This window comes from Vibrio sp. 1557, from assembly GCF_033340175.1.
Lineage (GTDB): Bacteria > Pseudomonadota > Gammaproteobacteria > Enterobacterales > Vibrionaceae > Vibrio > Vibrio alginolyticus.
On sequence record NZ_JAWOVZ010000004.1, the window covers coordinates 115,343 to 230,685 of the forward strand.

The window sequence follows — 115,343 nt, forward strand, 5'->3', positions numbered from 1 at the left end:
TAATGCCGTTCAGCGAAGCGATTCGTCGTTTCGGTTCGGACAAGCCAGACCTACGTAACCCACTGGAACTAGTAGACGTTGCTGACCTAGTGAAAGATGTTGAGTTCAAAGTATTCTCAGGTCCAGCAAACGACGAAAAAGGCCGCGTTGCCGTTATTCGCGTTCCAGGTGGTGCATCTTTGACTCGTAAGCAAATTGATGGCTACGGTGAATTCGTTGGCATCTACGGTGCGAAAGGTCTAGCTTGGATGAAGGTTAATGACCGTGCAGCGGGCATGGAAGGTATCCAATCTCCAGTCGCTAAGTTCCTAAATGAAGACGTGATCAACGGCATTCTAGATCGTACTCAAGCGGAATCTGGTGACATTATCCTATTTGGCGCTGATAAAGCGGGTATCGTTGCAGAAGCAATGGGTGCGCTACGTTTGAAACTAGGTAAAGACCTAGAGCTAACGGATGAATCTGCTTGGGCTCCATTATGGGTGGTTGACTTCCCGATGTTCGAAGAAGATGACGAAGGCAACCTACACGCGATGCACCACCCATTCACATCGCCTCTAGGTGTGACTGCGGAAGAGCTAAAAGCAAACCCTGCTGCGGCAAATTCTAACGCTTACGATATGGTTCTAAATGGCTACGAAGTGGGCGGCGGCTCTGTTCGTATCCACAACGCAGATATGCAAGAAGCCGTATTTGATATTCTAGGTATCACACCTGAAGAGCAACAGCTTAAGTTCGGCTTCCTGCTTGATGCGCTGAAATTCGGTACGCCTCCACATGCTGGTCTTGCATTTGGTCTAGACCGTCTAGTAATGCTGCTATGTGGCACAGAGAACATCCGTGATGTTATCGCGTTCCCTAAAACAACAGCAGCGGCGTGTCTACTAACAGACGCACCAAGTATTGCGAACCCAGCAGCGCTAGAAGAGCTAGCAATCGCAGTAACTGCAGCGAAAGAAAAAGACGCAGAATAAGCGCACAACATTTGAAGAAAACTCCCGCAACTGCGGGAGTTTTTGTTTAAATAAACCCAAGAAACTTCCAAAGCAATTTCCCAAGCAACGCTTTTTAGAACATGTTTTGTTATTAAGCGTCAAAATACATTAAAAGGTGAATTATGGCTGGTCATAGTAAATGGGCGAATATTCGTCACCGTAAAGCAGCGCAAGATGCGAAGCGCGGCAAAATCTTTACTAAATTAATTCGTGAAATCGTTGTTGCGGCAAAAGAGGGGGGCGGTGAGCCAGAAAATAACCCACGTTTGCGAGCAGCAATTGATAAAGCACTGTCTAACAACATGACACGTGACACTGTCAACCGCGCTGTCAGCCGAGGTGCTGGTGGTGAAGGCGACGACAACATGGAAACCGTGATCTATGAAGGTTATGGTCCAGGTGGTACGGCGGTCATGGTCGAATGTATGACGGATAACCGAAATCGTACGGTATCTGGCGTACGTCATGCATTCTCAAAGTCAGGCGGTAATCTGGGGACGGATGGTAGCGTCAACTATCTTTTCGACAAGAAAGGCGTGATTTCATATGGCCCAGGTTTAGATGAAGATGGGGTAATGGAAGTAGCATTAGAAAGTGGTGCTGATGACATTGAAACGGCAGAAGATGGCTCGATTGATGTCTACACGGCCCCAGGCGATTTTGGACTCGTAAAAGATGCTCTTGATGCCGCAGGGTTTGAGGCAGAGAACGCTGAGGTGTCGCTGATCCCATCTACGAAAGCAGATTTGGACGCGGATACTGCGCCAAAACTACTTCGTTTGATTGACGCTTTGGAAGATCTGGACGATGTTCAAGAGGTTTATCACAATGGTGATATCTCTGACGACGTTGCGGCTACGCTAGATTAAACTCAAGGTGTCGGGAGCGGTATTTGCTCCGAAGTTAGCAAGTAATAATAAAAAGACTGAGGCCGAATTAGGCCTCATTTTTAGGAACATTCATGTCAATTATTTTGGGCATTGACCCAGGTTCGCGCATTACCGGCTATGGGGTCATTCGTCAAAATGGACGCCACTTGCAATACCTTGGTAGTGGCTGCATTCGTACTTCAGAAAAAGAACTTCCGGGTCGGCTTAAACAGATTTATGCAGGCGTCACGGAAATCATTACCCAGTTTCAACCGGACGTTTTCGCGATCGAGCAAGTGTTTATGGCCAAAAACGCGGATTCAGCGCTAAAACTTGGCCAAGCTCGTGGCAGTGCAATTGTTGCTGCGGTGAATGCGGAGTTGCCGGTATTTGAATACGCGGCTCGTCTTATTAAGCAAGCTGTCGTCGGCACTGGTGGCGCGGACAAAGCGCAAGTTCAGCATATGGTTCAACAGATGCTTAAATTGCCCGCCAAGCCTCAAGCGGATGCAGCCGATGCTTTAGGTGTGGCGATTTGTCATGCCAATACTAACAAGACTCTCGTTGCGTTAGCGGGCAAAGCAACCAGTGCCAGAAAAGGGCGCTACCGTTAAAATTAACTGGATGTCTATCCAGTTCTTTATTATCCTGTCGCAAATTCATTTCCAAAGAGTATTTATAGTGATTGGACGTCTTCGTGGCATACTGATTGAAAAACAACCACCTGAAGTATTAATTGAAGTTAATGGCATTGGCTATGAAGTCCAGATGCCAATGAGCTGTTTTTACGAGCTGCCAAATGTTGGCGAAGAAGCCATTATTTATACTCACTTTGTCGTCCGTGAAGATGCACAATTGCTATACGGTTTCAACACAGTAAAAGAACGAGCACTTTTCCGTGAAGTGATCAAAGCCAATGGCGTTGGTCCTAAACTCGGTCTTGGTATTCTCTCTGGTATGACAGCAACGCAATTTGTTACTTGTGTGGAACATGAAGACGTTTCTACGCTGGTTAAGCTTCCAGGCGTTGGCAAGAAAACCGCAGAGCGATTGGTTGTTGAAATGAAAGACCGATTGAAAGGGTGGGGCGCTGGCGATCTATTTACACCATTTACGGATGCTGCTCCTGCGGATTCTGGTGCGACATCCAACAACGCGGAAGAAGAGGCAATTAGCGCACTTCTAGCTTTGGGTTACAAGCCGACTCAAGCATCGAAAGTGGTGTCTCAAATTGCTAAACCGGACATGAGCAGTGAGCAAATGATCCGTGAAGCTCTAAAATCAATGGTGTAACGCTGGTTTCACAGTGAGCATTTGTTCAAGATAACTCATTCTCTAAGGTTAATGCCAATCGCTTAACGATGTTTTTTGTGTCATTCCAGCGAGCCTAGCGAGACTGGGAATCTAATAGCAGCACGCTGAGCGGTTAATGAAACAATTTGACCATAAACCGCTCGGATAGAAGATCCTGTATCACGCTCCTTCGTCGCTGTACAGGATGACGAGATATAGAAATATGCCACTTGCTGTTAAACGAGCGGCATTATTCTCTCAGGTAACCATTTTTCAAGGTAAAAAGATGATTGAAGCCGATCGTTTAATCGCGCCAGAAAACCCTGCCTTTCGTGATGAAGATGTCATTGACCGTGCTATTCGGCCAAAAAAATTAGCGGATTACCAAGGTCAGGACCATGTCCGTGACCAAATGGAGATCTTCATTAAAGCTGCTCAGTTACGTAGCGAAGCACTTGATCACCTGTTAATTTTTGGCCCTCCGGGTTTGGGTAAAACCACGCTAGCAAATATTGTCGCCAACGAGATGGAAGTAAACATCCGTACTACTTCAGGGCCAGTTCTTGAAAAAGCAGGCGATTTAGCCGCGTTACTAACCAACCTAGAAGAAAATGACGTTCTATTTATTGATGAAATTCACCGCTTAAGCCCAATGGTTGAAGAGGTTCTGTATCCGGCGATGGAAGATTATCAACTGGATATTATGATCGGTGAAGGTCCGGCCGCTCGTTCTATTAAGATCGATTTGCCGCCGTTTACTTTGATTGGTGCAACGACCCGAGCTGGCTCTTTAACGTCACCATTACGCGATCGTTTTGGTATTACTCAGCGCCTTGAGTTTTATAAGATAAAAGACCTCCAAGATATCGTGCAGCGAAGCGCGGATTGTTTAGGTTTATCAATGGAACCTGAAGGTGCATTGGAAGTGGCAAGACGTGCGCGTGGCACACCACGTATTGCTAACCGTTTGCTACGCCGTGTTCGTGATTATGCGGAAGTAAAAGGCAATGGTCACATTTGTGCCGATGTTGCCGATAAGGCGTTGAATATGCTTGATGTGGACGCCGAAGGCTTCGATTACATGGACCGTAAGCTACTACTCGCGATTATGGAAAAATTTGGTGGTGGTCCGGTCGGGCTCGACAACATGGCAGCGGCGATAGGTGAAGAAAAGGACACTATTGAAGACGTTCTTGAACCTTATCTTATTCAGCAAGGTTATTTACAACGCACTCCGCGTGGAAGAATCGCGACAGATCGTGCGTATTTGCATTTCGGAATTGAAAAATAAGATTCCCTCGCTGGGCCTTTGTTGCCCAGTGCTTCATTAAAGTTGACCAAACTCACATTTTTTGAATTTTTTCTCATACTGGTTTAGTAAGTAAAAAGCATTGATTGTTAACTCGATGTTTGCTTGCAACTGGTTAATTTCTCTCCTGATTACTCTCTCTTAACATCCGTATCCAATACTGGTTGATCTAGATCAATGTGATGGATTTTTGTGCAAATTCCGCGCATAAACATTGATGTATATCAAAGCGCGTTACGGCTATAAACCTTTTGAAACAATCTGTTTTTACAAGTAATATTAGCCCCAGCTATATTAGCTGATGCTTAACAATTAACTAACCAATGAAGCACATTTTTGCAACAATGAGTTGTGATAATTCAACATTTTTCAAGTGTAAATAACACCTGAATATGGATTGCAATATGTAGAGAGTGTCATTCAGCCGACACATAGGAGTTACCATGATTGACGTAGTTGATCTATCGCGGTTGCAGTTTGCACTGACAGCGATGTATCACTTCCTATTCGTACCATTGACCCTTGGTATGGCCTTCCTTCTGGCCATTATGGAATCGATGTACGTAATGACGAACAAGCAAATCTATAAGGACATGACCAAGTTCTGGGGTAAGCTATTCGGTATTAACTTTGCACTTGGTGTGGCGACAGGCCTTACCATGGAGTTCCAGTTTGGTACGAACTGGTCTTACTACTCCCACTATGTAGGTGATATCTTCGGTGCACCGCTAGCGATCGAAGCACTTGTCGCATTCTTCCTGGAGTCAACTTTTGTTGGTCTATTCTTCTTCGGGTGGGATCGTCTATCTAAACGCCAGCACTTAGCGGTTACCTGGCTTGTGGCACTAGGCTCTAACTTCTCTGCTCTTTGGATTCTTATCGCAAACGGCTGGATGCAAAACCCAGTAGGCGCAGATTTCAACTTCGAAACCATGCGAATGGAAATGGTGAGCTTCTCTGAGGTTGTACTAAACCCAGTTGCTCAGGTTAAGTTCGTGCATACGGTTGCTTCTGGTTACACTTGTGGCGCAATGTTTATTCTAGGCATCAGTTCATACTACCTATTAAAAGGTCGTGACATTGCGTTTGCTCGTCGTTCGTTTGCTATTGCTGCTTCTTTCGGTATTGCAGCTATCTTATCTACCATCGTTCTTGGTGACGAATCTGGCTACGAGCTTGGTGAAGTTCAAAAAGTGAAACTCGCTGCAATTGAAGCAGAGTGGCACACTGAACCTGCACCTGCCGCATTTACGTTATTTGGTGTTCCTAACCAGGAAACGATGCATACCGATTACGCAATTAAGATCCCTTACGTAATGGGTATTATCGCGACACGTTCTTTTGATGAGCAAGTAACAGGTCTTCGTGATTTACGTGATGAACACGTCGATCGTATTCGTGACGGCATGTACGCTTATGAACTTCTAGAGAAGCTTCGTGCGGGCGATAAGTCAGAAGAAAACATGACTGCGTTTGATGAAGTGAAAGGTGACCTAGGTTACGGTCTACTTCTAAAACGCTACACAGACAATGTTGTTGATGCAACAGAAGAGCAAATCCAAGCTGCTGCGGACGACTCAATCCCAACAGTATGGCCGCTATTCTGGTCATTCCGTATCATGGTTGCTTGTGGCTTCATCATGTTGTTTGTCTTTGGTGCGGCGTTTATCCAAACGTGTCGTCAGAAGATTGAGCAGAAACAATGGATTCTAAAAGCTGCACTATTTAGCATTCCACTACCTTGGATTGCAATTGAAGCGGGTTGGTTCGTCGCTGAGTACGGCCGTCAACCTTGGGCTGTAGGTGAAATTTTACCAGTGCATGTTGCAGCTTCTGCACTAACTGCAGGTGAAATCTGGACTTCACTCTTCGCAATTCTGGCGCTATACACGGTATTCCTGATTGCAGAAGTTTACCTAATGTTGAAATTCGCTCGTAAAGGCCCAAGTAGCCTGAAAACGGGTCGCTACCACTTCGAGCAAAATGCTGACTCTGTTGAAGACAAAGTTAGTCGCCAAGTAGAAGCGTAAGGTAAGGAGATAACAAGATGTTTGATTACGAAATCTTGCGACTCATCTGGTGGGTACTAATCGGTGTTCTACTAGTTGGTTTTGCAGTAACAGACGGCTTCGATATGGGTGTAGGCGCGCTTGTACCTATCATCGGTAAAAACGACACGCAACGCCGTGTCATGATTAACTCAATTGCTCCTCACTGGGATGGTAACCAAGTTTGGCTTATCACTGCTGGTGGTGCACTGTTCGCAGCTTGGCCTTTGGTTTACGCAACGTCATTTTCAGGCTTCTACTTAGCGATGATTTTGACACTAGCAGCGCTATGGCTTCGTCCTCTGGGCCTAGACTACCGCTCTAAAATCGAAGATCCAAAATGGCGCAATACCTGGGATATCTGTATCTCAATCAGTGGTTTTGTTCCGCCAATCATCTTTGGTGTAGCGTTTGGCAACCTTCTACAAGGTGTACCATTCCAATTGAGTGAGTTCTTGATGCCAACATACCATGGCTCATTCTTTGGTCTACTAAACCCATTTGCACTGTTGTGTGGTCTAGTAAGCTTGTTCATGATTTTGATGCAAGGTTCTACTTGGCTACAAATGAAAACAACAGGCGAAGTGCATGTGCGTGCGCGCAACGTTGCTCAGTTGGCTGGTTTACTGACGGTTGCTGCGTTTGTAGCGGCTGGTTTCTGGATCCAAAATATCGATGGCTACGTCATTGTTGGCGGTATCGACACTAACGCTGCTTCTAACCCTCTAAACAAAGAGGTTATCCGTGAAGCTGGTGCGTGGATGAAGAACTTTGAAAACTACCCACTACTATGGGCTGCTCCTGTATTAGGTGTTGCAATGCCGCTTCTCGCTGTATTGGCATCTCGTCTTGAAAAATGTGCGATTTCGTTCATTACTTCAAGCTTGGGTGTTGCTGGTGTTATCTTTACTGCAGGTTTTGCGATGTTCCCATTCATCATGCCTTCAGACTTAATGCCAAGCCACAGCTTAACAATGTGGGATGCAACGTCATCTGAGCTGACTCTGAACCTAATGACAGGCGTTGCGTTTGTTATGGTGCCAATCATCCTTGGTTACACATCTTGGACTTACTACAAGATGTTTGGTCGCCTTGATGACCAGTACATTGAAGACAACAAAAACTCACTTTACTAAGGAGCATTTACTATGTGGTATTTCGCATGGATTCTAGGTGTACTACTTGCTTGTGCATTCGGTATCATCAACGCTCTTTGGCTAGAGCACTCAGAAATGATGGATAAAGACAGTGAGTAACCTCGCTGATAAGGTAGCGAAACTTCACGCACCAATGGATAAGACTCTGCTACGAGTCTTATCTCTCATCCTTGGCTTTATGCACATAGGATTGGTGATGTGGGACCCTGAAGCTTACCATCAAGCAATTGGTGGTTTTAACTCAATCATCGCACCAGCACTGATTTGGTCTGTATGTTCAAGCATGGTGTATGGGGTGGGCTTCAAGCCAAGAAACTGGTACTGGCAAGTTTTGTTTAGTCCTTATTTCTCGTTAGCTATCTTAATTTATCTAACGGCACTTTATTTCATTTAGACTGAAATATGCTGTAATAAAGTCGGTTACTAAATCATCGAATAAAAGCTAGGTATCTCGCCTAGCTTTTATTTTTTCTACAAATTTCAAAAATATTTCCTTAGCTCGGTACCAATTGCTGTCGCTTCAGTTATAGTAATTACTTTAAAGAATTGAATATATTGGTACTCCCTTGCAAGGCACATCAAATCTCTTTCACTGGCCGATCACCGTGTACTATGAAGACACTGATGCGGGCGGTGTTGTATATCATTCTAATTATCTAAAATTCTTTGAGCGCGCACGGACAGAGATGTTACGTGCTAAAGGCATTTCTCAACATGTGTTACTGGAACAAAATATCGGCTTTGTTGTCCGACACATGGATATCGATTTCAACCAAGGGGCTAGGCTGGACGAGCATCTGACAGTCGTAACCCGAGTGTCAGAAATAAAACGTGCTTCTCTGCAATTCTGTCAAGAGTTGGTCAATGATCAAGGCAAGATATTGTGCAAGGCCTCGGTTAAGGTAGCATGTATCGATAATAAGAAAATGAAACCAATAGCTATTCCAACCTTTATAAATTCGGAGCTAACAAATAGTGACTGCTGATATTTCCATTTTAGATCTCTTTCTTCAGGCCAGTCTGTTGGTAAAGCTTGTGATGCTGACGTTGCTTGGCATGTCAATTGTGTCATGGGCAATGATCATCAAGCGCAGCAAAGTGCTTTCTCAAGCTTCAAAAAATGCAGAGCAGTTTGAAGACAAATTTTGGTCGGGTACTGATCTTTCTCAGCTTTACCAAAAAGTAAAAGCGCGTAAAGACGAAATTGAAGGCACAGAAGAAATCTTCTACGCAGGTTTTACAGAGTTTGCTCGCCTACGTAAGAGCAACGCAAATTCACCAGCTTACATCATGGAAGGCACTGGCCGCGCAATGCGCGTTGCTGTTTCTCGTGAAGTAGATGAGCTAGAAACAAGCTTACCGTTTTTGGCAACAGTCGGTTCTATAAGCCCTTATATCGGCCTATTTGGTACCGTTTGGGGCATCATGCACGCCTTTATTGCGCTGGGTGAAGTAAAGCAAGCTACGTTGTCTATGGTTGCACCGGGTATCGCCGAGGCACTTATCGCGACAGCGATGGGGCTATTTGCGGCTATTCCGGCAGTAATGGCGTACAACCGCCTAAGTAATAAAGTGAGTAAACTAGAGCACACTTACGCAACATTTTCTGAAGAATTCCACAGCATCCTTCATCGTCAAGCGATGGCTGGCCGAGACAGCGCGGATAAGGAATAAAGCATGGCGGGTTATCAACCTAAAAAGCGAAAAATGACAGCGGAGATCAACGTTGTTCCGTATATCGACGTAATGCTCGTACTGTTGATCATTTTTATGGCGACCGCTCCATTTGTGACTCAAGGCGTCGACGTTGATCTTCCGAAAACATCGACCGCAGAATCTATGCAAGACCTTGCTGGCGAGACTGACAGTAGCTTTATTATCATCGAAATTGATAGCGAGGGTAATTTAGGCCTAAGCGTAAATGATGAAGAAGTTCAGCGAGGTTTGTCGTTGCAAGATGTTATTGTGCGAGTGAAAGCGGAGCGAGAGGTTAAGCCGGATTCACCAGTTGCGGTAGGTGGCGACGCGGCAACACCATATGCCGATGTTGTTCTATTGCTAGATGAACTAAGTCGAGCTGGTATCCCTAAGGTAGGTCTAATGACCGATATCAGGGAATAGACATCAATTATCTATGAAAGATCACAAGAAGAAACCCAACCAATACGCCAAACCGATAGCAATATCGGTTGGTTTGCATGCAATTCTAGTTGCAGCCCTGCTTTGGGGGACGGACTTCAACATGTCTAAACCAGAGCCTACAGGGCAAATGGTTCAAGCTGTTGTCATCGATCCAAAACTTGTGCAGCAACAAGCGAAAGAAATTCGCCAGCAACGCGAAAAGGCAGCGAAAAAAGAACAAGAGCGTCTTGATAAACTGAGACGCGAAGCAGAGCAGCTAGAAAAAAACCGCAAAGCTGAAGAAGAGCAAATTCGCAAGTTGAAAGAGCAGCAAGCGAAAGATGCTCAAGCGGCGCGAGAAGCAGAAGCTGCACGTAAGAAAAAAGAGCAAGAGCGCAAGCAGGAAGAAGAACGTGTTCGCAAAGAAAAAGAGCGAGCTGCTAAGCTAGAAAAAGAGCGCAAGGAAAAAGAAGAAGCCGTGCGTAAAGCTGAGCAGGAGCGTTTAGCAAAAGAAGCGGCTATAGCAAAAGCTGAGCAAGAACGTTTGGCTCGTGAAAAAGCAGCAAAAGAAGCGGAAGAAAAAGCACGTCGTGAGCGTGAAGCTGCTGAAAAAGCTGAACAAGAGCGCATTGCAAAAGAGAAAGCGGCAAAAGAGGCAGCGGAGCGAGAGCGTAAAGCGAGAGAAGCAGCTGAGCGTGCCGAGCGTGAGCGTAAAGCTCAAGAAGCCGCGTTAGATGATATTTTTGCGGGTCTCGAGGATGAGGTCAGTAAAAACAGTGCTGCGCGCAATCAATTTATTGACGACGAACTTTCTCGTATGTCATCCATCTATACTCAAAATATTCAGCAAAAGCTGATTAAGGATGACTACTTGCTGGGAAAGGAGTGTAGGGTAAACATCAAATTGATTCCGACAGGAACTGATATGATGGTCTCTGGTGTTACCGTTTTGAGTGGCGATACTCGAGTATGTGCTGCGGCGAAGCGAGCAATAGCTCAGGTAGGGACGTTCCCTAAATCTTCAGAATCAGCGGTCAATGAAAGACTAAAAGACATCAACATAACTGTTGCTTTGGACTAAAAGGAATAAGACGTGATTAGACGCCTTTTACTAGGAATGTTTGTACTGTTTAGCAGTATGACAAATGTGGCGAATGCCGCATTAGAGTTGGTCATTACCGATGGTATTGATTCAGCACGACCAATTGCTGTTGTTCCGTTTAAGTGGGAGGGCACACAAGCGCTTCCAACGGATGTTTCTGCTGTTATCGCCTCGGATTTACAACGTAGTGGTAAATTCAGCCCAGTTCCAACGAGCAAAATGCCACAAACACCGTTCAGTGAATCAGAAGTTAATTTTGATGCTTGGACCAATTTAGGTGTGGATGCGCTATTGACTGGTTCAATCAAGCAAAACGACCAAGGTGACTACGTTATCAACTATCAACTTGTTGATATTGTGCGTGGTCAGTTAACAGGTGGGAAGAGTAAGGCGCTTGGTAGTGACGGTGAATTGGTTCTGTCAAAAGATCATGTGCTGTTCAATAAAGTAGCCACTGTTCAAGGGCCTCGTATGCGTGAGTACGCTCACCGTATCTCTGATTTGGTGTATGAACAGTTAACTGGCGACCGTGGCGCTTTCATGACTCGTATCGCATATGTGGTAGTGAACGATAAAGACCGTTTCCCTTACCAACTTCGAGTCGCTGATTACGATGGCTATAATGAGCGTCTGGTTTTACGTTCTAAGCAACCATTAATGTCACCAGCGTGGTCACCAGATGGTAAAAAGCTTGCGTATGTTAGCTTCCAAAATGGCCAAGCAGAAATCTTCATCATGAACATCTACACCGGTGAACGTGAGAAAATTACTTCATACCCACGTCACAATGGTGCGCCAAGATTTTCGCCAGATGGCAATAAGTTAGCGATTGTTCTTTCTAAAACAGGCTCGCTTCATGTTTATACGTTTGACCTTAACACTCGTAAGCTGACGCAAATTACGCGTGGCAGATCAAATAATACGGAACCGTTCTGGCATCCGGATGGAAAATCGTTGATTTTCACATCGGATAGGGGTGGTAAACCACAGATTTATCAAGTAAATTTGGGCAGCGGTTCTATTGACCGTTTGACTTGGCAAGGCAGCCAAAATTTGGGTGGTCAGATTACTCCTGATGGGCGATTCCTAGTTATGGTGAACCGCAGCAACGCAGGATTTAATTTGGCGAAACAAGATTTGGAAACTGGTGCTCTTCAAGTCTTAACTAAGACCTTGCTTGATGAGTCTCCTAGTATTGCCCCAAACGGTGGCATGGTTGTGTATAGCTCGATTTACAACAAGAAAAACGTACTATCGATGGTGTCAATTGATGGTCGATTCAAAGCTAGATTACCGGCAACAAATGGGCGTGTTCGAGCGCCTGCATGGTCACCGTTTTTGTAGTAATAAGTTTGATTAATAAAGGAAAATAAGATGCAACTGAACAAGGTTCTAAAAGGGCTACTAATCGCGCTTCCTGTAATGGCTGTTACAGCGTGTAGTTCAAGCGACGACGCTGCTTCTAACACTGGTGCAGCAACAAACAACAATGGCGCAGTGGAAACAACAGTAGCTACGCCAATTGATCAAAGCGGTCAGTTGACAGAGCAAGAGCTAAAAGAGCAAGCGCTACGTGAAACTCAAACAATCTACTTTGCTTTTGACAACTCAACAATTGCAGCAGATTACGAAGAGATGCTAGCGGCTCACGCTTCTTACCTAAGCAAGAACCCAGCACTTAACGTAACTATCGAAGGTCACGCTGATGAGCGCGGTACACCTGAGTACAACATTGCTCTAGGTGAGCGTCGTGCACAAGCAGTAGCGAACTACCTACAAGCACTAGGTGTTCAAGCTGACCAAATCTCAATCGTTAGCTACGGTGAAGAGAAGCCACTTCTTCTAGGTCAATCAGATGAAGTTTACGCTAAGAACCGTCGCGCGGTTCTAGTATACTAATTCGAGGTAATCCTCATGTTCAGTAACACTAAGCGCGCTGTTGCGCTTACGTTACTGGCAAGTGCAGCGAACTTTGCGTTCGCTGCACCAGCTCCAGTATCCGATCTCAACAGCACATCATCTGTCTCTAAGAGCCGTTCATCTGAAACGGAAGTAGAACGTCTAGAACGTTTGCTACAAAATCGCAATCGCGTTCAGCTCCAAATGCAACAGCAAATTGACCAAATGTCACAAGAGATCAGTGAATTGCGTGGTCAATTAGAGCGAAATAGCTACGAAATGAAACAAATGTTGCAACGTCAACGTGAGTTGTTTGTCGAGCTGGATCGTGTTCGTGGAGAGATAAAATCCACACCTGCACAAGAAGCACAACCTGTGAAAACAGGTGGCCAGTACACTCCAAATGTTGATGAGCAAACGGCATATCAGAATGCAGTTGACCTCATTCTCAAAAAGCGTGATTACACTGGCGCAATTGCAGCGTTCCAGCAGTTCCAGAAAGATTATCCTGATTCTACATATTCAGCGAATTCTCACTACTGGTTAGGTCAGTTGTACTTCGCTAAAAAGCAGGATGAGGATGCAGTGAAAAGTTTTGCCGCTGTTGTGTCTTATAAAGACTCCAACAAGCGAGCCGATGCGTTGCTTAAGTTAGGCGAAATCGCTGAGCGTAATAACAATGCAGCTCAAGCGAAAAAGTACTACCAACAAGTGGTTGATGAATACCCAGGTAGTGCATCTGCAAAACTTGCCAGCTCTAAGCTGTAAGACGTTATGTTTTGAAAAGGAAGCCTCGGCTTCCTTTTTCTTTTCCATTTTTTGTTGGTGCAGAACGGCTAAGTCGATAGCAATGATGCAGAGCCTCTGACCTTGTGTTGCACCGAATTTCGCTACTCGGAAATGCTACCTGTAACAAAGATATACGGCTAGACCGCTAGAAATCCCCGCGACAAGTTGGTTTTTGAAAATTAACGAGGTTACAATACTCGGATTAAAGGAAGTTGCGTAGAGCAAGAGCAATGAGCCATATATTAGATAAAATCGACACTGTTTACCCATTCCCACCGAAACCAGTTCCATTAAGCGAAGAAGAAAAAGCATCTTACATTGAGCGTATTAAAAAGTTACTCAAAGAAAAAGATGCGGTACTTATCGCACACTATTATACCGACCCTGAGATTCAAGCCCTAGCTGAAGACACTGGCGGGTTTGTTGGTGACTCGTTGGAAATGGCGAAGTTTGGTAATCGTCACCCTGCAAGTACATTGATTATTGGTGGTGTTCGCTTTATGGGCGAGTCGGCAAAAATTCTGACACCAGAAAAGCGCATTCTAATGCCAACGTTGGAAGCGGAATGTTCGCTCGACCTTGGCTGTCCTGCGGATAAGTTCAGCGAGTTTTGTGATGCTCACCCTGATCATACGGTTGTAGTTTACGCAAACACCTCAGCAGCGGTTAAAGCCCGTGCCGACTGGGTCGTTACATCGAGTATTGCGCTTGAAATCGTGGAACACTTAGACGCTGAAGATAAGCCAATTATTTGGGGACCAGACCGTCACCTAGGATCGTACATCGCTAACAAAACTGGCGCAGATATGCTGCTTTGGCAGGGTGAGTGTGTGGTTCATGATGAGTTCTCTGCTGATGCGCTACGAAAAATGAAGAGCGTGTATCCAGATGCGGCTATTTTGGTTCACCCTGAGTCACCAGCAAGCGTCGTAGAACTTGCCGATGCCGTTGGATCAACGAGTCAGCTGATCAAAGCAGCGAAAGAGCTTCCTCACAAACAAATGATCGTTGCGACAGACAAAGGCATTTTCTTTAAAATGCAGCAACTTGTGCCAGAGAAAGAACTTATCGAAGCGCCAACCGCAGGTGCAGGCGCAACATGTCGCAGCTGTGCACACTGTCCTTGGATGGCAATGAACGGTTTGAAAGCAATTGAGAAAGCGCTTAGTGAAGGTGGTGAAGAGCACGAGATTTTTGTTGACGAAGAACTGCGTGTTAAATCCCTTATACCGCTTAACCGCATGCTAGGTTTTGCTGAGCAGCTAAATATGCAAGTGAAAGGTAATGCTTAAAAAGTAGGCGTAACTGAAAGTAAATCTCAAAAACCAGCCGAATATGGCTGGTTTTTTTGTGTCTTACTATCAATGAGTTACTATTGATGCAATCAATGAATATCGAGGTCATAAATTTATGGCGGTGTGGTTAGTAGTTAAAAAGTGGCTTAGTTCCCACCTTCTTAAATTGAGCAACCGAAGCCTTCTCATCTTTAGTGGCTTATATGTGAGCCTTTCATGGTGGCTGCTGGTTCTCGCTGGTGAAACCGCATTAACAGACAGTTTCGCTAACTTTATCTATTACCTCATGGTTACGGCGAGTACGGTGGGTTATGGCGACCATTCTCCTGTAACAGATTTGGGTAAATGGGTTGTCGTACTATTTGTAATCCCCGGCGGTTTGAGCTTATTCGCCGCATTATTGGGGCGTGTCGCTGGAGCAGCGATGGACTATTGGCGAGCGGGTATTTTAGGAAAACGGAGAGTAAGAGTGGAAAACCATATTGTATTGTTGGGCTGGAATGGATCGAGAACGATGCACCTTATTCGCATGTTACAACATGAAGAAGAGGGAAAGCGCCCGATTGTTTTATGCAGCCGTTCAGAAATAGAGAACCCGTTACCTGGCGAAATCAGTTTTATCAAAGTGACCAGTTATACCGATTCGCAAGAGATGAAAAACGCCAATATTGCCGAAGCCGCTTGCATTATTGTGGATAATCTCTCGGACGACATTACCTTGTCAGCCGCTCTGTACTGCGCATCTGTAAACCCTTCCGCTCATTTGGTCGCTTACTTTAAAGATGAAGCGCTAGGCCGACTTCTAAGTCAGCATTGCCCGAAAGCGGAATGCATACCTGCTGTTGGCGCAGAAATGTTGGCAAAAGCGGCGGTTGACCCGGGCTCAAGTGCGCTTCATCAGGAGCTTTTGGCTTCAACACGAGGTATGACGCAATACTCAGTTATTTATCCTGAGGAGCAGTCTGCCACCACTATTGAGAATCTCTTCGTTTTTCTCAAAAGACGCCATCATGCCACGCTGATTGCTTTTGATATTGGCGATGGTATTCAACTCAACCCAGATTTAGATGCTGAAGTACCCGCGAGTACCAAGCTGTTTTACATTGCAGATGAACGTATTGAAGATTTTGCCTGGAAAGAAATGAACAAGGAACAATAATGCACATGATTGCTGGCCTGTTAGCAGGCTTCCCAAACTTTTTACTCTATTTCTCTGTTTCTATTATTTTTGTATTGGCGTTTAAGTTCATCTACGTCAAGTTGACGCCATACGATGAGTGGCATCTGATCAAAGAAAAACAAAATACAGCAGCAGCGATTGCGCTAAGTGGGGCCTTCCTTGGTTACTGTCTCGCGATTTCGGGGGCGGCAAAAAACTCGGTCAATATCGTCGATTTTATGGTGTGGGGCGTTGTCGCAATGCTTGCTCAAATTATCGCATTTGCAATTGTACGCTTTATTTTACTTCCGAAAGTGGCAGAGCGTATCGAAAAAGATGAACTGCCAGCCGGTATCGTATTAGCAGCAGTTTCTGTTTCGGTTGGCGTATTGAATGCCGCGTGCATGACCTACTAGGAGGAACGATGAAGCGGAGTTCTAACGTTAAACGTTCTTCCATGGACAAAAGCTTAAAGCTTGGGAAAATTCTTCCCTTTGCTGCCTTTGGTGGTATTTTCTTCTTTGCTACGTACGAGTCAAAAACAGAAGGGTACATTTTTTCTGATGCCGATGAGTGTAAATCTAACTCGCCTGAGTTTAGTGAACAGTGTGACATTGCATACCAAGAAGCTTTAGCTCGTGCCGAACAAAATGCCCCTCGCTACCGCAGCGAGTTCGAATGCGAGAATGATTTCTACGAGGATGATTGTTACTACAGTTCCAGTTCCCGAGCTTATGTACCTAACTTTGGCGGTTTTTTTTACAGTCGCTCATTAAGCGGGTTGAAAGGTTATAACAAGAGCTATTACTCAGAGCCGATGTACCGTTATAAATCCAAATTCTATAATGGAGCAGGACAATTCTTTGGCTCCTACCGAAATCAGCCGACCAAAGTTGCGACGAATAGCCTTAATAAACGTGGTGGCGGCACCATTGGCAGGGCGATGTCTCGAGGCGGGTTTGGTAAAGCGGTGTCGGTCAGTCGAGGCGGTTAAAAAGAACTATGTTTCGACGAGAAATACAAGAGCGCGAAAACTGGCGTGAATTAGCACGCCAGTTTGGTTTTGGTTTCCATACCATGTATGACCAACCGTATTGGGATGAGAGTGCTTACTATCAATTCACGCTGGAGCAAATTGAGCGCGATATAGAAGCGCCCACTGAAGAGCTGCATCAGATGTGCCTGGCTATTGTGGATGAAGTCGTTCGGAGTGAGCGGTTGCTGACGCAATGTGCGATCCCTGAATCTATGTGGGAGCAGGTCGCTTCTTCATGGAGACGAAGCGAACCTTCGCTTTATTCGCGGCTGGATTTCGCGTACAACGGGACCTCGCCAGCAAAATTACTGGAAAACAATGCGGATACGCCAACCAGCTTGTTTGAAACTGGCTTTTGGCAGTGGGTGTGGCTAGAAGATGTTGTAAATAAAGGTCGAGTTCACCAGAGCGCGGATCAATTCAATATTCTTCAAGACTTTTTGATCGAGCGCTTTGCCGAAATAGCAAAATACCAACCAGGACAAACACTTCACTTTAGCTGCTGCAAGTACACTGAAGAAGATAAAGGGACTGTCCAGTATTTAGAGGATTGCGCGCGAGAGGCAGGGTTAGCAACGGCATTCGTGCATGTCGAAGATATTGGAGTGACGGAAGATGGTCTGTTTGTGGATGCTGACGACAGAGCGATTCGTTGGATGTTTAAGCTTTACCCTTGGGAGTTTATGTTTGAAGAGGAATATGCGAAGTACTTAGCGACTGCGAACGTAAACTGGTTAGAACCGATGTGGAAGTCGATTCTATCCAATAAAGCACTTTTACCGTTATTGTGGGAGCGCTTTCCTAATCACCCGAACCTTTTGCCCGCTTATTTTGCTAACGATTCAAAAGCGAACACTATGAGAGATTATGTCATCAAGCCACTATTTTCTCGAGAGGGCGCGAACATCGAGATCGTCATCGATGGAAAACGTTTTGTTAAAACGTCAGGGCCTTATGAATCTAAATTCAATATCGTCCAGCAATACCATCCACTACCTAAGTTTGGGCACAACCATACGTTAATTGGCAGTTGGTTGGTCAATGATAGAGCTGCCGGTATTTCGATTAGGGAAGACAGTAGCTTAGTGACTCAAGATATGGCGCGGTATATTCCACATGTAATTTTAACATGATCAAAAAAGCTCTCCATTTGGAGAGCTTTTTGTCTATTCAGCCGTTCAATCTTGATGGTCGACAGCGTTGCGTCTATTGTTCTTCAGCTAATGCAACACCGCGCTGGGTAAGACCACATAACATCACTGGCATTGCATTGAAGATCTCTTCAAACTGCTCTAAGCCTTCCATACCTTGTTCGGCCAATGTTTCAATGGTTGTTTCTGGGTCGTAAAGCATAGTAAGAGAAAGTAAAACACCACCGAGTAGGGCATTATCTTCGCTATCCTCAGGCATCAACGTTTCCCAGTCATCACGCGCAAGTTGCCAGCCTTGTAATACACCTTCACAGAAATCGCGAGCCTGACTTGTTACAATGTCTTGCTCATCTAGCGCGCACCCTGCAGGCCACTGCCAAGTGCCTTCTAGGAGAGCGGGACGAGTTTGGTTCCACATTTGTACAATCTCGTCAATGTACTGCTCTAGTTGTTCACCGTCAGTAAATGGCGCTGTTTCTTCTCCACCCCATAAGAATGGCAACCACTCTTGAGGCATTAATACGTTTGGCGCTGCAGCCATCGCTGTTACAAAGCCTTGAGTTTTTGCTAGGTTTAGTAGTTTACCGTCAAGTTCTGGGAGAGAAAGGATGTCTTGTAGTTTCAAAATAGAATACCATTTGTTAATGGGCTGGTTGATTGCGCTCATCTTACCAATCAATTAGTGATAAATCGATATTAGGGAATGATTCACACATCTATGGAAATTCGCTCATCACTTAGAAAAAAAAGCATTCTCGCCCTAACACTTTACCTGTGCTTCTTTATCGCCACTATCGGTTCTGTCGCCTATTTGGTTGTTGAGCCACCGGTTAGACAAAAGCTAGAGCAAAACCTAGAGTTACGTACCCAACTCCTGGCTCTTGAGATAAAAGAGCCCCTCCTCAGTTCTACAGGTGTATTGAGCAGCTTAGTAGGGCTAGCCCAAGGGACTGAAAATATTCAATCTCTCAACACAATAATTCCACATATACTTCAATTGAGTGACAAGATGCTTGTTAGTGGTGGCGTATGGCCTAAACCCGAACTAAAAGCAGAACAATGGAGATATAAAAGTCTATTCTTCAATAAAAACAGTGATAGTGGTATTGACCAAATTCACTCCTACAATAACCCCGAATCTGGCGGTTATGATAATGAAGCCTGGTATGTCGCTGCCGCCGATGCTCCGGTAGGTTCTGTTAGTTGGTCTACGGTTTACATCGATACCTTTACTCAGGTCCAGATGATTACCGCGTCTTCTCCGTACTACCAAAACGGTCGATTCGCTGGAGTTGTAACGGTAGACCTATCACTTGATGCACTTTTTCAGTTTATTCGAGAGCACACGAACCAGCATTCTTTGGGGGTAGTGGTTCGCGATGCTGACTCAAACGTGATTATTGAACACAACTTTCAACTGACGGACGAAATTTATGTCAGCGAGCTTGATTTCGGAGAGTTCGATTGGCGCATGGAAGTTGTCAACGCAAAAGCTAAAGTCGCCGATCAAGTGTTTGAACAAGTGATGAGCGTTGAGGGGAGGATCATTCCATTTTTGCTCTTGTGTGTCTTGGTCGGTTACTACTTACTGAATCGCTATATTGTTGAACCAATTGTTCGCATTGCCGCTAAGATTGATGACTCGAAAACTGGTGGGATCATAGATATTGACTACGATAGCGATGACGAAATCGGACAGCTTATCGAGAAGTTCAATGAAAAGACGATCTATTTAGAGCAGGAGAGAATAAAAGCTCAGGCTTCGACAAACGCTAAAACGGCATTCTTAGCCACATTGTCCCACGAGATTCGCACACCAATGAACGGTGTACTAGGAACTGCCCAGATACTGTTAAAAACACCACTTACCGATGAGCAGCGTAAGCACCTGAGAACACTTTATGATTCAGGTGATCACATGATGACATTACTCAATGAGATTTTAGATTACTCAAAAATTGAACAAGGGCATGTTGAGTTTGAAAATAAGCCTTTCCCAATTGAGTCGATTATCGGCAGTATCAAGAGTGTTTATCAAACGCTATGTGCAGAAAAAGGTCTTCGCTTTAGAGTAGTCTCGCATTTACCAACGGGTCGTTGGTACAACAATGACAAAGCCCGTTTGCGTCAAGTACTGTTCAATCTACTCAATAACGCTGTTAAGTTCACCGATCGTGGCATCGTAGAGGTAGAGCTAGCCGAGAAATCGAGTAAGGCTGGCACCAAGCTGATACTAAAGGTAAAAGATACAGGGATTGGTATTTCAAAAGAGGCACAAAAACGCATTTTTCGTCCTTTTGAGCAAGCAGAGTCATCAACGACTAGACGGTTTGGTGGTACAGGGCTTGGTTTAGCAATAGTCAAAGAAATCGCGGAACATATGGGTGGGCAAGTGGTTGTAGAGAGTCAGGAGGACGCTGGAACGACTTTTACTGTCGAAATTGCCCTTACACCTTGCAAGCCGGGTAAAGTAGAGTCAATCAATACACATAAATTGAACTGTAAAGGGTTGAAAGCACTCATTGTTGAAGACAACCGAACAAATGCGATCATTATGGAAACTTTCCTCCGAGCCAAGGGCTTTGAGTGCACAAGTGTCGAAAATGGTCAGCTTGCAGTCGATGAGGTTGCGATCAAACCATTTGATTTGATACTGATGGATAATCATATGCCTGTTCTAGATGGCGTTGGGGCCATATCAGCCATTCGAGCAATGAGTTCACCTGCTAAGTCGGTACTGATTTTTGGCTGTACAGCGGATGTGTTCAAAGAAACACAAGAGCGTATGATTAATGTAGGAGCAGACCACATAATAGCGAAACCAATAGTGGAGTCTGAATTAAATGATGCACTGTATCTTCATGCGACACAGTTATATCAGTACCAATCGGACTTTGATGGAAATGCAGCAGATAGCTTTAATGCTGAAAAGTGGTTACTCAACTTCTATGTCGCTCTAGATAATGGACATCTTAATGAAGCACTTGAGGCTATTTCAGCGATCATTGCGGAGGCTCCCCTTGAACTCAGTGGCGACGTTTCTTCAGTCGCCGAACGGATAAGAAGTAACTTAAAGCGTCAGCAATCCCCGGACCAAGATGATATCGATACATTAACGATTTTGCTGGCCTCACCATAACTGAATCAATATGGCGCAACTGTGAATTGTTCTTACTATTCATACGTCATCCAGCGTCGTCACAAACTCTTCTAACCTGCAATGAACAGGCTTGCAGTTTTACTTTTACGAGTAAAGCAGCAAGACCTTCTACTGTGATTATATCGGTAATACTCTGAATTTTCGCAGCTTGGTAGCATAAGCTATAGGAGTGACTGTTTACAGTCCGAGTTTTGTTCTAACTTTACGTCAAAATAATTATCGTAACCCCTTTTCATGTAAGTGAAATCCGTGTTTTTGTACCATTTTTACGTGATTTTAGGCGTTTTTACTCGCCATTGGTGAAAAAAACTACTTTTACTTTAAAAGTTGGTTATAAATTTACAACTTAATTTTAAATACAGAACCATAAGCTAGTTTTTGTGTGCTCTAATTGCATCATTAACTGGCTTGGTGTCTTTTTAGTGGTTAATAGTTTTATTATTTTTATTAATTGCAGTGTTTGATTTTAAGGGTTTTGTAAATGAAGTCTCGTGGACCATTTTGTATTCGTCACGCCGCAGCGGATACCTTTGCTATGGTTGTTTTTTGCTTTATCACAGGGATGATTGTCGAGATTTTGATTTCAGGGATGACATTTGAGCAATCTCTAGCATCGCGTACGCTATCGATTCCAGTGAATATCGCCATTGCTTGGCCGTATGGGGTTTTTCGTGATTGGGTGCTGCATCAAGGTAGTAAGGTGTCACCGTCTTCCTTTATGAAAAACATCTCTGATCTGGTCGCTTATGTACTATTTCAATCTCCAGTTTATGCGGGTATCTTATTCGCAGTTGGCGCGTCTACAGATCAAATTGTGACCGCAGTGGCAAGTAACGCTGTTATTTCTTGTGGCATGGGTGTGTTGTATGGGTACTTCTTGGACATGTGCCGCCGTTGGTTCCGTGTTCCCGGTTATTCTCAAAGCATCTAAATGCCCCAGTTTTGCTCAATTTAGTTACTTAGTGAGCAATCGATTCGAAAAGGGCGCTTTTTTTTATGTTTAGCCTTGACCATCAGGCACATAATCATTAAATTAGCGCCTCGTTAGCCAATGATGCTAACCAAAATTTGATTCGGTGAGTTGTCCGAGTGGCTGAAGGAGCACGCCTGGAAAGTGTGTATACGGCAACGTATCGAGAGTTCGAATCTCTCACTCACCGCCACATTCTAAAAGGTCTGATTTGTCAGGCCTTTTTTCGTATCTACACTAAAGTAATGCGTAATTGAAAGTACACAAGAGTGCTCAAGGTGCAAGCGCCATTCTATCTACAAGCCAACTATTCACATCTCACCTCTATACAACGCCAAAATTGAAGATGCTATACAGAGACAGCCATAATCTGATTGGTGCGGGTTAGCACATCCGCTTTAATCTAGAATTTAGCACCCATATCACATGAGGTATGAATACGGCCACAAGAATGAACGTAGTGCTACTAGATGCTAAGCAAAACAGCCATGAACACGAATACAACAGCAATCATACCAAAGAGATCTGTGTTTAGATTGAGGTCATCAGGGTTAAATTTTTCAATGCTTTGCGTCGTTTTGCATCTTATCTTCATGTTCTTGTCCTTATTTCATGTACGATTTCAACAGCAACATAACATGCAATTGAGTGTTCACAAGTCATAAAAAGCATAAGTATACTTGCACCACATTGAGCGCAAAAAATACTCAAAGCGTTTTAAAGTGGCGGTCTACCTTTTGTAACATCAAATATTCTTTCTGTTTTTGTGCCTGTATCGCTATAGTTGAGAAACGGTTATCTCGTTCTAGTTAGGAACAAACTACTGGCTGCCGCTACATTCTCTCAGCGTTCCCACTCAGTCGCCTTGGGTAGATACTTTAGTCGTTGAGTACTGCAAAAAAACGCCGCATGAGCAGCGGCGCTTTGTTGAGGAATTCCCTTTCCTACTTGTAGCTAAGTTCTGTCGCTTTGCCTTTGAAGATCCGGTATACCACAAAGGTGTAAAGCAATATCACCGGCATAACAATCATCACACCGTAGCCCACGATTATTAACGTCGCAGGCGAGGAGGCAGCTTGTTGTGCGGTCATTAATCCCGGCACAACTTCTGGGAAGAAGCTATACGCAAGCCCGAGAAAGCTCAACGCGAAAATGACAGTGACACCAAAGAAAGGCCAGCGCACACCCAGATCATTCACCATTGGAACCTGACGCAAATAGCGATCAACTAGGAAGATGGTTGCCAATACAATTAACGGAACTGGGGCAAGCAACAAGATTTCTGGGAAGCTGAACCAACGCAAGGCAACTTGTTGATTTACAATTGGGTTTACAACGCTAACCACCAAGATTCCTAAGGCTGCTAACCAACCAGCACGGCGAGACCAACGGGCCGAGCGTATTTGCAAATCACCTTCCGTTTTTAGTACTAACCATGCGCCACCGATGTAAACGTACGCCGCCGCTACACAAAGTGCGCTTAACCAAGCAAAGCCAAATGCTTCGGTTGATTGTTCAAATCCCATGATGTAACGACCCACCATGTAGCCTTGGGTTAGCGCGGTGACTAACGAGCCAATTCTGAAGCACCAATCCCAGTGAGGTTTATGATCCGAGTTCGCTTTGGCTCGGAAGTCGAACGCCACGCCACGCATGATCAGTGCGATAAGCATAATCGCGGTCGGCATGTAAAGTTCCGTCAAAATCAAGCTATGAGCAGTAGGAAAGGCAATCAGCAGAATACCGACGGCTAACACCAACCACGTTTCATTCGCATCCCAGAAAGGGCCGATAGACGCTATCATTCGGTCACGTTGCGCTTCATTATCACTCGGTAAAAGGATACCGACGCCAAGATCGTAGCCGTCGAGCACGGCATACATAAAGACCGAGAAGCCAAGCAGCAGAAGATAAATTTCTGGTAGATAGTCGAGCATGATTAGGCCTCTTGTTGTGTCAGTGGGACTTCATGGGCTGCAACGTCTTTGCGCGCCAAATAGAATAGGGTATGGATGTACGCAACCAGCAATGCAGCATAAATGGCTAAGTACATAATGAGCGAAGTCATCACGCTACTGCTCGCAACCGTGGTGACGGCTTCGGATGTTCGCAATACACCGCTGACCAACCAAGGTTGTCGACCAATCTCAGTAACATACCAACCCGCCAGTGTGGCTATCCAACCAGAGAACGTCATGGCTAATACCGTGTACAGGTAAGGTTTAGGTAGCGCTTTTTTACGTGCTAGCTTCACCGCGCCATACCAGCTAACAAGCAACATAAGGACACCAACACCAACCATCACGCGGAAACCAAAGAACAAGGGCTTCACTGGCGGGTGGTCAGGTGCAAACTCGTTAAGTCCTTGGATTTCCCCATCTAAGTCATGCGTAAGAATCAAACTCGCCAGCTTTGGGATGCCCACTTCAAAATCATTGCTGCGAGTTTCTTCATTTGGCATCGCAAACAGAAGAAGAGGCGCGCCTTGCTCGGTCTCCCACACGCCTTCCATCGCTGCGATTTTTGCAGGTTGATGTTCAAGCGTGTTTAACCCGTGAAGGTCACCGACAAAGATTTGAATTGGGATGAATCCAGCCGCCGCGAACAGCGCGACTTTTAGGCCAAGTTTGGCTGAGCGGTGATCTGGCTTTTTCATTATTTGATAAGCTGAGATACCCGCAATCAAGAAGCTGGCAGTCAGCGCCGATGCTAATAGCGTGTGCAGAAGACGGTAAGGTAAAGAAGGATTGAAAATAACTTCCTTCCAACTGGTTACATGTACAATTCCGTCAATCACTTCATAGCCACTTGGTGTGTGCATCCAGCTGTTAAGCACTAGAATCCAAAACGCGGACATACTTGTCCCAACAGCAACCAGAACGGTGGCGAGAGTATGAACCCATTCCGGCACTCGTCCTCGTCCAAAAAGCATCACGCCAAGGAAGGTGGCTTCCATAAAGAAGGCGGTCATCACTTCGTATCCGAGCAATGGTCCTGCTACGTTACCGACTCGTTCCATAAAGCCTGGCCAGTTGGTACCAAACTGGAAACTCATCGTAATGCCGGATACTACACCTAAGGCGAAAGTAAGAGCGAATATCTTGACCCAGAAGTAATAAACATCGAGCCATACGGGGGCTTGGGTGCGGTTATATCGCCACTTGAAAAACACCAACATCCATGCCAACGCGATGGTGATGGTCGGGAAGAGAATGTGAAAGCTGATATTGGCCGCGAACTGGATCCGCGACAGCATGAGGGTATCTAACATCTTGGTTCCTCAAAAACGTGCCATACTAAAAATCGTGTCTATCTGTAATTTAGTTACGAAAAGTCGGGCAGTTTGGATTCATGTATCGAGAAATACAGGTGATTCTGTTTTCTTCTAACCATGATTTATATCAACTAAGGGAAAGAAAGGAGTGTAGGAAATTGTCTCAAAATGCCACTAATAGTCGCGAGAAGTGAGTAAAAGAAAGCAAATGTAACTGAAGGAGCATGGATTAAGATTAGTTCGAATTATCCTTATGATGGTTTCGATAATCCTGAAATAAAATTACAAAAACAATATTTTTAGTAAGGAAAATTGCCTTGCCTTCACTTTGAACCTCCATACTATTTATACACTAGTCATGTCGAGATCATCTCAAACACAGCAAACTTACTGGCAGTTAAGGTGGGAAACTTTAGCTAATTGATAAACTTAAAATTGCACTGCTAATGACATATGCATCATAAGTTCGTTAGCACTCGACCAGAAGTGCGATAGGCTACATTTTTATACTAGCGAACGATTTGGCGCTAGGTAATTCGGCTTTCACTAGATCAACAAGTCGACTGCGGACCATTTTCGATTTCTGATGAGTTTCAATCCAAACTGACACTTACTTTTCAGCAAGTGTGCTAGTGTCTTTCTTATTATTTATTAAATAATTAATAGATGCCGATATGGTAAAGAGAGTTGTGGACAGCTATCTCGAGCAGTAGACTGGCGCTAGCCAGAGAGTCTGACTTTGAGGGGGGCATTCTACATGAATTTTGGATTCTGCCACCGCAAAGCTGATATTGAATTTGATGGAGATGGATAATGAATGACAGTTGGGCTAATTTCTTTCCTTACTTTGCTGGAGCTTTTAAGCTTATTGTATTAGGGATAGGAGCCTACTTAGCCATAAAATGGCATTTTGACGAAGAGCGAAGGGTAAGAGAAGCGGAAGGTGTGGTGTTTGATAACCCAAGTCTCATGAAAAAGTTTGCGAAGACGCTAACTCTGCCATTCCTTTTGTGTCTTCTCGTTCTTCTTGTTATATATGCTACCAACTGGTTCCTGTATTGACGGCTTTATTGTTTGTTGTAGTAAAGCTGAATGCTGCCGCCTCTGAGAGTCGAGCCGTAGTTGAAGTTAACGCCTATGCCGAAATTGTCCAACCAATCAAAGGGCTTTGGTGCATAAAATAGCCATCCTATAGAAGCTTCGTAGTAATGCGGACTTCCCAGTTCATCGCTTAAATCATGCGAAAGGTCGACTCTTTTAATCCCGGTAAATAAAGCCTGCTCACCGTGATAAATATTGTAGTAACCGGTGATTTCATTAGATAGGTACCAACCTTTAGGGTTGCCTATATTGCCGTTATTTGCGCTTCCCCAGCTGTGCCCAATGAATGAATTCAATGTCGAACTGGCATGCCATTTCCCCCAAATTGTGGGAGACGTGTATTTGGCTTTAATGGATGGTTGAACTATTGCCGCCCATGCTGAAACGTTAACGGCACGGCCGTCTAGGATTCTTCCAATGATGGATGAAAGTTTATTATCGGTAGAGAATGAGTTTTTATAACGCATAAGGTGAGTCGTCGTTCTGGTGCTAAGGGTGACGTTTTCACTTGCTTTGTATAGATACCCATAACCAATCGATGCACCGTATGTCCTTTCCTTGAGAAGATCCTTACTTGTGCCGAATAGTTTGAGATCATTCTCTGTTTGTATCGTAAATGCCTTAAACGACAGCTCATGTAAGTCCTCGCTGCCCTCTATGTCAAAGTTAGTCGTGTAAGGGAGAACATATACGGATTTGCTTCGACGTTCATTGATTGACTCGTCAGTCCCGAACTCTGGGTTGGCGGTATCAAATAATGCATTCGGATCAAAGTCGCCAATACCAAACGCAATTGCGTCAGTGTCGGACAGCAAAACCGCGATAGAAAAACGTTGTTGGAGAAGGTTGCTAATTTCCTTATCTAGTGGATCCGCTTGAGCTGTGTTAGGAAGAGAGAGTAGGAGAGCGAGCGAAACGACTCGCCACTCCACTGAGGCGAAGTTGGGTTGGAACATTTTGGCTCTTTCAAATGGTTCATGCATGGAGTTTTTGGACGTACCGGTACGCTAACATTAGTTTAATCGTTGAATGGTCGGTGTAACTTTGAGAAATCTATGTTTTCTCATATTGATATGAAAAAGTTCCTTAAACGAGTTTAGCTTCAATGTGTATGCTGCACCAGATTTGTTTAGCAACATCATTCTTTTCTGAAGATGTAGCAAGACTTTGTGACTAGGTTGCATTATTTTCTTTAATGCGTCTCTTGAGAGGAAAATAGCAAACTTTTTTATTGCCTTGGCGCTCAAGAAAATCTGAATCGTTCACTGTGCTACTGGTTAACTTCGAAAACTTGTAAGCATCCTGTCTGCCAACATCACGACTAACATCATCAAGGAGTACCCTTAAATACGTCAGATAAACAATGGTTTTTTTGAGCTTTAGAAGAAATGTTCGGACCTTTGCATATTCCGCGGTGGTGCTCAATCCAAGAACTGTGTTTTGTATGTGTTCTCAGTAAATCATTGAGTCGATCTATTCTTCAAAATGTGGTCCCTTTTAATTCACTTTCTGTTACATATTTTTCGTTTTGAAAGAGCATTTTAATTTGCATCTTTTGAAAAGATCTCTTTGTTAAATTTTGTATAAAATCAACTAATTGTTGAAATTAGAACCCTTGTCAAAAAGTCATTAGATTTCATGTTGAATAGCCTCTTTTACCTAATAGTATACTCTATTTGTTTGATATAATTTCCGGCAGTTTGTATACCATAAATAAAGAGAGTCTATTCATGTTCCAGAACTTAACGATCAAGCAGAAGATAGTGATTCCGCTGTCATTGATTATTGGATTGTTTATTGTGAGCTCTGTATTAAACGTTATGACAAGTTGGAAGCAATCTGAATTGAGTGAGACACTCAACGAACAGATCGTGCCGAACTTATTAACGATTGAGGATGCTTACCGCGATCTTTACCAAGCTACATCTGCAATCCAAGGTGTTGCTCTTTCTGATACTCAAACCGATATTGATCACCACATCGGTGAATACAAAGACAACGCATACAAAGCGCTGCCGCGTATGGAACAAATGATTGAGCTATCGCAAGCCGGTGTGACGCCTTCTACACATGGTAATGAAGTTCGAACGCTTGTCTCTTTGGGTGAAAAATGGTTAGCAAGTTATGAGGCGATGCTACGTTTACCTCAATCTCAATGGCGTGGTTACTACAATGAGCACAAACATACCTTTGAAGACCAATTTATCGAGGTTAGAGCGCAGCTTAACGTTGTAAAAGATGCAATAGAAGAAAAGCAAAGCCAATTGAAGGACGAAATATCAGCGGCTGCAACAAGAGCAGAACTCATTCTTGAAGCGGGCATTGTGATTGTTATTCTGGCCGCTATTGCGATGGCGTTTTTGTTGTTGCAAACGGTTGTGAAGCCTATCAATGATATTAAAAATGCGATGACAGAAATTGCGTCCGGTGAAGGTGATCTAAGTCAGCGAATCGATGTAAAAACACAAGACGAAATTGGCAATTTAGCAGACGCATTTAACCAGTTTGTGTCCAAAATTCAAGTGACAGTCGCTCAGGTAATTGAAAGCTCAAATACCCTACGTAACGAAATGGCAAATCTTAGCTCGTTGACCAAGACCATCGCGAACTCGACCGTTTCTCAGCAAAAAGATAGTGAGGCGGTAGCGGCGGCAGTGCACGAAATGCAAGTCACCAGCAGAAATGTAAGCGATAGCGCTAACGAAGCCGCGGTTGCGAGCCAAACAGCGAATGATGAACTTACCAATACCAATGTTATTTTGGATCAAACGGTTAGCTCAATTCGCAGCCTCGCAAGTGAAATCGAAAGCGCAAGCCACGTCATTAACACATTGGATCATGATGTGAGTAACATTGCGTCCGTACTGGATGTAATTCGTGGTATTGCCGAGCAAACAAACTTATTAGCGCTTAACGCAGCCATTGAAGCGGCTCGCGCTGGAGAGCAAGGGCGAGGCTTTGCTGTGGTAGCGGACGAGGTTCGTTCTTTAGCCAGTCGTACGCAACAGAGTACGGGAGAAATCCAAACCATGATTGAAAAGCTACAATCTGGTGCAGGACAAGCTGTAGAAGTGATGCGCGGTAGCCAAAATAGCAGTGATGAAACGATCAAGTCCGCTGGCCGAGCGAGTGAATCCCTTTCTGAAATCTTGAACGCGATTTCACGTATGAACGAGATGAATACACACATTGCAACGGCTGCGAGCCAGCAAAGTACAGTAAGTGACGAAGTAAATAGCAACGTACAAGGCATTGCAGACAGTAGCACTTCAATTGTGGAAATCGTAAACCAAGCGCAAGCTTCTTTAGCCATGTTGTCAGAGCAAACTCAACGTTTAGATCATCAGGTCAGTCAGTTCAAAGTATAAGCTGAGAACAGCAATCTCACTGACGAAATAACCCGCTTCTTAGCGGGTTATTTTTTAGATAAGTGGCGAACCTGACTTGTGAAATTTCGACTATATTTACATTCCTTTCTCACTTTAGTTCGTATACCAGAGTGGGCAAATAACCCTAGACAGCGGTAACAAACTCTGTACAGCGTGATGATGCTTTTATCATCACTTTTGCTGCTTTTTAACCATTGCAATTGCACACAGGAAAATGTGATTTCCAACCCAAAATCTTCAAATTTGAGAACTTCATAACACCTTTACCATAAACGTTTTTCGTAAGCGTATAGAACTGTAAATTTTGTTGTATGTACAACACTGGGTATTTATCATCCTAATTAATTTGTTCTGGATATACATCCATTAGTCATTATTAAGTCATTCTAGAAGCTTTTAATAAGGAATCTTGAAGGCTTGTCGGTAGATAAGAGAGAAAAATTCATGAGACGTAAAACCACGCTATCTCTGCTGATTGCGTCGAGCCTTTTTGTGGTTGGATGTCAACCTAGCGAAGAAGGATCGAGCCAAGGTGGGGGGCCTGCGCCCGTAACCGAAGTAGAAGTGTTAACAGTGCAGCCAACGCGCCAAGCATTGACAGTAGAGTTGCCGGGTCGTAGCAGAGCATTCAAAGAAGCAGAAGTTCGTCCGCAAGTCACTGGCATTATTTCGGAGCGAAATTTTGTTGAAGGTGGCCTTGTTGAACAAGGACAGTCGCTATATCAAATTGATGATTCATCATTTCAGGCGGATTTGCTGAGCGCTGAAGCGGAATTAATCCGTGCGCAAGCTGCGGCAGAGTCGACCTATGCCACGGTGAAGCGTTACAGAACCTTGATCACCAAAAAATCCATCAGCCAACAAGACTTGGATGAAGCAGAAGCGGCATACAAAGAAGCGAAAGCGCAGGTCCTAGTCGCAAAAGCCAAGATCAACACAGCAAAAATCAACTTAGATTATACGCAAGTCAAAGCTCCGATTAGCGGGGTGATCGGTAAATCGAGTGTGACAGCGGGTGCGTTGGTTACGGCTAACCAAGCTGCCAAATTAGCGACCATTCAGCAGCTTGACCCTATCAATGTTGATATTGTGCAATCATCCGCGCAACTGCTGCGTTTGAAAGCATCACTCTCCCAAGGCCATATGCAAGAAGATGACTCTGCGCAAGTTACATTGATGCTTGAAGATGGCAGCACTTACGAACACAAAGGCACAATGAAATTTACTGAGGTCAATGTGAACGAAAGTACGGGCAGCGTGACGCTTCGTGCCGAATTCCCAAACCCTGACGGTTTGTTGCTACCTGGAATGTTTGTTCGTGCGACGGTCATTACTGGTGTCGACCCTGATGCGATTCTAATACCACAAAATACGGTATCTCGTGATGCGACAGGTAAAGCGACAGTGATGACGGTTAATGGCGAGAACAAAGTGGAAGCGAAACCAGTGAAGACTGCCGAAGCGATCAATAGCCAATGGCGCATTATTGATGGTTTGAACGCGGGTGATAAAGTCATTACCGCCGGTTTACAAAAGGTAGGGCCAGGCAGTTCGGTAACTATCCAAAACGGTGAACAGGAGTAATCATGGCACGATTTTTTATCGATCGTCCGGTATTTGCTTGGGTTCTCGCGATTCTAACGATGTTGGCGGGGGTAATGTCATTATTCAATTTACCCGTCTCGCAATACCCAACGATTTCACCGACGACGATCACCATCAGTGCTCGCTATCCAGGTGCATCAGCAAAAACCGTTGAAGACTCGGTAACGCAGGTTATCGAGCAAAACATGACAGGATTAGATTACCTTCGCTACCTATCATCGAGCAGTGATGCATTTGGTAATGCGACAATTACCCTGACGTTTGATAGCGAAGCTGATCCTGATATCGCGCAAGTACAGGTGCAGAACAAACTGCAATTGGCATTGACTTCATTGCCGATGGAGGTACAAAACCAAGGTATTGTCGTCAATAAATCCAATACGGCATTTCTCATGGTTGTCGCAGTTTATTCTGAAGATCCAGACTTTACAGAAAACGATATCGGCGACTTTGTTGTAACGAATATTCAAGACCCGATAAGTCGTGTAACTGGCGTAGGACAAGTGCAGGCGTTTGGTGCGCAGTATGCGATGCGAGTTTGGCTGGATCCATTTAAGCTTACGCAGTTCAACTTGACCGCAATCGATGTAGCGAACGCGATCAGTGAACAGAACGCGCAAGTTTCTTCAGGTCAACTTGGTGCAGCACCTGCGCAGGAAGGCCAGTTGTTGAATGCAACGATTTCGTCTGCAAGTCGTTTGAGCAGTGTGGAAGAGTTCCAAGACATCATTCTTAAGTCTGACGCCAGTGGTTCTAATGTTTATTTGAAAGATGTTGCTCGTGTTGAACGTGGTGCAGAAAGTTACGATATTCGAGGCCAATATAATGGCTTCCCAGCATCGGGTTTAGGTATTTCATTAGGTACTGGCGCAAACGCGCTTGAGACAGCCAATGCGGTAAAAGAGCGCTTAGAACAACTGAGTGCAACGTTCCCAGAAGGGTTGCAGATTGCTTACCCATTTGAAACAACGCCATTCGTCAAAGCCTCGATTCAAGAAGTGGTTAAAACGCTATTAGAAGCCATTCTTCTTGTGTTCTTAATCATGTACCTGTTCTTGCAGAACTTCCGTGCGACGATCATTCCAACGATCGCAGTGCCTGTCGTATTGCTCGGAACCTTCGCTATTTTGTACGCGACTGGATTTAGCGTAAACACGTTAACCATGTTCGCGATGGTTCTGGCTATCGGTTTGCTGGTGGATGATGCCATCGTTGTGGTGGAAAACGTCGAGCGTGTGATGCATGAAGATGGTTTAGAGCCCAAAGAAGCGACCAAAAAATCGATGGGGCAGATTACTGGTGCCCTGATTGGTGTCGGTTTGACGCTTTCAGCGGTATTCGTCCCTATGGCGTTTATGTCTGGTTCTACCGGGGTTATTTACCGTCAGTTTTCAATAACTATTGTGGCGGCTATGACGCTTTCCGTTTTGGTTGCGATAATTCTGACTCCAGCATTGTGTGCTACGTTGCTGAAAAAAGGCGATGCTGAGCTTCTAGAGAAGAAAGGCTTCTTTGGCTGGTTTAACCGCAAGTTTGATGCGATGACAGCAGGCTATGAAACCGGCGTTGCCAAACTTCTAAAACGCACAGGTCGCATGTTGGTTGTATTTTTGGCAATGAGTGCAGGTGCTGGCTGGTTATTTATGAACCTTCCAACGTCATTCTTGCCGGATGAAGACCAAGGCACGGTATTCTCAATGGCCATTTTGCCGCCTAACTCAACGCAAGAGCAGACGGAAAAAACACTTGAGAAAATGCGCGACTTTTACCTTGTGGATGAGAAAGACAACGTGAAATCCGTCTTCTCCGTTGCGGGCTTTAGTTTTGCAGGCCAAGGCCAAAACATGGGGATGGCATTTATCGGTTTGAAAGATTGGTCTGAGCGTGAAGCGCCTGGCGCTGATGCGGCTTCCATTACGGGCCGAGCGATGGGGTACTTCTCTACCATTAAAGAAGCTTTGGTGTTTGCGTTCGCCCCTCCAGCGATTCAAGAGCTAGGTAACTCGACAGGTTTCGATTTCTATCTCCAAGACTCGTTGAATAAAGGGCACGATGCATTAGTTGCGGCTCAAGGGCAACTTCTGGGCATGGCAGCACAAAACCCGAAACTTGTCGGTGTTCGTCCAAACGGTCAGGCAGATGCGCCAATGTACAAAGTGAACATTGACCACGTCAAACTTCGTGCTTTGGATGTCAGTATCAATGACGTAAACCAAATCCTGTCAGCTGCATGGGGCGGGGCTTACATTAACGATTATATTGATCGCGGTCGTGTGAAGAAAGTGATGGTGCAAAGTGATGCGGAATACCGCATGCAGCCAAAAGACTTCGATTCATGGTACGTACGCAACGCTAAGGGAGAGATGGTGCCTTTCTCTGCTTTTGCGAGTGGCGAGTGGACATATGGTTCTCCTCTTTTGCAGCGCTTTGATGGTTTGCCAGCAATGAATATTCAAGGCGGTGCAGCTCCTGGTGTAAGTACTGGTGAAGCCATGGAAGAAATTGAAGCAATGGTAGAAAAGCTACCAGAAGGTTTCACGGTGAACTGGAATGGTATTTCGTATGAAGAGCGCCTTTCCGGAAACCAAGCGCCGATGCTATATGCGCTATCTATCCTCGTCGTATTCTTAGTTCTTGCCGCTTTGTATGAAAGTTGGTCAGTACCTTTCGCCGTGGTGTTAGTTGTGCCTCTTGGTGTGCTTGGTGCTGTGCTTGCGGTAATGACGCGCAGTATGGATAACGATGTGTTCTTCCAGGTGAGCTTATTAACTACGGTCGGCTTGGCAACCAAAAACGCCATTCTGATTGTTGAGTTTGCAAAGGACTACTATGAGAAAGGCGCTGGGCTTATCGAAGCAACCTTACATGCTGTTCGCGTTCGTCTGCGCCCAATTATCATGACATCGCTTGCTTTTGGTTTGGGTGTGGTACCACTTGCTATCAGTTCAGGTGTGGGATCGGCAGGTCAAAACGCAGTAGGTACCGGCGTACTTGGTGGCATGATCAGTGCCACGATATTGGGTATATTCTTCGTCCCAATCTTCTTTGTAGTGGTTGAGCGATTGTTTGATCGACGTGCGAGAAAAGAGTCGGAGGCAGAGTTGTCTGAGACCAGCACTAAACCCACTCAGCAAAGCGAGTAGGACTTGGTTGTTTTAACTGAGTTATACTAGTGATAATAAACACGATTAAAGGGCGCTTCGGCGCTCTTTATTTTATGTTTTCACTTGGTGGTTACCGTCTATGACGCGAGCCTGAAAGACGGCGTGTTGTGTGCCGTATCAGCACAGCCTTTTCGGCCGAATGAAAGCCTAAAGAAGAAAAACGACGATGAAAGATCAGAAAATTTCCCCAATTTCCGTTTTGGATCAAAGTCCTATGTTTGTTTGTGGTGTGATGCAGCGCATGTACCGCAATCGTGCCCAAGCTGAGCTCTCTCGGCAAAATTTGATGACACTAGAAATGGCAAGTGCACTGGCCGCTTTAGAAGAATTTCAGCCTATGAGCCAGCAAGCGTTAGCTGATGCGGTTCGAACTGAGCGAAGTGTAGCAAAGCGGATGGTGGACAATCTGGAAAAGAGAGGGTTTGTTCAAGTTTCTAAAAGTAAATCGAATCAGCGCCTTAAAATGCTAAGCATGACAAAAGAGGGGGCAAATGCTTTAAAGCAAGTTCATCAAATCATGACGAATTTACAGAAAGAGTTTTTTTCTTGTTTGTCGGAATCTGAAGCGAGTGAATTTTTTCGTCTGGTAAGAAAGCTCACTTTTGCGAATCACGACCAGTAACTGACATCAATGCCGTCTAGCGTCTTTATTTTATCGCTGGCCAATTATATTAAGTTGTAGAACTTAAGAAATAGGATGCCCAACGTACAGGTCACGGTAGAAAGCACCGTAGTGAGTGCGATGATATTTGCAGCTAACGTGGCATTGCCTCCCATGGAACGCGCCATGACATAGCTGGCAGCAGCGACTGGAGAGGCGTTCATAAAGAAAAGAATACCTAGCTCAATTCCTCGAAATCCTACTAAGTAAGCTCCCATGGTGATGATGACTGGCGCTACGATGAGCTTGTAACTGCTCGCAAACCAAGATGGACCTTTCTCTTTTCTCATCAAGCTAAAATCAAGTGAGCCACCCGTACACAACAGCGCCAAAGGCAATGTCATTTTGGACAAGTAGTCTCCTGCGTCAATAACCACATTCGGTACTGGAATAGCGAGTAAATAAAAAGCCATTCCTAGAACAATGGAGATTATGAGCGGATTCCTAGTCAGTGTTCGGCCCATCATCTTTGCTGCTTGCGAGGCAGACGTTGCCCCCTTGGGCGATAAGCAAATTACCGCTTGGACGTTATAAATAAATGTGGTGACCGCGACATAGAGAGCCGCTAACGCCACACCTTGAGAACCATACGCATTGGCAACGTAAGCGATACCAATAATACCTGTATTTGCTCGGAACCCACCTTGGATGAGAACGCCTTGGTCAGGCGACGCTTTGAACAGAAGTTTGACGGAAAGGTAGGTGAAAATGAAAAACGAAATACTAGCGATGACGCCGAAATTGACGAATCCACTTGCCGCGGAAAAGTCGTGTTCTGAAGCCACAATGCTGACAAATAACATTGCAGGCAAGGTAACTTGAAACACCAGTTTAGAGCCTACTTCGATAAAATTATCGTTGATTAGACCAAAGCGCTTAAAAAGAACGCCAAGTACCAACATCAAACAGATAGGTCCGGTTATCGACAAAGAGAATTGCAACTGATGTAAAACAGCTTCCATGTAAGTATCCGCAGTAAAAGAAAAAAGTGTTCCTGCTGCCTATTAAGCCACAAACCCGGAGGGTAGGACAGTAACGTGATGAAATTTTCTTCTGTTGTAGGTTCCGGAGTCATTTACACTCCAAGTTATGGACGAGGTCCCAATTTAACAAAGCGGTACTGGTCCTACGTGCGATATGTTGGTTAACTCGTTGTCGTGATGCATCCACATGCGTATTAGATGTGAGGGCTGGTCATCGTAGTTATGGATAGGAGTTCATCAATGAAAAGGAAACACAACAAAACTGTACTGTGTGCGTTTGTCTCTGGTTCGGTATTTGGTGCGGTTTTGGTCATTGCGATGTCTTTACCAATGTAATCCTCTTAATTGGCTGTTGGAACACTCACACTAATTCAGTACAAAACAGATTGAGTTCTGCGGTGTGTGCTGTTAGTTTAAAAAACATGAAAATACACGTTCGCCCTTCATTAACAACCTTCTCTTGGTGGCGCTCTAAATAGAGCGGCGCGGAATACTTACATTCTTAAGCTGCTGGATGGTAGCTAAGAGTGTTTGATCTTTTTATCTCCAGTAGCGATCTATTAAATACTTGGAGACAAATATGAATAGCCATAAAAATACATCTCAGCGTGAAATTATACTTACCGGAGAGCGAGCAACAGGTCCATTACACCTCGGGCACTATATTGGTTCATTGCAACAACGAGTCAAATTGCAAACGGAGCACGAGCAAACGATCTTGGTTGCGGACATGCAAGGGCTGACGGATAACGCGCATAACCCATCAAAGGTATCCTCTAATATTCTCAATGTCGTTGCAGATTATTTGGCTGTTGGTATCAACCCCGCTCAAACGACGATCACGTTGCAGTCTCAAATTCCAGCGTTAGCCGAGTTGACAATGTATTACAGTAATCTTGTTTCTATCGCACGATTAGAGCGAAACCCTACGGTTAAAAATGAGATTCAAAGTAAAGGCTTTGAACGCTCTATTCCCGCAGGCTTTTTAACGTATCCAATTTCTCAAGCTGCTGATATTACGGGGTTTCATGCGACGCTAGTACCAGTGGGTGATGACCAGCTGCCGATGTTAGAGCAAACTAATGAAATCGTGAGAAAAATAAACCACCTGGGTGGAAAAGAGGTTCTTAGGGAATGCCGTCCATTACTTAGCGATGCACCTCGTTTGCCGAGTACTGACGGTAAAAATAAGATGTCTAAAAGCATGGGGAACGCAATCAACTTAGGCGCCTCCGAAAAGGAGATTTCCGCGGCAGTGAAATCTATGTATACCGATCCCAATCATCTGAAAATTGAGGACCCTGGCCAAGTCGAAGGGAATATTGTATTCATCTACCTCGATGCTTTTCATCCTGATAAAAATTATGTCGAACAGCTAAAAGACCATTATCGACGAGGTGGATTAGGTGATGGTTTGACCAAGAAAGTGTTAGAAGAATGCTTACAAGAGATGCTTCGCCCTATTCGAGAAAAGCGCGCTATGTATTTGAATGATAAAGCGCAGCTGATTGATATTTTAAAACAAGGTAGTGAGCGTTCTCGCGAGAAAACCGAAAAAGTGCTATTTGATGTGAAAGATGTATTTGGTTTAAATTTGTTCTGAATTAAAAGTAGAGAGTTGAACATAAGGCACGACGGCTGGTTAGCAACGTGCCTTTTTAAGTTCCCAGTCAGTCAAAGCGCATTATTAAGAAGAAAAAAATTCACGACGAAAATCCGCGACTTCTTGTTGGTAATAGCTTTGCCATTCCGGTTCTGACAAATGTGAATGGCTAGAGGCTCTTTGCGTTCTTAGTTTGGACTCAAGTTGCTGTAATGCTTGTTGATAATCTTTGACTCGTTTTTTTTGCTCTGTAATTTGCTGCTGACGAGCATGAATGTTTTTACTTTCTTCTTTCGTTAAGTAAGTTCGTTCTAGCTCTGCGATGAGCGCCAAGCGATCTGGTAGGCTTATACTATTAGGAATCAGGGTGACCGCACGCTCATATTTTTCCTGGTCGCTTGTTAGCCCGATAGCACCTGCATGTTCTTGCCAGTCAATGGTGAGTTGCTCGAAAGCTCGCAAAAAGTTATCTGGGCTTTGAGTGTCCAGCTTTTGGGCTTCTAAGTTGAAATCGTACAGCGCGAACTCATCCGCGAAAACAACATCAGCCAATTCTCCCCAGATGCGTCTTGCTTCGTTCTTCAGCTGTGCAATACGCGACGCCAGTGATTGCTGCTCATCAAATAACAAATTTCCTACACTCTCTTGCCATTGGCTGCTGAGCTGAGGGTAGTTCGCCAAAAGCTGGAATCGAGCTGAAGATAAATGCGCCTCAAACAAGGCGACCTGCTCTTCACAACTACGGTTCAACATACACTCTTGCCAAAACGTCTCAAGTTGGGCGACAAGTTTCCTGCCTTTGAGTTGAGTTAATCGCTCAGTCGTTATTTGAACTGTGGAAGGGAGCTTAGCTGTTTGTGGTGAAGTATCTGTATCGGGCACGATGCTGCTTGTTTGTGGTGATGTACTGGAGACACTCTGATTTTTTGTCTTAGGGGAAGGAGAGGAAGCGAGCTCTTCTTTTTGAACATCGTGACTGAAAGTTAAAAATATCATGCCCGCCATAATGGCGGACATGATTATCAAAGCGATTTTCTTCATGGCTTGATTGTTGCGCTTACTGGGAAATGGTCAGAAAGGTTATAGTGTTTCCATAAACTCTCTGCGGTTGTGCGCGGCACGTCTACACGGTTGTCATTGAATGATTTCACCCCGTATTCACTACTCACCATAACATAGTCAAGGTATTCCACGTTTTCGCCACCTGATAACGCTTCACCTGCGAAGTTATTGATACGGGGATCAAAGGTTGACTCCGTGTAACCAGAGTAGTGAGGCTCTATGGCACTTAAGTTAGCGATCATTTGTTGGTAGTCACCAGGGAACTTTCTTTTGTTTACGTTAAAGTCGCCGCTGTATACCACAGTTTCGCTCGAAGGAATGTCAAGAGATTGGGCGAGTGCGCGGATTTGTTTGAACTGGCGCTGACGATACTCACGGGCGGTGTCTGTATCGAAAGATGCGGTATGGGTAGCAAACACATGGTAAGCCTGACCACCTTTAATTATTTCCGCATAATTTACGCCTTTATCGGCAAAGCAGTCTGTACCAGAGCAATCGGGAAAGACATATTGCGCTTCATTCACGATAGGGTAGCGACTAACTATGATTACGCCACCATCATGAATATTAACGCCTTCTTTATCTAACATCTTTGTTTGGTAAGGATATTCCTTGGCTAACTCACGTAAGAATGCTTCACGGCCGCTGGCAAACACCTCTTGCAGCGCCAAAACATCGTAACCTTTTACATGTTGAGGAATCAGTTCGTAACGATCTCCAATGTGCGATGCAATAGCCGTCAACGCCCAGATGTTATAAGTCATCAACTTAAGGTTTTGTTCTTCGTTGTCGACAGACTCCGCTACCTTGCTTGGCGTGATGGTGTAGTAAAGATCATCATATCGAGCGGTACTGTCTGACTTAAATGCCAGTTCGGTTTCTCTCGTACCAAAAGCGTTAGTGTTGGCACGATGAATGTTACGATCATCTTTGAGAGATAACTCGACATCGGCTGCGGATAAGCCGTATTCAATGGTCGAATTGTACCAATGGCCTTCCATTATTTGATTGAGTGTTATGCTTTCACCTTCGGGGCTAGAAACCACAGTTTCAAAACGGTAAGTTTGATTTGATTTCACGCCCTCCCAGCGGTTGAAGCTTAATACAGATTTAGTTTCCCACGGACCAAGTACCTGCACATGTTGTTGCCACTCGTCTCCGTATTGAAGCAAATCACTGCCTTCATGTTTTACTTGAATAGTTAACGGTTGATCAGAGTTATTCGTTAGGTAAACGTCGGTATCTGCAATGCTGGGTAACGCTATCAAGCTACTTAATAAAAGGCTCCACTGCGAAAATTTCATCTTATTTTTCCATCATTTGAACTAGAGCAATCATTCTTGTTTATAAATGTTACTTGCACGTTAAATATGGATGACATCTAAGCCAGCGCTGAAAATTGTTATCAGAATGTGATCTTTATTCAATGGTGAGAATGGGGATATTGAGTGTGTGGCCGTTAAAGCGGTGGAAAATAGTACCAACAGTCAACGAATTGCATTCACTGCAATCAAGCTGTCATCTTTGCTCTATAAGTTGTGCGGCGTCATTCATCTAGCTATATGGCTAGAACTCAAATTGATAGATGGAGCACCATGGCTAGAGCAGTAAATCCAACCGATGAAACCATCATTAAATTGTTACAAGAGCAAGGTTTGATTAGAAGTGAAGCAGAAGCGCGTTTAAAGAAAGAGGTGTACCGCTTGCAACCTAATGAGATAGCAAAAGTAAAAAATTATGCCCAGCATTTTGGGATAAATGCGAAAGAAAAGCTCATCGATGAGATCTTGGATCTGCGCCGAGAAGCGCTCATGAAAAGATGTAGACACAATACGGAGCATGCGAGCCTATCTCTAAAATAGCATGTGATAAAACTATCAATTACTGGTCAAGATTTGATCTCTCAAGCCGATGTATATAAGAGCGTTCAATGATATCGAGCGCAAAAAACAGTGTGTTTTAGAGGTTAAGCTTTCACTTAAGTGAGAGGTTTGGAAAGGCTGCGGGGAGAAAGTGCATGCGTATTAAAGACTTAAGTGTCGTAAAGAAAATATCGGTTAGTTATTTAACCGTTTTTGCCGTGTTTGGTTTAGTGTCAGTAATGTTGGTGCAAGGTTTGTTAACACTGAATAAAGACATTTCAGTGTTAACAGATAAAAGTTTACCTTCTGTTGCGATTTTGAAAGGTATCCAAGTTGATATTACTAAAGTGCGTAAAGATGAGTTCTCTTTATTGCCAAACGCAAATCACCCCAAAATTGGTGAGTGGTTAAAAGGCCTCGACCAATGGCGTTCTGATGTGCAGGCTGGTATTGCAGAATACGAAAAGCTCGACCTTAATAAGCGTGAAACGCAGTCCTTTAGCGTTTTTAAAGAAACTTGGAATCAATACATCAAAGAAACGAAGACTTACAACGTATTGCTAAGCCAAGGCGATGCTGAAAGTGCAAATGATGTAATTTTATCAAGTTTCGATACCTACTCAAAAGCGTTGAGCAGCTTGGATGATACCCTCGCGTTGAACGATGAGTTGGTGAGTTTGATTGGTGAAGAAGTACAAAGTGAAGCGGCATTTACACAATACAGCGCTGCTGTTGGTGCGCTTGTCGTCGCATTGGTCATGGTAATGTCTGCCATGCTGCTTTCTCGAGTCATTTGCGGGCCTGTTGATCGAGCATTGGAATTCGCTTCTAAAATCGCCAAGGGTCAATTGAATAATCAAATCGACGAAAGTGAATTGAGCAAAGACGAGTTAGGAACGTTGCTTAAAGAGCTTGTCGGTATGCAAACAAACTTACATTCGCTGGTTTCTGAGATTAATGACTCAACGATTCAGCTAACGGCAGCAGTAGAGGAAGTGAGTGCTATTTCTTCTCAGACCGCCTCTGGTATGCAAAATCAACAAATTGAACTTAGCTCGGTGGCTTCTGCGATGACAGAGATGCAAGCTGCTGTAAGTGAAGTGGCACAAAATACCGAAGTTGGCGCAACCTCTGCTTATTCGGCTGCGGAAGTGGCAAAGCAAGGAACGGCGACGTTACAACAAACTATCGCAGTAATTGAGCGTGTATCACATACGATCCAAGAATCAGATGAACTGGCACGTGAGCTTGAATCGAGCTCAAACAATATCAATGTGGTCGTCGATGTGATCCGCGGGATTGCCGAGCAAACAAACTTGTTAGCACTGAACGCCGCAATTGAAGCCGCTCGGGCTGGTGAACAAGGACGTGGGTTTGCTGTTGTGGCAGATGAGGTTCGTTCTCTGGCGCAACGCACTCAAGACTCCACTTCACAAATTGTGGAAATTGTTAATCAGCTACAAGAGAGCAGCAGTAAAATAGGGCATTCAAGCCGTGATTGTCAGGAGGGTATTTCTCAGTGTGTTGAGCAAGTTAATGACGCTGATAGCCAGATAAAAGAAATTGAACATTCTGTCGATAACATAGCGCAAATGAGCACACAAATCGCAACGGCGTGCAGTGAGCAGAATTCTGTATCCGAAGAGCTGAATCGCAGTGTGGAGCATATTAATAGTGCTTCAACAGAGATGGCTGAGGGAGCTTCACAAACGGCTGTGGCTTGTCAGCAGATTAGTAGCCTAGCGCACAACTTGAAAACTCGAATGGGTTCATTCCAGCTCTAGTTGTTGTGTTTCAGCTTTATTCCTAACCTCATTGCTACAATAAATAAGCCGGACGAAATGTCCGGCTTATTTATTCTCTGTCTATATAAGTTCAGAGTATGCTCAACCTTGGGAGAATATGCTCGCTAGGCTGGGATACCACTGTGAAACTTAAAATCTGTATCTGGCGTAGAAATTAAATCTGCCTCTATACGTCCAAAGTAGGCGATGCGCTCGCTGATATCTTTGCCTGCGATTTGCTCCGCTAATACAAGATAATCCTGGTAATGGCGTGCTTCTGAACGTAATAAAGAAATGTAGAACTTTGCGATATCGTCATCCATATGTGGTGCTAGTTTGGCAAAACGCTCACAAGATCGAGCTTCGATGTACGCACCAATGATGAGTTTATCGATCAGCGTTTCCGGCTCATGAGTCTTCATATGCGAAATCAGTCCTTTAGCATAACGACTTGCTGGAATATTTTTGTACTCAATTCCACGACTTTCCATGATCTCTAAAACTTGATAAAAGTGGTGTAACTCCTCTTTTATCAAAAGCACCATCTTATCGATCAAATCTTGGCTATATGGTGAGTCGGACTTAGCCATGATTGCCTTAGAAATATTGCTCTTGCCTTTTAAAGTTTCCAATGAGCCTACGTTACGGTAAGCAAAATCTTCGTAGGGCTTAAACCAGTCAAGTAGAGCATGTGAACTGGATTGATCAACGGCATACTTACGAATTAAAAACATGGCAGATTGGCCAGCTTTTAGTTCGCACAGTAGGTGGTCTAACAAAATGGTTTGAAGGTTCTCTGGTTTCTTTGCTTCCTCTACCCATTCATCAGGTGTACTGCATTGCAGAAATTGGTTAATGGGAGCAAGAAGATCTTGATAGGCGTCTAGATTCATCATTTTAGTTTTAGTACTTCACATTTTTATTGGGCATATCCGTTGTCTTGCGGATAGAAAAAAGGCTGCAATTGCAGCCTTTCTTGACCTGAAGTGAATGTTACCACTTTTTCTTCTCGCCGAAGAGTGCTTCCATGTCATTGTCACGCTCTTTGTCAGCAATCTGCTGCATTTCAGCATCGCTTTTATCTTGGCGCTTTTTATCTAAGTCACCCAACATCTCTTCAAGCTTTTGTTTCGCTTGAATAGAATAAGGATCGCTCTTAGTGCTCAAAGCATCGATACCTTTACGCAGCAGTTGAAGCGCGGTGCCTGGTTGACCACGAGCGATAGAGTCGTTTGCTCTTTTGATGACATTTTCAATGTTGATGCGAATTTGCATCGTTTCCAAGCGCGCATTTTCGGTGACGTAGGTCTGGGTATCTAATCGGCCTTTGTTGTGCTCGTTACGGATAGTGTCGCGAAGTCGTTTAACCAGCTTAAGCATGACGATAGCTTGTTTATCACTACTCGGCATCTTGAAAGTGGTACTCTCGCCAGTAGGGCCATTCTCTTTTAGCTGCGTAATCTGCTGCTTCATATTTTCGATACGTTGAGCAAGTTGCTTGTTCTTCGGGTCCAGCTCATGCATGCTCTCTAGCGCGTCAAGAATGCGATTGTTTAGACACAACAACAGCTCTTTACTAAAAGGGATATGGTGCGCATGACCAATCAACTCTTCAGTACCATCTATCAAGGCTACATATCGTGCTGATTCCTGCCTTTTTGCGGTTTCAACTTTAACCTTATATTGCAACATAATGTTATAGCCTAGGATTAACACCAGTAGGATGGCTACCAAAGCGATTATTAAACCAATATTCATATCTTTGCGTCTGCTTTACTTTTCTGCGGCTAGCGTTAAAGAATACATGAATCTTATCTTACTCGGCACCTTATTTGTTTGATTATTTTGTCTCTCCCACGTTTTAGTTACTGATAGAAGTCACATCATAGAACTTCGGTCATTTATTGGCTAAACTTTGTGCATATTGTTTCTTGCTTGAAGATTATTAGTATGTGATTGAGGTATAAGTTAGAAATTGCTGTTCATTTCGATTTGAACGCGTTATAACTAATTATTATATCGCTCGCTTGAGTGGCCAATAAACTCTCTCATGAATAAGTAAGGGATTACGATGAAACTGCAGCAGCTGAAGTATATTGTTGAGGTTGTAAACCATAATCTGAATGTATCTGCAACGGCGGAAAGCTTATATACCTCTCAGCCAGGTATCAGTAAACAGGTTCGGTTGCTGGAAGACGAGTTAGGCATTCAGATTTTTGAACGTAGCGGTAAGCACTTAACGCAAGTGACGCCAGCTGGAGAAGAAATTGTACGTATCTCTCAAGAAATTCTCGCTCGTGTAGAAAGTATCAAAGCGGTGGCTGGAGAGCACACCCATCCAGAAATGGGGACACTGAATATCACCACGACACATACGCAGGCTCGTTATGCACTGCCAGATGTCATCAAAGGTTTTACTTCTCGTTATCCAAAAGTGTCGTTACACATGCACCAAGGTACACCGTCACAAATGTCTGAGGCGATAGCTAAAGGCACAGCGAATTTTGCGATTGCGACAGAAGCGCTTCACTTATATCAAGATGCCATCATGCTGCCTTGTTATCACTGGAATCGTTCAATAGTTGTGCCTAAAGACCACCCACTAGCGAAGAAAGACAAAGTAACGATCAGTGATCTTGCCGCTTACCCATTAGTCACTTACGTGTTCGGTTTTACTGGCCGTTCAGAGCTGGATACAGCATTCAACCGCGAAGGTTTAACCCCGCGAGTGGTGTTCACTGCAACTGATGCAGATGTCATTAAAACTTACGTTCGTATGGGTATTGGTGTGGGTGTGATTGCAAGCATGGCTGTGGATGAAGAGCAGGACGGTGACTTGGTTGCAATAGATGCGAGCCATTTGTTTGGCGCGAGCACCACGAGCATCGGCTTCCGCCGTGGTACATTCTTACGCTCTTACATGTTCGATTTTATGGAACGTTTTGCACCGCACTTAACGCGTCCAGTGGTTGAGCAGGCGATTTCGTTGAAGTCTAATGCAGAAATCGAAGAGATGTTTAAAGACATCGAGCTTCCAGTGAGATAACACTTCATTGATGTTTCGATTCCCTCTACAATGCGCTCGTTGTAGGGGGAGCTATGAAAACGCAATTTCAATTTATTAATGACTGCTTAATCGAAAACCAATCTTTGTGGCGATTCGAGCCTTTTAAAAGCAGCATTCACACATCATTACCTTGGCAGGAGCAACATCCTCGACTGTGCCAATGGCTAGCGTCTCTTACTCCCTCTCAAATCGAAGAATACAAAGCAGCACCAGAACTCGCGTTAAAAGCACTTAGTCCGTTTTTGCCTGAGCTTGAACAACTCGCAGAACTGACTCATTTAGAGCTTTTGTCGTTAAACGGCTTGGAACTCGCTCGTGGTTTAGATAACGGTATTCCAGGACGTAAGTTGGAGCAAATTAGCTCGATGGGTGAAGCTGCAATTCAACAACACTGTGGCGAAGAATGGCTAGAATGGTGCTCAGGTAAAGGTTACTTGGGGCGAATCCTGACCGCGCAAACCGATCAGCCTGTAACCAGCTTTGAATACCAACAAGCACTGTGCGATTCGGGACAACAAGCAGCCAATGAACATCATTGGAAGATGACGTTTATTCAAGGCGACGCGTTTGATAGCAAAGCGAAAGCCGTGTTTAAGCCAACGCAACACGCAGTAGCACTGCATGCATGCGGTGACCTTCACGTTCGTCTAATGCAGTACGGCAGTGAAAATGGGATTGCTGCGATGACCATATCACCTTGTTGTTACCACTTGATTCAGTCGGAACAATACCAGCCGATGTCGGAATCGGGCAGGGCTTCTTCTCTCTCATTGTCTAAGCAAGAACTGCGTATCCCATTACAACAAACGGTGACAGGAGGAGAGCGCGTGCGTCGTCATCGTCAGCAGGAAATGATGTTTCGTCTTGGGTTTGATTTGATCACGCGACAAGCTTTGGGAATGGCAGAGTATCAGCCTGTGCCGAGTATCCGTAAGTCGCAATTAAGTGATGGTTTTGAATCTTTATGTCGCTGGGCAGCGGAGCAAAAAGGCATTGTTCTTCCTCAAGAAATCGATTTCTCTCATTTTGAAAAGTTAAGCGAACAACGCTTCTGGCAAATGGAGAGAATGAGCTTAGTGCAACTTGTTTTTCAACGTCCGTTGGAGATCTGGCTCGCATTAGACAAAGTGCTTTATCTTGAAGAACGTGGTTACCGTGTTAGATTGTCAGAGTTTTGCCCTAAATCGGTCACGCCTAGAAATATTTTAATTTGTGCATATAAGATTTAGTTATTCTTTATAGCCAAACGCTCTATATGAAAAAGCCCACTTATGAGTGGGCTTTTGTAAACAAAACGTGACAAGTTATGTTTTATTTTGTCATTAATTAAACATAGCGATAGCTTGAGTTGGTTCAACGTATTCCAAGTCAAAGCTTTCTGCTACTTCTTTACACGTTACTTTTCCGTGAATAACGTTTAGACCTTCAAGGAAGCCTTTATCTTCTAGAAGTGCTTCGCGGTAGCCTTTATTTGCTAACTTCACGATGTATGGAAGTGTAGCGTTGTTGAGTGCAAATGTTGAAGTGCGAGCAACTGCGCCAGGCATATTTGCTACACAGTAGTGAACCACTTCATCAACGATGTAAGTTGGATCTGCGTGAGTTGTTGCGTGCGAAGTTTCGAAACAACCGCCTTGGTCAATTGCCACGTCAACCACTGCCGCACCAGGCTTCATCTTAGCAATGTGCTCTTTAGTGACCAGTTTAGGTGCTGCTGCGCCAGGAATTAGAACGGCACCGATAACAAGGTCCGCTTCTAGAACATGCTTCTCGATAGCGTCTTCAGTAGAATAAACCACTTTTGCGCGACCTTGGAATTCTTCGTCAAGCTTACGAAGTGTGTCTACGTTACGGTCTAGAATAGTGACGTCAGCGCGAAGGCCAACCGCCATACGAGCAGCGTTTGCACCAACAACGCCACCACCAACGATAACGACTTTTGCAGGTTCAACACCAGGTACGCCGCCTAGGAGTAGACCACGACCGCCGTGCGATTTTTCCAACGTTTGCGCGCCAGCTTGGATAGACATCCGACCTGCCACTTCTGACATTGGTGCTAACAGTGGCAAACGACCCATATTATCTGTTACAGTCTCATAGGCTATACAGACAGCTTTGCTCTTGATTAGCTCATCAGTTTGTGGAAAATCTGGTGCTAGGTGTAAATAAGTAAATAAAATTTGCCCTTCGCGGAGCATTGCTCTCTCTACTGCTTGGGGTTCTTTTACTTTTACAATCATGTCTGCTTGCGCAAATACGTCAGCAGCATGAGGGAGAATGGATGCGCCGACAGCGATGTAATCATCGTCTGAAAAACCAATGCCGGCACCTGCATTGGTCTCAACTAAAACTTGGTGACCATGTGAGATGAGTTCTCTCACGCTAGCTGGGATCATACCAACACGATATTCGTGATTCTTGATTTCCTTAGGTACGCCAATGATCATCCTGTATCCTCTTTCTATAATGGTTGTATTAACTGTTAGTAGGGTGTTATTGTCGAATTAATAACTAGTATAGTTATAGATTTGTAAAATTTGGCACCAAATATTAAAAAGTTGTAGTATATTTTTTTGCAAGGAAGTAATAAGGTGGAATAAAAAATGGCAGACAACTATAAAAAGCCGTCCAAGGAACTAGACCGTATCGACCGCAACATTCTTAATGAGCTGCAGAAAGACGGTCGTATTTCAAACGTTGAGCTTTCAAAACGTGTGGGACTTTCTCCAACGCCATGTTTGGAGCGTGTACGTCGCTTAGAGCGTCAGGGTTATATCACAGGGTATACTGCATTATTGAATCCGCAGTTCCTGGATGCATCACTATTAGTATTCGTTGAGATTACGCTAAACCGTGGTGCGCCGGATGTGTTTGAGCAGTTTAACTCAGCTGTTCAAAAGCTAGACGACATACAAGAGTGTCATCTTGTTTCAGGTGACTTTGACTATCTTCTTAAAACCCGTGTATCAGATATGGGTGCTTACCGCCGACTATTGGGCGATACGTTACTACGTCTACCTGGCGTAAATGACACTCGCACATACGTTGTTATGGAAGAAGTGAAACAATCTAACCAGCTTGTGATCAAAACTCGTTAATTTCTTGCAAAGAAAGCGGTATATGCTTCCGCTTTCGCCAGAGAGTAATTGGGTTTTTCTCCTTGATATGGTTAAATCAATTTACCGAGCGGCTTGATGCCGCTCGGAATGTTTTGCAATTTCCTATTTCATTTCCATATTCAAGTTGATTTATGTTCAAAGAGAACGCAAAGAAAGTCGAAACCATTATCAAAACCAGTGAAGAGCCCCAGTCTTCACGCTTAAATGGCTTCCAACGCTTAAAAGAGTGCTGCTTTATCGTTGGCGTTCTTAGCTCGGTATTGCTTGCGGTTGCACTATTTACCTTCAGTCCGGCCGATCCTTCTTGGTCCCAAACCGCATGGGGAGGGGATATCGATAATGCTGGTGGCCTTTTCGGCGCTTGGCTAGCCGATACTCTATTCTTCACATTTGGCTCTCTCGCTTACCCAATCCCTTTCTTGCTAGCGGCGGCTGCATGGGTGATTTGCCGTAAACGAGGAGAAGATGAGCCCATTGATTTCATGCTATGGGGTACAAGGCTGCTCGGTCTTGTAGTCCTTATTATGACCAGTTGCGGTCTTGCCGATATTAATTTTGATGACATTTGGTATTTTTCATCCGGAGGTGTGGTCGGGGATGTGTTGTCTAGCCTCGCTTTACCTACATTAAATGTACTCGGTACCACATTGGTACTGCTGTTCTTGTGGGGAGCGGGCTTTACGCTCTTCACTGGCATCTCATGGCTTAACATCGTGGAATGGCTTGGTGATCGTGCATTAGCACTAATCGCCGCGCTTGCAAATAAGGCAAGAGGTTCAGAGCAGGAAGTTTTAGAACCTCAGCTTGATGAGTTTGTAGAAGATAAAGTCTCTACGCCTAAACATAATGTAGACCATGAAATTGATGATGAGCCGCTTCCTCATTTAACGGCGTACGATGTCGATGAACCGAAAGAGTCGGCGCCAGCGCATGAGTATCCTATTTATATGCCGCAAGCGAAACCTGATAAGCCTGCGGAACAGGCGATGGTAGAACCGACTCCACCACAACGCAAGGCTACGGTTAATGCTGCGCCAGTTTATTCTGAACCTGAGCCTAAAATACAACCTATCCATACGGTTAACACTGATAACGTTGATCCGCTCTTGGAACGCACCAAGCAACTGAATGTTACGATAGAGGAGCTTGAAGCAGCGGCGCAACAAGCAGATGACTGGGGAACTGAAGAACAGGCTACCCCATCATTTGCAGACACTTATTCTTCCTATGTCGAGCAACATACAGCTACAGAAGAACCGATCAGTGTTGAACCAGATTATGCGGAGTACGAACAATTTGAAGCAGAGCAAGTACAGCAGCCAAGTATTGAGCATCCTGTACATGAAGAGCCTGCAATTGATTCTGCTGTATTAGATAGCATCACGGCGCAAACGGAATCGAGCCAACATATTGAGCCTACGATCTCTGACTTTGATGTGTTAGATGATGAAGACGAAGTGGAGTCTCAGCCTGCGCAGCAAGTACAGCCAACAACGCCTCATCAGCAAGTTGCAACACCTTCAACAACATTTGAACCTGCACCTCAAAAAGTGGAGGTAGAAGAGGTCCAAGACAACGACCAAGACGTTACCGCATTCCAAGATATGGTTTCCAATGCGCAAGCCAAAGTCGCTGCAACACAGAACCCATTTTTGGTACAGAAAGAAGAAAACTTGCCAGTTCCGGAAGAGCCACTCCCAACGCTCGAGTTGCTTTATCATCCAGAAAAACGTGATAACTTTATCGACCGTGATGCGTTAGAGCAGGTCGCTCGATTGGTAGAGAGCAAACTCGCTGACTACAAAATCAAAGCCGATGTGGTTGGTATTTATCCTGGTCCAGTGATCACTCGTTTTGAGCTTGATTTGGCGCCGGGGGTGAAAGTAAGTCGTATTTCTGGTCTTTCAACTGACTTAGCGCGTGCATTGTCTGCGATGGCGGTACGTGTCGTGGAAGTAATCCCTGGCAAGCCTTACATCGGTTTGGAACTGCCAAACATGAGTCGTCAGACGGTCTATTTATCTGATGTCATCAGTAGCCCTCAGTTTGAGCAAGCAACGTCACCAACAACGGTTGTGTTAGGTCAAGACATTGCGGGTGAAGCTGTGGTGGCCGATCTTGCGAAGATGCCTCACGTGCTAGTAGCAGGTACAACAGGTTCTGGTAAGTCGGTGGGTGTGAACGTGATGATTTTGAGCATGCTGTATAAAGCAGGCCCAGAAGATGTACGCTTCATCATGATTGACCCGAAAATGCTAGAGCTTTCTATTTATGAAGGTATCCCTCATCTTCTTTCTGAAGTTGTGACTGATATGAAAGACGCATCAAACGCTCTACGTTGGTGTGTGGGCGAGATGGAACGTCGTTACAAATTGATGTCGGCATTAGGTGTACGTAATGTGAAGGGCTTCAACGAAAAATTGAAGATGGCAGCAGAAGCGGGCCACCCAATCCATGACCCGTTCTGGCAAGAAGGCGACAGCATGGATACTGAACCGCCATTGCTAGAAAAGCTGCCTTACATCGTCGTTGTTGTTGACGAATTTGCTGACCTGATGATGGTGGTAGGTAAGAAAGTTGAAGAACTGATTGCTCGCTTGGCGCAAAAAGCGCGTGCGGCAGGTATTCACTTAATTCTTGCGACTCAGCGTCCATCGGTTGACGTTATTACCGGTCTAATTAAAGCGAACATTCCAACTCGTGTTGCGTTTACGGTATCGACTAAAACGGACTCTCGTACAATCCTAGATCAAGGCGGCGCAGAATCACTACTTGGTATGGGTGATATGTTGTATCTACCGCCGGGATCAAGTCATACAACTCGTGTTCACGGTGCATTTGCATCAGATGATGATGTTCATGCTGTTGTAAACAACTGGAAAGCGCGTGGTAAACCGAACTACATTGAAGAGATCATCAGTGGAGATCAAACTCCAGAAAGTCTATTGCCTGGTGAGCAAATGGAAGCGGATGAAGATGTAGACCCGCTCTTCGATCAAGTTGTTGAGCACGTGGTTCAATCACGTCGAGGTTCGGTTTCCGGTGTTCAGCGCCGATTTAAGATAGGTTACAACCGTGCCGCCCGTATTGTAGAGCAGCTTGAAGCGCAGGGCATCGTAAGTGCTCCGGGTCATAACGGTAACCGTGAAGTACTGGCACCTGCGCCACCAAAAGATTAATGAACTTGTTTTACTCACCTCAGTCCAACTGAGGTGAGTGGTTCTAATAATAGGTATCTGAATGAAAAAACTATTTTCAGCGAAACTTTTCTCTGCGCTTGTTTTAAGCTTTTCCCTCTTTTCTACCGCACACGCAGCATCTCCTAAAGATGAATTAAACAAACGCCTTTCTATGAATGATGGCTTTAGTGCGGATTTCTCTCAGCAGGTTATCAGCCCTGAAGGCGAAACGGTTATGGTAGGAGAAGGTATGGTTGAAATCGCTCGCCCAAGCCTGTTCCGTTGGAGTACAACATTCCCTGATGAGAACCTATTGGTCTCTGACGGTAAGACATTGTGGTACTACAGCCCATTCATCGAGCAAGTGAGCATCTACTGGCAAGAGCAAGCAACAGAGCAAACGCCATTTGTTTTGCTAACGCGTAACCGAGCAAGTGATTGGAATAACTACAAAATATTTCAAAAAGGTGACCAGTTCACTCTCATTCCTACCGCAGTAGACTCCACACAAGGTCAATTCCAGATTAATATTGATGCCAAAGGTGTCGTGAAAGGCTTCAACGTGGTTGAGCAAGACGGCCAAAAAGGTTTGTTCACCTTTAACAACGTGAAGCTGGGTAAACCAAAAGCAGACAGATTCACATTCACAATTCCAAAAGGTGTGGAAGTGGATGACCAAAGGAATTAATTGGTAGTGAGTAATTACACATTAGATTTCTCGGGGGACGAAGATTTTCGTCCCCTTGCTGCTCGTATGAGACCGGAAACAATCGAGCAATACATTGGACAGCAGCACATTTTAGGCCCTGGTAAGCCACTGCGCCGTGCGCTAGAGGCGGGTCACATTCACTCTATGATCCTTTGGGGACCACCAGGCACAGGCAAAACGACATTAGCGGAAGTGGCTGCAAACTACGCTAATGCTGAAGTAGAGCGTGTGTCTGCCGTAACGTCTGGTGTGAAAGAAATCCGTGCAGCAATCGAGAAAGCACGTGAGAACAAAATGGCGGGCCGCCGCACCATCTTATTTGTGGATGAGGTGCATCGCTTCAACAAATCTCAACAAGACGCGTTTTTACCGCATATCGAAGATGGCACGGTTACCTTTATTGGTGCGACGACAGAAAACCCGTCGTTTGAGTTAAACAACGCATTGCTGTCACGTGCACGTGTCTACAAGCTAACGTCTCTTGATAGAGATGAAATCTCACTGGCGCTGAACCAAGCGATCAGTGACAAAGAGCGTGGCTTGGGCAATACACCCGCACATTTCGCTGATAACGTATTAGACCGCCTAGCAGAACTGGTCAACGGTGATGCTCGCATGTCTCTCAATTATCTTGAGCTGCTCTACGACATGGCAGAAGACAATGCGCAAGGTGAAAAAGAGATCACGCTTAAGTTGCTGGCTGAAGTGGCAGGGGAGAAAGTCTCTCGCTTCGATAACAAAGGTGATATCTGGTATGACTTAATCTCTGCGGTCCACAAATCCATTCGTGGCTCTAACCCAGATGCGGCGCTTTACTGGGCTGCACGTATGATTGCTGCGGGTTGTGATCCTCTTTATATTGCCCGTCGATTACTTGCGATAGCATCGGAAGATGTCGGCAATGCGGACCCTAGAGCCATGCAAGTGGCACTCTCCGCGTGGGACTGTTTTACACGCGTTGGTCCAGCAGAAGGTGAACGTGCGATTGCTCAAGCTATTGTTTATCTCGCGTGCGCTCCAAAGAGTAATGCCGTTTACGTTGCTTGGAAACAAGCGCTAGCGGACGCTCATAACTTACCTGAATATGAAGTGCCGCATCACCTTCGAAATGCGCCAACCAGTTTGATGAAAGACATGGGTTATGGGGCTGAGTATCGTTATGCTCACGATGAGCCTGGTGCTTACGCAGCAGGTGAGCAATATTTGCCGCCTGAAATGGGCGATCGTAGGTACTATCAGCCGACAAATCGTGGTCTGGAGACCAAAATCGGCGAAAAGTTAGATTACTTGGCTACTTTAGACGCAAATAGCCCACAAAAGCGCTATGAAAAGTAGGCGTTTTTGGATACATTTGTTTAGTAAATTTTTTTAACGCGTACGCTTGGAAAGTGCGCGTGATTTCACAACAAAAAGCATAGGATTAACAATGCTGGATTCTAAATTACTTCGTACAGAGCTGGATGAAACAGCTGCTAAACTGGCGCGTCGTGGCTTTAAGCTAGACGTAGATACTATTCGTAAACTTGAAGAACAACGTAAGTCCATTCAAGTAGAAGTAGAAAATTTACAATCCACGCGTAACTCCATCTCCAAGCAAATCGGCCAAAAAATGGCGGCTGGCGACAAAGAAGGCGCAGAAGAGATCAAGAAACAAATCGGTACGCTAGGTAGCGATCTTGATGCGAAGAAAGTTGAACTTGAGCAAGTAATGGCTCAACTAGACGAATTCACGCTTTCTGTACCAAACATCCCAGCAGATGAAGTGCCAGATGGCAAAGATGAAAACGACAACGTTGAAATCTCTCGTTGGGGTGAGCCAAAGTCTTACGACTTCGAACTGAAAGATCACGTTGACCTAGGCGAAATGGGCGACGGTCTAGACTTCGCAAGTGCAGTTAAGATCACTGGCGCACGTTTCATCGTGATGAAAGGCCAATTTGCTCGTCTACACCGTGCAATCGCTCAGTTCATGCTGGATCTTCACACTGAAGAGCACGGCTACACAGAAATGTACGTACCTTACCTAGTAAACTCTGACAGCCTATTCGGTACTGGTCAGCTTCCTAAGTTTGGTAAAGATCTTTTCCACACTGAGCCGCTAGTAGAAAAAGTAAACGACGAAGAGCCACGTAAACTGTCTCTAATCCCTACTGCAGAAGTACCTGTAACGAACCTAGTTCGTGACACGATTTCTGACGAAGCGGATCTACCAATTAAGATGACAGCTCACACGCCATGTTTCCGTTCAGAAGCAGGTTCTTACGGTCGTGATACTCGTGGTTTGATTCGTATGCACCAGTTCGACAAAGTTGAGCTAGTACAAATCACTAAGCCAGAAGATTCAATGAACGCACTAGAAGAGCTAACAGGTCACGCTGAGAAAGTTCTACAACTTCTAGAGCTTCCTTACCGTAAAGTGGTTCTATGTACAGGTGACATGGGCTTCGGCGCTCGTAAGACTTACGACCTAGAAGTTTGGGTTCCTGCTCAAGAAACTTACCGTGAAATTTCTTCATGTTCTAACATGTGGGATTTCCAAGCTCGTCGTATGCAAGCACGTTTCCGTCGTAAAGGCGAGAAGAAACCTGAGCTTGTACACACGCTAAACGGTTCTGGTCTTGCTGTAGGTCGTACAATGGTTGCTATCCTAGAAAACAACCAAGAAGCAGACGGCCGCATTGCAATCCCTACAGTACTTCAGAAGTACATGGCGGGCGCAACGCACATCGGTTAATTCATTAACCACTAGAACACCAAAACCCAGCCTTAGTGCTGGGTTTTTTGTTATCTGCGTCGAGTGAAAATACGTTGTTATGTAAATGTAGGGTGAGGTATTGCATAGTTAGCCTAAATTATTAAAACCAGCCCCTAATGATATTTTTCTAAGCTTCATTGAGCGTGACAAGCTCCTCCAAAAGATAAAGAGGAGGTACTTTCATGGCTTCAATAAGAATAAGCGGCTCTGTTGGCTTGGGTGGTAAAAATGTGGATGCTGATATTCGTACGGTACAAAGGTCTATTAACCAATTGCTTGGTTCTTTAAAGGGAGTAAAGGAACTTAAAGTGGATGGGAAACTAGGCTCTAGACCGGAAAACTCCAAGACTGTCGCCGCAATTAAAGCTTTTCAGAAAAGCCTTGTTGGGATGGTTCGTCCAGATGGAAGGATAGATGTGAATGGAAGAAGCCATCGTAAGCTGAATGATTATTTAAAACGAACACCTGAGACTGCGGTGGCATATACGTTACCTTTGGTTGGCTCAAGAGATGCGTTGACGGACTTGGATTATCGCAAAGTAGCTGAAACCCTTGAATGCGAAGTCGCTGCTATTAAAGCTGTAGCGGAAGTTGAGAGCCGAGGAGAAGCCTACTTTAGCAATGGTAAGCCAAAGATTTTGTTTGAGGCTCATATATTTTCGAGACTCACTTCAAGAGCCTACGATAACAGTCATCCAAGTATTTCAAGTCGGCATTGGAATCGAAGTCTGTATGTTGGTGGTATCTCAGAATACGTACGTTTAAATAAAGCGATTGAACTGAATTCAAATGCAGCAATCCGCTCCGCATCTTGGGGACGTTTCCAAATTATGGGCTTTAATTTCAAGTTAGCTGGTCATGTTACCGCTGAATCCTTTGTTAAAGCTGTATTCGAGTCAGAGAAGAAACAACTTGAGGCTTTTGTTACGTTTATCCAAAAGTCTGGCTTAGGTGAACATATAAGAGATAAAAATTGGGCTGCCTTTGCTCGTGGTTACAATGGTTCTGAGTATCAGAAAAATCAATACGACGTCAAATTAGAAAAGGCTTACAAAAAATATGCTTCGATTAAAAATGCTGCGTAACATTTCTTTGCTTGGACTTATTTTTAGTTCATCTGCTTGTGCTTCCAGCCACACTAATACTGCGCTATTTAAGTGTGATGCTTCACATCCTAACCGTCTAGAAATATCAATAGAAAATATAAACAGTCAGGTTCTACTGTCGGAGCTTAACTTAGGGGGGAGCAGTATTGAAAGAACCTTAGCTGTAAAGGACTTTAAATTAGACCAGTATCATCGAGCGTTGGTAGATGAGAAGTCACTGGAATTTAGTATTGGTGAGCGCGTCATATTAGTCAGTGAGTACTTTAGCGAGGAGTTTGGTGAGGTAGAGAAAATACTCAGTGTTACTTTGAGAGAGCCTGAGCAAACGCAGTACTTTGAATGTGAGGAAGGGAGTATGAGTAACCTTGCATTGCTTTTCCATGAGAGTGCCGAATAATCGATTACAGAGTAATTATTACTAAAACGTAATAGTGTTTTCGAATTTATCCTAATTATCTTGTTATTTGTAATCGATATAATCATCCACCTTACCACGGTAAGTAGATTTTCTCATTCAAGTAACGAGGAGGGCTTATGGCCGTAGGGTGGGCAAATGACGATAGCGTCAGCCAACAAATTCAAAACACAATAGACGACGAGATTTCCCGTGTTCGTGGCAGTATCACAAGGGGTGAAAGCGCCCATTATTGCGATGAGTGTGGTGATGAGATCCCAGAAGCACGTCGTTTTGCTATGAAAGGCGTTCGTTTGTGTATCGAATGTCAGTCAACAATCGAATTGGTGTCTCAACGCCAAGCATTGTTCAATCGACGAGCGAGTAAAGACAGTCAACTCCGATAACTTTACTGTTCTAATAAATAATGAGACGGTTTGAGTCTCATACTCAAACCGTTTTCGTATTGAATTGGACTATGAAGCGAAGCAGTCTTTACGTTGCAACGCAGCATCAATCGCGTTAACTAGCTTCTCAATATCTTCCGGCTTGCTGATGAACGGCGGCATCATATAAATCAGTTTGCCAAATGGACGAATCCAAACTCCGTGTTCAACAAACAAGGCTTGGATGGTTTCCATATTCACAGGGCGATGCGTCTCCACTACGCCAATGGCACCTAGCCAACGGGTGTTCTTCACCAACTCGTATTCTTCAAGTTTTGGTAGTAACTCAGAAAACAGCGTTTCAATTTGTTGGGTTTGTTGCTGCCAATTACCTCGCTCAATCAATTCCAAACTTGCGGTGGCAACAGCACAGGCGAGTGGATTCCCCATAAAGGTTGGACCGTGCATAAAACAGCCTGCATCACCACCACAAACGGTGTCTGCTACGTGTTTGCTCGCCAGAGTCGCAGAGAGGGTCATGTAGCCGCCAGTGAGTGCTTTCCCGACACACAGAATGTCTGGTTGAATGTCTGCATGTTCGCAGGCAAACAACTTACCGGTACGACCAAATCCGGTAGCGATCTCATCTGCAATCAATAACAAGCCGTATTTGTCGCAAAGCCTACGCACGCCTTTGAGAAATTCTGGATGGTAGATGCGCATGCCGCCTGCGCCTTGAACAATAGGTTCTAGGATCACCGCAGCAAGTTCTTCATGGTGCGTTTCAATCTTGTGCTCGAAGTCAGTAAGGTCCTCTGGCTTCCATTCATCCCAATAACCACAAGTTGGTGACTCCGCAAAGATATGCTCAGGCAAAAAGCCTTTGTAAAGAGAGTGCATTGAGTTATCAGGATCGGTAACCGACATAGCCGCAAAGGTGTCGCCGTGATAACCGTGTCGCAAAGTAAGAAACTTCGGTCGGCGTTCGCCTTTTGCATGCCAATATTGCAGTGCCATTTTTAAGCTGACTTCTACGGCAACGGAGCCTGAATCGGCAAGGAATACATGTTCAAGGTTATTTGGTGCAAGGGACAATAGCTTCTTACACAAACTGATTGCTGGCTGGTGGGTAATCCCGCCAAACATCACGTGAGAGACCTGATCGATTTGCTGGTGAGCGGCTTGATTTAAATGCGGATGGTTGTAGCCGTGGATCGTCGACCACCAAGAAGACATGCCATCGACCAGCTCAGTACCGTCTTCCAATTTAATATGAACACCATTTGCCGATGCCACTGGGTAGCAGGTCAGAGGTGTCAATGTCGAAGTGTAAGGATGCCAGATATGCTGGCGGTCGAAGGCGAGATCCATGTGCGATTCCAATAATAATTGAGGTTAAAAAATAGACAGATGTAAACTTTGTTCTTTTGCGTTGTGTTGACAGTTTATCGAGACTCAGTAGACTGTCAACACAACAACAAAAGTGACTAAAGGAATACACGTGGAAGTTCGTCATAACTGGACGCATGCTGAAGTGCGCGATCTCATGGAAAAACCATTCATGGATCTCCTATTCGAAGCGCAGCTTGTACATCGTCAATATCAACAAACCAACCATGTTCAAGTAAGCACGCTTCTGTCGATTAAGACTGGTGCTTGTCCAGAAGATTGTAAGTACTGTCCTCAGAGTGCTCGTTACACCACAGACATCGAGAAAGAGCGTCTGATGGAAGTAGAACGCGTACTCGATGCTGCGCAAAAAGCCAAAAATGCTGGTTCTACTCGATTCTGTATGGGCGCAGCATGGAAAAATCCAAAAGAGCGTGACATGCCGCATTTGACCGACATGATCAAAGGCGTGAAGGACATGGGTTTAGAAACGTGTATGACATTAGGTATGTTGACACCAGATCAAGCAAAGCAATTGGCAACCGCAGGTCTGGATTACTACAACCACAACCTAGATACCTCACCTGAGTTCTACGGCAACATTATTACCACACGTACTTACCAAGACCGTTTAGATACTTTATCTCACGTACGTGATGCTGGCATGAAGATCTGTTCCGGTGGCATCATCGGCATGGGTGAAAGTGCTAACGACCGAGCAGGTTTGTTGGTTGAATTGGCTAACTTGCCGGTACACCCTGAAAGCGTTCCAATCAACATGCTCGTGAAGGTAAAGGGGACACCACTGGAAGAAGTGGATGATGTTGAGCCTTTCGATTTCATTCGCCTGATTGCGATTGCACGAATCATGATGCCTCAATCAGCCGTTCGTTTATCCGCTGGCCGTGAAAACATGAACGAACAAATGCAAGCGCTGTGTTTTATGGCGGGTGCAAACTCCGTTTTCTATGGCTGCAAACTTCTGACCACGCCAAACCCTTCTGAAGACAAAGACATGATGCTGTTCAACAAGCTCGGTATTAACAGCCAAGAGGTGTCTCAAAAACCTGATGAAATCGAAGAAAACGAGTTACTCGATCGCGTCGTAGATCGCGTTGCTGCTCGTCCAACAAAAGACGACCTTTTCTACGATGCCAGCGTTTAAATCTCGTATCGAGTCCGCCCTTGCTGAGCGTAAAACGCAAGGGTTGAATCGTTCTATGAATGTGGTGTTTGCCGGTAACCAGTCCGTTTTGGAACACGAAGGTAGACGCTACATTAATTTCTCAAGTAATGATTATTTGGGATTGGCTAATGACCAAGCGCTTGTTCGGGCTTGGCAGCAAGGTTTAAGCGTATATGGTAGTGGCAGTGGAGCATCACCGATGGTGACTGGCTTTAGTGCCGCGCACAGCAATTTAGAAGCCGCACTGACCGAATGGTTGGGTTACGACAGAGCAATTCTGTTTGGTTCTGGATTCAGTGCTAATCAAGCCTTGTTGTTCACCTTGTTGGAAAAATCAGACGTATTGATCCAAGACCGTTTGAACCATGCCTCACTGATGGAAGCGGGGGCGTTGTCACCAGCTAAGATGAAGCGCTTCAAACACAATGACATCGAGCACCTAAAGTCGCTGATTAATAGCGAAGACAACCATCTAGTTGTGACTGAAGGGGTATTCAGCATGGACGGCGACTGTGCGCCGCTTAGCGATATAGCTGAAGTCACTCGTAGTCATGATGCTTGGTTTGCTGTCGATGACGCTCATGGTATTGGCGTTCTTGGTCAATCCGGTGGTGGTTCTTGCGAGTTGGCAACGGTTAAACCCGAGATACTGATCGTTACTTTCGGCAAAGCGTTTGGTATGTCTGGCGCGGCTATTTTATGTGACCACGCAACGGGGGACTTTTTAACTCAGTTTGCTCGTCACCATGTGTATTCCACGGCGATACCGCCAGCACAAGCGTATGCGTTGACTCATGCAGTCTCGATGGTTCAAGAGCAGTCTTGGCGACGTGAAAAGCTCTCTGAGCTTAGTGAAGTGTATCGAGACTGCCTCAGCGATCTGGAGGGCTTTGTTGAGACTCAGACTTCGATTAAGCCGTTTGTGATTGGTGAATCTGAACTGGCTTTGCAGGTTGCGAGCGCTTGTCGACAAAACGGCATTTGGGTTACCGCTATTCGACCACCGACGGTGCCTAAAGGGACGTCTCGCCTTCGAATCACACTCACTGCCAATCACACCAACGAACAAGTTAAAACGCTTTCAATGGCATTGAAGCAAGCATTAGGAGCGCTGTAATGGATAATGCAACTACCGCATTAGCGCAAACGCTCGCGTTAGAGAGTTTCCATCAAGATAAAGACGCGATTGCCTCTTCGTTTGGTAAAGCAGCAGAAACATACGATAAACATGCGGCTTTTCAACGTGATGTCGGGCATCAGCTGCTTGATAAACTTCCTGAAAACTTGACGGGAAAACGTGTATTGGATTTAGGTTGTGGCACGGGTTATTTCTCCCAACTACTTCAACAACGCGGTGCGGAAGTAGTCTGCGGCGATATCTCTCAAGCCATGTTAGATAAAGCAGAGCAGCGTTGTGGTGCAGTACGAATGCACTACCAAGTTGCTGATGCTGAAAACTTACCATTTGACGATGATAGCTTCGATTACGTGTTTTCAAGTTTAGCGCTGCAATGGTGTACAGATTTAAGTTACCCACTAAAAGAAGTGCGCCGCGTGCTAAAAAATGGTGGGAAAGCGTGGTTCTCTACACTGGTTGATGGATCACTGTATGAGCTGCGTGCATCATGGGAAAAAATTGATGCATATCAACACGTCAATAACTTTCTAACGCTCAATCAGGTAAAAATTGCGTTAGCGCAATCTCGATGTGACAGCCATCAACTAGACTTGACCACCATCACAGTTTGGTACGACTCTGCATTTTCAGTTATGCGTGACCTCAAAGGTATAGGTGCAAATCACGTAAGCGGGCGCCCACACGGTTTAACTAGTCGCGAGACTTTGTTAAAAGTTGAGCATGCGTACCAAGCGTTTAAAAACGATCAAGGTCTTCTACCTGCAAGTTATCAGGTTTGTTTTGGAGTAATACATCTATGATTGATGCTTTTTTTATTGCTGGTACGGATACTGATGTTGGAAAGACGGTAGCGTCTAAAGCCATTTTGCAAGCGATCGCTGCAAAAGGACTAAACACTATTGGTTATAAGCCAGTGGCAGCAGGGAGTGACAAGACTGAAGCCGGATGGCGTAACTCTGATGCTTTACACTTACAAGACGCCGCAACACTCGATGTGGCCTATGATGATGTGAACCCATACGCTTTAGAGTTGCCTGCTTCTCCCCACATTGCAGCGAAGCATGAACATGTCGAAATAAGCTACGATGTTCTGAGTCAAAAACTGGCTCAACATAAGCAGCAAGCCGATGTTGTTCTCGTTGAAGGTGCTGGAGGCTGGCGTGTGCCAGTATCCGATACGGACTGTTTATCTACATGGGTAAAAGAAGAGCAGTTACCTGTTGTACTGGTGGTTGGCATTAAATTAGGCTGTTTGAGCCACGCTTTACTCACAGCGGAGAGTATTAAAGCGGATGGTTTGAATCTTGTTGGCTGGGTGGCAAACCGCGTCAACCCTGGCACAGAGCACTACGCTGACATTATCGAGATGCTAGAAGCACGTATCGATGCACCTAAGCTTGGGGAAATTCCATATATTCCAAGTGCTAAACGCAAAGAGTTGGGCAAGTACATTAATGTAGAGCCGTTGCTAAACACTGACTAATGGTGTTTAGGATAAAAGACTAAAAAACCCAAAGGGCTGCGCAATGCAGCCCTTTCTTGTTGGTGTAACCTAAAAAGTCAGATTACTTATCTTGGCTGAGCCCCATCAATGCTTGTTGTGTTTCAGCAACACGCTGAGACATATGATGATCGGTTGAAATACCAAGTTGTTGCTTTGCCTCGTCCTCTGAGATGCCTAGGTGACAACGCAGTAAATCAATAGCCATTTGATAGTCGTTAGTTTCTACCATGGTTTTTCCCTCAATACATGGAGTTTTTGAGCTCACCCAATGCACTTTTTGCAATGTACTTAGAGTGGCTCTGTTTTGTTCATCTCATTCGAATTTAGCATGTCCATGTGGCCGCACAATAAGACCAAAGTCTATAGCAGAGCTAACGTACTGTTTTTGGTCTATTAAAAAATTTCTAGCTAAGTTGCGAAGAGGTGATAGATTTAACACCAAGATCATCTATCAATAGATGATGGGTAGCTCAGAGCTTATTTTATCATTTTGATAAATGTATATGAACGGAGGTTCCAGCTCCTACCAAAGTATGTTTTGAAATCGCTTGAATCAAATATTTCAGTCCCGAAAACAAATGTTGCAATTTATTGCTTAACCTTGTTTTTATCGCGGATAGACTATATCTATAACGTACGGAACATGAAAATCAACGGAATTGGCTTTTATAGCGATTACCATTTGTTCCTTATAACAATCCGTTTTAAAAAAACGATAAGCTTCCTCGGAGAAAAGTAATGAAGCGAATTATGTTATTCCTAGCAACTAACCTAGCTGTCGTGCTAGTGCTTAGTGTTGTTCTGAATATTGTTTACGCTGTAACTGGAATGCAACCAGGCAGTCTGTCAGGTTTACTTGTAATGGCTGCTGTATTTGGTTTTGGTGGCGCATTTATTTCGTTGATGATGTCAAAGGGTATGGCGCTACGCTCGGTTGGTGGTATGGTCATTGAAAGCCCGCGCAACGAAACGGAGCATTGGTTAGTCGAAACTGTGGGTCGTCAAGCTCAACAAGTGGGTATTGGTATGCCAACGGTGGCTATTTATGATTCACCAGACATCAATGCATTTGCGACAGGTGCAAAACGAGATGACTCTCTTGTCGCAGTTTCTACCGGTCTTTTACACAATATGACTCGTGATGAGGCAGAGGCAGTACTTGCACACGAAGTGAGCCATATTGCAAATGGTGATATGGTCACGATGACGTTGATGCAAGGTGTCGTGAACACGTTTGTTATCTTCCTATCACGCTTTATTGCCAATATCGTGGCATCGAACGATGATGAAGAAGGCCAAGGTACAAATATGATGGTTTACTTTGGCGTATCCATGGTGCTTGAACTGGTATTTGGTTTCCTAGCTAGCTTCTTGACTATGTGGTACAGCCGTCATCGCGAATTCCACGCGGACGCAGGTGCTGCGCGCCTCGTTGGCAAAGAAAAAATGATTGCGGCTCTAGAGCGTTTGAAGGTGAGTCATGAATCTCAACTGGATGGCACCATGATGGCGTTTGGTATCAATGGCAAGCAGTCGCTGACTGAGCTACTAATGAGCCACCCTCCGCTAGATAAACGTATTGCAGCGTTGCGAGGCCAGCAATACTAATTGTGCCTACTTAAATAATTGTTAATCTGCTGAAAAGGCTTGGTTTTGACCAAGCCTTTTTTTTCGCCGATTGATCGCGTGCGAACTTCATCACGTACTACTTACAGAAATAAAGTTATACAAAATTATTTTTGTACAACTTTGGAGGAATGAACTATCTTGTACATATAATAATTTTGTACAACTTAATGGGCGTGTAGGAGTAAAAAATGGACATACAGTCTGTTGGCAATATCTATCAAAAGCTCAACAAAGCGAACTTACATCTGCTTAAGGATATATATCACCAAGATGTAGTATTTGAGGACGCAGCGCATCGTTTAGAAGGATGGCCAGCACTTTCGGATTATTTCACCTCATTATATGCCAACGTCATCAGTTGTGATTTTGTAATCCATGAGCATCAACAAGTCGGAGATACAGGCTTCCTAACTTGGACAATGGACCTTCAGCATCCCAAACTTCAGAAGGGTGCGCCTATTCTCGTCAATGGTGTTTCGCACCTCAAATTTAGCGAAGGTCAGGTCATTTATCACCGAGACTATTTTGATCTCGGAGAGATGCTCTATGAGCATTTACCATTACTTGGTTCAGTCGTTAAAACCATCAAGCAGAGGTTAGGACAATGAACAACACCATTTTAATCACAGGCGCCACCTCCGGAATAGGAAGACAGCTTGCCCTAGATTACGCGACCTCAGAATGGAATGTGATTGCTTGTGGTCGGAATCAAGATGTTCTTGCAGAACTGGAGGCAGTTTCTTCCAAAATTCATACATTGCAGTTTGATGTGACAAATTATGAGGAAACTCAGCAGGCGCTCTCTAATTTGCCCTTTACGCCAAACACATGGGTTTTTAACGCAGGCGATTGTGAGTACATGGATGAGGGAGTGGTCGACGCGAAACTCATGGCGCGTGTGATGAACGTAAATGTTGTCGGTGTTGCCAACTGCGTTGAAGGCTGCCAAGTACATTTAGAGAGAGGGCACCGCATTGTTATTGTTGGCTCTATCGCATCAGAAGTGGCACTGCCTCGTGCAGAAGCTTACGGCGCATCCAAAGCGGCAGTCAGTTATTTTGCACGCACGCTCGCCGTCGACTTGAAAAAGAAAGGGATCAAAGTGGTAACGGTGTTTCCTGGTTTTGTTGAAACGCCGTTGACTGACAAAAACGACTTCGAAATGCCAATGATCATTTCTACTCAGCAAGCGTCGGACTCTATCAGGAAGCAGTTAGCCGCCAACAAGACCTATATCTATTTCCCAGCGAGATTTACCAGTATTTTACGTTTTATCTCGTTACTTCCATACAGTTGGCAAGCTCGCCTAACTGCTAAACTCGTATCATAAGAAGGAATAAAAATGAAAACAGCAGGAAGAAAGAAGATAGCGATTGTGGGAACGGGAATCTCTGGCCTTACTTGTGGTTATTACTTGCATAAAGAACATGATGTAACGCTTTTTGAAGCGAACGATTACATCGGTGGCCATACTGCAACCGTTGATGTGAGCCTTGATGGTAGAGAATACGCGATAGACACTGGGTTCATCGTCTATAACGATCGTACGTACCCTAATTTCATTAAAATGATGAGCGAGATTGGCGTTGAAGGTCTGCCGACTCAAATGAGCTTCAGTGTCAGAAATGATGGGAACGGACTAGAGTACAACGGCCACACAGTGTCGACATTGTTTGCTCAAAAACGTAACTGGGCAAACCCTAAATTTTATCGATTTATCTTCGAGATACTTCGTTTCAATAAACTTGCCAAGCGCTTCGCTAGCGAGCAGTCCACGCACTCTCAGACGTTAGGTGAGTTCCTTGACGAACACAAATTCAGTGCTTTCTTTACCGATAACTACATTTTACCGATGGGTGCTGCGATTTGGTCGTCGACTTTAGCTGACATGCGCGCATTCCCTCTTATGTTCTTCTTACGTTTCTTCCTCAACCACGGTCTGCTAGATGTGACTAACCGACCACAATGGTATGTGATTAAAGGTGGTTCACGTTCATACATTCCACCATTGACCAAAGGCTTTGCCGAGAATATTCGTCTTAATAGTCCTGTCGAAAAAGTGGTTCGCAACGAAAAAGGGGTTGGCGTTCAAGTTCGCGGAGAAACGCATTGGTTTGATGACGTTATCTTTGCTTGTCACAGTGATCAAGCAATGAGAATGCTAGAGGATATCAGCCCAATTGAGCAGGAAATCTTGGGGGATATGACATACCAAGCAAATGAAGTTGTTCTTCATACCGACTCTGCCGTACTACCAAAACGTAAGGCAGCATGGGCATCATGGAACTACCTATTGGAAGGCAGTGAGGAGGAACAGCAACGCCTCCCTTCGCTAACTTATAACATGAACATTCTTCAGCATATTCAATCAGAACACACGTTTTGTGTAACGTTGAATAGTACTGAGCAAATTAACTCAAATAAAGTCTTGCGTTCGTTAACTTATCATCATCCAGTATTCACCACTGAGTCTATTGCAGCGCAGCAGCGCAAAAATGAGATACAGGGTAAACAAAGTACCTGGTTCTGCGGCGCTTATTGGTACAACGGTTTTCATGAAGATGGCGTGCGTAGCGCGCTTGATGTTGTGAAAGAACTAGAAGAAAAGTACCGCGAACAAAATGTGGTTCCTTTCGAAAAAGGCGCAGCGTGATATGGATAGCCAAATGAACAGCCGATTGTTTATAGGCAACGTTCGTCACCGTCGATTCACGCCGGTGAATCATGAGTTGAACTACTCTTTATTTATGCCCGCCATTGATGTAGACGAGATCGATGCTTTAGAGAAAAAAGTATGGGGTTTTGGTTCGCGTTGGTGGCATTGGGCTCGCTTCAAGCGCAGTGATTACATTGGTGAAGGTAGCGTCAAGTCGGCAGTGCACAGCAAAATTGAAGAACTGACAGGTGTTCGCTGTACCGGCAAGGTAATCGCAGTCTGTCACTTGCGTTATCTAGGACTTTATTTCAGTCCCGTTAATTTCTACTACGTTTATAACGCGGAAGGAGAATGGAAGTATCTCCTCGCAGAGGTGAGTAACACTCCTTGGAATGAACGACATTACTACGTGGTGTCAGCAGATAAAGAAGAAGAAAAGTTTGGTTGGGAACAAGTTAAAGCATTCCATGTTTCACCATTCAACCCGATTGACCAACTCTACCGCTGGAGAATTAAACCTTTGACAGACAAGTTGAATATTCATCTTGAATGTCACAAAGGAGAGAAACACTTTGATGCCACCATGGTTATGAAAGCCAAGCCACTTTCAAGCAAAACCTTATTGAGGTGTTTGATCGTTACACCAATACAAACGGTAAAAGTAATGGTTGGTATTTATTGGCACGCATTAAAACTTTGGGTGAAAGGCGCACCTTTTTATTCTCATCCTAAATATTCAACGCATGAAGAAATAGAAGCCGATACTGAAAAAACAGACAAAAAAAATAAAAAGCACAAGGAGAATTCTGCATGTTAAATACTAGTTCTATGACATTGCCGCGTAAATTGACTACAACGCAAAAAGCGGCTCGCGGAGTTATTTTTCAATGTCTGCAAAAAATGGAAATCGGCTGCTTAACAGTTATTGAAAGTTTTAAGACGGAAACGACAGAGCGAAGCGAGCGTTTTAGTGCGCCAAATGGGGAGTACAGTGGTCAACCTGTTGTCGCTACTATAGAGGTAAAACATCCAGGTTTTTATTCACGGATCTTGCAGGGCGGCAGTATTGCTGCTGGTGAGGCTTATATGGATGGGTGGTGGGATAGCCCCGATTTAACCTCATTAATGAAGCTGATGGCCCTTAACATGCGTGCTCTAGATAAACTCGAAGAGCAAGGCAGTTGGTTGACTAAAATACTGTACAAGTTCAGCCATTGGTCAAACAGAAACTCTGAAGAGAACTCACGTAAAAATATCCATGCGCATTACGACTTGGGTAACAACCTATACGAAGCGTTCCTTGACACCAATATGCTGTACTCGTCGGCGCTTTACAATCATGCGGATGACTCTCTAGAGCAGGCTCAAATCAACAAAATGGATCGTCTATGTCAGCAACTTGAGCTGAAGCCCACTGATCATGTTGTTGAAATTGGCACTGGGTGGGGCGCTATGGCGATTTACATGGCAGAACAATACGGTTGTCAGGTCACCACAACAACGATATCTGAAGAGCAACACGCGTACGCGGAGCAAAAAATCAAAGAGCGTGGCTTAGAAGACAAAATCACTCTACTCAAAGAAGATTACCGAAACCTAACCGGAACTTATGACAAGCTCGTTTCTATTGAAATGATTGAAGCTGTGGGCAAACAATTCCTGCCTTCGTACATTAAGGTCTGTGAGTCTTTATTAAAGTCCGGTGGCGTGATGGCGATTCAAGCGATTACGATTGCCGATCAGCGTTACGATTACTACAGTAACAACGTCGACTTTATCCAAAAGTACATTTTCCCGGGTGGTTTTTTACCGTCGGTAACCTCACTAACCCAAGCAACAACAAAGTACAGTGACTTAGTGACGCGAGACTTGTTCGATATTGGTTTGGACTACGCCAAGACGCTGAACGAATGGCACCTTCGTTTTAATCGAGCAGAGAGTGAAGTGCGCTCGTTTGGCTACGACGACCGCTTTGTGCGTATGTGGCGCTACTATTTGAGCTACTGTGAAGGTGGCTTTTTGGCTCGCACGATCAGTGCAGTTCACATGACGTTTCAACGCCCGTAGTTCGTTATGAAGGTATTTCTTGCTTCGACATGGTTCCAACTCTGCTGGTTTGCAGCGGTGCTTGGAACCTATCAATGGCAATGGGTCACGTTATTCCTTACTTTGGCAACCCTACTATATTGTTTGAAAACTGACGCATCTTCGCTCAAAAGTATTGGTGTGATCGCCACGATTGGTCTCGTGCTTGATACATTAAATCAGCAATTTTCAATTTTCATGTTTGCCACTCAATGGTTACCCCTTTGGCTTTTGTGCCTTTGGGTTCTGTTCGCCTGGTATGCCTATCAACTCAAGTCAATTTTGTACCGTTTCCCAAAAACCTACGTATCAATAGTAGGCGGACTCGGAGGAACGGCGAGCTACTTTGCTGGCCATAAACTCCAAGCCGTTGAATTTGGATTCAGCACTGGCGCTACACTGGCAATGTTGTTTGTCGAATGGTGCGTCATGATGCTCTTGATACTCAAGGTGTACGGAAATGAAAAGCTTGAAGAGAGACTTAACTCAGAGACTGACTAGGTTGCTTGCGTTGGTAATAGTAACTGGTTCTTTTGCTCTGCAAGCTCAACCTGTTGGAAATAGCGAAGCTGCCAGCAACATTGCGAATTGGAAGGGGTGGAAAACTGTTGGAGAAGCCCAACTTACTTGGTTCATCTTCGATATTTATCACTCAAGATTAAAAGCGCCTGATGGAAAGTTCATCGTAAGCGATGACGTATCGCCACATCCCCTTGCATTGGAAATTAATTACAAGAGAGACATCAGTAAGCAACAGCTGCTTGATGTGACGGATGAGCAGTGGGCGAAACTGGGTTTTACTGACTCATATCGAAAAACTTGGATCAGCGAGCTCGATCGTATGTTTTTTGATATTCAAAAAGGTGACGAGCTTACTTATCTAACAGATGGAAAATCTGGTCAGCTGTTTTATAAGCAGGTTGGGGACGTGCAAGTAAAGAACGTTGGCATCATTGAAGACGAACGAATGAACGATGCATTTTTAGCTATATGGTTATCACCCAACACAGAATTCCCGAAACTCCGAAAACAATTGATAGGGCAGGTTAGATAGTGCTTAAACGAATTTTTAAATCAGCGACTTTAGTGGCAGCTGTTTTTCTTTCGGCATGTTCCGCAGACATTGATAATTACCGCTCTTCTACACCGACTTTTGACGTATTCGGTTATTTCGAAGGCGACATAAAGGCGTGGGGGATGGTGCAAGATTATACCGAACAGCAAACCCGTCGCTTTGAAGTCGATATAGTGGGTACTGTAGAAGGTGATACGCTGACGCTGGTGGAAGACTTCGTGTTTGATGACGGAGAGGTGGACCAGCGAATTTGGGTTATCACTAGATTAGAAGACGGTAGTTATGAAGGTAAGGCAGACGATATTATAGGTGTAGCAACAGGGGAAGAGCAGGGCAATGCGCTACAGTGGCAATATGACTTTGAGCTACAAATGGAGGATTCATCAGTGACGGTTGCTTTTGATGATTGGCTTTATCGTCAGGATGACAGACACGTTTTCAATCTAACGAAAATAAAAAAGTTTGGTGTGGAAGTAGGAACAATAACCTTGTTCTTCCAAAAGCAGCCATAACAAATGGGGCTGATCTTCAATTAATAATCCATTCCATATAACTAAAATTATTTTCTCCCGACCTAACTCTCCTAACTAAAAAAGGTTGACGCTTTCGCGTCAACCTTTTAGGTATCTGGTCGTTACAGGAGGATTACAGCTTATCTGTCAGCTCGATTGCTTGACCGATATAGTTCGCTGGCGTCATCTCTTTCAGACGTGCTTTCTCGTGCTCAGGAAGCTCAAGACCGTCGATGAAGTTACGCATTGCTTCGCCGTCTACACGCTTACCACGAGTTAGCTCTTTCAGCTTCTCGTATGGCTTCTCGATGCCGTAACGACGCATAACTGTTTGTACTGGCTCTGCTAGTACTTCCCAGTTCTTGTCTAGTTCAGCAAGAAGCGCTTCACGGTTTACTTCTAGCTTGCTGATGCCTTTAAGCGTAGAAGTGTAAGCGATGATAGCGTAGCCAACACCAACACCAAGGTTACGTAGAACCGTTGAGTCAGTTAGGTCACGTTGCCAACGAGAGATAGGCAGTTTCTGTGCTAGGTGGCCGAATACAGCGTTCGCAAGACCTAGGTTACCTTCTGAGTTTTCAAAGTCGATTGGGTTAACTTTGTGAGGCATTGTTGAAGAACCGATCTCACCCGCAATAGTTTTTTGCTTGAAGTGGCCTAGTGCAATGTAACCCCAAACGTCACGGTCGAAGTCAATCAGGATAGTGTTGAAACGAGCGATAGCATCGAACAGCTCAGCGATGTAATCGTGCGGTTCGATTTGAGTTGTGTAAGGGTTCCAAGTTACGTCTAGAGACTCTGTGATGAACTCTTCAGAGAACTTGTGCCAATCTAGCTCTGGGTAAGCAGAAAGGTGTGCGTTGTAGTTACCTACTGCACCGTTGATTTTCGCTAGGATCTCAACGTTTTCGATTTGCTTGAATTGACGCTCCATACGGTACGCCACGTTAGCCATTTCTTTACCCATAGTAGATGGAGAAGCAGGCTGACCGTGTGTACGAGATAGAAGAGGAATGTCGCGGTATTCCACTGCTAGTGCTTTGATAGCGTCGATTAGGTTACGGATTTCTGGAAGAATCACGTTCTCACGCGCTTCTTTAAGCATTAGAGCGTGTGATGTGTTGTTGATGTCTTCAGAAGTACATGCGAAGTGGAAGAACTCGTTTACTGCGTGCAGTTCAGGAACGTCTGCTACTTTCTCTTTTAGGAAGTACTCAACCGCTTTTACGTCGTGGTTAGTTGTACGCTCGATCTCTTTGATACGGCGTGCATCTTCTTCAGAGAAGTTTGCAGCAAGGTCGTCTAGGAATTGGTTTGCTTCTGCGCTAAACGCTGGCACTTCTGCAATTTCAGCAGTAGCAGCAAGCTTTTGTAGCCAGCGGATTTCAACGATAGTACGGTACTTTAGTAGACCGTATTCACTGAAAATTTCGCGTAACGCAATTGTCTTGCTTCCGTAACGGCCGTCTACTGGTGAAACAGCAGTCAATGCTGACAGTTCCATGATGTTCTCCTGAATTGGGTTTCTAAATTTCGTGAGCTTTATACCAATAACTGTGGCAATTGTCACGAATATTGCGCAAACGTTTGCGCGAGATTTGTTTTAGTCGAAAAAAATGAGCTCGCGATAAACGCGAGCTGCTTATTTGATATTTTACTACAGACGAGCAAGAAGGATTTGTGCTTGCTCTACCATCTTCTTGCGCCCGAAGATTAGGTGGCGACGCTTACCACCAACTTGACGCCAAAGAACTGCACTACGAATGCCAGATAACAACAGCGCACGAACTTTGTGTTGGCTTGCCGTCTGCTGCAGTACAGATGGCGTGCCCGTTACTTGAATGCGTGGGCCAATAGGGCTAACGACATCCAGATAGATGCTCGCTAAATTGCTGATCATTTGATCGTCTAGTAGCTCAAAGTGCTCTGACTGACGCTTGGCCATTTGAATACGATCGCCAAGCTGAGACATAGCATCGTTACGAGAGCTTAACTTACGTTCTAACGCCATTAAACTAATAATGTAACGAGTAATTTCACTGCCTGATGGTGTGCTATCAATCCCTTTAACCAAGCATTCTAGGCCGAGCTTTAGATCGGCTTCGCGACCGAATACGCCAACTGTGTTAGCAGGGTTCGTGCTCAAAATAGCGTTGATTGATGTTTCAAAAGCATCTTGATCACAATGTCCGTTTCTCGCTACCTGTTGAACTAAAGCAACAGCTTGGCAAATCCCAGCGAAAGCGATAGTACGGTCATAAAGTGTATTCGCCACGTAACGACTCCTAAGCTTGAGAATATTTAATGCGTTGCTCGATGATGCCGCCACCTAGGCACACGTCACCTTTGTAGAACACTGCTGATTGACCTGGAGTTACAGCAATTTGTGGCTCGTCAAAGATAACTTTAATGTTTTCATCATCGATAGGGATGATTGTACAAGGAATATCTTCCTGACGGTAACGAGTTTTCACTGTGCACTTCATAACATCGCGAATTGGCTCACGATCTACCCAGTGAAGTTGTGATGCAAGTAGACCTTCTGATTTCAACATTGGATGGTCTTTACCTTGAACGGCAATCAAAACGTTACGTTCTAGATCTTTCTCACCAACGAACCATGGGTCCTCGTTACCACCGCCGCCTTTACGGCCACCGATGTGTAGACCTTTACGCTGACCAAGTGTGTGGTACATCAGGCCTTGGTGTTGACCAATCACTTCGCCTTCTGGAGTCTCGATATTACCAGGCTGAGCTGGAAGGTAGCGACCTAGGAATTCCGTAAACTTGCGTTCACCGATGAAACAAATACCAGTTGAATCTTTCTTCTTAGCAGTAATTAGGTCTTGTTCTTCCGCAATGCGGCGTACTTCTGGTTTCTCTAGGTCACCAACAGGGAATAGGCTACGCGCAATTTGCTCGTTGCTTAATGTGTACAGGAAGTAGCTTTGATCTTTGTTGCCATCTAGACCACGTAGCATCTGTGGTTTTTCACCGTTTTCTGGGAAAGAGCGACGCACATAGTGGCCCATTGCAATGTAATCAGCATCAAGTACTTCATCAGCGAATTCTAGGAATGCTTTGAACTTGATTTCTTTGTTACAAAGAATGTCAGGGTTCGGAGTACGGCCAGCTTTGTATTCAGCAAGGAAGTACTCAAATACGTTATCCCAGTATTCGGCAGCAAAGTTGATAGTGTGTAGGTGGATGCCTAGCTTGTCACATACTGCCTGAGCGTCAGCAAGATCTTCTGCCGCTGTACAATATTCTTCGTTGTCATCTTCTTCCCAGTTCTTCATGAAAAGGCCTTCTACTTGGTAGCCTTGCTGCTTTAGAAGATACGCGGAAACAGATGAATCAACGCCGCCGGACATACCGACGATGACTTTCTTTTGGCTGTTATCAGACATTACTAAACACCACTTAAATAAACGGGATGCAGATTCTATCAGAATCCACAGACCGGTGACAGATCCGAGATCGAAATCACAATTCGTTTCGCTGGATTTTTCTTCAACAAAGATTCGAACGAGTAATTTCGCAAGTATAGAAGAGGTATATATGGCATAGTTGGCCAAAATCCAAGAGGAAACACCAAATGACAGAAGAAAACCAATTTATGCAAGAAAGTGAGTTGATTGAAATTGTTGAAAATCAGCTCGAAGATGGCAACCCGCTTAAAGTAAAAGAAACCCTTATGCGTTTAATGATGACTGGCACACCACGTGAAGATGCGGTTGCGATGATGGCATGTGCGATGTCAATTGAGATTTTTGATGTGATGAAGAATGAAGGTGAGTTCAACCTAAAGCGTTATAGCGAGCACCTTGAGCAACTACCAGATCTCAGCTTTATGGAAGGTGAATAAGCCACCTAAAAGAAAAAAGTAGTCAGCAAACGTTTGCTATAATCGCTTTTATTGCTGCTTTATTATTAGCGGTATAGAATCCGCTCTCCTTTTCATCCCCTTACTCAGACTGACAATATGAAATTTCCTGGACAACGCAAATCGAAGCACTATTTTCCTGTTCATGCTCGTGACCCGCTGGTGAGCCAAGCACAAGAAAGCAAGAAGATGACGCGCACTCACATCATTGGTATTGACCAAACCTTGGTTGATATTGAAGCAAAAGTTACAACGGATGTGATTGAAAAGTACGGTCTGAGTAAAGGTCACTCTCTGGTTATCGATGACGAAAGAGCAGAAGAGTTATACCAGCAACTGAAAGAAGAGAACTTGATTACCAATGAGTATGCGGGCGGTACAATTGGTAACACGCTACATAACTACTCCGTGCTAGCGGATGATCGCTCCACACTACTTGGAGTGATGAGCCAGGATATTAAGATTGGCAGCTACGGTTACCGTTATCTTTGTAATACATCAAGCCGCATGGACTTGAACTACCTACAAGGTGTAGATGGTGCAATTGGCCGTTGTTTTGCTCTTATCACAGAAGACGGTGAACGTACTTTTGCTATCAGCGAAGGGCAAATGAACCAACTCCATCCTGATAGCATTCCAGAGAAAATCTTTAAAAATGCATCAGCACTTGTACTGACGTCATATCTAGTACGTTGCAAAGACGGCGACCCAATGCCGGAAGCAACAATGAAAGCGATTGAGTACGCGAAAAAGAATGATGTGCCTGTTGTTCTGACTTTAGGCACAAAGTTTGTTATTCAAGATGACCCTAAATATTGGCAAGAATTCATTAGAGATAACGTTTCAGTCGTTGCGATGAATGAAGATGAAGCAGAAGCACTGACGGGGGAATCTGATCCACTTGCTGCGTCTGATAAAACATTGGAGTGGGCTGATCTAGTATTGTGCACGGCGGGTCCTGTAGGTCTATTTATGGCTGGGTATACGGAAGATAGCGCGAAGCGCGAAACTTCTTTGCCATTACTTCCAGGGTCAATTGCTGAATTTAATCGTTATGAATTTAGTCGTCCGGCGAAAAAAGACTCATGCGAGACGCCAATAAAAGTGTACTCGCATATCTCGCCATATATGGGTGGTCCAGAAAAAATTAAGAATACAAATGGCGCAGGTGATGCCGCGTTATCTGCTGTTCTTCATGATATGGCAGCAAATAAATACCATAAAGAAAATGTGCCTAATTCAAGCAAGCACAGTAACGAGTATTTAACTTACTCTTCTTTTTCTCAAGTCTGCAAATACGCAAACCGTGCGAGCTACGAAGTTCTCGTGCAACATTCACCACGATTGTCGCGCGGACTTCCTGAGCGAGAAGATAGCCTAGAAGAAGCATACTGGGAACGTTAATACGAAGCGGTTTAATTAACTATTCTGTAACTAAAGTAAAAGGCGCATTAAGAAATGTGCCTTTTTTATTTGTAATGGTTTAAATAAAAAAGGCTCCCTATGGGAGCCTTTTAAAAATAGCACGGATCTAGATTAGGAACTCATCCAGAGATTTACCTGCATCAAGTTGCTCTTGAATCGCCGAAGGTGTACGACCTTGGCCAGTCCAAGTTTTCTCATTACCGTTTGAATCTGTGTATTTGTATTTAGCAGGGCGAGGTGCGCGCTTCGCTTTGCCTTTCGTCTTAGTTTCGCCAGATAGCGCAGTAATAAGTGCTTCTACATCAATACCGTCTTGAGCGATTTTCTCAGCAATCTCTGCAAGCTTAGCTTCTTGCTCTGCTTGTGCTGCGCGTTCTGCTTCTTCTGCTTCACGACGCTCATCTACGACAGTAGTGAGTTTATCTAGAGCTTCTTCCAATTGTTCTAGAGTCAGCTCACGAGAAAATGCACGAAGGCTACGGATATTTAGAAGGGTTTTAGTCAGCTCTGACATAACGATTCCTATTAAAAGGTTAATGTGTTGGGCACTTTTTATCGTTACGATTAAATAATGCCAATCTATAAATAAACAAAGAGTCCTTATATTTAACTTTATCTTTTCCTTATGTGCAAATGCTAAATCAAGATTTTGTTTAAATTTGACTATTTTTTAAAGCAATTAATATTATTACACTCGAAATAAATCACTATTAGATGAGAACTAAAATCAACAATCATTATTGTATAGAGAGAGTGACAGCTTGGTTTTTTATAAAAAAATTTGAGTTATTACTTAAAAATATGAAGCATCCATCTTTATTGGTGTGTCATATATCCTTAATTTATTGATATAAGATAAACCATGATATTTCTAAGGTAGTAATAATGTTTCATAAATAACATGATTGATGTGATTTCAGTTGCACAAAACTTATGGAATTAGGCAAGGTTTATAAATTATCTCAGCCATTATTTATTTGTTTAATTTAGTTTGATGTGTTGCATTGACTCTCATCATAAGTACAATGGCTGCCACCTGATGCAATATTGCAGACAATTTGTTGTTAATTTGTACAGTTAGTGGTTAATTGTTTGTTGTTGCCGTAGAGGCGCGGTCTCGAAGAGTAGCTATTATTGGGGTGATGCCAATGAATAATAGTGGAAGGCGAAGATTGCCGAAGTAAGTAACTCATCAAAGTTACTTGCTGGGGTTGTATCTGAAAGGAACAACACTGCCATAGTATATATTCACATTAAACTATGGAGCGCTACTGTAGGGTTGGGTGGAGTGTTCGCTTCCCTGTCGCTAAGTTCAACATGAGCACGTATCGTATGCTACGTGACTTGTCTGCAGTAGATCTCTAGCCAAACTTTGGTTTTTGAAGATCATGAATTTAATAGATTTTTCTAGTTCTCCTGTTTCATTATTGCCACCTATTGTCGCTTTGACTTTGGCGATTTTGACTCGACGTGTATTAGTTTCCTTGGGTGTAGGTATCGTGCTAGGTGCGGTGCTACTTAATAGCTGGTCTATCAGCGACACCGCAGGTTACGTCAGTTCTCAAGTTTCTTCTGTCTTTATTGAAGATGGCGGAATTAACACTTGGAACATGAGCATTGTTGGCTTCCTAATCTTATTAGGTATGACAACAGCTTTATTAACGCTATCTGGCGGTACTCGTGCTTTTGCTGAATGGGCACAATCTCGAGTGAAGAGTAAACGCGGCTCCAAACTTCTTGCCGCCTTTTTAGGCGTATTCATTTTTGTCGATGATTACTTTAATAGCCTTGCTGTTGGTGCGATCTCTCGCCCAGTAACCGATCGCTTTTATGTGTCTCGCGCTAAGCTTGCGTACATTCTAGACTCAACCGCTGCTCCAATGTGTGTAATTATGCCTGCTTCTAGCTGGGGTGCTTACATTATTACTATTATTGGCGGGATCTTAGTCTCACATGGGGTCACAGAGTATTCTGCTCTTGGCGCATATGTTCGTCTTATTCCAATGAACTTCTACGCCGTTTTTGCGCTGCTAATGGTGTTCGCTGTTGCGTGGTTTGGTCTTGATATTGGTAAAATGCGTGAGCATGAGATCTCTGCATCGCAAGGTCGTGGCTTTGATAAAGACAAAGAAAATGACTCGCAAGAAGCGCATGACCTAAACGAAGAGCTAGATATCCGTGAAAGTGAAAAGGGTAAAGTGTCAGATTTGATACTTCCTATCGTGACGCTGATTATCGCGACTATCGCTTCAATGCTTTACACGGGTGGCCAAGCATTGGCTGCTGATGGTAAGGAGTTTGCGCTTCTTGGTGCTTTTGAAAATACAGATGTAGGTACATCACTAATCTACGGTAGCTTGCTTGGCTTAGCAGTTGCACTGTTTACTGTTGTGAAGCAAGGTCTACCAATGGCTGAGATCGCACGTACACTTTGGATTGGTGCTAAGTCTATGTTTGGTGCGATTCTAATCTTAGTATTTGCCTGGACCATTGGTTCTGTTATCGGTGATATGAAGACTGGTACTTACCTTTCGACAATGGCGCAGGGCAATATCAACCCTCATTGGCTCCCAGTTATCCTATTCTTGTTGTCTGGCCTGATGGCGTTCTCAACAGGTACTTCATGGGGTACGTTCGGCATCATGCTTCCAATCGCTGGAGACATGGCTGGCGCAACAGACGTAGCGCTAATGCTACCGATGCTGAGTGCGGTTTTAGCTGGTGCGGTATTCGGTGACCATTGTTCACCAATCTCAGATACGACTATCTTGTCATCGACGGGTGCACGTTGTAACCACATTGATCACGTATCAACACAGCTACCTTATGCATTATCAGTCGCGCTTGTTTCATGCGTCGGCTTTATTGCCCTTGGTATGAGTGCTTCAATAGCGTTCTCGTTCATTGCAGCGTCGATAACATTCGTTATCGTTTGCGCTATTTTGTCATGGCTTTCAAAGTCTAAAATAGCGTCTTGCCAGAGTGCGTAATTCACTGATTTAAAAAGTAAATTTATAGGAGGCTTCGGCCTCCTTTTTTATTTGTATTATACAATTCGAATTTTTTTAAAATTAAGGGTTGAAAAAAGTAATCAGCTTGGTTAGTGTGGTTGGTAACAAAGCAAATGAGAAGAGCCTTGAAATAAGTATGCGTAATTTTGTAATGAACATTCATCACCATCATCACCCAATCTAGTCTTTCGGGCGATGTACGCATACCCGGGAGGCAGGAAACTCCCGGAGGTAAAATCAAAGTAAAAGCAGATTTTAAACCCTCGGGAGACTTCAATCTCCCGAGGGTTTTTTAGTTTTATTAGTTTGAAAAATACTTAGATATCAAAATCTTGCATAGGGACAAAGCAATGCAAACACAACGTTTAAGAATCGCAATTCAGAAAAAAGGTCGTCTTAGCAAAGAGAGTCAAGCTCTACTAAAACAGTGCGGCGTAAAGTTCAACGTAATGGGCGAGCGTTTAGTTGTCCATTCTGAAAATATGCCAATTGATTTACTCTTGGTTCGTGACGACGACATCCCAGGTTTAATTATGGATGGCGTGGTTGACCTTGGCTTTATTGGCGAAAATGAACTAGAAGAAGTTCGCCTTGACCGCAAAGCATTAGGTGAACCCTGCGAGTTTGTTCAGCTTCGTCGACTTGATTTTGGTGGCTGTCGTTTATCTATCGCAATCGACAAGGACGAAGAGTACAACGGTCCACAAGACTTAGCTGGCAAGCGTATTGCTACAACGTATCCTCAACTTCTAAAAGCGTACATGGATGAAGCCGGCGTTCCATTCTCTACATGTATGCTGACAGGCTCTGTAGAAGTTGCCCCTCGCGCGGGTCTCGCTGATGCTATCGCTGATTTGGTTTCTACAGGTGCAACACTGGAAGCGAACGGCCTTAAAGAAGCTGAAATTATCTTTAAATCAAAAGCGACATTGATTCAACGCACAGGTGAGTTCGACGCAGACAAAGTGGCGCTAATCGAAAAGCTGTTAACTCGCATGCAAGGCGTGCAGCAAGCGAAAGAATCTAAGTACATTATGCTTCACGCCCCAGCAGAGAAGTTAGATCAAATTAAAGCACTACTGCCAGGTGCTGAAGACCCAACTGTTCTTCCTCTTTCTGCAGATAAGCAGAAAATGGCTGTTCACTTAGTGAGTTCTGAAAACCTATTCTGGGAAACAATGGAACAGCTGAAAGAGTTGGGCGCAAGTTCAATTCTCGTTCTACCAATTGAAAAAATGATGGAGTAAGCATCATGAGAACAGTCGTTTGGCAATCATTAAGTGAGAATCAGCAAGACTATATTTTGGAGCGCCCTGCTATTGCAGAAGGTGCCAATATCACCACTGCTGTGGCCGAAGTTATTGCTAAAGTTCGAGAAGAAGGTGACTCTGCTCTTATTGAGCTGACAGAAAAGTTTGACCGTGTTAAGCCTGAATCCATTCGTGTTTCTTCTCAGGAAATTAAGGCAGCGTCAGAGCGTTTGTCAGAGTCAATGAAGAGCGCACTAGAGCAAGCTTACGCCAATATTTCTAAGTTCCACAAAGCGCAAAAGCCGCAACCGCTCAAGGTGGAAACGCAGCCAGGTGTTCTTTGTGAACAAGTAACACGTCCAATTCAAAAAGTGGGTTTGTACATTCCTGGTGGCAGTGCGCCTTTGCCATCGACTGTTTTGATGCTCGGCGTTCCTGCAAAAATTGCAGGTTGTCGTAAAGTCGTTCTTTGTTCTCCACCGCCAATCGCTGATGAGATCCTTTATGTCGCGAAGCTGTGTGGCATTGATGAAGTGTACAACGTCGGTGGTGGCCAAGCAGTTGCTGCAATGGCTTATGGCACCGAGACTGTATCGAAAGTAGATAAGATCTTTGGTCCGGGCAACGCTTACGTGACCGAAGCAAAACGACAGGTTAGCAATGATTTCCGCGGTGCTGCGATTGATATGCCTGCAGGGCCGTCTGAAGTGCTTGTGATTGCCGATGAAACCGCAGATGCAGACTTTATCGCTGCGGATCTTTTGAGCCAAGCAGAGCACGGTCCTGATTCTCAAGTGGTACTTGTGACTCCTTCTCCTGTTATTGCGGATCAAGTGACAGATGCGGTTCAACGTCAGCTTAAGGAGCTATCTCGTGCGGACATCGCCGAGCAAGCATTGGCTTCAAGCTTGATCATCATTGCCGAGTCTCTTACTCAATCGGTTTCCATTTCGAATTACTACGGTCCTGAGCACTTAATTGTTCAGACTAAGAACCCACGCGAGCTTCTACCTCTATTAGATAACGCAGGTTCTATCTTTCTTGGTGATTGGTCGCCTGAATCAGCAGGTGATTACGCATCGGGCACCAACCACGTTCTTCCTACTTACGGTTACACACGCACGTATTCAAGCTTAGGCTTAGCGGACTTTTCGAAACGTATGACGGTTCAAGAACTGTCTGCTGATGGTCTAAAGAACCTTGCACCAACGGTGGTAACCATGGCGGAAGCAGAAGGTCTGGATGCGCACAAACGTGCAGTGACCATTCGCGTAGAAAAACTGGCAGCTAAGTAAGAGGATATTGAGATGGAAAAGCTAGCGCGCAAACAAGTCCAACAACTTACCCCTTATATGTCGGCTCGTCGAATTGGTGGTACCGGTGACGTATGGCTAAACGCCAACGAATCGCCATTCAATAATGAATACAAAACAGACTTCGCTCGTCTTAATCGTTACAGCGAATGTCAGCCTAAAGAACTGATTTCTGCTTACGCAGCCTATGCGGGTGTGAAACCAGAGCAAACACTAACATCTCGCGGAGCGGATGAAGGTATTGAACTATTGATTCGTGCTTTCTGTGAGCCGGGTGAAGATGCGATTCTTTACTGCCCACCGACTTACGGTATGTACGCCATCAGTGCAGAAACCATCGGTGTAGAGCGCAAAACCGTGCCGCTAACGTCAGATTGGCAACTAGACCTTGCAGGCATCGAAGCCAATCTGGATAACGTGAAACTGGTTTTTGTATGTTCGCCAAACAACCCAACAGGTAACTTGGTTAAGCGTGAGGACATTGTGTCTCTACTTGAGATGACCAAAGACCGTGCAATCGTGGTGATGGATGAAGCGTACATCGATTTTTGTCCAGAAGCGTCAACGGTAGACCTACTGGCGCAATACCCGAACCTTGCGATTTTGCGTACTCTGTCGAAAGCTTTCGCACTTGCTGGTCTGCGTTGTGGATTTACGCTTGCGAACGAAGAGCTGATTAATGTACTTCTTAAAGTTATCGCACCTTACCCAGTCCCGGTTCCAGTGGCAGAAATTGCGACTCAGGCGCTTTCGGAAGCTGGTTTAGCGCGAGCGAAGTTCCAAGTTCTTGATCTGAATGCAAACCGTGCTTACTTGCAAGTTGGCCTTTCAATGATTCCTGGTTTAGAAGTGTTTGAAGGGTGGGGGAACTACCTATTGGTGAAATTCCCAGATGGCGATGACCTTTTCAAAGCGGCTTGGGATACGGGCATTATTTTGCGTAACTCGCCAATTGAAAACTGTGTGCGTATCAGTGTGGGTAACCGTGACGAGTGCGAAAAAACGCTTGGATTTATCAGAAACTACTACGCATAAATAGAGACAGAATTTATCGCTCTCGCTCAATAGCGGGAGCGCCAAAAGAATAGCAATAAGGAAGTTCGAGTGAGCAAACAAAAAAAAATCCTCTTTATCGACCGTGATGGCACCTTAATTGTTGAGCCGCCGATTAATTTTCAAGTAGACCGTTTAGATAAACTAAAACTGGAGCCATTTGTTATCCCAAGCCTGTTGTCGTTGCAGGATGCAGGATACCGTCTAGTGATGGTCACGAACCAAGATGGTTTGGGTACCGACAGTTACCCACAAGAAGATTTTGATGCACCACACAACATGATGATGGAGATCTTTGAATCTCAAGGTGTGAAATTTGATGACGTGCTGATTTGTCCTCACTTTGATGAAGATAACTGTTCATGCCGTAAGCCTAAATTAGGCTTGGTAAAAGAGTATCTTCAAGGTGGCAAAGTAGATTTCCAAAACTCTGTTGTGATTGGCGATCGTCAAACCGATCTTCAACTTGCAGAAAACATGGCAATTCGTGGCATTCAATACAACCCAGAAACCATGGGTTGGAAACAGATCCTAAAAGATCTGACGGTGAAGGCGCGCGTAGCTGAAGTGGTTCGCACCACAAAAGAAACGGACATCAAAGTATTCGTTAATCTTGACGAGCAAGGCGGTAACGATATTTCCACAGGTCTTGGCTTTTTTGACCACATGCTGGATCAAATCGCGACGCACGGCGGGTTCCAGATGGTGTGCAAAGTGGAAGGTGACCTGCACATTGATGATCACCACACGGTAGAAGATACCGCTCTTGCGTTGGGTCAAGCGTTGAAAGAAGCACTGGGTGACAAGCGTGGTATTGGTCGCTTTGGCTTTAGCCTGCCAATGGATGAGTGTTTGGCACAATGCGCACTAGACCTATCAGGTCGTCCTTACCTTAAGTTCGACGCGCAATTCAGTCGTGAGCAAGTGGGTGATCTTTCAACAGAGATGGTGGTTCACTTCTTCCGTTCTCTGACTGACACCCTAGCGTGTACGCTGCACCTGTCTTCAGCGGGCAACAATGATCACCACATCATTGAAAGCTTGTTTAAAGCGTTTGGTCGTACTTTACGTCAAGCAATCAAAGTAGAAGGCACTGAGCTACCAAGTAGTAAAGGCGTGCTTTAAGGCGAATCTTAGCAAGGAGAAAAACAGTGACAGAACAGAAAGTTGTCATTATCGATACTGGCTGTGCCAACGTTTCTTCGGTGAAGTTTGCCATCGAACGCCTAGGTTATGACGTAACTATTTCAAAAGATCCACAAGTTGTATTGGCAGCTGACAAGCTATTTCTACCGGGAGTGGGGACTGCCAGTGAAGCGATGAAGAACCTAGAAGAGCGCGATCTTATCAGCTTGGTAAAACAGGTAGAAAAGCCTTTGCTAGGTATCTGTTTAGGCATGCAACTATTGGGCAAAGTGTCTCAAGAGAAAGGGCAGAAAGCCGACGAGTTGGTTGAGTGTCTTGGACTTTGTGATGGCGAAGTGAAGTTGCTACAAATCGGCGATTTACCGCTGCCGCATATGGGGTGGAACACAGTGTCTGCAAAAGCAGGTAACCCATTGTTCAAAGGCATTGAAGAAGGTGAGTACTTCTACTTTGTACACAGCTTTGCAATGCCAGTTGGGGATTACACGATTGCGGAATGTGAATACGGCAACCCGTTCACAGCAGCAGTACAAAGCGGTAACTATTACGGCGTGCAATTCCACCCTGAGCGTTCTTCAAAAGCGGGCGCGAAGCTTATTCAAAACTTCTTAGAATTATAAAAGGGATTTAGTGTGATTATTCCAGCTCTTGATTTAATTGAAGGACAGGTGGTTCGCCTTTATCAAGGTGATTACGGCCAAGTAACTGAGTATAAAGTCGATCCAGCAGAGCAGTTCAACTTGTACCACCAAGCGGGTGCTAGCTGGCTGCACTTAGTGGATTTAACTGGCGCGAAAGACACGACAGCACGCCAACTTGATTTAATTGCAAAGCTACTAGCAAGCACGCCAGCGAGCATCCAAATCGGTGGCGGAGTGCGCACAGAGCAAGACTTGATTGATCTGTTAGAAGCCGGGGCACAGCGTGTAGTAGTCGGTTCTACAGCAGTAAAACAGCCAGAGCTTGTGAAAGGTTGGATGGAAAAATACGGTGCAGAGAAAATCGTTCTCGCGCTAGACATCAACATCGATCAAGACGGCACACGTAAAGTAGCGATTTCTGGTTGGCAAGAAGACTCAGGCGTGACTATCGAAGCTCTGATCAACGATTACCTAACGGTAGGTCTACAACACGTGCTTTGTACCGACATTTCTCGTGACGGTACGCTAGAAGGCTCAAACGTTGAGCTTTACGTCGACCTATGCAAACAGTACCCACAAGTGCAGTTTCAATCTTCAGGTGGCATTGGCTCACTAGCAGATATCGAAGCGCTAAAAGGCAGCGGTGTGGCTGGTGTGATTGTTGGTCGTGCATTGTTAGATGGTAAGTTCACAGCAGAGGAGGCGTTTGCATGTTGGCAAAGCGAATAATTCCATGTCTTGATGTTCGTGATGGACAAGTGGTAAAGGGCGTTCAGTTCCGTAATCACGAGATCATTGGCGACATCGTTCCTCTGGCACAGCGTTATGCGGAAGAGGGCGCAGACGAGCTTGTGTTCTACGACATTACTGCTTCAAGTGATGGGCGTGTCGTTGACAAAAGTTGGGTCGCTCGCGTTGCTGAAGTGATTGATATTCCCTTCTGTGTCGCTGGTGGTATTAAATCAGCGGAAGATGCAGCGCGCATTCTTGAGTTTGGTGCAGACAAAGTGTCTATTAACTCACCTGCATTGGCTAACCCGCAACTGATTACTGACCTTGCTGATAAGTTTGGTGTGCAATGTATCGTCGTTGGTATCGATTCATACTACGACAAAGAGACCGGCAAGTATCAGGTTTACCAGTTTACTGGCGATGAAGAACGCACCAAAGCGACCCAATGGGAAACGCGTGATTGGGTGCAAGAAGTACAAAAACGCGGCGCTGGTGAAATCGTACTGAACATGATGAACCAAGACGGCGTACGTAACGGCTACGACATCGAACAACTGAATATGGTGCGCGAAGTATGTAATGTACCGCTGATTGCATCGGGTGGCGCGGGTGCTATGGAGCACTTTGCGGAAGCATACCAAAAAGCAAATGTGGATGGCGCGCTTGCCGCATCGGTATTCCACAAACAAGTCATCAATATTGGTGAACTAAAGCAGTATTTGAAACAACAAGGCATTGAGGTACGACTATGAGTGTGAAAGCCGCCGAAGTAAGTTCGCTAGTTGAGCGAATCAACTGGGAAAAGGTGGATGGTCTGATACCTGCCATCGTACAAGATTTCCAATCAAGCCAAGTGCTGATGATGGGTTACATGAACCAAGATGCGTTGGCAAAAACGGGCGAAACGGGTCAAGTGACGTTTTTCTCTCGTACCAAGCAACGTCTTTGGACGAAAGGTGAGACTTCTGGCAACGTATTGCAACTAGTGAACATGCAGCTCGATTGCGACAACGATACGCTACTGGTGAAAGTGAATCCCATTGGTCCTACGTGTCACTTGGGTAACACAACTTGCTGGGATGTGGACCCTCAAGAGGAGTCACAAATGGTGTGGCTTCATCAACTTGAGCAGCTATTGGCTGCCCGCAAGAGTGCCGACCCAGATTCCTCTTATACTGCCAGTCTTTATGCCCGTGGCACCAAGCGTATTTCGCAAAAAGTGGGCGAAGAAGGCGTTGAAGTCGCGCTTGCGGCGACGTCGGGCGATAAGGCGGAGTTAGTGTGTGAATCTGCAGATTTGATTTATCACTTAATGGTATTGCTTCAAGACCAAGGCTTATCGATGAATGACGTAGTGAATAAACTGAAAGAGCGTCATAAGTAAGCTTGCGATAAGTGAAAGCCCCTATGCTCTCGAGCCTAGGGGCTTTTTACTTTAGTGTTCTTGATTCGGGGCAAAAACCAGCAACAGTGCTGGTGGCGATTAGATTCTGAATCACGCTCGTCCCTCGCTGTTCAGAATGACGGTATATTTTCTAATGGTACTTGCAGTAGAGTTATTTACTTCAAATAGGTACATATATTCACGTCACTCCAACGAACCTAGGCGAAGTCAAGAATCCAATTAAATCGAGCTCAATAAGCTAGGAGTGGATGATCTTACCCACAACACTTCTTAAATTTCTTACCGCTTCCACAGATACACGGGTCGTTACGACCTACTTTTAGGCTACTCACTAGTTGGTTTAGGCGAGGATCTTGTTCTGGTTCTTCTTCTAGCTCTTCTTCTGGAAACGTGCCGTCAATGTAGTACCAAAGCCCATTTTCTTTTACAAAGCGAGAACGCTCTGTCATGCAGTAGCGTTTGCCGTCTTCGTCAAAGTAAGCGTTGAATTCAACAAAACCTTCATTCTCGTTACAACCCGCTTCAGCTTTCACTACCTCAAGCTTGCACCAATCGCTGTCGATAGATTGGGCAATGCCTTCACGTTGCTCTTCTGCATTACAGCTTGGGTGGTATGTGTTCACCACGTAATCCACTAGACCTAACACATGCGCGCTGTAACGAGAGCGCATTAGCTGCTCCGGAGTGGTGACGTCAGCGTGGTTATTGTGGGCAATTTCACAACACTGTTGGTAGGTGCGGTTAGAGCCGCAAGGACAAGAAGAAGCCATAAAATGAAATCTCGATTAATTAAGCGGTAAAAACAAACAACCCCACATAAGTGAGGTCGCAGGTATTCTTTGGGGCATTATAGCCGTTTAGGGCGTTTGAGACAGCAGTTCTTGAGCCCATTCCGTCGATTGATTAAAAGCGTCTGCTAATTGAGGTTCGGTTAATTTAAGAACGGTGCAATATCGCTCGGCTAACTCCCAGTCCGCTTGTTCGTAGGCGATCGTCATCGAAAGTAAGTGACCAAGTACGCCTTTTCGACTGGTTAATGCGAGTTTTATATCTTCGTCAACGGGGATATCTTCAATGACATCCGAGAGCGGTTGATCGAGCAAAGATCCGAGCAAAGAAAACATGCCTGTCAAAAAAGCCTGCCCAGGGTCATACCTAGTGTTCATTTGACTAAGTAGCAGTTCACACATTCGTGCACGCTGAATCGCTAAAGAGTAAAGAGAGTCAGGTTTATCTTCTTGAACGGAGGCAATTGCAACTAAGGAAATAAAGCGTCGTAGTCGCTCTTCACCCAGATAAATAAGCGCCTGTCTGAACGATTTGATCTTAGTCGTTAATGTATAGCCTGAATTTACGTAAGTAAGCAGCTTGTATGACAGCGTCACATCAATCGAAAACAGACGTTCAACCTCATTGAAGTCGATGGGCTTATCTGCAATCTCTTTACAAAGTTGGATGACGGTAAGAAACGCGGGGTTCAACCGTTTTTTCTGGATCATCTCAGGTTTGCTAAAAAAATACCCTTGAAAATAGTTAAAACCGGCTTCTAGAGCTTGCTCAAACTCTTCATAGGTCTCTACCTTTTCCGCAAGAAAGTCGATTTTAAATGGGCTCAACGCCTGAATAAAAATGGCAGCTTTCTTGATCGGCACAAGTCTAATATCAAACTTGATCATGGAAACGTATGGAAGAAAACGCTTCCAAGCTTTCGTCGGAACAAAATCATCCAGAGCAATTTTGTACCCGCACTCATGAAGGTGCTTGATGGCTTCTAACAGTTCTTCTGTCGGTTCGCAGTCTTCAAGGACTTCAATGACGAGAGATTCTTTAGGAAACAAAGTTGGGACCAAGTTCACCAAGCTTTGATGCGGAAAGTTAACAAAGCCAAGTTTGTTTCCTAATGTGTTGTAATGCGTCGACAAAAAATGATCGGATAGCAGTCGACTAGTAGCCAGCTCTGGTTCTACTTCAGGGAAGGTATTTTTAGGGCCGTCTCGAAAGAGGAGTTCGTAACCTATGGTTCGTTTTTCTCTATCCAGAATCGGTTGGCGAGCTACGTAAGAATACTTCAATTAGGTACTTCGTTCTGTTTAACTTAGTATTATGATAATAGCGATTTTTTACAAAATATCTACGACTTGAGCGTGAATCTTCTACACGCTCTACATGCTTAACGCAAATTCTGTATGAACGGTCTCGTTTGCAGGTCAAAACTATCAGAATTTACTTTTAAAACTGAGCCTTGCGTATACCAATCCCCTAAAACAATTCGGGTCTTTTTAATGCCATCGACGTCAAAAAAATGTGTGTTCGGGCGATGTGTGTGACCATGAATCATTATGTTGACGCAGTTCTGAGACATCACTTTCTCGACCTCATTTTGGTTAACGTCCATGATATCTAATGACTTGCTCATTTTATCATCACGAATATCGGATTGAACTTTTGAGACAATTTTCTTCTTAATGAACCAAGGAATACGGTTAAACAACCATTGTAGCCATGGCTTGTGAACAGTTTTTCTAAACTCTTGGTATTTCACATCGTCAATGCAGAGCGTATCGCCATGTAGGATTACGGCTTTTTGACCATAAAGATCAATCGTGCAGACATCGTCGAGTAATGTCATACCGGTTTCTTTGCAAAAGCGTTTGCCGAGTAAAAAATCTCGATTGCCTTGGATGAAAAAAGTTGGCACACCCGCATCCGTCAGTGCTTTAAATTCTGCACGGATTTGGTCTGCAAAAGGGGTGTTGTCATCGTCACCAATCCAGAACTCAAACAGATCGCCGAGTACATAAAGTGCATCAGCTTTTGTTGCTTCTGTTCGCATGAACGTCACAAAACATTCCGTGATATCAGGACGTGATGGGGTAAGGTGAAGATCGGAAATAAATAATGTCGTCATAGAAATAAGGGGAAGCTATGCCTCCCCATTAACTTATCTTTTAAAAATAATTCCTAAGAATTACTCTTCAATTGTTGTACCAGTGATTACTACGTCTTCTAGAGGTACGTCTTGGTGCATGCCGTAAGAACCAGTGCTAACGCCTTTGATCTTATTTACGATGTCCATGCCTTCGATTACTTCACCGAACACACAGTAACCCCAACCGTCTAGGCTTTCGCTACGGAAGTCTAGGAATGTGTTGTTGTTTACGTTGATGAAGAACTGAGAGCTTGCTGAATGCGGCTCCATAGTACGTGCCATAGCAAGTGTACCCACTTTGTTGCTTAGGCCGTTGTTTGCTTCGTTCTTGATAGGTGCACGAGTCGCTTTTTCACGTAGACCAGACTCCATACCACCACCTTGGATCATGAAGCCGTCAATAACACGGTGGAAAAGCGTGTTGTCGTAGAAACCGTCGCGGCAGTACTGAAGGAAGTTTGCGCTTGTCTCTGGCGCTTTCTCTTCGTTTAGTTGAATCTTGATGTCACCAAAATTAGTGTGAAGGGTGATCATGCTACTTTCCTTTACTGTGTTGTGTTGAGCCCGAGATTCTAGCCTAAGTTCTAGTGCTTTAAAAACTCAGGAAGAGGAAATTCTTCGTTTTGTGCTTGAAGTTTAGCCGATTATCGTTTTATCGGTTAATTGCTATTACCTAACTAGGTTGGAGTTGATATACTCATCTTCTTTTATTCATTCACAATCATAGATAGAGATCATGTTAAAGATATATAACACACTCACAAGACAGAAAGAGGAATTCAAACCAATTACAGCTGGCAAAGTCGGTATGTATGTCTGTGGAGTTACCATCTACGATCTCTGTCACATTGGTCACGGTCGTACTTTCGTCTCTTTTGACGTTGTATCACGTTACCTTCGCTATTTGGGCTATGATCTGACGTTTGTACGTAACATCACAGATATCGACGATAAGATCATCAAACGTGCCGCAGAAAATGGTGAGTCTTGCGATTCATTGACTGAGCGTTTGATTGGTGAAATGCACGCTGATTTTGATGCGCTGAACATGAAACGTCCGGACGTTGAACCTCGTGCGACACAGTTTATTGCTGAAATCATCGAATTGGTTGAGAAGCTAATCGAGCGCGGTTTTGCATACGTTGCAGATAACGGTGACGTAATGTTTGAAGTGGGTAAGTTCAACGAATACGGCAAGCTTTCTAAGCAAGACCTTGATCAGCTTCAAGCTGGCGCGCGCGTTGATATCGAAACAGCAAAACGCAGCCCTCTAGACTTTGTACTTTGGAAGATGTCTAAGCCGGGTGAACCAACGTGGGAGTCACCATGGGGGCCTGGTCGTCCAGGTTGGCACATTGAGTGTTCAGCAATGAACTCTTCAATCCTAGGTAACCACTTCGACATTCACGGCGGTGGTTCTGACCTTCAGTTCCCACACCATGAAAATGAAATCGCACAATCATGCTGTGCACACGATACACAATACGTGAACACATGGATGCACAGCGGCATGGTAATGGTAGACCGTGAGAAGATGTCTAAATCTCTAGGTAACTTCTTTACTATCCGTGACGTTCTTGGTCACTACGATGCTGAAACAGTGCGTTACTTCCTAATGTCTGGTCACTACCGTAGCCAGTTAAACTACAGCGAAGATAACCTAAACCAAGCACGTGCTTCGCTTGAGCGCCTGTACACATCTCTACGTGGTTTGGATCTAAATGCTGCTCCTGCTGGTGGTGAAGAGTACGTATCTCGCTTTACAGCAGCGATGAACGATGACTTCAATACACCAGAAGCGTACTCAGTTCTGTTCGACATGGCGCGCGAAGTTAACCGCCTGAAGACAGAAAACCTAGAGAAAGCGAGCGAGCTAGGTGCGCTAATGCGTGAACTAGCTGACGTGATCGGTATTCTTCACCAAGATCCTGAAGCCTTCCTAAAAGGTGATGCGGGTAACGATGATGAAGTGGCTGAAATCGAAGCTCTGATCAAGCTGCGTAACGACTCTCGTGCTGCGAAAGATTGGGCGAATGCAGATATGGCTCGTGACAAGCTGACCGAAATGGGCATTGTTCTGGAAGATGGTCCAGAAGGCACAACGTGGCGTCGTAAGTAATTGAATTTTCATTTTTAAAGGGCTGATAATTCAGCCCTTTTATTTTCCATTTCCATAAATTAAAACTTTAACTTTAGGTAATGCTCTGTGGCTCAGATGTATTTCTATTACTCAGCAATGAATGCGGGTAAATCAACAACGCTTCTTCAATCCTCTTTCAACTATCAAGAACGCGGCATGACGCCAGTTATTTTTACGGCTGCGCTAGATGATCGTTTTGGTGTCGGTAAAGTGAGCTCTCGTATTGGTCTTCAATCTGACGCACATTTATTTCGTCAGGATACCAATTTGTATCAGGAGATCGCAGCTCTGAATGAGGTTGAAAAACGTCACTGTATTCTTGTTGATGAGTGTCAGTTCTTGTCGAAAGAACAAGTTTATCAACTTACTGAAGTCGTTGATAAGTTGCATATTCCAGTATTGTGTTACGGCCTTCGCACCGATTTTCTAGGCGAACTTTTTGAAGGCAGTAAGTATCTATTATCTTGGGCAGACAAGCTGGTTGAGCTCAAAACAATCTGCCATTGCGGCCGCAAAGCGAATATGGTTATTCGTACCGATGAACACGGCGTGGCAATTAAAGAAGGCGATCAAGTTGCGATCGGCGGTAACGATAAGTATGTCTCCGTATGCCGCCAACATTACAAAGAAGCGCTCGGTAAATAAGCCGTATTGATACAGAAAAGCCACCGAACTTGGTGGCTTTTTGTTGTCGGTTAGAAAAAGTTAGACTAAGTCAAAACCAAACCGCTCGAGTAAAACCTGGTAAGAAGATTCGACTTGCTGAGGGATGTTCTGCTCGGTTTGAAATCCTTTCTCTGGATAGCTTTTTACGCGAGAGAAATCTTCCATTAGTGCTTCTAGCACCATCATTAATGGCATGTCTTCATTAATGTATTCAAAAAATGGAAGAGCCGCAGAGCTTACTTGGAGCTGAGTGTAGGGTGACTGCCACTGTTTTTCAAATGTCGCGATTGCTCTACGCTCCATAAACGGTTTTTGTACCAGAATAAACGAGGAACACTGTTTTCCTTCCTCTTTTAATCGTTGCTCAGTAAAGCGAACATTTTCTCCACTGTTTGTGGATTCAGTTTCGAGCAAAATTGCTTCACTTGGAACGCCCGACATCTTTGCAATCTCGGCAAAGGTTTCTGCTTCGCTTTTTTCAAACAGTCCATCTGTGAAGCGACCTTCACCCCCTGAAAATACAATCAAAGGTGCCAACTTTTGGTGGTAGAGCTTGGCAGCGTGCTCCGCTACACGCACATCATTACTGCACATCACAAACAAACAGTCCGCAGGTTTCAGTTCATGTTTGAGTTGCATGTAATCCCAAAGCGTTTCTATATGTCTATAGAGTCTCATAGCGCATCCAAAGTTGAATTGAAGTGAAATCGATAACCAAGTGAGAGTAGTTTGTCAGCAAGAATACGCTTGTCAGCTTGCTCTGTGACGGGTGGAAGAGGTATCTCACTTCCGATTTTGTTTATGGCAGCTTGGTAGAACTCAGCCTTGCTGACAGTATGAGGTGTAGTAACGTTAATGACTTGGTTGCTTAAATTGCCTAAGGCAAATTTCGCAGCCGAGACAGCATCATCTTGATGAAGCATATTAGCTGGTGCTTTACGACTAACTTGTTGAAGCCTTGCTGCAAAGCGAGATGGGTGTCTATCTGGCCCGATTAATCCGCTACAACGTAGAATAACAAAGTTAATATTCGAGTCGATAACATGCTGCTCTGCTTGAAGCATAATACGTGCATTGTCAGAGAAATAAGGGCTTTCGGCTGCTAAAGAGAGTGACGCGTCAGCTTCTTCCATATCGGAAGCAAGGTTAGGGTAAACCGTGGTAGAGCTGATCATGAGAAGTTTTTCAACGTTGTTTTGCTTAGCTGCGTTGGCAAGTATTTGCCATTGCTGTGCATATTCTTGACCGCGTCCTTTACGAAATCCTGGAGGAAAAGCACCGATAACGTGCGTAATTTGATGCTGTTTGAGCAGCTCATCTAGCCGTGCTGTGGCGTTCAATTGATTGAAATCGAACAATGCGGAGTGAGTTAATGAGGTGGGTAACTCTTTTAATCGAGTTTGGCTACGACGAGTGACGACAACATAGTGTCCATCTTTCATCAATGTTTCTGCTAGCGGAGTTCCGAGCCAGCCTGCACCTACGATCAATGTATTTGCCATTTGGGTCTTCCTACTTACTTATGTCTGCCCGAATAGGTTGAGCAGTTCTGCTTTGGCTTGTTGATGGAGGGGATCTGAATGCCATTTCTGGTGCTGAATAAGGTCAACATTGACTTGCCAAGCCAGTTTTGTGAAATCATCCCCAACTTTTTTTAATGTATTAGGTGAATACGCGACTAAATGCTGTGGTAGAAAGCACCAACCAAACCCTTTATTCGCCAATTCCAACAAAATATAGTAGTTATCAGCGTACCAGATATCTGGGCTAAATGCTTGATTGAGACCACATGGCTCTGCACTTTTGGATCGTATGACCAATTGACGATGTTGTTTTAGTTGATCAATGTGAGTGATTTGCTGCTTTGCTAAAGGATGCGTTGAAGAGACATAGACATCAAATGCAATATTGCCAAGATTGGTGAAATCGATGTGCCTTGGCATTTGTAAATCACTCAAAATAATCCCAGTCGTGGCGCGTTCCGACTTAACCAATTCAATGATATCAGGGCTTGATGCCGTTAAGCATTCAACTTGTAAGTGTGGAAAGCGTAGCTCTAACTTCTTTAGCACATCCGGCAAGCGAGTCAGAGGAATCCCTTCATCAATAGCTAAGGCTAATTTGTTCGTTGGCGTGGAAAAGAGCTGCGATGCCCTATTGTTTAGGCGGTCGAGTTGGCTGATTGTTGCTTGTGCATAGGGTACGAGAGCGAGGCCATTCTCAGTTAATTTAGGGTACCTGCCTGATCGATCAAAAAGCTCAACGCCACAGTCGATCTCCATATTCATGATGTGCTGGCTCACTACAGATTGAGCTCGCCCCAGTTTTCTAGCTGCTCCTGAAAATGATCCTGCTTCTGATGTAGCAATAAAAGCTTGCAGTTGTTCGATGGTAAACATATCGCTTAAACCGATGGTATCTAACTTTTGGTTATCTAAATAATAGATAAAATTCTAAGCATTGAGTAGAACTATTTGGACAGAGAAATATGACTTGTAACGAACGAATTTTTCATGCAGTACTTTTTGAGTTAATCGCACTCGCGATTATTGTACCAGCGGCTTCATTGATCACTGGAAAGGGCTCTAGTGATCTTGCGTTGGTTGGGGTCGGGTTGAGCATGTATACCGTGCTATGGAACTACATCTACAACTTGTACTTTGATAAGTGGTTTGGTGACAATCGAGCTGAGCGAAGTTTAGCGATGCGGCTTGGACACACTATTGGTTTCGAGGGAGGATTAATCTTTATCTCTCTACCTGTGATTGCCTGGTTCTTAGAAATTACGCTTCTTCAAGCTCTAATGCTGGAAGCCGGCTTCCTCGTTTTCTTCCTATTTTATGCCACTGGTTTTAACTGGTTGTATGACAAGGTTCAACCATTTAGCAAAATGAAAAAGCGATTATTGCCGCAGGCATCGACAGGAAAAATATAGGACTAAAAAACGCCACCGAGTTCGGTGGCGTTTTTTGTTCAAATTACACAGACAAAACTCTTAAAATCTTATCTGCATGTTCTGCAACTTCAATGCCTTCGTCTGTTAGATAACCACCGTCAGGCTGTGTACAAAGTTGCTTCTCATATAGACGAGCAACGGCTGCCTGCATTTCTTCTGACGCGTCTGTATGAACTTTAATACCAGTTGCAGCACTACTTAGGTCGAACTGAAGAAGTAGATTCAATTCGGCGATATGTTCAGCTGAATATTTCATAAATGATTCCTTTGCGCTTTTTTTACCAAGCTAGTCTGAAAAGTAGCGTTGGGCAACATTCAACGACAAGAAGTGTTAAGTATGGCGCTATCAGGCTGATATAACGCAGGATCTTTGTTCGAAAGGCCGAATACTTGTTAAGTATCAATGATACTTACGGTAGCGAATGATAGGCGCTATTTATTGCTTGATCTCCCAATAACAACGATTTTAGTAAACACGCCAAATAGCACTTGAAAAAATAGGGAAATAGAGCGATTATCCGCGCCTCTTTAAATGTTTCTAAATGTTACACCAGAATGAACTTTAATCAGTTTGACTCACTATTACCGCCACAAGCTGCGGAACGCGCGGCTGAAGTGGGGGTAGGCAAAGCAACGAAAGCTCCAATCAAATCTTTTCTGCTCGCCATTTCTGCGGGGCTTCATATTGGTATTGCTTTCATCTTCTATACCACAGTAACGACAGGCGCAGGCGAGCTGCCTTGGGGCATTACACGACTCATTGGTGGTCTGGCATTTAGCCTTGGTTTGATTTTGGTGGTGGTTACTGGCGGCGAGCTTTTCACTAGCTCTGTGCTGACACTAGTTGCGCGTGCGAGTGGAAAAATCTCTTGGCAAGCACTTATCAAAAACTGGTTGGTGGTTTACTTTGGCAATATGGTTGGGGCCATTTTGCTCGTGGCCTGTATGCTAGTTACCAAGCAATATATGTTTGATCATGGCCAAGTTGGTCTCAACGCGATGGCGATCTCCCAACACAAATTACATCATGGTTTCTTTGCCGCTGTTGCGCTTGGCATTATGTGTAACGTATTAGTTTGTATTGCAGTTTGGATGACGTTTAGTGGGCGAACATTGACAGATAAAATCGCGGTCATGATTTTGCCTGTGGCTATGTTCGTGTCGGCAGGTTTTGAGCACTGTATTGCGAATATGTTCCAAGTACCTATGGCGATTGGTATTAAGTACTTTGCGCCAGAAGCGTTTTGGCAAATGACAGGGGCAGATATTGCAAACTACGCGGACTTAAACATGATGGGGTTCATCGTAAACAACCTAATTCCAGTTACGATAGGAAACATTATTGGTGGTGGCGTATTTGTTGGCATGTGGTATTGGATGATTTATCTACGCGATGAAGATAACCATTTGCGATAAGTTTAGAAGATCACAAGAAAGGCGAACCAGATGGTTCGCCTTTCTTTTTATTTGTCTCTGCAAATGTCAAATAAGTCGAGTCATGCTAAATCAACTCTTCGTTGATGCCAAAATCGGTTGGGAGCCAATGAGAAGTTACTTCCTTTGGTTCTTGAACTAGCCAATCCAGAGGTGCATCGGACAGGAGTTCATCGTAATTTTCTTTGATCATTAAGACATCCATGTACGTCTCTCCAAGTTTGTGGTCACTGCCTTTACTTTAAAATTAGAACATGTCAGTCACGTGATCAATGCATGACGATTCGATTGATCACTTATGTTGCTATGTTTCTGGTTGCGTATAGGTTTTGGGGGCTTATCCACATTTTCTGTGGATAACCTGTATCAAAGGTCGTGCGTATCTAAACTTACAAAGAAAATTTCATAAAATTAGAGGCTTATATCAAAAAGAATTCTACCTGACTTTTCATCTGAAAGCGTCTTGATGAGTGCTCGAAGAATAGTTGAGTTATTCAGTTATAAGTACGTTCGACTTGGCAACATGAGTTGTTTAACGGGCTTTACCCACAAGCGCCAACTAACCGTGAGTTTTGGTCGATTCGGGTTGCTCGATTTTTATCTTGATTCGGCCTTCTTTGGTTTGTACCCAGCGCAATGTCATTTCTAACGTTATGGTTACGGAGGCACTCAACATGACGAAAATAGCCAGCATAATTACTAACTGGTATTTAATCGCAACCATCGGGCTCGCGCCACCTAGAATTTGACCGGTCATCATACCCGGTAAGGTAACCAGCCCTGTAGTGGCCATAGAAGCTAAAGTCGGGGCAAGGGACTTTCTAAGAGCATCCTGAATGAAGGGGAAGGATGCGTAGCGAGGAGAGGCTCCAAGTGAGATTGCAGCCTCATATTCTGCTTGTCTCTGCTCAAAAGCCGTAAACAAATTCTGAAGAGCGATGATATTACTACTCAAGCTGTTACCCAATAACATACCAGCAAGTGGGATCATGTACTGCGCATTGTAAATAGGGGATGGTTGCACTAAGCCTGCTGTAATTGCTATCAGAAGTGGTATTAGACCACAGGTAAGGCCCGTTAGTAGCGGAAGCATAAGTGGCTTTTTAGGTAAGCGAGCTTTTCCCGCAATTGAGCTGGCACCAATCAGTAGCATGATGGCAAGCCAAAGTATATTGACAAGTAAGCTGTTTAATTGAAAAAGATATTCTAAATACACGCCAATCAATATGAGCTGAAGTGTCATTCGGATAACACTGATTATGGTGTCTTTTGCTATCCCTAATTTGTAGCGGGCATTGATAAAGAAGGGGACCAATAAAATCAAACCAAACAGTGCCAGTTTGACCCAGCTTATATCCACCACGTTATCCATAATCGCTCCTTGAAAATACGCGAATAATTGTATCTAAGCCTCCCCTTTATATGAACCACTATGTGCACTTTTTGCTGTTCTTAAAGTAAACCTTGAGTGCTATTTTAGACATTAATACGCAGCATTCTGTTTACAAGTGGTTATCTTTTTCGGAGTTTTTAAGTCGATTTATGGCATGGTAATTACGATTTAAATGTGATCGATGTTTCTTAAATGTTGGTTATTTAACAACTCCTTAAAAGACTTATTTTGTCACATCTGTTCATGTTTTTTAATAAATAACATCAATCCATCATATCTCTGGATGAGCTCAAAAAAGTGTTGAATTACAAGGTCTGAGGTCGCTTATTTGATTGAACCCTACTATTAGTATGGTCTAACATTTTCCATTAGAGATTGTAAAAAACTTAAGCTTGGTTACGCGGGCTTTTCAATAACACTAGATACAAAATAGGCAAATGTATGAGTGATGTTAATAAAATTGAGAGTGGTGAAAAACGCTCCCTGGAGTGGAAGTCGTTCCTCTTCATTGCAGTTGTTCTCTTCCCAATTCTGAGTGTGGCCTTTGTTGGCGGCTACGGGTTCATCGTTTGGATGTTGCAAGTCTTCTTCTTTGGGCCTCCAGGCGCGCACGGCATGTAAGCCAGTGAGCTCATAACCACACTTTTGAAAAGATTTTAAGAGAGCAAATAATGAAATCATTAATCATTAAACTGTGGCGTACCATGACGCGCCCAGCTGTACATATCAGCCTAGGTGTGCTGACTATGGGCGGCTTTATTGCTGGTGTTATCTTTTGGGGTGGCTTTAACACCGCTCTAGAAGCAACCAACACAGAAGAATTCTGTATTAGTTGTCACACAATGCGTGACAACGTGTACGTTGAGCTACAAGAAACGGTGCACTGGAAAAACCACTCTGGTGTTCGTGCTACCTGTCCTGATTGTCACGTTCCACATAACTGGACAGATAAGATCGCTCGTAAGATGCAAGCTTCTAAAGAAGTATTTGCACAAGTATTTGGCAACTACGACGAACCGGGTGTGTTCGAAGAGCGTCGTATCGAACTTGCTAAACACGAATGGGATCGTTTCTCGGCAAACAAATCTCTGGAGTGTAAAAACTGTCACAACTATGAATCGATGGATTTCGAGCAAATGTCTCCTACGGCTCGTATCCAAATGAAGCAAGCCGCTGAGAAAGATCAAAGCTGTGTTGACTGTCACAAGGGTATTGCGCACAACCTACCAGCAGGCATGGACAGCATTGGCGGTATCGTGGGTGATCTAGAGGGTATGACTTCTAACACGGATTACGGCGTTGGTCAGCAACTCGTGAGCGTTCGTCACCTACCAATTTACTTTGATGCGCAAGGCAGTAAAGAAGCTGGTCTTCTTAATCCTGCATCGACCGTTAAAGTTCTTGAAGACAAAGGCGAATTTGTTGAGATCGAAATTGACGGTTGGCGCAAAGCAAAAGGTTTTGGTCGTGTAATTCAAGAAGACTTCGGTAAGAACATTGCGACTGCGTCTCTGATGAAAGAAGCAGCAACAGACAGCAACATTGTGACGACTGGTGAGAAAAAAGTGGATGAGCTAACAGGCCTTCCTTGGGAAAAAGTAGCGGCGAAAGTATGGATTAAGAAAGAGTCTATGCTGAACGACATCAATCCTGTTTGGGAAAAATCTCGTGAAGCCTACAAGACCAATTGTTCTGTATGTCACACTCAACCTGCGGAAGCGCACTTCGACGCGAACACCTGGCCAGGTATGTTCGACGGTATGTTGGCGTTCGTTAACCTAGATACAGACAGTGAAGCACTGATCTTGAAGTATCTACAGAAACACTCTTCAGATTATGCTGAAGGTCACCACTAATAAGCGTCGGATTGGAGTAATTTTAAATGGCTATTACACGAAGAAGTTTTCTTAAAGGTGTAGCAACCACAAGTGCAGCGTCAGTAATTGGTCCTAGCTTATTGGCGTCCGCCTCTGCAAATGCCGTTGAGACGACAGGTACTTGGAAAGTAACCGGTTCTCACTGGGGCGCGTTCCGCGCCCACATCTACGCGGGTAAAGTTCAAGAGATCAAGCCGCTAGAGCTAGACAAAAACCCAACAGAAATGTTGAACGGTATCAAGGGCATTATTTACAGCCCTTCACGTGTGCGTTACCCAATGGTTCGTCTAGATTGGTTGAAGAAACATAAATACAGCGCAGATACGCGCGGTAACAACCGTTTCATTCGAGTAACTTGGGATGAAGCGCTAGACTTGTTCTACCGCGAACTAGAACGTATTCAAAAAGACTACGGTCCATGGGCGCTACACGCAGGTCAAACGGGTTGGAACCAAACAGGTTCATTCAACAACTGTACCGCGCACATGCAACGTGCAGTAGGTATGCACGGCAACTTCATCACGAAAGTAGGTGACTACTCGACGGGTGCAGGTCAAACCATTATGCCTTACGTACTTGGTTCAACCGAAGTTTACGCACAAGGTACGTCTTGGTCTGAAATCCTAGAGAACTCTGACAACATCGTTCTCTGGGCTAACGACCCAGTGAAAAACCTTCAAGTAGGTTGGAACTGTGAAACGCATGAGTCGTTCAAGTACCTAGCACAACTAAAAGAAAAAGTAGCGAAAGGTGAGATCAACGTTCTATCTGTAGACCCAGTGAAGAACAAGACTCAGCGCTACTTAGAGAACGATCACTTGTACATCAACCCGCTGACAGACGTTGCATTCATGCTTGCTGTGGCGCACGTGCTGTACAACGAAGATTTGTACGATAAGAAGTTCATTGATACTTACTGTCTCGGCTTTGAAGAGTTCATTCAATACGTTCAAGGTAAGACAAAAGATAAAGTAGAGAAAACACCAGAGTGGGCTGCGGCTATCTGTGGCGTGAAAGCGGACAAGATTCGCGAATTCGCGCGTATGCTAGTAAGTGGTCGTACACAGATCCTGATGGGTTGGTGTATCCAGCGTCAAGAGCACGGTGAGCAGCCATACTGGGCAGCGGCTGTGGTTGCTGCAATGGTTGGTCAAATCGGTCTACCTGGCGGTGGTATCTCTTACGGTCACCATTACTCAAGTATCGGTGTGCCTTCTACTGGTTTCGCGGGCCCTGGTGGTTTCCCTCGTAACCTTGACCAAGGTATGAAACCGAAGTGGGACAACAACGACTTTAACGGTTACAGTCGTACTATCCCAGTTGCACGTTGGATCGACTGTCTGCTAGAACCTGGCAAAGAGATCAACTACAACGGCGGTAAAGTGAAACTGCCAGACTTCAAGATGATGGTTATCTCGGGTTGTAACCCATGGCACCACCATCAAGATCGTAACCGCATGAAGAAAGCGTTCCGCAAACTTCAAACGGTTGTAACGATCGAGTTTGCTTGGACTGCAACATGTCGTTTCTCTGACATCGTTCTACCTGCGTGTACGCAATGGGAACGTAACGACATCGACGTGTACGGTTCATACTCGAACAAAGGTCTGATCGCGATGCATCGTCTCGTCGATCCATTGTTCCAATCTAAGCCTGACTTCCAAATCATGAGTGAACTAACTCAGCGTTTTGGTCGCCGCGAAGAATACACTCGTGGTATGAGCGAGATGGAGTGGATCGAAAGCCTATACAACGATTGTAAGAAAGCGAACGAAGGTAAGTTCGAAATGCCAGAATTCAATGAGTTCTGGGAGAAGAGCGTACTAGACTTCGGTGAAGGTAAACCTTGGGTTCGTCACGCGGACTTCCGTAAAGACCCTGAGCTTAACCCTCTAGGTACGCCGTCTGGCTTCATCGAGATCACGTCTCGTAAGATCGGCCGTTACGGTTACGAACACTGTCAAGAGCACCCAATGTGGTTCGAAAAATCAGAGCGTTCACACGGTGGTCCTGGTTCAGATAAATACCCATTCTGGTTGCAGTCTTGCCACCCAGATAAGCGTCTTCACTCTCAAATGTGTGAGTCTGAAGAGTTCCGCGCGACTTACGCGGTACAAGGTCGTGAGCCGGTTTACATCAACCCAGCGGATGCCAAAGCAAAAGGCATCAAAGATGGTGATTTGGTACGTGTATTCAACGGTCGTGGTCAGCTGTTAGCTGGTGCTGTTTTGACTGACAGCTACCCACGTGGCGTTATTCGTATCGAAGAAGGTGCATGGTACGGTCCTCTAAACGAGAAAGAGGGCGCAATCTGTACCTACGGTGATCCTAACACGCTGACGCAAGACATCGGTTCTTCTGAGCTTGCACAGGCGACTTCTGCGAACACATGTATCGTAGACTTCGAGAAGTTCACAGGTAAAGTGCCACCAGTCACTTCATTTGGTGGTCCGATCGAAGTTGCTTAATTAGTGCAGTTTGCATAAATCGAAATACCAGCCTCAGGGCTGGTATTTTTTTATCAAAATTTCAGTGAGCGTTGTCTCAATAGTAACTTCATAACGTTAAACGAGACTGGTATTCGTGATGATGGTAACGAATTGGGTGAGACAAGCAGGAGATAATGCGCCAAGCTAAACAATAATAATTAAGTGAGTAGACCCATTATGGCTCAGAGCATTCAATTAGCAAATCACACTGAGATCACTGTGAATAACAATGACTTCCAAGTTGAAGTCGAGGGTAATCAATTACATTTTTCTTTTGCTGGTCTTCACAATAAAACCTTTACCGACCGTGAAGTGTTATTCGAAATGTCGTTTTTGTACGAGCACGAGGCCAACGTAATTGGGGATGGTTTTCAAATGTTGGCGCAAACGGCGGGAACGATCAATCACCCCGTTGATATTGGTCGCTGCCCAGACAATAATCCTTCTTATCGAATCTACCCTAAAGATGCCCCTAAGCGTTATTACAACTATTTAGTGGTGGAAGGTTCAGCGGGCTACACATTATTTGGCTTCACATCATGTCATCGCTTTGCAGGCTATTTTGATGTTGTGCTGCGTGATGGGCATTGGGTTTTATCAGCCGCAATTGATGGTGAGTTGACTCAAGTGGCGGATTGGGAAAGTAATCAACTTGAGTCCGTGGCGGTACTCTGCGGTCAATCACTGTCCGAGCTTTATCAAACCTATGGCGAGATGATTGCAGAGCATCATCCTGTTCGCCAAGGTGTGACACAAGATGCGCCTGTTGGTTGGTGTTCGTGGTACGCGTACTACGCAGACGTGACAGAGCAAAACATCATGCAGAACGTAGATTGTATGCAAGATAAGCTCGAAGACCTAGAGTGGGTACTTCTGGATGATGGCTATCAAGCCTTTATGGGCGATTGGTTAACCCCATCAGATAAGTTTTCTGGTGGCGTAAAAGAGCTCATTCATAACATCCGTGCAAAAGGAAAAAAGCCGGCAATTTGGATGGCGCCTTTCATTGCACAGCCTGAGTCGGAGATCTTCAAACAGCATCCAGAGTGGTTTGTTCGCCACAAGGATGGTGGCTTACTTAAAGCAGAAGATGTCACATACGGTGGTTGGCGATGCACGCCTTGGTACATACTCGATACCTCAAACCCAGAAGTACAAGACCATCTGACGCATGTAGTCTCTGTCATGAGACAAGAGTGGGGCGTTGAGTTGTTCAAGCTAGACGCGAACTATTGGGGCACCTTAAAAGGTGTTCGTAAACAATCTGGTATTACAGGCGTTGAGGCGTATCGCTTAGGAATGGAAGCGATTGCCAAAGGCGCTGGTGATGCGTGGCTTTTAGGTTGCAACGCGCCAATGTGGCCATCTCTGGGGCTTGTGGATGCAATGCGTGTTTCTGACGATGTAGAGCGTCATAGTCGTCGATTCGAACAGATAGCCAAAGAAACCTTTTACCGTAGTTGGCAGCATCGAAAATTGTGGCAAATTGACCCAGATTGCGCCACGTTCACTTCATTAGCTAATCAATCTGCATCCAGAGAAGAGTATGAATTTCATCGCACGGTGTTATTAGCGAGTGGTGGTTTGCTGCTGTCTGGTGACCCGCTCCCTGAGATTACGCCGTTTGCTAAGAAGACACTGTCTAAGCTCATGTTACGTCAACAACGTAACCAACAATCTGCAAAGTTTACCGCTTTGAGTTTAAATCACGCGTTTTTAAAACTAACGACGAAGAATGACCTCCATTGTTTGTTTAATTATGCGAGTTACGGAGCGATGGAATTTACGCTGACGTCTGATCAACCGGTGGACTGGTATGATTACTGGACAGGGGAAAAGCTAAACCAAGAACCTTGCCAGTTGTTAATGGTGAGCGTTGATAAAGGGCTCAATGCGAAAGCGATCGTTACAGCATAACGTGAAGTAAATCGCCCAATACCAAGATCAAGAAAGGAGCCTATTGCGGCTCCTTTCTCGTTTTGATGCTCTGGGCGTTAGAACTCGAATAAAAAGTAATACCCGTATCCAACAATAAACGCAGGAATGGACGAGTAAATAGTCGCGACCAAAGCAGCTTTCGGTGCCATTGCAATGGCGGGGAATAGGGCGTCACCATCGTTAGAAATCGCATTGGCCAGTTGCGAAGAAAGTGGCGCTGCACCAGAGATGTACAGGCTAGTGACTAAAATTTGCGGACCACAACCAGGTAGCATACCAATGGCTAAGCCAGCTAATGGCATCCATATCCCCCAATGAGAAAAGGTTTCTACAAGGTCGAGTCCAGAAAAATAGGTCGTCAGTTCAAACGCCAGAAACGCCACGATCACCCAAGCACTGACGAAGTTTGTGTCTTGAGCCGCTTTTTGAATTGGGTGCGAGTCCACAATTTTTTCATCTTCAGAGACTGTTGACTGATAATCGCCGAGCTCTTTTGTCATCGCCCACAACGACATTGTGATCACTGCAAAGATAGCACCCAGCCATTCAATGGTGTTGGCTTTCAAAGATAGCAACTGATTAATATCGATTTGGAAAGACATTAACACAGCAACGACACTAGCAGGCACAATAAGCCATTTCCAAAATGCGCCTTGTAGATTGATTGCACGTTGTTCAAGGGGTGTATGTCGGTCTGTCTGGTGTTGGCAACAAGCATGTGTCTGAGGTGCTTCTTTTGGTTCTGGTCGCAGAAAGTTATCAGCATGAAAAGCATTAACGACTAACCCTGAAAGAGTACCCACGATAATGCCTAATCCAACCACGCCTAATCCAACACTTGGTTTGGCGGCCAGAAGTAAAAAGGCAGCGTCACCCATTGTTGAAGTAAGTACCGCGACAATCGCACCAAATCCCACTCGGCCACTAATAAATTGCGTTGTCACAACAATAGCGCCACCACAGCCAGGCAAAGCACCCAATAAAGAAGCAAAGAAAACCTGATGATTACGCGAGCGATGGTATAGCTCGGTAATTCGATTGGTTTTCGACATAAAGTTTGAAAGATAATGATAAATAGCCAATGTGGCAGCAACATAGCATGACACTGCCCAGAATGAGTCGGATAGCGTCTGTACGGCAACGTCACGTGTATTTTCATTGCCTAGCAAAATGAGCATGACGATAGGGATCAGCAATCGCTTATAAGCTAAACGAAACTGAGTAGGCTGAAACAACTGTTGTGCAGAGTGTAAAAATTGGGTCGCGTTCATCGTTTACTCAAATGCAAATAGGAATAATTATCATTATATGTAAATGAGATTTATTCGCAATAGCATTGTGAACTTTTCTTCGTGTCAAACTCTCTGAAATCAGGTAAAGTGTCGGCCTTTGTGAGCAAACACGCCCTAATTAACTGTATTAGGCGGCGTATAAAATTGACTTGAATAGGAAGAAACATGATTCTAGTTGTAGGTCATAAGAACCCAGACAGCGACAGTATTTGTAGTGCACTCGTTGCAACTGAACTTCTAAAAGCGCGTGGCGTTGAAGCTATGCCAATTCGCCAAGGCGAAATCAACCGTGAAACTCAGCACATCCTAGAAGTTGCTGGCGCTGAAGTTCCTGAGCTTCGCACATCAGTTGCGGGTGAGACCGTTTGGCTAGTAGATTACTCAGATCTAGCACAAGCACCAGACGATATCGCAGAAGCTGAAATTGCGGGTATTGTTGACCACCACCGTCTAGGTGACGTGATGACAGTAAACCCAATGGAAGCATGGATCTGGCCTGTTGGTTGTACCAACACTGTTCTATTCAACATGTTCAAGATTGAAGGTCACGCGATTACTCCACAAATTGCTAAGCTAATGATGTCAGCAATTCTATCTGACACAGTAGGTTTTGCTTCTCCAACTTGTACACAAAAAGACAAAGATGCCGTTGCTGAACTAGCGGCAATCGCAGACGTACAAGATGTTGACGCGTTCACTAAAGATCTTCTAATTGCTAAAACAAACATCGAAGGTCTATCAGCGGCTGAGCTTGTTGAGAAAGACCTTAAAGGTTACCCATTCAACGGTCGTGACGTAGTGGTTGGTCAAGTTGAACTTGCAACTCTTGAGCAAGTTGACGGTATGATCGAAGCACTAGAAGCAGACCTAGAATCTCGTTGTGAGAAAGATAACCTAGCGTTCGCTGCTGTAATGCTAACAGACATCACGACTGCTCAAACTCGTCTTCTATACAAAGGTGAGTGGGCTGAGAAGCTTGTTAAGCACGAAAAAGACGGCATGCTAATGATGGAAAACACGCTAAGTCGTAAGAAGCAAGGTTGGCCTTGGCTTCAAACTGAGCTAGCTTAATTTTCTAGCATATACTTTAAATGCCCGCCTAGCTGCGGGCATTTTTCTATGGGAAATAGGAGACGAATATGTCTGAGCAACTGACCCAAGAGCAGATGGATACCATTAATCGCTACGATGAAGAGCAACGTTTAAAGTACTGCGTAAAAGAGATTGTGGCGAATCGTAAGGTTTGGATTCTGAAAGACGAACATGGCTGTGTCATGTTAAATACAGAAGATGATGATTGTGTACCAGTATGGCCAAACGAAGAGTTTGCTTTGCAATGGGCGAATGGTGATTGGGAAGATTGCGAGCCTGAGGCGATCTCTTTAAACAAGTGGCACAGCCGTTGGACCTCTGGTCTAGAGGATGACGAGCTATCGATTGTTGTATTCCCAAATCAAAATGAAGAAGGGGTCGTATTGTTTCCTGACGAGTTTGATTTTGAACTGCGCAAACAAGCGAGCCGCCGTTAGTTCTTTGATTAGTACCCATGCAATAAAGAAGCCTGCGTTAAAGCAGGCTTCTTTACATTTGAACGATTACATCTTTGATAAGCTATTTTGTTTGATGGCTTGGCGCTTTATAAAAGTGGCTTTCGACTAGTCGTTGAGTAATAGGATGCTCGGGATGAGTCAGTACTTGGTTGGTCTCGCCAAACTCGACCACTTCACCTTCATGCATCACCATCACTTTATCAGTAATATGCTTAACAATGCCAATATGCTGAGACACGTACACAAATGACAATCCCATCTCTTCTTGCAACTCGAGGAATAAGTTAATGATCTGCGAGCGCATTGCCATATCCAAACCGTTTAACGCCTCATCAGCGACAATGATGGAAGGTTGAAGAATAAGTGCACGAGCCAAACACACGCGCTGTTTTTGACCGGCAGCTAGCATTTGTGGATAAAAATAGGCGTGCTCAGGCAGCAATCCTACGCGGAGCAGGGTGTTCTTTACACGCTGCATGCGCGCATCTGGCGGCATGTTGGTATTTCGCTTTAGCGGACCTTCTAAAATACGACCAATCTGGATTCGTGGGTTTAACGATGTGTTTGGATCTTGGAAAATCATGCGGATGAGCTTGCAGCGTGTCGCGTAATCTTTGTGCTCCAATCGTTCGCCATTCACACGGATCTCTCCGGAGCTTGGTTCAACAACGCCAGCAAGCATACGAGCTAGTGTGGATTTTCCTGACCCGTTTTGACCAATAAAACCAATAGTTTGTCCTGGCTCTAAAGTAAAGCTTACCGGTTTAACTGCCTCATTAACCTGACGTTTGAACAGACGGGAGCGCGTAACAAATTGCTTCGATAAATTATCGACTTCAAGTAACGCACTCATGACTTTTTCTCCGTGTTCAATGGAAAGTGGCAGTTAAATTTATGATTCTTAATTCGTCTGGTGTGTGGAATTTCTACACATTGTTTCTGCGCATATGGGCAACGTGGTCCGAGGCGACAACCGATAGGTAGATGCTGCAATGGCGGAATCGAGCCCGGTAGGGATTGGAGTTTTTGCTTGTGTGGTACCCAATCATTAAAGTCAGGCATCGCTTTAAGCAAGGCATCGGTGTACGGGTGCTTGGGTGCCGCAATGATTTTACTGGTATCGGCAGACTCCACCGACTGACCACAATACATTACCGTAATACGTCCTGCCCACTGTGTTATGGTCGCTAAGTCGTGGCCGATAAGCAGAATGGTTGTGTTATTAAGTTGGTTCATGCGGCTCAACAGACGCAAGATTTGCGATTGGGTAATCGGGTCTAAGTCGTTGGTTGGTTCATCTGCTATCAGCAATTTAGGTTTGGTCGCAATCGCCATGGCAATCATGACCTTTTGACACTCACCATCAGTCAGTTCATAAGGGTAGCTACCCATTAAACGCTTGTGATCTTTAATACCCACTTTATGCAAAAGCGCGATGGCCTGTTTTTTACGCCATTTAAATCGCTCCCACCATTTCCCTTCAAATGCGCGAGATGGAATGGATTCAATCAATTGACGCCCGACTTCCTCTGAAGGGTCAAGACAAGTTGAAGGCTCTTGGAAAATCATCGCAATATCACGAGCAATGACGCGCCGACGCTCTTTTGGCGTAAGCTGAAGCAAGTCAATATTGCCAAGGCGCATACGGTCAGCGGTGATGCGCCAGTTATCTTTACTTACCCCGACAATCGCTTTTGCAACTAAGCTTTTTCCAGAGCCAGACTCACCTACAAGACCACGAATTTCGCCTTCGTTCAAAGTTAGGCTCATTCGGTCAACGGCTTTGACCAACCCTTGAGGTGTTTCGATCTCAATGGTCAAATGTCGAATATCTAACAACGGCATTATTCGATCCCCGCATTAAGCGCTTGACGTACACCTTCACCTACTAAGTTTAGGGTAATAACAGTAAACATGATGGTCAGGCCGGGTAGGGTCACTGTCCAAGGTGCAATATAAATAAGCTCGACAGAGTCACCTAATATTGCTCCCCACTCGGTGCTTGGGGCCTGTGCACCTAGGCCAAGAAAACCCAGTGCCGTAATATCTAAAATCGCAGCAGACAGCGCGAGTGTGATTTCAGCGGCAATGACCGTCAGAATGTTAGGAAGAATTGAACTCCACAGTAAGTAGAAATCATTAGCGCCATCAAGGCGTGCTGCCATTATGTAGTCTTTTTCAACTTCGGTGTGGACTGCGATATAAACAGAGCGAATAAAACGCGGAATCAAAGCTAAGCAGATTGCGAGTAAAATATTGAACCCACCAAAGCCGAGAAATGCCACAAAAATGATTGCTAATAACAGCGACGGGATCGACATGACGGTATCGAGCAAGTGGTTGAGAGTACTCGACAGTAAGCCTTTCGTCATACCTGCCAATACGCCAATTAAACAGCCTACAACGGCAGCAATTGCGGTGATGGCGACAGCAGCGCCAAATGTTAGCTGAGAGCCCATAATCAGGCGCGAAAGAATATCTCTACCTAAGTCATCGGTCCCCAAAAAGTAATCAACCGTTCCTGCTGGGGCCCATGATGGCGGCACAAGCAACTCACCTGACTGTGCTTGGGCGTCAAATGGTGCAAGTAGGGGGGCAAAAATGGTAATAAGGACGATAAACACCAAGCACCACAAGCCAAACATGGCTAGTCCGTTGGCGCGGTAGCTTCGCCAAAAACGCTCAAACTGTGTTGGAATACGCTCTTCCTGATAAACGTTATTTGTTAGCATACCATTCCTTTCGAACTAAAGGGTTAATCATCGCGCCAATCAAATCCGAGAGTATGTTAGCGGTAAGAACCAAAGTCGCAAGTACCATCACGCCAGCTTGGATAGATGCATAGTCTTGGCTTGCTAGCGCATCTAAAAGCCAACGACCAATACCTGGCCAGTTAAAAATAGACTCCGTGATGATAGCTAAGGTAATCATACTCGAAAGTTGAACACCAACTTTGGGAATGATAGGCGGTATCGCATTCCGCAATACATGTTGAGTTACGATTTCGCGGTTAGAAAGACCTTTGATTCTCGCTGCACGGATGTAGTTTTGGCTCATCACTTCCGCTACCGAGGAGCGCATTAGTCCGACAACCTGGGTGGTTGGAGCCAAAGCAAGCACCAAACATGGCAGCACCATATGCTCAATAACGCTTTGCAGTGCGTGAGCGCGGTATTCACCTTTCGCCATGAATGCGTCGATAATGGCAAATCCGGTTACATGATCAATTTCGTAAAGCAGGTCATATCGTCCTGCCACTGGAAAGAGTTGGTACTCTAATGAAAAAACCATGATAAGTAACAAAGCCACCCAAAAAATTGGGGCGGAATAACCAGACATTGACATGAATGAAATGCTGGTATCGAGCCATTTACCTTGCTTCATCCCAGCCACGGTTCCAAGTGGAATGCCGATCAAAAGGGACACCAAAAAGGCAAAGAAACACAATTCCAAAGTGGCTGGGAATACAACGGCGAGCTCGTCGTAAATCGCATTGCCGTTTTTACTTATGCCAAAATCGAGTTGAGAAAGGTTGATTAAGTAAGTTTGCCAGCCAGACCAAAAATCAACGTTTGCCCAGTGCGAGAGAGGGTCAAGGCGAAGCAGAGAAAAACCTACTAATGTAAGGATCATCAAAGTGATGATAAATAGGTTAAAGCGTCGAACGGTATACCAAAACATCAGTGAATTCTCTCAACTCTATCAAACGGTTGGGCATTGAAAGGGCTTGATTTGAAGCCTGTCAGCGATTTGTCGTGCACACGGAACTGCACGCCATGCGCCAGAGGAATAACCGGGAACTCTTGATTCAAAATGTTCTGTGCTTGGCGATATAGGTTCAAACGGTAACGCGGTTCTTGAGTTTCTAACGCCAAATCGAGCAAGAAATCGAAGTCATCGTTACACCACATGGACACGTTAAGGCCAACGCGGTCAGACTCGCAAGATAATAAAGGGCGGAAAAAGTTGTCAGGATCCCCGGTATCACCAATCCAACCTGTTAAAAGTAAATCGATATCGTTGATGTTCTCCAAATCCACACGTTCAAACCTATCATCGGTCAGTAGCGTTAATTTAACCCCAATATCGGCAAAATTCGCTTGGATTAACTCCGCAGTCTTACGAGGGCTTGGGTTAAAAGCACGTGGTTCAAGTGGTACCCACATGGTCAATTCTAGGCCGTCTTCGTAGCCTGCATCTCGAAGTAGTGCCAATGCATAATTCCGGTCATAACGAATTTTTACGCTATCTTTTTGATAAGCCCATGAATTAGGTGGTAGCAAAGTATAAGCTTGGGAGCCAGTTCCGTAGTAAACCGAATCTAAAATATTTTGACGGTTGATCGCTAAGTTAAGTGCTTGGCGAACTCGAGCATCACTCAGCGCGGTGGTTTCTGTGTTTATCGCAATAAAGGAAACGTTGTTAGCTGGTGTAGCCGTCAGCTCAAGGTTGTCATTTTCTTGAATGACAGGTATTTGGCTCGAAATAGGTGAAGAGAGTACGTCACACTCGTTTCTTAAAAGTTTAGCTAATGTACCCGTGCCTCTGTGAGATATATCGAATACCACTTGTTCCATTTTTGCTGGTGACTTCCAGTAATTAGAATGACGCTCTAATCGAATCAAGTCGTTCACTTGGTATTCTTTTAATTGATAAGGGCCGGTACCGATAGGAAGTTGGTCGATTTCTTCTTTATGATCTTTTGCAGCCAATTGCTGTCCATACTCCGAAGACAAGATAACCGCATGGCTGGTGGCAATATTGGCCAAGAAAGAAAAGTTTGGCTGAGATAACGTAAACCTTACCGTATGCTCATCTATTGCAACCACGTCTTGGAGTAGGTTTTGAAAATCTAACCCTGCAAACCATGGATAAAAACCACCACCTACTTGGTGAAAAGGATGGTCTACATCGATGATTCGCTTGAAGCTAAATACCACATCTTTTGCATTCAATGGGCGAGTGGGTGTGAACCAAGGTGTGGTTTGGAATTTAACACCACGTTTAAGCTTAAACGTGTATTCCGTCCCTGATTCATTTACTGACCAACTCTCGGCGATGCTTGCCACGGGCTGATGTGATTTAGGATCGAGCGTGAGCAGCGTATCGTACAGCTGCGGGCTCAGAGCCTCTGCGGTAATACCGCTATCAATAAGCTGAGGGTTAAACGTGGTCGGCTTACCTTGTCCGCAAAACACAAAGCCAGCTTTGCGAATATCATTGTGGTCAATTTCATCGCCACAAGCGGTCAGTAGGCTAATCCCAATAAGGCTCAGCGATAATCTTATAAAAGCATTCATAATATGAAATGTTCATTGGATCTTGCTCGTTTCGTTTGATCTTACTCTTTCAAAGCTAACAAGCGAAAATGATCTCGCTAATTTATCACCTTTGTGAACTCGCTCCAAACATAAAATCCATACACTGTAAGGTGTTATGCCATAAATGCATGCGAATTAGAGCGCAGTCACGAGCTCGTGTATTGATTGAGTACTCTCGGTCAAGTTAGCTTTGTCCGACCAAACCATATTTTCTAACCATCCCTCGTAATTGGTGATAGCTCAAGCCAAGTAGCTCGGCTGCTTGTCGTTGATTAAACTTGGCTTCTTCCAATGCACGATTGAGTAAATGGATATCTTGTTCCTCTTGCCATTGTTTATAGTCTAGAGGGAATTGGATGGTGTTGCTTGATGCTTCCTCTTCTTGTTGTTCTGCTTGTTTTGCACTATGGCCAAGCGCGCTGTGCCAAACCGTTTCAAAAGGATTGAAAACCAGTTCATCAATTGGGTGAGCATTCAGACCATGTTGGTAAATCGCACGTTCAATCACGTTTTTTAGTTCGCGGACGTTACCGGGCCATTCATATTCAATAAGCGACTGCTGCGCTTTTGGGGTAAAACCGACAAAGTATTCCAGTTGCAGTTCACGACACATTTTCATCGCGTAGTGCTCTGCTAAAGAGAGAATGTCTTCTTTGCGCTCGCGAAGAGGGGGTAACATAATGACATCGAAGGCTAGCCTGTCGAGCAGATCTGCACGAAAATCACCTTGCTCTGCCAATTTTGGTAGGTCGGCATTGGTTGCACAAACAAGTCGAACATCCGCATTGAGAGCGGTATGACCGCCAACTCGCTCATATTCACCATATTCAATGACACGTAATAGCTTTTCTTGAACTAAAAGTGGTGCGGTTGCCAGTTCGTCAAGGAACAAAGTACCGCCCTCGGCACGCTCGAAACGCCCTTTATGCTTACCTTTAGAGCCCGTGAAGGAGCCAGATTCATGTCCAAACAATTCGGAATCTATTAGCCCTTCGCTTAATGTCGCACAGTTGAGTGATAGTAGTGGTTTATCCCAACGTCTTGATAAATAATGCAAACGCTGAGCGATGAGTTCTTTACCCGTACCTCGTTCACCAATGATGAGGACAGGGCGCTCAATGGGTGCAAGTTGTGATACTTTATCTAGTACAGCGAGAAAAGCAGGTGATTCACCAATCAGGTTTTGCTTCATAAAGTCCTTCTTATTTAACAGCCGAGCCATGATTTAGACATAGAGTTGGTAAATTTCACCAACAGTTGGTGAAAAACATCATAGCACAATAGTGTGTAACGACAACAAAATGAATAACGCTCTGATTTAAAAGAAAATTATAAGTTGGCACGTTACTTGTTATATATTCAGGGAGACACAAGGTTAATCACCACCTTGTCGAGTTTTAATAGGAAAAAAGAGGAGTTCCGTTATGGGTATTTTTTCTCGATTTGCAGATATCGTTAACTCAAACATCAGTGCATTACTGGACAAGGCGGAAGATCCTGAAAAAATGATCCGTCTTATCATTCAAGAAATGGAAGACACACTTGTTGAAGTGCGTACTAACTCGGCTAAAGCGATTGCAGACAAGAAAGAGTTGGCTCGTAAGGTTGAAACGTTAGAAGAGCAAATTGGCGAATGGGGCCAAAAAGCGAGCTTAGCATTAGTTAAAGAGCGTGAAGATCTAGCTCGTGCAGCGTTAATTGAAAAGCAAAAGCTAGAGCAAGTGATTAAAGGCCTCCACACTGAGCAAACCTTAGTGGAAGAAACGATCGATAAGCTTACTGGCGAGATTGGTAAGTTGGAAAGCAAAATTGCTGAAACGCGCGCAAAACAGCAAGCACTAGCAATTCGTAACCAAACTGCATCTAACCGTCGTGATGTGCAAAAACACCTGCACACTAGCCGTACTAATGAAGCGATGGCGAAATTCGAGCAATACTCACGTAAAGTGGATGAAATGGAAGCGGAAGCAGACCTGTATGCTCAAACCGGTAATGCTAAATCGCTAGAACAAGAGTTTGCAGAGTTGCAGGCACAAGACGAAATTGAAAAAGAGTTGGCAAAACTGAAAGAACAGATGTCATCGAAAGATAAATAAGAAAGGAGCCATTTATGTCGGCATTTTTTATAGCAGGACCAGTGATTGTCTTTTTAATCTTTGTCGCTCCACTATGGCTCTTCTTACACTATCGCAGCAAACGCAAAACAGATAGTGCACTGTCGAGCCAGGATTTAGAGCGCCTTCAGGTACTATCTGAAAAAGCGGAAGCGATGCAGTCCCGAGTTGATACATTGGAGCGCATCTTGGATGCTGAGTCACCAACATGGAGACGCAAGTATGAATAATCGAGAACTGTATCGTGACCCAGTAAATGGCAAAATCTCCGGTGTTTGCGCCGGAATTGCCAACTACTTTGGTGCAGAAGTTTGGTTGATTCGTATTGTAGTGATTTCTGCAGCGCTGTTAGGTGGTACGTTTTTGGTATTGTTAGCGTACATCGCGATGGCGTTTATGTTAGAAAAGCAACCAGTAACGTATTCTGAAAATATCAGAGCGCAGCAAGAGCATACGCTCAAAAGTAAGCCTTGGCAGAAAGGGCAAAGCCCTGATCAACTGCTCAGTGTGTTGGAAAGGGATTTTGACCGTCTTGATGGCAAAATTCGTAACATGGAAGCTTATGTTACGTCTGATACATATAGGGTGAACAGAGAATTCAGCAAGCTCTAGGCATTTTGTATCCAAAGAAGATTTAACTGAAGCAGGCATA

At 44.5% G+C, this 115,343-nt stretch carries 112 protein-coding genes, 1 tRNA gene, 1 riboswitch and 1 other annotated feature (1 of these 115 cut by a window edge); of the genes, 79 read left to right on the plus strand and 34 right to left on the minus strand.

The annotated features are described in order from the left end of the window. The 21 genes from aspS to R7070_RS07780 form a co-directional block, all read left to right on the plus strand. Positions 1-974, plus strand: the 3' portion of a protein-coding gene (gene aspS, locus R7070_RS07680; protein WP_005378401.1) for an aspartate--tRNA ligase. Its footprint begins 805 nt before the window's first position; only the last 974 of its 1,779 coding nucleotides appear in the window; the start codon falls outside the window, past its left edge; it ends in the stop codon at positions 972-974. A 143-nt stretch (positions 975-1,117) separates the two neighbouring features. After that, positions 1,118-1,864 carry a YebC/PmpR family DNA-binding transcriptional regulator gene (locus R7070_RS07685; protein WP_017635061.1) on the plus strand — a complete coding sequence of 249 codons (747 nt, stop codon included), beginning with the start codon at positions 1,118-1,120 and terminating at the stop codon, positions 1,862-1,864. Positions 1,865-1,956: 92 nt separating this feature from the next. After that, positions 1,957-2,478, plus strand: coding sequence for a crossover junction endodeoxyribonuclease RuvC (gene ruvC, locus R7070_RS07690; protein ID WP_005387909.1), 522 nt, complete (start codon positions 1,957-1,959; stop codon positions 2,476-2,478). Positions 2,479-2,545: 67 nt separating this feature from the next. Continuing rightward, positions 2,546-3,157, plus strand: a complete 612-nt coding sequence (ruvA, locus tag R7070_RS07695; protein ID WP_005378313.1) for a Holliday junction branch migration protein RuvA — start codon at positions 2,546-2,548, stop codon at positions 3,155-3,157. Positions 3,158-3,443: 286 nt separating this feature from the next. Then, positions 3,444-4,448 carry a Holliday junction branch migration DNA helicase RuvB gene (ruvB, locus tag R7070_RS07700; RefSeq protein WP_005378312.1) on the plus strand — a complete coding sequence of 335 codons (1,005 nt, stop codon included), beginning with the start codon at positions 3,444-3,446 and terminating at the stop codon, positions 4,446-4,448. Between the two features lie 461 nt (positions 4,449-4,909). Next, positions 4,910-6,496 carry a cytochrome ubiquinol oxidase subunit I gene (cydA, locus tag R7070_RS07705; protein WP_005378311.1) on the plus strand — a complete coding sequence of 529 codons (1,587 nt, stop codon included), beginning with the start codon at positions 4,910-4,912 and terminating at the stop codon, positions 6,494-6,496. Between the two features lie 17 nt (positions 6,497-6,513). Further along, positions 6,514-7,650, plus strand: coding sequence for a cytochrome d ubiquinol oxidase subunit II (gene cydB, locus R7070_RS07710; protein ID WP_006742909.1), 1,137 nt, complete (start codon positions 6,514-6,516; stop codon positions 7,648-7,650). A 12-nt stretch (positions 7,651-7,662) separates the two neighbouring features. Next, positions 7,663-7,770 (plus strand): cytochrome bd-I oxidase subunit CydX, encoded by a 108-nt coding sequence (cydX, locus tag R7070_RS07715; protein ID WP_000270284.1) that lies wholly within the window; start codon positions 7,663-7,665, stop codon positions 7,768-7,770. Continuing rightward, positions 7,763-8,065: a cyd operon protein YbgE gene (gene ybgE / locus R7070_RS07720; RefSeq protein ID WP_033905055.1), complete on the plus strand. Its 303-nt coding sequence runs from the start codon at positions 7,763-7,765 to the stop codon at positions 8,063-8,065. The genes cydX and ybgE overlap by 8 nt, the downstream gene beginning before the upstream one ends. Before the next feature lie 172 nt (positions 8,066-8,237). Continuing rightward, complete coding sequence (gene ybgC / locus R7070_RS07725; protein WP_017820044.1) at positions 8,238-8,657, plus strand: tol-pal system-associated acyl-CoA thioesterase; 420 nt, start codon at positions 8,238-8,240, stop codon at positions 8,655-8,657. Further along, the gene (gene tolQ, locus R7070_RS07730) at positions 8,647-9,345 is read left to right on the plus strand and encodes a protein TolQ (RefSeq protein ID WP_005378301.1); all 699 of its coding nucleotides are present in this window, start codon (positions 8,647-8,649) and stop codon (positions 9,343-9,345) included. Before ybgC ends, tolQ begins: the two co-directional genes overlap by 11 nt. 3 nt (positions 9,346-9,348) lie before the next feature. Further along, on the plus strand, positions 9,349-9,792 hold the full coding sequence (locus R7070_RS07735; RefSeq protein ID WP_005378298.1) for an ExbD/TolR family protein: 444 nt from the start codon (positions 9,349-9,351) through the stop codon (positions 9,790-9,792). 13 nt (positions 9,793-9,805) lie between these two features. Next, complete coding sequence (tolA, locus tag R7070_RS07740) at positions 9,806-10,873, plus strand: cell envelope integrity protein TolA (protein ID WP_042522108.1); 1,068 nt, start codon at positions 9,806-9,808, stop codon at positions 10,871-10,873. A gap of 12 nt (positions 10,874-10,885) precedes the next feature. Beyond that, on the plus strand, positions 10,886-12,238 hold the full coding sequence (gene tolB, locus R7070_RS07745) for a Tol-Pal system beta propeller repeat protein TolB (protein WP_005387925.1): 1,353 nt from the start codon (positions 10,886-10,888) through the stop codon (positions 12,236-12,238). A 30-nt stretch (positions 12,239-12,268) separates the two neighbouring features. After that, the gene (gene pal, locus R7070_RS07750) at positions 12,269-12,793 is read left to right on the plus strand and encodes a peptidoglycan-associated lipoprotein Pal (RefSeq protein ID WP_005378293.1); all 525 of its coding nucleotides are present in this window, start codon (positions 12,269-12,271) and stop codon (positions 12,791-12,793) included. A 15-nt stretch (positions 12,794-12,808) separates the two neighbouring features. After that, positions 12,809-13,561, plus strand: coding sequence for a tol-pal system protein YbgF (ybgF, locus tag R7070_RS07755; RefSeq protein ID WP_005378285.1), 753 nt, complete (start codon positions 12,809-12,811; stop codon positions 13,559-13,561). A 251-nt stretch (positions 13,562-13,812) separates the two neighbouring features. Further along, the gene (nadA, locus tag R7070_RS07760; RefSeq protein WP_158173767.1) at positions 13,813-14,874 is read left to right on the plus strand and encodes a quinolinate synthase NadA; all 1,062 of its coding nucleotides are present in this window, start codon (positions 13,813-13,815) and stop codon (positions 14,872-14,874) included. A 118-nt stretch (positions 14,875-14,992) separates the two neighbouring features. Next, on the plus strand, positions 14,993-16,036 hold the full coding sequence (locus tag R7070_RS07765; protein ID WP_238852469.1) for a potassium channel protein: 1,044 nt from the start codon (positions 14,993-14,995) through the stop codon (positions 16,034-16,036). Further along, positions 16,036-16,452 carry a DUF350 domain-containing protein gene (locus tag R7070_RS07770; protein ID WP_005378281.1) on the plus strand — a complete coding sequence of 139 codons (417 nt, stop codon included), beginning with the start codon at positions 16,036-16,038 and terminating at the stop codon, positions 16,450-16,452. Before R7070_RS07765 ends, R7070_RS07770 begins: the two co-directional genes overlap by 1 nt. A gap of 8 nt (positions 16,453-16,460) precedes the next feature. Beyond that, positions 16,461-17,030 carry a DUF1190 domain-containing protein gene (locus R7070_RS07775; protein WP_025766906.1) on the plus strand — a complete coding sequence of 190 codons (570 nt, stop codon included), beginning with the start codon at positions 16,461-16,463 and terminating at the stop codon, positions 17,028-17,030. 8 nt (positions 17,031-17,038) lie between these two features. Further along, positions 17,039-18,205: a glutathionylspermidine synthase family protein gene (locus R7070_RS07780; protein WP_042522104.1), complete on the plus strand. Its 1,167-nt coding sequence runs from the start codon at positions 17,039-17,041 to the stop codon at positions 18,203-18,205. 73 nt (positions 18,206-18,278) lie between these two features. On the opposite strand, the gene R7070_RS07785 is transcribed toward R7070_RS07780, so the two are convergent. Then, positions 18,279-18,890, minus strand: coding sequence for a YecA family protein (locus R7070_RS07785; protein ID WP_005378278.1), 612 nt, complete (start codon positions 18,888-18,890; stop codon positions 18,279-18,281). 51 nt (positions 18,891-18,941) lie between these two features. Between R7070_RS07785 and R7070_RS07790 the strand changes: the two genes are divergently transcribed. From R7070_RS07790 to R7070_RS07800, 3 genes are all read left to right on the plus strand, one after another. Further along, positions 18,942-21,362 carry a hybrid sensor histidine kinase/response regulator gene (locus tag R7070_RS07790; RefSeq protein WP_017820050.1) on the plus strand — a complete coding sequence of 807 codons (2,421 nt, stop codon included), beginning with the start codon at positions 18,942-18,944 and terminating at the stop codon, positions 21,360-21,362. A 502-nt stretch (positions 21,363-21,864) separates the two neighbouring features. Continuing rightward, positions 21,865-22,314: an L-alanine exporter AlaE gene (locus R7070_RS07795; protein ID WP_054575116.1), complete on the plus strand. Its 450-nt coding sequence runs from the start codon at positions 21,865-21,867 to the stop codon at positions 22,312-22,314. Positions 22,315-22,458: 144 nt separating this feature from the next. Beyond that, positions 22,459-22,546, plus strand: a tRNA-Ser gene (locus tag R7070_RS07800). 273 nt (positions 22,547-22,819) lie between these two features. On the opposite strand, the gene R7070_RS07805 is transcribed toward R7070_RS07800, so the two are convergent. From R7070_RS07805 to R7070_RS07815, 3 genes are all read right to left on the minus strand, one after another. Next, complete coding sequence (locus R7070_RS07805; protein WP_005378275.1) at positions 22,820-22,948, minus strand: hypothetical protein; 129 nt, start codon at positions 22,946-22,948, stop codon at positions 22,820-22,822. Between the two features lie 349 nt (positions 22,949-23,297). Next, positions 23,298-24,290, minus strand: coding sequence for a cytochrome d ubiquinol oxidase subunit II (locus tag R7070_RS07810; RefSeq protein ID WP_017820054.1), 993 nt, complete (start codon positions 24,288-24,290; stop codon positions 23,298-23,300). Positions 24,291-24,292: 2 nt separating this feature from the next. Next, positions 24,293-25,624, minus strand: coding sequence for a cytochrome ubiquinol oxidase subunit I (locus tag R7070_RS07815; protein WP_005388402.1), 1,332 nt, complete (start codon positions 25,622-25,624; stop codon positions 24,293-24,295). A gap of 816 nt (positions 25,625-26,440) precedes the next feature. On the opposite strand from R7070_RS07815, the gene R7070_RS07820 reads away from it, so the two are divergent. Next, complete coding sequence (locus R7070_RS07820) at positions 26,441-26,689, plus strand: hypothetical protein (RefSeq protein WP_005378271.1); 249 nt, start codon at positions 26,441-26,443, stop codon at positions 26,687-26,689. 5 nt (positions 26,690-26,694) lie between these two features. On the opposite strand, the gene R7070_RS07825 is transcribed toward R7070_RS07820, so the two are convergent. Then, on the minus strand, positions 26,695-27,684 hold the full coding sequence (locus R7070_RS07825; RefSeq protein ID WP_017820055.1) for a Solitary outer membrane autotransporter beta-barrel domain: 990 nt from the start codon (positions 27,682-27,684) through the stop codon (positions 26,695-26,697). A 774-nt stretch (positions 27,685-28,458) separates the two neighbouring features. On the opposite strand from R7070_RS07825, the gene R7070_RS07830 reads away from it, so the two are divergent. The 4 genes from R7070_RS07830 (at position 28,459) to R7070_RS07845 (ending at position 35,508) form a co-directional block, all read left to right on the plus strand. Further along, on the plus strand, positions 28,459-30,096 hold the full coding sequence (locus R7070_RS07830) for a methyl-accepting chemotaxis protein (protein ID WP_005378266.1): 1,638 nt from the start codon (positions 28,459-28,461) through the stop codon (positions 30,094-30,096). Between the two features lie 465 nt (positions 30,097-30,561). Then, positions 30,562-31,701, plus strand: coding sequence for an efflux RND transporter periplasmic adaptor subunit (locus tag R7070_RS07835; protein ID WP_017635040.1), 1,140 nt, complete (start codon positions 30,562-30,564; stop codon positions 31,699-31,701). 2 nt (positions 31,702-31,703) lie between these two features. After that, positions 31,704-34,865, plus strand: a complete 3,162-nt coding sequence (locus tag R7070_RS07840) for an efflux RND transporter permease subunit (RefSeq protein ID WP_005378264.1) — start codon at positions 31,704-31,706, stop codon at positions 34,863-34,865. Positions 34,866-35,052: 187 nt separating this feature from the next. Further along, positions 35,053-35,508, plus strand: coding sequence for a MarR family winged helix-turn-helix transcriptional regulator (locus R7070_RS07845; RefSeq protein ID WP_017635039.1), 456 nt, complete (start codon positions 35,053-35,055; stop codon positions 35,506-35,508). A 44-nt stretch (positions 35,509-35,552) separates the two neighbouring features. Here R7070_RS07845 and R7070_RS07850 read toward each other — a convergent pair whose 3' ends face one another. Next, a complete protein-coding gene (locus R7070_RS07850) occupies positions 35,553-36,509 on the minus strand; it encodes an AEC family transporter (RefSeq protein WP_005388415.1) in 957 nt (318 codons plus the stop codon). A gap of 601 nt (positions 36,510-37,110) precedes the next feature. Between R7070_RS07850 and trpS the strand changes: the two genes are divergently transcribed. After that, positions 37,111-38,133, plus strand: a complete 1,023-nt coding sequence (gene trpS, locus R7070_RS07855; protein WP_318141180.1) for a tryptophan--tRNA ligase — start codon at positions 37,111-37,113, stop codon at positions 38,131-38,133. Positions 38,134-38,217: 84 nt separating this feature from the next. On the opposite strand, the gene R7070_RS07860 is transcribed toward trpS, so the two are convergent. Both R7070_RS07860 and R7070_RS07865 read right to left on the minus strand, forming a co-directional pair. Next, positions 38,218-39,174, minus strand: coding sequence for a hypothetical protein (locus R7070_RS07860; protein WP_054575121.1), 957 nt, complete (start codon positions 39,172-39,174; stop codon positions 38,218-38,220). Continuing rightward, on the minus strand, positions 39,171-40,499 hold the full coding sequence (locus R7070_RS07865; protein WP_047100810.1) for a sphingomyelin phosphodiesterase: 1,329 nt from the start codon (positions 40,497-40,499) through the stop codon (positions 39,171-39,173). Before R7070_RS07865 ends, R7070_RS07860 begins: the two co-directional genes overlap by 4 nt. Before the next feature lie 291 nt (positions 40,500-40,790). Between R7070_RS07865 and R7070_RS07870 the strand changes: the two genes are divergently transcribed. Together R7070_RS07870 and R7070_RS07875 are read left to right on the plus strand one after the other, a co-directional pair. After that, positions 40,791-41,057 carry a hypothetical protein gene (locus tag R7070_RS07870; protein ID WP_017634954.1) on the plus strand — a complete coding sequence of 89 codons (267 nt, stop codon included), beginning with the start codon at positions 40,791-40,793 and terminating at the stop codon, positions 41,055-41,057. Positions 41,058-41,212: 155 nt separating this feature from the next. Then, a complete protein-coding gene (locus R7070_RS07875) occupies positions 41,213-42,841 on the plus strand; it encodes a methyl-accepting chemotaxis protein (protein WP_054575122.1) in 1,629 nt (542 codons plus the stop codon). A 125-nt stretch (positions 42,842-42,966) separates the two neighbouring features. On the opposite strand, the gene miaE is transcribed toward R7070_RS07875, so the two are convergent. After that, positions 42,967-43,737, minus strand: coding sequence for a tRNA isopentenyl-2-thiomethyl-A-37 hydroxylase MiaE (gene miaE, locus R7070_RS07880; RefSeq protein ID WP_047100806.1), 771 nt, complete (start codon positions 43,735-43,737; stop codon positions 42,967-42,969). Between the two features lie 97 nt (positions 43,738-43,834). Continuing rightward, on the minus strand, positions 43,835-44,599 hold the full coding sequence (locus R7070_RS07885) for a hypothetical protein (protein ID WP_005378247.1): 765 nt from the start codon (positions 44,597-44,599) through the stop codon (positions 43,835-43,837). 313 nt (positions 44,600-44,912) lie between these two features. Between R7070_RS07885 and cysB the strand changes: the two genes are divergently transcribed. Together cysB and R7070_RS07895 are read left to right on the plus strand one after the other, a co-directional pair. Beyond that, positions 44,913-45,887, plus strand: a complete 975-nt coding sequence (gene cysB / locus R7070_RS07890) for an HTH-type transcriptional regulator CysB (protein WP_005388967.1) — start codon at positions 44,913-44,915, stop codon at positions 45,885-45,887. A 53-nt stretch (positions 45,888-45,940) separates the two neighbouring features. Further along, positions 45,941-47,137, plus strand: coding sequence for a methyltransferase (locus tag R7070_RS07895; protein WP_053349491.1), 1,197 nt, complete (start codon positions 45,941-45,943; stop codon positions 47,135-47,137). Positions 47,138-47,230: 93 nt separating this feature from the next. On the opposite strand, the gene ald is transcribed toward R7070_RS07895, so the two are convergent. Next, complete coding sequence (ald, locus tag R7070_RS07900; protein WP_005378241.1) at positions 47,231-48,355, minus strand: alanine dehydrogenase; 1,125 nt, start codon at positions 48,353-48,355, stop codon at positions 47,231-47,233. Between the two features lie 156 nt (positions 48,356-48,511). On the opposite strand from ald, the gene lrp reads away from it, so the two are divergent. The 8 genes from lrp (at position 48,512) to R7070_RS07940 (ending at position 57,577) form a co-directional block, all read left to right on the plus strand. Beyond that, positions 48,512-49,006: a leucine-responsive transcriptional regulator Lrp gene (gene lrp, locus R7070_RS07905; protein WP_005378234.1), complete on the plus strand. Its 495-nt coding sequence runs from the start codon at positions 48,512-48,514 to the stop codon at positions 49,004-49,006. 152 nt (positions 49,007-49,158) lie between these two features. Then, positions 49,159-52,206 (plus strand): DNA translocase FtsK 4TM domain-containing protein, encoded by a 3,048-nt coding sequence (locus R7070_RS07910; protein WP_062730708.1) that lies wholly within the window; start codon positions 49,159-49,161, stop codon positions 52,204-52,206. Positions 52,207-52,267: 61 nt separating this feature from the next. After that, entirely contained in the window at positions 52,268-52,894 is a 627-nt protein-coding gene (gene lolA / locus R7070_RS07915; protein ID WP_104975210.1) for an outer membrane lipoprotein chaperone LolA, read from the plus strand. After that, positions 52,895-54,250: a replication-associated recombination protein A gene (locus tag R7070_RS07920; RefSeq protein WP_264301753.1), complete on the plus strand. Its 1,356-nt coding sequence runs from the start codon at positions 52,895-52,897 to the stop codon at positions 54,248-54,250. Between the two features lie 91 nt (positions 54,251-54,341). After that, positions 54,342-55,649 carry a serine--tRNA ligase gene (gene serS, locus R7070_RS07925; protein WP_005437179.1) on the plus strand — a complete coding sequence of 436 codons (1,308 nt, stop codon included), beginning with the start codon at positions 54,342-54,344 and terminating at the stop codon, positions 55,647-55,649. A 203-nt stretch (positions 55,650-55,852) separates the two neighbouring features. Then, complete coding sequence (locus R7070_RS07930; protein WP_104975211.1) at positions 55,853-56,755, plus strand: N-acetylmuramidase domain-containing protein; 903 nt, start codon at positions 55,853-55,855, stop codon at positions 56,753-56,755. Continuing rightward, positions 56,745-57,173: a hypothetical protein gene (locus R7070_RS07935; RefSeq protein ID WP_115386395.1), complete on the plus strand. Its 429-nt coding sequence runs from the start codon at positions 56,745-56,747 to the stop codon at positions 57,171-57,173. The genes R7070_RS07930 and R7070_RS07935 overlap by 11 nt, the downstream gene beginning before the upstream one ends. 137 nt (positions 57,174-57,310) lie before the next feature. Further along, positions 57,311-57,577, plus strand: coding sequence for a DksA/TraR family C4-type zinc finger protein (locus tag R7070_RS07940; RefSeq protein ID WP_132936554.1), 267 nt, complete (start codon positions 57,311-57,313; stop codon positions 57,575-57,577). 69 nt (positions 57,578-57,646) lie between these two features. On the opposite strand, the gene bioA is transcribed toward R7070_RS07940, so the two are convergent. Then, positions 57,647-58,927, minus strand: a complete 1,281-nt coding sequence (gene bioA / locus R7070_RS07945; RefSeq protein ID WP_115385863.1) for an adenosylmethionine--8-amino-7-oxononanoate transaminase — start codon at positions 58,925-58,927, stop codon at positions 57,647-57,649. A gap of 130 nt (positions 58,928-59,057) precedes the next feature. Between bioA and bioB the strand changes: the two genes are divergently transcribed. Genes bioB through bioD form a run of 4 tightly spaced genes read left to right on the plus strand, consistent with a single transcriptional unit; the run spans position 59,058 to position 62,752 of the window. Further along, positions 59,058-60,110, plus strand: a complete 1,053-nt coding sequence (gene bioB / locus R7070_RS07950; RefSeq protein WP_085569599.1) for a biotin synthase BioB — start codon at positions 59,058-59,060, stop codon at positions 60,108-60,110. Continuing rightward, positions 60,097-61,248, plus strand: coding sequence for an 8-amino-7-oxononanoate synthase (gene bioF / locus R7070_RS07955; RefSeq protein WP_256900321.1), 1,152 nt, complete (start codon positions 60,097-60,099; stop codon positions 61,246-61,248). The genes bioB and bioF overlap by 14 nt, the downstream gene beginning before the upstream one ends. Beyond that, positions 61,248-62,069: a malonyl-ACP O-methyltransferase BioC gene (gene bioC, locus R7070_RS07960; RefSeq protein ID WP_064376603.1), complete on the plus strand. Its 822-nt coding sequence runs from the start codon at positions 61,248-61,250 to the stop codon at positions 62,067-62,069. Before bioF ends, bioC begins: the two co-directional genes overlap by 1 nt. Continuing rightward, complete coding sequence (gene bioD, locus R7070_RS07965; protein WP_005378217.1) at positions 62,066-62,752, plus strand: dethiobiotin synthase; 687 nt, start codon at positions 62,066-62,068, stop codon at positions 62,750-62,752. Before bioC ends, bioD begins: the two co-directional genes overlap by 4 nt. A gap of 82 nt (positions 62,753-62,834) precedes the next feature. On the opposite strand, the gene R7070_RS07970 is transcribed toward bioD, so the two are convergent. Continuing rightward, the gene (locus tag R7070_RS07970) at positions 62,835-63,002 is read right to left on the minus strand and encodes a hypothetical protein (protein WP_005378215.1); all 168 of its coding nucleotides are present in this window, start codon (positions 63,000-63,002) and stop codon (positions 62,835-62,837) included. 509 nt (positions 63,003-63,511) lie between these two features. Between R7070_RS07970 and htpX the strand changes: the two genes are divergently transcribed. The 9 genes from htpX (at position 63,512) to R7070_RS08015 (ending at position 70,730) form a co-directional block, all read left to right on the plus strand. Next, positions 63,512-64,381, plus strand: coding sequence for a protease HtpX (htpX, locus tag R7070_RS07975; RefSeq protein ID WP_005388085.1), 870 nt, complete (start codon positions 63,512-63,514; stop codon positions 64,379-64,381). 209 nt (positions 64,382-64,590) lie between these two features. Beyond that, a complete protein-coding gene (locus R7070_RS07980; RefSeq protein WP_005378211.1) occupies positions 64,591-65,010 on the plus strand; it encodes a nuclear transport factor 2 family protein in 420 nt (139 codons plus the stop codon). Next, positions 65,007-65,732: an SDR family oxidoreductase gene (locus tag R7070_RS07985; RefSeq protein ID WP_054577961.1), complete on the plus strand. Its 726-nt coding sequence runs from the start codon at positions 65,007-65,009 to the stop codon at positions 65,730-65,732. Before R7070_RS07980 ends, R7070_RS07985 begins: the two co-directional genes overlap by 4 nt. A 12-nt stretch (positions 65,733-65,744) precedes the next feature. Then, positions 65,745-67,055: an NAD(P)/FAD-dependent oxidoreductase gene (locus R7070_RS07990; RefSeq protein WP_158159614.1), complete on the plus strand. Its 1,311-nt coding sequence runs from the start codon at positions 65,745-65,747 to the stop codon at positions 67,053-67,055. 1 nt (position 67,056) lies between these two features. Continuing rightward, positions 67,057-67,875 carry a DUF1365 domain-containing protein gene (locus R7070_RS07995; protein ID WP_025766884.1) on the plus strand — a complete coding sequence of 273 codons (819 nt, stop codon included), beginning with the start codon at positions 67,057-67,059 and terminating at the stop codon, positions 67,873-67,875. After that, positions 67,869-69,125: an SAM-dependent methyltransferase gene (locus R7070_RS08000; RefSeq protein WP_158159615.1), complete on the plus strand. Its 1,257-nt coding sequence runs from the start codon at positions 67,869-67,871 to the stop codon at positions 69,123-69,125. The genes R7070_RS07995 and R7070_RS08000 overlap by 7 nt, the downstream gene beginning before the upstream one ends. Positions 69,126-69,131: 6 nt before the next feature. After that, positions 69,132-69,644 carry a DUF2878 domain-containing protein gene (locus tag R7070_RS08005; RefSeq protein WP_054576397.1) on the plus strand — a complete coding sequence of 171 codons (513 nt, stop codon included), beginning with the start codon at positions 69,132-69,134 and terminating at the stop codon, positions 69,642-69,644. Then, the gene (locus R7070_RS08010) at positions 69,604-70,197 is read left to right on the plus strand and encodes a chalcone isomerase family protein (protein ID WP_158159616.1); all 594 of its coding nucleotides are present in this window, start codon (positions 69,604-69,606) and stop codon (positions 70,195-70,197) included. The genes R7070_RS08005 and R7070_RS08010 overlap by 41 nt, the downstream gene beginning before the upstream one ends. Next, positions 70,197-70,730, plus strand: a complete 534-nt coding sequence (locus R7070_RS08015) for a DUF3833 domain-containing protein (protein ID WP_005378200.1) — start codon at positions 70,197-70,199, stop codon at positions 70,728-70,730. The genes R7070_RS08010 and R7070_RS08015 overlap by 1 nt, the downstream gene beginning before the upstream one ends. Positions 70,731-70,863: 133 nt before the next feature. Here R7070_RS08015 and purB read toward each other — a convergent pair whose 3' ends face one another. From purB to mnmA, 3 genes are all read right to left on the minus strand, one after another. Beyond that, positions 70,864-72,234 (minus strand): adenylosuccinate lyase, encoded by a 1,371-nt coding sequence (gene purB / locus R7070_RS08020; protein WP_186584338.1) that lies wholly within the window; start codon positions 72,232-72,234, stop codon positions 70,864-70,866. Between the two features lie 153 nt (positions 72,235-72,387). Then, positions 72,388-73,005, minus strand: coding sequence for a high frequency lysogenization protein HflD (gene hflD / locus R7070_RS08025; protein WP_005378194.1), 618 nt, complete (start codon positions 73,003-73,005; stop codon positions 72,388-72,390). Positions 73,006-73,015: 10 nt separating this feature from the next. Next, positions 73,016-74,140, minus strand: coding sequence for a tRNA 2-thiouridine(34) synthase MnmA (gene mnmA, locus R7070_RS08030; protein ID WP_005378192.1), 1,125 nt, complete (start codon positions 74,138-74,140; stop codon positions 73,016-73,018). A 188-nt stretch (positions 74,141-74,328) separates the two neighbouring features. Here mnmA and R7070_RS08035 point away from each other — a divergent pair, with 188 nt between their 5' ends. Both R7070_RS08035 and R7070_RS08040 read left to right on the plus strand, forming a co-directional pair. Next, a complete protein-coding gene (locus R7070_RS08035) occupies positions 74,329-74,598 on the plus strand; it encodes a hypothetical protein (protein WP_005378190.1) in 270 nt (89 codons plus the stop codon). Between the two features lie 117 nt (positions 74,599-74,715). Beyond that, complete coding sequence (locus tag R7070_RS08040; RefSeq protein WP_005378187.1) at positions 74,716-76,020, plus strand: inosine/guanosine kinase; 1,305 nt, start codon at positions 74,716-74,718, stop codon at positions 76,018-76,020. A gap of 127 nt (positions 76,021-76,147) precedes the next feature. Here the strand turns inward: R7070_RS08040 and R7070_RS08045 are convergent, their stop codons facing one another. Next, a complete protein-coding gene (locus tag R7070_RS08045; protein WP_005378185.1) occupies positions 76,148-76,555 on the minus strand; it encodes an H-NS family nucleoid-associated regulatory protein in 408 nt (135 codons plus the stop codon). A gap of 582 nt (positions 76,556-77,137) precedes the next feature. Beyond that, a riboswitch (Lysine riboswitch) is annotated at positions 77,138-77,320 on the plus strand. Between the two features lie 109 nt (positions 77,321-77,429). Here R7070_RS08045 and tet(35) point away from each other — a divergent pair. The 9 genes from tet(35) to hisIE all read left to right on the plus strand — a co-directional run bounded on the left by tet(35) (position 77,430) and on the right by hisIE (position 86,571). Next, positions 77,430-79,031: a tetracycline efflux Na+/H+ antiporter family transporter Tet(35) gene (gene tet(35) / locus R7070_RS08050; protein ID WP_205460892.1), complete on the plus strand. Its 1,602-nt coding sequence runs from the start codon at positions 77,430-77,432 to the stop codon at positions 79,029-79,031. A gap of 180 nt (positions 79,032-79,211) precedes the next feature. Beyond that, positions 79,212-79,349, plus strand: a sequence feature (His leader region). A 53-nt stretch (positions 79,350-79,402) separates the two neighbouring features. Further along, entirely contained in the window at positions 79,403-80,299 is an 897-nt protein-coding gene (gene hisG, locus R7070_RS08055) for an ATP phosphoribosyltransferase (protein WP_005378180.1), read from the plus strand. A 5-nt stretch (positions 80,300-80,304) separates the two neighbouring features. Continuing rightward, positions 80,305-81,597 carry a histidinol dehydrogenase gene (gene hisD, locus R7070_RS08060; RefSeq protein WP_256900322.1) on the plus strand — a complete coding sequence of 431 codons (1,293 nt, stop codon included), beginning with the start codon at positions 80,305-80,307 and terminating at the stop codon, positions 81,595-81,597. A gap of 12 nt (positions 81,598-81,609) precedes the next feature. Continuing rightward, entirely contained in the window at positions 81,610-82,650 is a 1,041-nt protein-coding gene (gene hisC, locus R7070_RS08065) for a histidinol-phosphate transaminase (RefSeq protein ID WP_017634689.1), read from the plus strand. A gap of 69 nt (positions 82,651-82,719) precedes the next feature. Further along, on the plus strand, positions 82,720-83,793 hold the full coding sequence (gene hisB, locus R7070_RS08070) for a bifunctional histidinol-phosphatase/imidazoleglycerol-phosphate dehydratase HisB (protein ID WP_256900323.1): 1,074 nt from the start codon (positions 82,720-82,722) through the stop codon (positions 83,791-83,793). 26 nt (positions 83,794-83,819) lie between these two features. After that, positions 83,820-84,434 (plus strand): imidazole glycerol phosphate synthase subunit HisH, encoded by a 615-nt coding sequence (gene hisH / locus R7070_RS08075; RefSeq protein WP_054866519.1) that lies wholly within the window; start codon positions 83,820-83,822, stop codon positions 84,432-84,434. Between the two features lie 12 nt (positions 84,435-84,446). Next, positions 84,447-85,184, plus strand: a complete 738-nt coding sequence (hisA, locus tag R7070_RS08080) for a 1-(5-phosphoribosyl)-5-[(5-phosphoribosylamino)methylideneamino]imidazole-4-carboxamide isomerase (RefSeq protein ID WP_054866520.1) — start codon at positions 84,447-84,449, stop codon at positions 85,182-85,184. Beyond that, complete coding sequence (hisF, locus tag R7070_RS08085) at positions 85,166-85,939, plus strand: imidazole glycerol phosphate synthase subunit HisF (RefSeq protein WP_004749837.1); 774 nt, start codon at positions 85,166-85,168, stop codon at positions 85,937-85,939. Before hisA ends, hisF begins: the two co-directional genes overlap by 19 nt. Next, a complete protein-coding gene (hisIE, locus tag R7070_RS08090) occupies positions 85,936-86,571 on the plus strand; it encodes a bifunctional phosphoribosyl-AMP cyclohydrolase/phosphoribosyl-ATP diphosphatase HisIE (protein ID WP_256900324.1) in 636 nt (211 codons plus the stop codon). The genes hisF and hisIE overlap by 4 nt, the downstream gene beginning before the upstream one ends. Positions 86,572-86,846: 275 nt before the next feature. On the opposite strand, the gene R7070_RS08095 is transcribed toward hisIE, so the two are convergent. The 4 genes from R7070_RS08095 to R7070_RS08110 all read right to left on the minus strand — a co-directional run bounded on the left by R7070_RS08095 (position 86,847) and on the right by R7070_RS08110 (position 90,055). After that, positions 86,847-87,362: a YchJ family protein gene (locus R7070_RS08095; RefSeq protein ID WP_256900325.1), complete on the minus strand. Its 516-nt coding sequence runs from the start codon at positions 87,360-87,362 to the stop codon at positions 86,847-86,849. A gap of 87 nt (positions 87,363-87,449) precedes the next feature. Continuing rightward, positions 87,450-88,664, minus strand: coding sequence for an EAL and HDOD domain-containing protein (locus tag R7070_RS08100; RefSeq protein WP_005378158.1), 1,215 nt, complete (start codon positions 88,662-88,664; stop codon positions 87,450-87,452). 98 nt (positions 88,665-88,762) lie between these two features. Beyond that, a complete protein-coding gene (lpxH, locus tag R7070_RS08105) occupies positions 88,763-89,500 on the minus strand; it encodes a UDP-2,3-diacylglucosamine diphosphatase (RefSeq protein ID WP_005378157.1) in 738 nt (245 codons plus the stop codon). Between the two features lie 60 nt (positions 89,501-89,560). Then, the gene (locus R7070_RS08110) at positions 89,561-90,055 is read right to left on the minus strand and encodes a peptidylprolyl isomerase (RefSeq protein WP_005378156.1); all 495 of its coding nucleotides are present in this window, start codon (positions 90,053-90,055) and stop codon (positions 89,561-89,563) included. Positions 90,056-90,257: 202 nt separating this feature from the next. Here R7070_RS08110 and cysS point away from each other — a divergent pair, with 202 nt between their 5' ends. Together cysS and R7070_RS08120 are read left to right on the plus strand one after the other, a co-directional pair. Next, positions 90,258-91,640, plus strand: a complete 1,383-nt coding sequence (cysS, locus tag R7070_RS08115) for a cysteine--tRNA ligase (protein ID WP_005378155.1) — start codon at positions 90,258-90,260, stop codon at positions 91,638-91,640. Between the two features lie 87 nt (positions 91,641-91,727). Then, a complete protein-coding gene (locus R7070_RS08120; protein ID WP_005378154.1) occupies positions 91,728-92,306 on the plus strand; it encodes a thymidine kinase in 579 nt (192 codons plus the stop codon). A 60-nt stretch (positions 92,307-92,366) separates the two neighbouring features. Here R7070_RS08120 and R7070_RS08125 read toward each other — a convergent pair whose 3' ends face one another. From R7070_RS08125 to R7070_RS08135, 3 genes are read right to left on the minus strand one after another with little or no spacing between them, the layout of a single operon-like run. Continuing rightward, positions 92,367-93,005 (minus strand): YdcF family protein, encoded by a 639-nt coding sequence (locus R7070_RS08125; RefSeq protein ID WP_025766874.1) that lies wholly within the window; start codon positions 93,003-93,005, stop codon positions 92,367-92,369. After that, a complete protein-coding gene (locus tag R7070_RS08130; protein WP_025766873.1) occupies positions 93,002-93,829 on the minus strand; it encodes an NAD-dependent epimerase/dehydratase family protein in 828 nt (275 codons plus the stop codon). The genes R7070_RS08125 and R7070_RS08130 overlap by 4 nt, the downstream gene beginning before the upstream one ends. 18 nt (positions 93,830-93,847) lie before the next feature. After that, the gene (locus R7070_RS08135; protein WP_205460894.1) at positions 93,848-94,726 is read right to left on the minus strand and encodes a LysR family transcriptional regulator; all 879 of its coding nucleotides are present in this window, start codon (positions 94,724-94,726) and stop codon (positions 93,848-93,850) included. A gap of 89 nt (positions 94,727-94,815) precedes the next feature. Here R7070_RS08135 and R7070_RS08140 point away from each other — a divergent pair, with 89 nt between their 5' ends. Then, positions 94,816-95,262 carry a PACE efflux transporter gene (locus tag R7070_RS08140; protein WP_256900326.1) on the plus strand — a complete coding sequence of 149 codons (447 nt, stop codon included), beginning with the start codon at positions 94,816-94,818 and terminating at the stop codon, positions 95,260-95,262. Positions 95,263-95,305: 43 nt separating this feature from the next. Here R7070_RS08140 and R7070_RS08145 read toward each other — a convergent pair whose 3' ends face one another. Then, complete coding sequence (locus R7070_RS08145; RefSeq protein ID WP_005378148.1) at positions 95,306-95,539, minus strand: TIGR02647 family protein; 234 nt, start codon at positions 95,537-95,539, stop codon at positions 95,306-95,308. A 299-nt stretch (positions 95,540-95,838) separates the two neighbouring features. Here R7070_RS08145 and focA point away from each other — a divergent pair, with 299 nt between their 5' ends. Next, entirely contained in the window at positions 95,839-96,699 is an 861-nt protein-coding gene (gene focA / locus R7070_RS08150) for a formate transporter FocA (protein WP_005378146.1), read from the plus strand. An 85-nt stretch (positions 96,700-96,784) separates the two neighbouring features. Here the strand turns inward: focA and R7070_RS08155 are convergent, their stop codons facing one another. Then, positions 96,785-96,922 carry a hypothetical protein gene (locus tag R7070_RS08155; RefSeq protein ID WP_005378145.1) on the minus strand — a complete coding sequence of 46 codons (138 nt, stop codon included), beginning with the start codon at positions 96,920-96,922 and terminating at the stop codon, positions 96,785-96,787. A 354-nt stretch (positions 96,923-97,276) separates the two neighbouring features. Further along, positions 97,277-98,089 carry an ABC transporter permease gene (locus R7070_RS08160; RefSeq protein ID WP_054574026.1) on the minus strand — a complete coding sequence of 271 codons (813 nt, stop codon included), beginning with the start codon at positions 98,087-98,089 and terminating at the stop codon, positions 97,277-97,279. Positions 98,090-98,551: 462 nt separating this feature from the next. On the opposite strand from R7070_RS08160, the gene torE reads away from it, so the two are divergent. The 4 genes from torE to R7070_RS08180 all read left to right on the plus strand — a co-directional run bounded on the left by torE (position 98,552) and on the right by R7070_RS08180 (position 104,393). Then, positions 98,552-98,731, plus strand: coding sequence for a trimethylamine N-oxide reductase system protein TorE (gene torE, locus R7070_RS08165; protein ID WP_005378141.1), 180 nt, complete (start codon positions 98,552-98,554; stop codon positions 98,729-98,731). Between the two features lie 50 nt (positions 98,732-98,781). Continuing rightward, a complete protein-coding gene (torC, locus tag R7070_RS08170) occupies positions 98,782-99,966 on the plus strand; it encodes a pentaheme c-type cytochrome TorC (protein ID WP_005378139.1) in 1,185 nt (394 codons plus the stop codon). A gap of 26 nt (positions 99,967-99,992) precedes the next feature. Next, positions 99,993-102,455, plus strand: coding sequence for a trimethylamine-N-oxide reductase TorA (torA, locus tag R7070_RS08175; RefSeq protein WP_041156583.1), 2,463 nt, complete (start codon positions 99,993-99,995; stop codon positions 102,453-102,455). 198 nt (positions 102,456-102,653) lie between these two features. After that, the gene (locus R7070_RS08180) at positions 102,654-104,393 is read left to right on the plus strand and encodes a glycoside hydrolase family 36 protein (RefSeq protein ID WP_256900328.1); all 1,740 of its coding nucleotides are present in this window, start codon (positions 102,654-102,656) and stop codon (positions 104,391-104,393) included. 77 nt (positions 104,394-104,470) lie between these two features. On the opposite strand, the gene R7070_RS08185 is transcribed toward R7070_RS08180, so the two are convergent. Further along, the gene (locus R7070_RS08185; protein WP_256900329.1) at positions 104,471-105,685 is read right to left on the minus strand and encodes a putative manganese transporter; all 1,215 of its coding nucleotides are present in this window, start codon (positions 105,683-105,685) and stop codon (positions 104,471-104,473) included. A 186-nt stretch (positions 105,686-105,871) separates the two neighbouring features. Between R7070_RS08185 and R7070_RS08190 the strand changes: the two genes are divergently transcribed. Further along, entirely contained in the window at positions 105,872-106,777 is a 906-nt protein-coding gene (locus R7070_RS08190) for a manganese-dependent inorganic pyrophosphatase (protein ID WP_017634678.1), read from the plus strand. A gap of 68 nt (positions 106,778-106,845) precedes the next feature. Beyond that, positions 106,846-107,235: a DUF2750 domain-containing protein gene (locus R7070_RS08195; RefSeq protein ID WP_017634677.1), complete on the plus strand. Its 390-nt coding sequence runs from the start codon at positions 106,846-106,848 to the stop codon at positions 107,233-107,235. A gap of 82 nt (positions 107,236-107,317) precedes the next feature. On the opposite strand, the gene R7070_RS08200 is transcribed toward R7070_RS08195, so the two are convergent. From R7070_RS08200 to pspF, 6 genes are all read right to left on the minus strand, one after another. Next, positions 107,318-108,109, minus strand: a complete 792-nt coding sequence (locus tag R7070_RS08200; RefSeq protein WP_005393308.1) for an ATP-binding cassette domain-containing protein — start codon at positions 108,107-108,109, stop codon at positions 107,318-107,320. Next, positions 108,106-109,101: an oligopeptide/dipeptide ABC transporter ATP-binding protein gene (locus tag R7070_RS08205; RefSeq protein WP_005378126.1), complete on the minus strand. Its 996-nt coding sequence runs from the start codon at positions 109,099-109,101 to the stop codon at positions 108,106-108,108. Before R7070_RS08205 ends, R7070_RS08200 begins: the two co-directional genes overlap by 4 nt. Then, the gene (locus tag R7070_RS08210) at positions 109,101-109,988 is read right to left on the minus strand and encodes an ABC transporter permease subunit (protein ID WP_005378123.1); all 888 of its coding nucleotides are present in this window, start codon (positions 109,986-109,988) and stop codon (positions 109,101-109,103) included. The genes R7070_RS08205 and R7070_RS08210 overlap by 1 nt, the downstream gene beginning before the upstream one ends. Next, positions 109,975-110,937: an ABC transporter permease gene (locus R7070_RS08215; protein WP_005378122.1), complete on the minus strand. Its 963-nt coding sequence runs from the start codon at positions 110,935-110,937 to the stop codon at positions 109,975-109,977. Before R7070_RS08215 ends, R7070_RS08210 begins: the two co-directional genes overlap by 14 nt. Then, complete coding sequence (gene sapA, locus R7070_RS08220) at positions 110,937-112,556, minus strand: ABC transporter substrate-binding protein SapA (RefSeq protein WP_065274377.1); 1,620 nt, start codon at positions 112,554-112,556, stop codon at positions 110,937-110,939. The genes R7070_RS08215 and sapA overlap by 1 nt, the downstream gene beginning before the upstream one ends. A 205-nt stretch (positions 112,557-112,761) precedes the next feature. Continuing rightward, the gene (gene pspF, locus R7070_RS08225; protein ID WP_017820869.1) at positions 112,762-113,769 is read right to left on the minus strand and encodes a phage shock protein operon transcriptional activator; all 1,008 of its coding nucleotides are present in this window, start codon (positions 113,767-113,769) and stop codon (positions 112,762-112,764) included. Between the two features lie 232 nt (positions 113,770-114,001). Between pspF and pspA the strand changes: the two genes are divergently transcribed. From pspA to pspC, 3 genes are read left to right on the plus strand one after another with little or no spacing between them, the layout of a single operon-like run. Continuing rightward, positions 114,002-114,673, plus strand: a complete 672-nt coding sequence (gene pspA, locus R7070_RS08230) for a phage shock protein PspA (protein WP_005378119.1) — start codon at positions 114,002-114,004, stop codon at positions 114,671-114,673. A gap of 14 nt (positions 114,674-114,687) precedes the next feature. After that, positions 114,688-114,921 (plus strand): envelope stress response membrane protein PspB, encoded by a 234-nt coding sequence (pspB, locus tag R7070_RS08235; protein WP_005378117.1) that lies wholly within the window; start codon positions 114,688-114,690, stop codon positions 114,919-114,921. Then, positions 114,914-115,303, plus strand: a complete 390-nt coding sequence (gene pspC, locus R7070_RS08240) for an envelope stress response membrane protein PspC (RefSeq protein ID WP_025766867.1) — start codon at positions 114,914-114,916, stop codon at positions 115,301-115,303. The genes pspB and pspC overlap by 8 nt, the downstream gene beginning before the upstream one ends. Positions 115,304-115,343 lie beyond the last annotated feature (40 nt).

Bases quoted from the DNA above. Each gene is read 5' to 3' on its own strand.
- R7070_RS07685 (WP_017635061.1), top strand. From the start codon at position 1,118: ATGGCTGGTCATAGTAAATGGGCGAATATTCGTCACCGTAAAGCAGCG.
- ruvC (WP_005387909.1), top strand. From the start codon at position 1,957: ATGTCAATTATTTTGGGCATTGACCCAGGTTCGCGCATTACCGGCTAT.
- ruvB (WP_005378312.1), top strand. From the start codon at position 3,444: ATGATTGAAGCCGATCGTTTAATCGCGCCAGAAAACCCTGCCTTTCGT.
- cydA (WP_005378311.1), top strand. From the start codon at position 4,910: ATGATTGACGTAGTTGATCTATCGCGGTTGCAGTTTGCACTGACAGCG.
- cydB (WP_006742909.1), top strand. From the start codon at position 6,514: ATGTTTGATTACGAAATCTTGCGACTCATCTGGTGGGTACTAATCGGT.
- cydX (WP_000270284.1), top strand. From the start codon at position 7,663: ATGTGGTATTTCGCATGGATTCTAGGTGTACTACTTGCTTGTGCATTC.
- R7070_RS07735 (WP_005378298.1), top strand. From the start codon at position 9,349: ATGGCGGGTTATCAACCTAAAAAGCGAAAAATGACAGCGGAGATCAAC.
- tolA (WP_042522108.1), top strand. From the start codon at position 9,806: ATGAAAGATCACAAGAAGAAACCCAACCAATACGCCAAACCGATAGCA.
- pal (WP_005378293.1), top strand. From the start codon at position 12,269: ATGCAACTGAACAAGGTTCTAAAAGGGCTACTAATCGCGCTTCCTGTA.
- ybgF (WP_005378285.1), top strand. From the start codon at position 12,809: ATGTTCAGTAACACTAAGCGCGCTGTTGCGCTTACGTTACTGGCAAGT.
- nadA (WP_158173767.1), top strand. From the start codon at position 13,813: ATGAGCCATATATTAGATAAAATCGACACTGTTTACCCATTCCCACCG.
- R7070_RS07765 (WP_238852469.1), top strand. From the start codon at position 14,993: ATGGCGGTGTGGTTAGTAGTTAAAAAGTGGCTTAGTTCCCACCTTCTT.
- R7070_RS07770 (WP_005378281.1), top strand. From the start codon at position 16,036: ATGCACATGATTGCTGGCCTGTTAGCAGGCTTCCCAAACTTTTTACTC.
- R7070_RS07775 (WP_025766906.1), top strand. From the start codon at position 16,461: ATGAAGCGGAGTTCTAACGTTAAACGTTCTTCCATGGACAAAAGCTTA.
- R7070_RS07780 (WP_042522104.1), top strand. From the start codon at position 17,039: ATGTTTCGACGAGAAATACAAGAGCGCGAAAACTGGCGTGAATTAGCA.
- R7070_RS07785 (WP_005378278.1), bottom strand. From the start codon at position 18,890: ATGAGCGCAATCAACCAGCCCATTAACAAATGGTATTCTATTTTGAAA.
- R7070_RS07790 (WP_017820050.1), top strand. From the start codon at position 18,942: ATGGAAATTCGCTCATCACTTAGAAAAAAAAGCATTCTCGCCCTAACA.
- R7070_RS07795 (WP_054575116.1), top strand. From the start codon at position 21,865: ATGAAGTCTCGTGGACCATTTTGTATTCGTCACGCCGCAGCGGATACC.
- R7070_RS07805 (WP_005378275.1), bottom strand. From the start codon at position 22,948: ATGAAGATAAGATGCAAAACGACGCAAAGCATTGAAAAATTTAACCCT.
- R7070_RS07810 (WP_017820054.1), bottom strand. From the start codon at position 24,290: ATGCTCGACTATCTACCAGAAATTTATCTTCTGCTGCTTGGCTTCTCG.
- R7070_RS07815 (WP_005388402.1), bottom strand. From the start codon at position 25,624: ATGTTAGATACCCTCATGCTGTCGCGGATCCAGTTCGCGGCCAATATC.
- R7070_RS07820 (WP_005378271.1), top strand. From the start codon at position 26,441: ATGAATGACAGTTGGGCTAATTTCTTTCCTTACTTTGCTGGAGCTTTT.
- R7070_RS07825 (WP_017820055.1), bottom strand. From the start codon at position 27,684: ATGTTCCAACCCAACTTCGCCTCAGTGGAGTGGCGAGTCGTTTCGCTC.
- R7070_RS07830 (WP_005378266.1), top strand. From the start codon at position 28,459: ATGTTCCAGAACTTAACGATCAAGCAGAAGATAGTGATTCCGCTGTCA.
- R7070_RS07835 (WP_017635040.1), top strand. From the start codon at position 30,562: ATGAGACGTAAAACCACGCTATCTCTGCTGATTGCGTCGAGCCTTTTT.
- R7070_RS07840 (WP_005378264.1), top strand. From the start codon at position 31,704: ATGGCACGATTTTTTATCGATCGTCCGGTATTTGCTTGGGTTCTCGCG.
- R7070_RS07845 (WP_017635039.1), top strand. From the start codon at position 35,053: ATGAAAGATCAGAAAATTTCCCCAATTTCCGTTTTGGATCAAAGTCCT.
- R7070_RS07850 (WP_005388415.1), bottom strand. From the start codon at position 36,509: ATGGAAGCTGTTTTACATCAGTTGCAATTCTCTTTGTCGATAACCGGA.
- trpS (WP_318141180.1), top strand. From the start codon at position 37,111: ATGAATAGCCATAAAAATACATCTCAGCGTGAAATTATACTTACCGGA.
- R7070_RS07860 (WP_054575121.1), bottom strand. From the start codon at position 39,174: ATGAAGAAAATCGCTTTGATAATCATGTCCGCCATTATGGCGGGCATG.
- R7070_RS07865 (WP_047100810.1), bottom strand. From the start codon at position 40,499: ATGAAATTTTCGCAGTGGAGCCTTTTATTAAGTAGCTTGATAGCGTTA.
- R7070_RS07870 (WP_017634954.1), top strand. From the start codon at position 40,791: ATGGCTAGAGCAGTAAATCCAACCGATGAAACCATCATTAAATTGTTA.
- R7070_RS07875 (WP_054575122.1), top strand. From the start codon at position 41,213: ATGCGTATTAAAGACTTAAGTGTCGTAAAGAAAATATCGGTTAGTTAT.
- miaE (WP_047100806.1), bottom strand. From the start codon at position 43,737: ATGATGAATCTAGACGCCTATCAAGATCTTCTTGCTCCCATTAACCAA.
- R7070_RS07885 (WP_005378247.1), bottom strand. From the start codon at position 44,599: ATGAATATTGGTTTAATAATCGCTTTGGTAGCCATCCTACTGGTGTTA.
- cysB (WP_005388967.1), top strand. From the start codon at position 44,913: ATGAAACTGCAGCAGCTGAAGTATATTGTTGAGGTTGTAAACCATAAT.
- R7070_RS07895 (WP_053349491.1), top strand. From the start codon at position 45,941: ATGAAAACGCAATTTCAATTTATTAATGACTGCTTAATCGAAAACCAA.
- ald (WP_005378241.1), bottom strand. From the start codon at position 48,355: ATGATCATTGGCGTACCTAAGGAAATCAAGAATCACGAATATCGTGTT.
- lrp (WP_005378234.1), top strand. From the start codon at position 48,512: ATGGCAGACAACTATAAAAAGCCGTCCAAGGAACTAGACCGTATCGAC.
- R7070_RS07910 (WP_062730708.1), top strand. From the start codon at position 49,159: ATGTTCAAAGAGAACGCAAAGAAAGTCGAAACCATTATCAAAACCAGT.
- lolA (WP_104975210.1), top strand. From the start codon at position 52,268: ATGAAAAAACTATTTTCAGCGAAACTTTTCTCTGCGCTTGTTTTAAGC.
- serS (WP_005437179.1), top strand. From the start codon at position 54,342: ATGCTGGATTCTAAATTACTTCGTACAGAGCTGGATGAAACAGCTGCT.
- R7070_RS07930 (WP_104975211.1), top strand. From the start codon at position 55,853: ATGGCTTCAATAAGAATAAGCGGCTCTGTTGGCTTGGGTGGTAAAAAT.
- R7070_RS07935 (WP_115386395.1), top strand. From the start codon at position 56,745: ATGCTGCGTAACATTTCTTTGCTTGGACTTATTTTTAGTTCATCTGCT.
- R7070_RS07940 (WP_132936554.1), top strand. From the start codon at position 57,311: ATGGCCGTAGGGTGGGCAAATGACGATAGCGTCAGCCAACAAATTCAA.
- bioA (WP_115385863.1), bottom strand. From the start codon at position 58,927: ATGGATCTCGCCTTCGACCGCCAGCATATCTGGCATCCTTACACTTCG.
- bioF (WP_256900321.1), top strand. From the start codon at position 60,097: ATGCCAGCGTTTAAATCTCGTATCGAGTCCGCCCTTGCTGAGCGTAAA.
- bioC (WP_064376603.1), top strand. From the start codon at position 61,248: ATGGATAATGCAACTACCGCATTAGCGCAAACGCTCGCGTTAGAGAGT.
- bioD (WP_005378217.1), top strand. From the start codon at position 62,066: ATGATTGATGCTTTTTTTATTGCTGGTACGGATACTGATGTTGGAAAG.
- R7070_RS07970 (WP_005378215.1), bottom strand. From the start codon at position 63,002: ATGGTAGAAACTAACGACTATCAAATGGCTATTGATTTACTGCGTTGT.
- htpX (WP_005388085.1), top strand. From the start codon at position 63,512: ATGAAGCGAATTATGTTATTCCTAGCAACTAACCTAGCTGTCGTGCTA.
- R7070_RS07980 (WP_005378211.1), top strand. From the start codon at position 64,591: ATGGACATACAGTCTGTTGGCAATATCTATCAAAAGCTCAACAAAGCG.
- R7070_RS07985 (WP_054577961.1), top strand. From the start codon at position 65,007: ATGAACAACACCATTTTAATCACAGGCGCCACCTCCGGAATAGGAAGA.
- R7070_RS07990 (WP_158159614.1), top strand. From the start codon at position 65,745: ATGAAAACAGCAGGAAGAAAGAAGATAGCGATTGTGGGAACGGGAATC.
- R7070_RS07995 (WP_025766884.1), top strand. From the start codon at position 67,057: ATGGATAGCCAAATGAACAGCCGATTGTTTATAGGCAACGTTCGTCAC.
- R7070_RS08000 (WP_158159615.1), top strand. From the start codon at position 67,869: ATGTTAAATACTAGTTCTATGACATTGCCGCGTAAATTGACTACAACG.
- R7070_RS08005 (WP_054576397.1), top strand. From the start codon at position 69,132: ATGAAGGTATTTCTTGCTTCGACATGGTTCCAACTCTGCTGGTTTGCA.
- R7070_RS08010 (WP_158159616.1), top strand. From the start codon at position 69,604: ATGAAAAGCTTGAAGAGAGACTTAACTCAGAGACTGACTAGGTTGCTT.
- purB (WP_186584338.1), bottom strand. From the start codon at position 72,234: ATGGAACTGTCAGCATTGACTGCTGTTTCACCAGTAGACGGCCGTTAC.
- mnmA (WP_005378192.1), bottom strand. From the start codon at position 74,140: ATGTCTGATAACAGCCAAAAGAAAGTCATCGTCGGTATGTCCGGCGGC.
- R7070_RS08035 (WP_005378190.1), top strand. From the start codon at position 74,329: ATGACAGAAGAAAACCAATTTATGCAAGAAAGTGAGTTGATTGAAATT.
- R7070_RS08040 (WP_005378187.1), top strand. From the start codon at position 74,716: ATGAAATTTCCTGGACAACGCAAATCGAAGCACTATTTTCCTGTTCAT.
- R7070_RS08045 (WP_005378185.1), bottom strand. From the start codon at position 76,555: ATGTCAGAGCTGACTAAAACCCTTCTAAATATCCGTAGCCTTCGTGCA.
- hisG (WP_005378180.1), top strand. From the start codon at position 79,403: ATGCAAACACAACGTTTAAGAATCGCAATTCAGAAAAAAGGTCGTCTT.
- hisD (WP_256900322.1), top strand. From the start codon at position 80,305: ATGAGAACAGTCGTTTGGCAATCATTAAGTGAGAATCAGCAAGACTAT.
- hisC (WP_017634689.1), top strand. From the start codon at position 81,610: ATGGAAAAGCTAGCGCGCAAACAAGTCCAACAACTTACCCCTTATATG.
- hisF (WP_004749837.1), top strand. From the start codon at position 85,166: ATGTTGGCAAAGCGAATAATTCCATGTCTTGATGTTCGTGATGGACAA.
- hisIE (WP_256900324.1), top strand. From the start codon at position 85,936: ATGAGTGTGAAAGCCGCCGAAGTAAGTTCGCTAGTTGAGCGAATCAAC.
- R7070_RS08095 (WP_256900325.1), bottom strand. From the start codon at position 87,362: ATGGCTTCTTCTTGTCCTTGCGGCTCTAACCGCACCTACCAACAGTGT.
- lpxH (WP_005378157.1), bottom strand. From the start codon at position 89,500: ATGACGACATTATTTATTTCCGATCTTCACCTTACCCCATCACGTCCT.
- R7070_RS08110 (WP_005378156.1), bottom strand. From the start codon at position 90,055: ATGATCACCCTTCACACTAATTTTGGTGACATCAAGATTCAACTAAAC.
- cysS (WP_005378155.1), top strand. From the start codon at position 90,258: ATGTTAAAGATATATAACACACTCACAAGACAGAAAGAGGAATTCAAA.
- R7070_RS08125 (WP_025766874.1), bottom strand. From the start codon at position 93,005: ATGAGACTCTATAGACATATAGAAACGCTTTGGGATTACATGCAACTC.
- R7070_RS08130 (WP_025766873.1), bottom strand. From the start codon at position 93,829: ATGGCAAATACATTGATCGTAGGTGCAGGCTGGCTCGGAACTCCGCTA.
- R7070_RS08135 (WP_205460894.1), bottom strand. From the start codon at position 94,726: ATGTTTACCATCGAACAACTGCAAGCTTTTATTGCTACATCAGAAGCA.
- R7070_RS08140 (WP_256900326.1), top strand. From the start codon at position 94,816: ATGACTTGTAACGAACGAATTTTTCATGCAGTACTTTTTGAGTTAATC.
- R7070_RS08145 (WP_005378148.1), bottom strand. From the start codon at position 95,539: ATGAAATATTCAGCTGAACATATCGCCGAATTGAATCTACTTCTTCAG.
- focA (WP_005378146.1), top strand. From the start codon at position 95,839: ATGAACTTTAATCAGTTTGACTCACTATTACCGCCACAAGCTGCGGAA.
- R7070_RS08155 (WP_005378145.1), bottom strand. From the start codon at position 96,922: ATGGATGTCTTAATGATCAAAGAAAATTACGATGAACTCCTGTCCGAT.
- R7070_RS08160 (WP_054574026.1), bottom strand. From the start codon at position 98,089: ATGGATAACGTGGTGGATATAAGCTGGGTCAAACTGGCACTGTTTGGT.
- torE (WP_005378141.1), top strand. From the start codon at position 98,552: ATGAGTGATGTTAATAAAATTGAGAGTGGTGAAAAACGCTCCCTGGAG.
- torC (WP_005378139.1), top strand. From the start codon at position 98,782: ATGAAATCATTAATCATTAAACTGTGGCGTACCATGACGCGCCCAGCT.
- torA (WP_041156583.1), top strand. From the start codon at position 99,993: ATGGCTATTACACGAAGAAGTTTTCTTAAAGGTGTAGCAACCACAAGT.
- R7070_RS08180 (WP_256900328.1), top strand. From the start codon at position 102,654: ATGGCTCAGAGCATTCAATTAGCAAATCACACTGAGATCACTGTGAAT.
- R7070_RS08185 (WP_256900329.1), bottom strand. From the start codon at position 105,685: ATGAACGCGACCCAATTTTTACACTCTGCACAACAGTTGTTTCAGCCT.
- R7070_RS08190 (WP_017634678.1), top strand. From the start codon at position 105,872: ATGATTCTAGTTGTAGGTCATAAGAACCCAGACAGCGACAGTATTTGT.
- R7070_RS08195 (WP_017634677.1), top strand. From the start codon at position 106,846: ATGTCTGAGCAACTGACCCAAGAGCAGATGGATACCATTAATCGCTAC.
- R7070_RS08200 (WP_005393308.1), bottom strand. From the start codon at position 108,109: ATGAGTGCGTTACTTGAAGTCGATAATTTATCGAAGCAATTTGTTACG.
- R7070_RS08205 (WP_005378126.1), bottom strand. From the start codon at position 109,101: ATGCCGTTGTTAGATATTCGACATTTGACCATTGAGATCGAAACACCT.
- R7070_RS08210 (WP_005378123.1), bottom strand. From the start codon at position 109,988: ATGCTAACAAATAACGTTTATCAGGAAGAGCGTATTCCAACACAGTTT.
- R7070_RS08215 (WP_005378122.1), bottom strand. From the start codon at position 110,937: ATGTTTTGGTATACCGTTCGACGCTTTAACCTATTTATCATCACTTTG.
- sapA (WP_065274377.1), bottom strand. From the start codon at position 112,556: ATGAATGCTTTTATAAGATTATCGCTGAGCCTTATTGGGATTAGCCTA.
- pspF (WP_017820869.1), bottom strand. From the start codon at position 113,769: ATGAAGCAAAACCTGATTGGTGAATCACCTGCTTTTCTCGCTGTACTA.
- pspA (WP_005378119.1), top strand. From the start codon at position 114,002: ATGGGTATTTTTTCTCGATTTGCAGATATCGTTAACTCAAACATCAGT.
- pspB (WP_005378117.1), top strand. From the start codon at position 114,688: ATGTCGGCATTTTTTATAGCAGGACCAGTGATTGTCTTTTTAATCTTT.
- pspC (WP_025766867.1), top strand. From the start codon at position 114,914: ATGAATAATCGAGAACTGTATCGTGACCCAGTAAATGGCAAAATCTCC.